The organism is Mesorhizobium kamtschaticum (assembly GCF_056174585.1).
The window spans coordinates 5084731-5191676 of sequence record NZ_CM149691.1 but is presented as its reverse complement, the minus strand read 5'-3'; the positions used below and the strand labels follow the sequence as shown (position 1 = coordinate 5191676).

The 106946-nt window shown below is 62.2% G+C and carries 118 protein-coding genes, 1 tRNA gene and 10 pseudogenes (2 of these 129 only partly in view); 57 read left to right on the top strand and 72 right to left on the bottom strand.

Annotated features, from left to right (window positions below; genetic code table 11):
* Together AC0V7N_RS25870 and AC0V7N_RS25865 are read left to right on the top strand one after the other, a co-directional pair.
* Positions 1–442: the 3' portion of an inositol monophosphatase family protein gene (locus AC0V7N_RS25870; protein WP_475451093.1), read on the top strand. 386 nt of this gene lie to the left of the window's left edge; only the last 442 of its 828 coding nucleotides appear in the window; its start codon lies off the left edge, out of view; its stop codon occupies positions 440–442.
* Positions 443–520: 78 nt separating this feature from the next.
* A complete protein-coding gene (locus AC0V7N_RS25865) occupies positions 521–922 on the top strand; it encodes a UCP034077 family protein (RefSeq protein ID WP_475451092.1) in 402 nt (133 codons plus the stop codon).
* Between the two features lie 5 nt (positions 923–927).
* Here AC0V7N_RS25865 and AC0V7N_RS25860 read toward each other — a convergent pair whose 3' ends face one another.
* The 5 genes from AC0V7N_RS25860 to purL all read right to left on the bottom strand — a co-directional run bounded on the left by AC0V7N_RS25860 (position 928) and on the right by purL (position 5930).
* The gene (locus AC0V7N_RS25860) at positions 928–2196 is read right to left on the bottom strand and encodes a multidrug effflux MFS transporter (RefSeq protein ID WP_475451091.1); all 1269 of its coding nucleotides are present in this window, start codon (positions 2194–2196) and stop codon (positions 928–930) included.
* Between the two features lie 145 nt (positions 2197–2341).
* Positions 2342–2677: a Grx4 family monothiol glutaredoxin gene (grxD, locus tag AC0V7N_RS25855; RefSeq protein ID WP_095201472.1), complete on the bottom strand. Its 336-nt coding sequence runs from the start codon at positions 2675–2677 to the stop codon at positions 2342–2344.
* Positions 2678–2828: 151 nt separating this feature from the next.
* Complete coding sequence (locus AC0V7N_RS25850; protein WP_010909092.1) at positions 2829–3062, bottom strand: BolA/IbaG family iron-sulfur metabolism protein; 234 nt, start codon at positions 3060–3062, stop codon at positions 2829–2831.
* Between the two features lie 115 nt (positions 3063–3177).
* Entirely contained in the window at positions 3178–3702 is a 525-nt protein-coding gene (locus AC0V7N_RS25845; RefSeq protein ID WP_475451090.1) for a hypothetical protein, read from the bottom strand.
* A complete protein-coding gene (gene purL / locus AC0V7N_RS25840; protein ID WP_475451089.1) occupies positions 3699–5930 on the bottom strand; it encodes a phosphoribosylformylglycinamidine synthase subunit PurL in 2232 nt (743 codons plus the stop codon). Before purL ends, AC0V7N_RS25845 begins: the two co-directional genes overlap by 4 nt.
* Before the next feature lie 204 nt (positions 5931–6134).
* Here purL and AC0V7N_RS25835 point away from each other — a divergent pair, with 204 nt between their 5' ends.
* Positions 6135–6299 carry a hypothetical protein gene (locus AC0V7N_RS25835; RefSeq protein ID WP_475451088.1) on the top strand — a complete coding sequence of 55 codons (165 nt, stop codon included), beginning with the start codon at positions 6135–6137 and terminating at the stop codon, positions 6297–6299.
* A gap of 16 nt (positions 6300–6315) precedes the next feature.
* On the opposite strand, the gene AC0V7N_RS25830 is transcribed toward AC0V7N_RS25835, so the two are convergent.
* Positions 6316–7728 (bottom strand): aminotransferase-like domain-containing protein, encoded by a 1413-nt coding sequence (locus tag AC0V7N_RS25830; protein ID WP_475451087.1) that lies wholly within the window; start codon positions 7726–7728, stop codon positions 6316–6318.
* 94 nt (positions 7729–7822) lie between these two features.
* Here AC0V7N_RS25830 and AC0V7N_RS25825 point away from each other — a divergent pair, with 94 nt between their 5' ends.
* Positions 7823–8074 (top strand): DUF1127 domain-containing protein, encoded by a 252-nt coding sequence (locus AC0V7N_RS25825; RefSeq protein WP_475460489.1) that lies wholly within the window; start codon positions 7823–7825, stop codon positions 8072–8074.
* Positions 8075–8083: 9 nt separating this feature from the next.
* Here the strand turns inward: AC0V7N_RS25825 and AC0V7N_RS25820 are convergent, their stop codons facing one another.
* From AC0V7N_RS25820 to purC, 7 genes are all read right to left on the bottom strand, one after another.
* A complete protein-coding gene (locus AC0V7N_RS25820) occupies positions 8084–8725 on the bottom strand; it encodes a Pr6Pr family membrane protein (RefSeq protein WP_475451086.1) in 642 nt (213 codons plus the stop codon).
* Between the two features lie 2 nt (positions 8726–8727).
* Positions 8728–9135, bottom strand: a complete 408-nt coding sequence (locus AC0V7N_RS25815) for a hypothetical protein (RefSeq protein ID WP_496627360.1) — start codon at positions 9133–9135, stop codon at positions 8728–8730.
* The gene (locus AC0V7N_RS25810) at positions 9132–9797 is read right to left on the bottom strand and encodes a glutathione S-transferase N-terminal domain-containing protein (RefSeq protein ID WP_496627359.1); all 666 of its coding nucleotides are present in this window, start codon (positions 9795–9797) and stop codon (positions 9132–9134) included. The genes AC0V7N_RS25815 and AC0V7N_RS25810 overlap by 4 nt, the downstream gene beginning before the upstream one ends.
* 70 nt (positions 9798–9867) lie before the next feature.
* The gene (gene purQ / locus AC0V7N_RS25805) at positions 9868–10536 is read right to left on the bottom strand and encodes a phosphoribosylformylglycinamidine synthase subunit PurQ (protein ID WP_032930048.1); all 669 of its coding nucleotides are present in this window, start codon (positions 10534–10536) and stop codon (positions 9868–9870) included.
* Positions 10533–10787: a hypothetical protein gene (locus AC0V7N_RS25800; RefSeq protein WP_027046507.1), complete on the bottom strand. Its 255-nt coding sequence runs from the start codon at positions 10785–10787 to the stop codon at positions 10533–10535. Before AC0V7N_RS25800 ends, purQ begins: the two co-directional genes overlap by 4 nt.
* A gap of 18 nt (positions 10788–10805) precedes the next feature.
* A complete protein-coding gene (gene purS / locus AC0V7N_RS25795; protein ID WP_475460487.1) occupies positions 10806–11048 on the bottom strand; it encodes a phosphoribosylformylglycinamidine synthase subunit PurS in 243 nt (80 codons plus the stop codon).
* Between the two features lie 44 nt (positions 11049–11092).
* Positions 11093–11887 carry a phosphoribosylaminoimidazolesuccinocarboxamide synthase gene (purC, locus tag AC0V7N_RS25790; protein WP_027028673.1) on the bottom strand — a complete coding sequence of 265 codons (795 nt, stop codon included), beginning with the start codon at positions 11885–11887 and terminating at the stop codon, positions 11093–11095.
* Between the two features lie 276 nt (positions 11888–12163).
* Here purC and AC0V7N_RS25785 point away from each other — a divergent pair, with 276 nt between their 5' ends.
* Together AC0V7N_RS25785 and AC0V7N_RS25780 are read left to right on the top strand one after the other, a co-directional pair.
* Complete coding sequence (locus AC0V7N_RS25785) at positions 12164–12484, top strand: DUF1476 domain-containing protein (RefSeq protein ID WP_183458649.1); 321 nt, start codon at positions 12164–12166, stop codon at positions 12482–12484.
* 209 nt (positions 12485–12693) lie between these two features.
* Entirely contained in the window at positions 12694–13467 is a 774-nt protein-coding gene (locus AC0V7N_RS25780) for an HpcH/HpaI aldolase family protein (protein WP_475451083.1), read from the top strand.
* Between the two features lie 12 nt (positions 13468–13479).
* Here AC0V7N_RS25780 and AC0V7N_RS25775 read toward each other — a convergent pair whose 3' ends face one another.
* Positions 13480–14034, bottom strand: coding sequence for an RBBP9/YdeN family alpha/beta hydrolase (locus AC0V7N_RS25775; RefSeq protein ID WP_475451082.1), 555 nt, complete (start codon positions 14032–14034; stop codon positions 13480–13482).
* Between the two features lie 243 nt (positions 14035–14277).
* Between AC0V7N_RS25775 and AC0V7N_RS25770 the strand changes: the two genes are divergently transcribed.
* The gene (locus AC0V7N_RS25770; protein WP_475451081.1) at positions 14278–15087 is read left to right on the top strand and encodes a VOC family protein; all 810 of its coding nucleotides are present in this window, start codon (positions 14278–14280) and stop codon (positions 15085–15087) included.
* Positions 15088–15131: 44 nt separating this feature from the next.
* Here AC0V7N_RS25770 and AC0V7N_RS25765 read toward each other — a convergent pair whose 3' ends face one another.
* The 4 genes from AC0V7N_RS25765 to AC0V7N_RS25750 form a co-directional block, all read right to left on the bottom strand.
* A complete protein-coding gene (locus AC0V7N_RS25765) occupies positions 15132–15980 on the bottom strand; it encodes a hypothetical protein (RefSeq protein ID WP_475451080.1) in 849 nt (282 codons plus the stop codon).
* A complete protein-coding gene (gene purB, locus AC0V7N_RS25760) occupies positions 15967–17280 on the bottom strand; it encodes an adenylosuccinate lyase (RefSeq protein ID WP_496627358.1) in 1314 nt (437 codons plus the stop codon). Before purB ends, AC0V7N_RS25765 begins: the two co-directional genes overlap by 14 nt.
* Positions 17281–17436: 156 nt before the next feature.
* Positions 17437–17961, bottom strand: coding sequence for a hypothetical protein (locus AC0V7N_RS25755; RefSeq protein ID WP_475451079.1), 525 nt, complete (start codon positions 17959–17961; stop codon positions 17437–17439).
* Positions 17958–18680 carry a DUF2259 domain-containing protein gene (locus AC0V7N_RS25750; RefSeq protein ID WP_475451078.1) on the bottom strand — a complete coding sequence of 241 codons (723 nt, stop codon included), beginning with the start codon at positions 18678–18680 and terminating at the stop codon, positions 17958–17960. The genes AC0V7N_RS25755 and AC0V7N_RS25750 overlap by 4 nt, the downstream gene beginning before the upstream one ends.
* A gap of 132 nt (positions 18681–18812) precedes the next feature.
* Here AC0V7N_RS25750 and AC0V7N_RS25745 point away from each other — a divergent pair, with 132 nt between their 5' ends.
* Positions 18813–19067: a DUF2171 domain-containing protein gene (locus AC0V7N_RS25745; RefSeq protein WP_475451077.1), complete on the top strand. Its 255-nt coding sequence runs from the start codon at positions 18813–18815 to the stop codon at positions 19065–19067.
* 116 nt (positions 19068–19183) lie between these two features.
* Here the strand turns inward: AC0V7N_RS25745 and AC0V7N_RS25740 are convergent, their stop codons facing one another.
* Together AC0V7N_RS25740 and AC0V7N_RS25735 are read right to left on the bottom strand one after the other, a co-directional pair.
* Positions 19184–20206 carry a P1 family peptidase gene (locus AC0V7N_RS25740; RefSeq protein WP_475451076.1) on the bottom strand — a complete coding sequence of 341 codons (1023 nt, stop codon included), beginning with the start codon at positions 20204–20206 and terminating at the stop codon, positions 19184–19186.
* A gap of 16 nt (positions 20207–20222) precedes the next feature.
* Positions 20223–21296: a branched-chain amino acid ABC transporter substrate-binding protein gene (locus AC0V7N_RS25735; RefSeq protein ID WP_475451075.1), complete on the bottom strand. Its 1074-nt coding sequence runs from the start codon at positions 21294–21296 to the stop codon at positions 20223–20225.
* Between the two features lie 179 nt (positions 21297–21475).
* On the opposite strand from AC0V7N_RS25735, the gene AC0V7N_RS25730 reads away from it, so the two are divergent.
* The 7 genes and pseudogenes from AC0V7N_RS25730 to AC0V7N_RS25700 all read left to right on the top strand — a co-directional run bounded on the left by AC0V7N_RS25730 (position 21476) and on the right by AC0V7N_RS25700 (position 28004).
* Complete coding sequence (locus tag AC0V7N_RS25730; RefSeq protein ID WP_475451074.1) at positions 21476–22003, top strand: flavin reductase; 528 nt, start codon at positions 21476–21478, stop codon at positions 22001–22003.
* The gene (locus AC0V7N_RS25725) at positions 22000–22929 is read left to right on the top strand and encodes an AAA family ATPase (RefSeq protein WP_475451073.1); all 930 of its coding nucleotides are present in this window, start codon (positions 22000–22002) and stop codon (positions 22927–22929) included. Before AC0V7N_RS25730 ends, AC0V7N_RS25725 begins: the two co-directional genes overlap by 4 nt.
* A 5-nt stretch (positions 22930–22934) precedes the next feature.
* Positions 22935–24200 (top strand): vWA domain-containing protein, encoded by a 1266-nt coding sequence (locus tag AC0V7N_RS25720; RefSeq protein ID WP_475451072.1) that lies wholly within the window; start codon positions 22935–22937, stop codon positions 24198–24200.
* 45 nt (positions 24201–24245) lie between these two features.
* Positions 24246–24584 carry an XdhC family protein gene (locus AC0V7N_RS25715; RefSeq protein WP_023734542.1) on the top strand — a complete coding sequence of 113 codons (339 nt, stop codon included), beginning with the start codon at positions 24246–24248 and terminating at the stop codon, positions 24582–24584.
* Positions 24585–24590: 6 nt separating this feature from the next.
* Positions 24591–25294, top strand: a pseudogene (locus AC0V7N_RS25710) (XdhC family protein).
* Positions 25291–26901 carry an NTP transferase domain-containing protein gene (locus AC0V7N_RS25705; protein WP_475451069.1) on the top strand — a complete coding sequence of 537 codons (1611 nt, stop codon included), beginning with the start codon at positions 25291–25293 and terminating at the stop codon, positions 26899–26901. Before AC0V7N_RS25710 ends, AC0V7N_RS25705 begins: the two are co-directional and overlap by 4 nt.
* Positions 26902–27086: 185 nt before the next feature.
* Positions 27087–28004: an alpha/beta hydrolase family protein gene (locus AC0V7N_RS25700; protein WP_475451068.1), complete on the top strand. Its 918-nt coding sequence runs from the start codon at positions 27087–27089 to the stop codon at positions 28002–28004.
* Positions 28005–28038: 34 nt separating this feature from the next.
* Here the strand turns inward: AC0V7N_RS25700 and AC0V7N_RS25695 are convergent, their stop codons facing one another.
* The gene (locus AC0V7N_RS25695; protein ID WP_496627357.1) at positions 28039–29091 is read right to left on the bottom strand and encodes a DUF1176 domain-containing protein; all 1053 of its coding nucleotides are present in this window, start codon (positions 29089–29091) and stop codon (positions 28039–28041) included.
* A 142-nt stretch (positions 29092–29233) separates the two neighbouring features.
* On the opposite strand from AC0V7N_RS25695, the gene AC0V7N_RS25690 reads away from it, so the two are divergent.
* The gene (locus AC0V7N_RS25690) at positions 29234–29740 is read left to right on the top strand and encodes a DUF1993 domain-containing protein (protein ID WP_475451066.1); all 507 of its coding nucleotides are present in this window, start codon (positions 29234–29236) and stop codon (positions 29738–29740) included.
* Between the two features lie 65 nt (positions 29741–29805).
* On the opposite strand, the gene AC0V7N_RS25685 is transcribed toward AC0V7N_RS25690, so the two are convergent.
* Both AC0V7N_RS25685 and AC0V7N_RS25680 read right to left on the bottom strand, forming a co-directional pair.
* A complete protein-coding gene (locus AC0V7N_RS25685) occupies positions 29806–29970 on the bottom strand; it encodes a hypothetical protein (RefSeq protein ID WP_081294723.1) in 165 nt (54 codons plus the stop codon).
* Positions 29971–30303: 333 nt separating this feature from the next.
* Entirely contained in the window at positions 30304–30471 is a 168-nt protein-coding gene (locus tag AC0V7N_RS25680; protein ID WP_475451065.1) for a hypothetical protein, read from the bottom strand.
* Here AC0V7N_RS25680 and AC0V7N_RS25675 point away from each other — a divergent pair.
* The 3 genes and pseudogenes from AC0V7N_RS25675 (at position 30400) to AC0V7N_RS25665 (ending at position 33319) form a co-directional block, all read left to right on the top strand.
* Complete coding sequence (locus tag AC0V7N_RS25675) at positions 30400–30819, top strand: hypothetical protein (RefSeq protein WP_475460485.1); 420 nt, start codon at positions 30400–30402, stop codon at positions 30817–30819. The genes AC0V7N_RS25680 and AC0V7N_RS25675 overlap by 72 nt on opposite strands.
* 119 nt (positions 30820–30938) lie before the next feature.
* Positions 30939–32005: pseudogene (locus AC0V7N_RS25670) on the top strand (aldo/keto reductase).
* A 45-nt stretch (positions 32006–32050) separates the two neighbouring features.
* Complete coding sequence (locus AC0V7N_RS25665) at positions 32051–33319, top strand: cysteine desulfurase-like protein (RefSeq protein ID WP_475451063.1); 1269 nt, start codon at positions 32051–32053, stop codon at positions 33317–33319.
* A 15-nt stretch (positions 33320–33334) separates the two neighbouring features.
* Here AC0V7N_RS25665 and AC0V7N_RS25660 read toward each other — a convergent pair whose 3' ends face one another.
* The 6 genes from AC0V7N_RS25660 to AC0V7N_RS25635 are packed head-to-tail and all read right to left on the bottom strand — an operon-like array spanning position 33335 to position 39381.
* On the bottom strand, positions 33335–34363 hold the full coding sequence (locus AC0V7N_RS25660) for a histone deacetylase family protein (RefSeq protein WP_475451062.1): 1029 nt from the start codon (positions 34361–34363) through the stop codon (positions 33335–33337).
* Positions 34360–34884, bottom strand: coding sequence for a GNAT family N-acetyltransferase (locus AC0V7N_RS25655; protein ID WP_475451061.1), 525 nt, complete (start codon positions 34882–34884; stop codon positions 34360–34362). The genes AC0V7N_RS25660 and AC0V7N_RS25655 overlap by 4 nt, the downstream gene beginning before the upstream one ends.
* A 3-nt stretch (positions 34885–34887) precedes the next feature.
* Positions 34888–35397: a 2-thiouracil desulfurase family protein gene (locus AC0V7N_RS25650; protein WP_475451060.1), complete on the bottom strand. Its 510-nt coding sequence runs from the start codon at positions 35395–35397 to the stop codon at positions 34888–34890.
* A 19-nt stretch (positions 35398–35416) separates the two neighbouring features.
* Positions 35417–36346, bottom strand: coding sequence for a 3,5-dioxohexanoate:acetyl-CoA acetone transferase (gene kce, locus AC0V7N_RS25645; RefSeq protein WP_475451059.1), 930 nt, complete (start codon positions 36344–36346; stop codon positions 35417–35419).
* A gap of 4 nt (positions 36347–36350) precedes the next feature.
* The gene (locus tag AC0V7N_RS25640; RefSeq protein ID WP_475451058.1) at positions 36351–37736 is read right to left on the bottom strand and encodes an aminotransferase family protein; all 1386 of its coding nucleotides are present in this window, start codon (positions 37734–37736) and stop codon (positions 36351–36353) included.
* Position 37737: 1 nt separating this feature from the next.
* Positions 37738–39381: a N,N-dimethylformamidase beta subunit family domain-containing protein gene (locus AC0V7N_RS25635; RefSeq protein WP_475451057.1), complete on the bottom strand. Its 1644-nt coding sequence runs from the start codon at positions 39379–39381 to the stop codon at positions 37738–37740.
* 155 nt (positions 39382–39536) lie between these two features.
* Here AC0V7N_RS25635 and AC0V7N_RS25630 point away from each other — a divergent pair, with 155 nt between their 5' ends.
* A complete protein-coding gene (locus AC0V7N_RS25630; protein WP_172234816.1) occupies positions 39537–39785 on the top strand; it encodes a ParB N-terminal domain-containing protein in 249 nt (82 codons plus the stop codon).
* A gap of 123 nt (positions 39786–39908) precedes the next feature.
* On the top strand, positions 39909–40394 hold the full coding sequence (locus AC0V7N_RS25625; RefSeq protein ID WP_496627355.1) for an SRPBCC domain-containing protein: 486 nt from the start codon (positions 39909–39911) through the stop codon (positions 40392–40394).
* Positions 40395–40427: 33 nt separating this feature from the next.
* On the opposite strand, the gene AC0V7N_RS25620 is transcribed toward AC0V7N_RS25625, so the two are convergent.
* Positions 40428–41456 (bottom strand): 2OG-Fe(II) oxygenase family protein, encoded by a 1029-nt coding sequence (locus tag AC0V7N_RS25620; protein ID WP_496627354.1) that lies wholly within the window; start codon positions 41454–41456, stop codon positions 40428–40430.
* Positions 41457–41570: 114 nt separating this feature from the next.
* Here AC0V7N_RS25620 and AC0V7N_RS25615 point away from each other — a divergent pair, with 114 nt between their 5' ends.
* Positions 41571–41969, top strand: coding sequence for a GFA family protein (locus tag AC0V7N_RS25615; RefSeq protein WP_475451056.1), 399 nt, complete (start codon positions 41571–41573; stop codon positions 41967–41969).
* Positions 41970–42070: 101 nt separating this feature from the next.
* Positions 42071–42283: a hypothetical protein gene (locus AC0V7N_RS25610; RefSeq protein ID WP_475451055.1), complete on the top strand. Its 213-nt coding sequence runs from the start codon at positions 42071–42073 to the stop codon at positions 42281–42283.
* Positions 42284–42289: 6 nt separating this feature from the next.
* Here AC0V7N_RS25610 and AC0V7N_RS25605 read toward each other — a convergent pair whose 3' ends face one another.
* Positions 42290–43195: a hypothetical protein gene (locus tag AC0V7N_RS25605; protein WP_475451054.1), complete on the bottom strand. Its 906-nt coding sequence runs from the start codon at positions 43193–43195 to the stop codon at positions 42290–42292.
* Positions 43196–43361: 166 nt separating this feature from the next.
* Here AC0V7N_RS25605 and AC0V7N_RS25600 point away from each other — a divergent pair, with 166 nt between their 5' ends.
* From AC0V7N_RS25600 to AC0V7N_RS25590, 3 genes are all read left to right on the top strand, one after another.
* Positions 43362–44234: an undecaprenyl-diphosphate phosphatase gene (locus tag AC0V7N_RS25600; RefSeq protein ID WP_475451053.1), complete on the top strand. Its 873-nt coding sequence runs from the start codon at positions 43362–43364 to the stop codon at positions 44232–44234.
* A 133-nt stretch (positions 44235–44367) separates the two neighbouring features.
* Positions 44368–44994, top strand: coding sequence for a transglutaminase-like cysteine peptidase (locus tag AC0V7N_RS25595; RefSeq protein WP_475451052.1), 627 nt, complete (start codon positions 44368–44370; stop codon positions 44992–44994).
* Positions 44995–45104: 110 nt separating this feature from the next.
* On the top strand, positions 45105–45896 hold the full coding sequence (locus AC0V7N_RS25590; protein WP_475451051.1) for a phosphodiester glycosidase family protein: 792 nt from the start codon (positions 45105–45107) through the stop codon (positions 45894–45896).
* On the opposite strand, the gene AC0V7N_RS25585 is transcribed toward AC0V7N_RS25590, so the two are convergent.
* Both AC0V7N_RS25585 and AC0V7N_RS25580 read right to left on the bottom strand, forming a co-directional pair.
* Entirely contained in the window at positions 45880–46515 is a 636-nt protein-coding gene (locus AC0V7N_RS25585) for a VTT domain-containing protein (protein WP_496627353.1), read from the bottom strand. The genes AC0V7N_RS25590 and AC0V7N_RS25585 overlap by 17 nt on opposite strands.
* 25 nt (positions 46516–46540) lie before the next feature.
* Positions 46541–47524, bottom strand: coding sequence for a DUF1402 family protein (locus AC0V7N_RS25580; protein WP_475451049.1), 984 nt, complete (start codon positions 47522–47524; stop codon positions 46541–46543).
* Positions 47525–47759: 235 nt separating this feature from the next.
* On the opposite strand from AC0V7N_RS25580, the gene AC0V7N_RS25575 reads away from it, so the two are divergent.
* Positions 47760–48848: a glycoside hydrolase family 25 protein gene (locus AC0V7N_RS25575; RefSeq protein WP_475451048.1), complete on the top strand. Its 1089-nt coding sequence runs from the start codon at positions 47760–47762 to the stop codon at positions 48846–48848.
* A gap of 26 nt (positions 48849–48874) precedes the next feature.
* Here the strand turns inward: AC0V7N_RS25575 and AC0V7N_RS25570 are convergent, their stop codons facing one another.
* On the bottom strand, positions 48875–49063 hold the full coding sequence (locus AC0V7N_RS25570; RefSeq protein WP_172229366.1) for a hypothetical protein: 189 nt from the start codon (positions 49061–49063) through the stop codon (positions 48875–48877).
* A gap of 235 nt (positions 49064–49298) precedes the next feature.
* Here AC0V7N_RS25570 and AC0V7N_RS25565 point away from each other — a divergent pair, with 235 nt between their 5' ends.
* Entirely contained in the window at positions 49299–49841 is a 543-nt protein-coding gene (locus AC0V7N_RS25565) for a DUF2314 domain-containing protein (RefSeq protein ID WP_475451047.1), read from the top strand.
* Positions 49842–49852: 11 nt separating this feature from the next.
* Here the strand turns inward: AC0V7N_RS25565 and AC0V7N_RS25560 are convergent, their stop codons facing one another.
* Positions 49853–50224 carry a VOC family protein gene (locus tag AC0V7N_RS25560; protein ID WP_475451046.1) on the bottom strand — a complete coding sequence of 124 codons (372 nt, stop codon included), beginning with the start codon at positions 50222–50224 and terminating at the stop codon, positions 49853–49855.
* A 32-nt stretch (positions 50225–50256) separates the two neighbouring features.
* Complete coding sequence (locus AC0V7N_RS25555) at positions 50257–51168, bottom strand: LysR family transcriptional regulator (RefSeq protein WP_475451045.1); 912 nt, start codon at positions 51166–51168, stop codon at positions 50257–50259.
* A 104-nt stretch (positions 51169–51272) separates the two neighbouring features.
* On the opposite strand from AC0V7N_RS25555, the gene AC0V7N_RS25550 reads away from it, so the two are divergent.
* The 6 genes from AC0V7N_RS25550 to AC0V7N_RS25525 all read left to right on the top strand — a co-directional run bounded on the left by AC0V7N_RS25550 (position 51273) and on the right by AC0V7N_RS25525 (position 54899).
* Positions 51273–51434, top strand: a complete 162-nt coding sequence (locus tag AC0V7N_RS25550) for a hypothetical protein (RefSeq protein WP_475451044.1) — start codon at positions 51273–51275, stop codon at positions 51432–51434.
* A gap of 38 nt (positions 51435–51472) precedes the next feature.
* A complete protein-coding gene (locus AC0V7N_RS25545) occupies positions 51473–52081 on the top strand; it encodes a methyltransferase (protein WP_496627352.1) in 609 nt (202 codons plus the stop codon).
* 169 nt (positions 52082–52250) lie between these two features.
* Positions 52251–52637 carry a lysozyme inhibitor LprI family protein gene (locus tag AC0V7N_RS25540; RefSeq protein ID WP_475460483.1) on the top strand — a complete coding sequence of 129 codons (387 nt, stop codon included), beginning with the start codon at positions 52251–52253 and terminating at the stop codon, positions 52635–52637.
* 112 nt (positions 52638–52749) lie between these two features.
* A complete protein-coding gene (locus tag AC0V7N_RS25535; RefSeq protein ID WP_496627351.1) occupies positions 52750–53715 on the top strand; it encodes a DUF3592 domain-containing protein in 966 nt (321 codons plus the stop codon).
* Positions 53716–53758: 43 nt separating this feature from the next.
* Complete coding sequence (locus AC0V7N_RS25530) at positions 53759–54280, top strand: hypothetical protein (RefSeq protein WP_475451041.1); 522 nt, start codon at positions 53759–53761, stop codon at positions 54278–54280.
* The gene (locus tag AC0V7N_RS25525) at positions 54273–54899 is read left to right on the top strand and encodes a hypothetical protein (protein ID WP_475451040.1); all 627 of its coding nucleotides are present in this window, start codon (positions 54273–54275) and stop codon (positions 54897–54899) included. The genes AC0V7N_RS25530 and AC0V7N_RS25525 overlap by 8 nt, the downstream gene beginning before the upstream one ends.
* 41 nt (positions 54900–54940) lie before the next feature.
* Here the strand turns inward: AC0V7N_RS25525 and AC0V7N_RS25520 are convergent, their stop codons facing one another.
* From AC0V7N_RS25520 to AC0V7N_RS25485, 8 genes and pseudogenes are all read right to left on the bottom strand, one after another.
* Positions 54941–55951: a serine/threonine-protein kinase gene (locus AC0V7N_RS25520; RefSeq protein ID WP_475451039.1), complete on the bottom strand. Its 1011-nt coding sequence runs from the start codon at positions 55949–55951 to the stop codon at positions 54941–54943.
* A gap of 4 nt (positions 55952–55955) precedes the next feature.
* Positions 55956–56426 (bottom strand): hypothetical protein, encoded by a 471-nt coding sequence (locus AC0V7N_RS25515; RefSeq protein WP_475451038.1) that lies wholly within the window; start codon positions 56424–56426, stop codon positions 55956–55958.
* A 116-nt stretch (positions 56427–56542) separates the two neighbouring features.
* Positions 56543–60322: a vitamin B12-dependent ribonucleotide reductase gene (locus tag AC0V7N_RS25510; RefSeq protein WP_496627350.1), complete on the bottom strand. Its 3780-nt coding sequence runs from the start codon at positions 60320–60322 to the stop codon at positions 56543–56545.
* Positions 60323–60984: 662 nt separating this feature from the next.
* Positions 60985–61296, bottom strand: coding sequence for a PilZ domain-containing protein (locus AC0V7N_RS25505; RefSeq protein ID WP_475451036.1), 312 nt, complete (start codon positions 61294–61296; stop codon positions 60985–60987).
* 108 nt (positions 61297–61404) lie between these two features.
* Positions 61405–61896: an NUDIX domain-containing protein gene (locus AC0V7N_RS25500; RefSeq protein WP_496627349.1), complete on the bottom strand. Its 492-nt coding sequence runs from the start codon at positions 61894–61896 to the stop codon at positions 61405–61407.
* 209 nt (positions 61897–62105) lie between these two features.
* Positions 62106–62606, bottom strand: coding sequence for a xanthine phosphoribosyltransferase (gpt, locus tag AC0V7N_RS25495; protein ID WP_027045568.1), 501 nt, complete (start codon positions 62604–62606; stop codon positions 62106–62108).
* A gap of 116 nt (positions 62607–62722) precedes the next feature.
* Positions 62723–63555 (bottom strand): annotated as a pseudogene (locus tag AC0V7N_RS25490) (universal stress protein).
* Positions 63556–63628: 73 nt separating this feature from the next.
* On the bottom strand, positions 63629–64372 hold the full coding sequence (locus tag AC0V7N_RS25485) for a competence/damage-inducible protein A (protein WP_475451035.1): 744 nt from the start codon (positions 64370–64372) through the stop codon (positions 63629–63631).
* A gap of 153 nt (positions 64373–64525) precedes the next feature.
* Between AC0V7N_RS25485 and AC0V7N_RS25480 the strand changes: the two genes are divergently transcribed.
* Both AC0V7N_RS25480 and AC0V7N_RS25475 read left to right on the top strand, forming a co-directional pair.
* Positions 64526–65530 (top strand): alpha/beta fold hydrolase, encoded by a 1005-nt coding sequence (locus AC0V7N_RS25480; RefSeq protein ID WP_475451034.1) that lies wholly within the window; start codon positions 64526–64528, stop codon positions 65528–65530.
* Positions 65531–65584: 54 nt separating this feature from the next.
* The gene (locus tag AC0V7N_RS25475; RefSeq protein WP_475451033.1) at positions 65585–65869 is read left to right on the top strand and encodes a hypothetical protein; all 285 of its coding nucleotides are present in this window, start codon (positions 65585–65587) and stop codon (positions 65867–65869) included.
* A 114-nt stretch (positions 65870–65983) separates the two neighbouring features.
* On the opposite strand, the gene AC0V7N_RS25470 is transcribed toward AC0V7N_RS25475, so the two are convergent.
* The 4 genes from AC0V7N_RS25470 to AC0V7N_RS25455 all read right to left on the bottom strand — a co-directional run bounded on the left by AC0V7N_RS25470 (position 65984) and on the right by AC0V7N_RS25455 (position 68188).
* Positions 65984–66223, bottom strand: coding sequence for a DUF2188 domain-containing protein (locus AC0V7N_RS25470; protein WP_019857848.1), 240 nt, complete (start codon positions 66221–66223; stop codon positions 65984–65986).
* A gap of 27 nt (positions 66224–66250) precedes the next feature.
* The gene (locus AC0V7N_RS25465; RefSeq protein ID WP_019857850.1) at positions 66251–66529 is read right to left on the bottom strand and encodes a DUF982 domain-containing protein; all 279 of its coding nucleotides are present in this window, start codon (positions 66527–66529) and stop codon (positions 66251–66253) included.
* 122 nt (positions 66530–66651) lie between these two features.
* The gene (locus tag AC0V7N_RS25460; RefSeq protein WP_475451032.1) at positions 66652–66969 is read right to left on the bottom strand and encodes an SH3 domain-containing protein; all 318 of its coding nucleotides are present in this window, start codon (positions 66967–66969) and stop codon (positions 66652–66654) included.
* Positions 66970–67084: 115 nt separating this feature from the next.
* On the bottom strand, positions 67085–68188 hold the full coding sequence (locus tag AC0V7N_RS25455) for an NADH:flavin oxidoreductase/NADH oxidase (RefSeq protein WP_475451031.1): 1104 nt from the start codon (positions 68186–68188) through the stop codon (positions 67085–67087).
* A gap of 159 nt (positions 68189–68347) precedes the next feature.
* On the opposite strand from AC0V7N_RS25455, the pseudogene AC0V7N_RS25450 reads away from it, so the two are divergent.
* Positions 68348–68925, top strand: a pseudogene (locus tag AC0V7N_RS25450) (NUDIX domain-containing protein).
* Positions 68926–68952: 27 nt separating this feature from the next.
* Here the strand turns inward: AC0V7N_RS25450 and AC0V7N_RS25445 are convergent.
* The 4 genes and pseudogenes from AC0V7N_RS25445 to AC0V7N_RS25430 all read right to left on the bottom strand — a co-directional run bounded on the left by AC0V7N_RS25445 (position 68953) and on the right by AC0V7N_RS25430 (position 73035).
* Positions 68953–70457 (bottom strand): annotated as a pseudogene (locus AC0V7N_RS25445) (HAL/PAL/TAL family ammonia-lyase).
* 437 nt (positions 70458–70894) lie between these two features.
* A complete protein-coding gene (locus AC0V7N_RS25440) occupies positions 70895–71899 on the bottom strand; it encodes an AlbA family DNA-binding domain-containing protein (protein ID WP_475451028.1) in 1005 nt (334 codons plus the stop codon).
* Positions 71900–71998: 99 nt separating this feature from the next.
* Positions 71999–72084 (bottom strand) — tRNA-Leu (locus AC0V7N_RS25435).
* Positions 72085–72366: 282 nt separating this feature from the next.
* Positions 72367–73035: an outer membrane protein gene (locus tag AC0V7N_RS25430; protein ID WP_475451027.1), complete on the bottom strand. Its 669-nt coding sequence runs from the start codon at positions 73033–73035 to the stop codon at positions 72367–72369.
* 192 nt (positions 73036–73227) lie between these two features.
* Here AC0V7N_RS25430 and AC0V7N_RS25425 point away from each other — a divergent pair, with 192 nt between their 5' ends.
* From AC0V7N_RS25425 to AC0V7N_RS25415, 3 genes are all read left to right on the top strand, one after another.
* On the top strand, positions 73228–73614 hold the full coding sequence (locus tag AC0V7N_RS25425) for a SecDF P1 head subdomain-containing protein (protein ID WP_475451026.1): 387 nt from the start codon (positions 73228–73230) through the stop codon (positions 73612–73614).
* A gap of 81 nt (positions 73615–73695) precedes the next feature.
* Positions 73696–75513 carry an adenine deaminase gene (gene ade / locus AC0V7N_RS25420; RefSeq protein WP_496627348.1) on the top strand — a complete coding sequence of 606 codons (1818 nt, stop codon included), beginning with the start codon at positions 73696–73698 and terminating at the stop codon, positions 75511–75513.
* 53 nt (positions 75514–75566) lie between these two features.
* On the top strand, positions 75567–76196 hold the full coding sequence (locus AC0V7N_RS25415) for a TetR family transcriptional regulator (RefSeq protein ID WP_496627347.1): 630 nt from the start codon (positions 75567–75569) through the stop codon (positions 76194–76196).
* On the opposite strand, the gene AC0V7N_RS25410 is transcribed toward AC0V7N_RS25415, so the two are convergent.
* The 5 genes from AC0V7N_RS25410 to AC0V7N_RS25390 all read right to left on the bottom strand — a co-directional run bounded on the left by AC0V7N_RS25410 (position 76190) and on the right by AC0V7N_RS25390 (position 82079).
* A complete protein-coding gene (locus AC0V7N_RS25410) occupies positions 76190–77041 on the bottom strand; it encodes an NAD(P)H-binding protein (protein ID WP_475451023.1) in 852 nt (283 codons plus the stop codon). The two genes, AC0V7N_RS25415 and AC0V7N_RS25410, sit on opposite strands and share 7 nt — an antisense overlap.
* Positions 77038–77871 carry a GDSL-type esterase/lipase family protein gene (locus AC0V7N_RS25405; protein WP_496627346.1) on the bottom strand — a complete coding sequence of 278 codons (834 nt, stop codon included), beginning with the start codon at positions 77869–77871 and terminating at the stop codon, positions 77038–77040. The genes AC0V7N_RS25410 and AC0V7N_RS25405 overlap by 4 nt, the downstream gene beginning before the upstream one ends.
* A gap of 322 nt (positions 77872–78193) precedes the next feature.
* The gene (locus AC0V7N_RS25400; protein WP_475460481.1) at positions 78194–79327 is read right to left on the bottom strand and encodes an alpha/beta hydrolase; all 1134 of its coding nucleotides are present in this window, start codon (positions 79325–79327) and stop codon (positions 78194–78196) included.
* A gap of 173 nt (positions 79328–79500) precedes the next feature.
* Complete coding sequence (locus AC0V7N_RS25395; RefSeq protein ID WP_496628026.1) at positions 79501–80607, bottom strand: alpha/beta fold hydrolase; 1107 nt, start codon at positions 80605–80607, stop codon at positions 79501–79503.
* 107 nt (positions 80608–80714) lie between these two features.
* On the bottom strand, positions 80715–82079 hold the full coding sequence (locus AC0V7N_RS25390; protein ID WP_496627345.1) for an aminopeptidase P family N-terminal domain-containing protein: 1365 nt from the start codon (positions 82077–82079) through the stop codon (positions 80715–80717).
* 191 nt (positions 82080–82270) lie between these two features.
* On the opposite strand from AC0V7N_RS25390, the gene ilvA reads away from it, so the two are divergent.
* Together ilvA and AC0V7N_RS25380 are read left to right on the top strand one after the other, a co-directional pair.
* Positions 82271–83527: a threonine ammonia-lyase IlvA gene (gene ilvA / locus AC0V7N_RS25385; RefSeq protein ID WP_475451018.1), complete on the top strand. Its 1257-nt coding sequence runs from the start codon at positions 82271–82273 to the stop codon at positions 83525–83527.
* Entirely contained in the window at positions 83524–84078 is a 555-nt protein-coding gene (locus tag AC0V7N_RS25380) for a DUF1697 domain-containing protein (protein WP_496627344.1), read from the top strand. The genes ilvA and AC0V7N_RS25380 overlap by 4 nt, the downstream gene beginning before the upstream one ends.
* A 5-nt stretch (positions 84079–84083) precedes the next feature.
* On the opposite strand, the gene AC0V7N_RS25375 is transcribed toward AC0V7N_RS25380, so the two are convergent.
* Positions 84084–84380, bottom strand: a complete 297-nt coding sequence (locus tag AC0V7N_RS25375) for a DUF2218 domain-containing protein (protein ID WP_475451017.1) — start codon at positions 84378–84380, stop codon at positions 84084–84086.
* Positions 84381–84538: 158 nt separating this feature from the next.
* Positions 84539–84979, bottom strand: a complete 441-nt coding sequence (gene gloA, locus AC0V7N_RS25370; protein WP_027045589.1) for a lactoylglutathione lyase — start codon at positions 84977–84979, stop codon at positions 84539–84541.
* 216 nt (positions 84980–85195) lie between these two features.
* Here gloA and AC0V7N_RS25365 point away from each other — a divergent pair, with 216 nt between their 5' ends.
* The 3 genes from AC0V7N_RS25365 (at position 85196) to AC0V7N_RS25355 (ending at position 87298) form a co-directional block, all read left to right on the top strand.
* Positions 85196–85792: a cold-shock protein gene (locus AC0V7N_RS25365; RefSeq protein WP_475451016.1), complete on the top strand. Its 597-nt coding sequence runs from the start codon at positions 85196–85198 to the stop codon at positions 85790–85792.
* A 154-nt stretch (positions 85793–85946) separates the two neighbouring features.
* Positions 85947–86510: a DUF192 domain-containing protein gene (locus AC0V7N_RS25360; protein WP_475451015.1), complete on the top strand. Its 564-nt coding sequence runs from the start codon at positions 85947–85949 to the stop codon at positions 86508–86510.
* Between the two features lie 20 nt (positions 86511–86530).
* Positions 86531–87298, top strand: coding sequence for an alpha/beta fold hydrolase (locus tag AC0V7N_RS25355; protein WP_475451014.1), 768 nt, complete (start codon positions 86531–86533; stop codon positions 87296–87298).
* On the opposite strand, the gene AC0V7N_RS25350 is transcribed toward AC0V7N_RS25355, so the two are convergent.
* Positions 87277–87504 (bottom strand): hypothetical protein, encoded by a 228-nt coding sequence (locus tag AC0V7N_RS25350; protein WP_496627343.1) that lies wholly within the window; start codon positions 87502–87504, stop codon positions 87277–87279. The genes AC0V7N_RS25355 and AC0V7N_RS25350 overlap by 22 nt on opposite strands.
* 59 nt (positions 87505–87563) lie before the next feature.
* Here AC0V7N_RS25350 and AC0V7N_RS25345 point away from each other — a divergent pair, with 59 nt between their 5' ends.
* Positions 87564–87692, top strand: a complete 129-nt coding sequence (locus AC0V7N_RS25345) for a hypothetical protein (RefSeq protein ID WP_496627342.1) — start codon at positions 87564–87566, stop codon at positions 87690–87692.
* Here AC0V7N_RS25345 and speB read toward each other — a convergent pair.
* Positions 87685–88656, bottom strand: a complete 972-nt coding sequence (speB, locus tag AC0V7N_RS25340) for an agmatinase (RefSeq protein WP_475451012.1) — start codon at positions 88654–88656, stop codon at positions 87685–87687. The genes AC0V7N_RS25345 and speB overlap by 8 nt on opposite strands.
* 122 nt (positions 88657–88778) lie before the next feature.
* The gene (locus AC0V7N_RS25335; RefSeq protein WP_475451011.1) at positions 88779–89384 is read right to left on the bottom strand and encodes an HD domain-containing protein; all 606 of its coding nucleotides are present in this window, start codon (positions 89382–89384) and stop codon (positions 88779–88781) included.
* A 127-nt stretch (positions 89385–89511) separates the two neighbouring features.
* Here AC0V7N_RS25335 and AC0V7N_RS25330 point away from each other — a divergent pair, with 127 nt between their 5' ends.
* The 3 genes from AC0V7N_RS25330 to AC0V7N_RS25320 all read left to right on the top strand — a co-directional run bounded on the left by AC0V7N_RS25330 (position 89512) and on the right by AC0V7N_RS25320 (position 91648).
* Positions 89512–90156: a VOC family protein gene (locus tag AC0V7N_RS25330; RefSeq protein WP_475451010.1), complete on the top strand. Its 645-nt coding sequence runs from the start codon at positions 89512–89514 to the stop codon at positions 90154–90156.
* Between the two features lie 283 nt (positions 90157–90439).
* Positions 90440–91288, top strand: coding sequence for a serine O-acetyltransferase (gene cysE, locus AC0V7N_RS25325; RefSeq protein WP_496627341.1), 849 nt, complete (start codon positions 90440–90442; stop codon positions 91286–91288).
* A 156-nt stretch (positions 91289–91444) separates the two neighbouring features.
* Entirely contained in the window at positions 91445–91648 is a 204-nt protein-coding gene (locus AC0V7N_RS25320) for a DUF3126 family protein (RefSeq protein ID WP_006200852.1), read from the top strand.
* A gap of 55 nt (positions 91649–91703) precedes the next feature.
* Here AC0V7N_RS25320 and AC0V7N_RS25315 read toward each other — a convergent pair whose 3' ends face one another.
* Positions 91704–92435 (bottom strand): hypothetical protein, encoded by a 732-nt coding sequence (locus AC0V7N_RS25315; RefSeq protein WP_475451009.1) that lies wholly within the window; start codon positions 92433–92435, stop codon positions 91704–91706.
* A 125-nt stretch (positions 92436–92560) separates the two neighbouring features.
* On the opposite strand from AC0V7N_RS25315, the gene AC0V7N_RS25310 reads away from it, so the two are divergent.
* Positions 92561–92896, top strand: a complete 336-nt coding sequence (locus AC0V7N_RS25310; protein ID WP_475451008.1) for a DUF6949 family protein — start codon at positions 92561–92563, stop codon at positions 92894–92896.
* A 19-nt stretch (positions 92897–92915) separates the two neighbouring features.
* A complete protein-coding gene (locus tag AC0V7N_RS25305) occupies positions 92916–93443 on the top strand; it encodes a gamma carbonic anhydrase family protein (protein ID WP_475451007.1) in 528 nt (175 codons plus the stop codon).
* 49 nt (positions 93444–93492) lie between these two features.
* Here AC0V7N_RS25305 and AC0V7N_RS25300 read toward each other — a convergent pair whose 3' ends face one another.
* The 5 genes and pseudogenes from AC0V7N_RS25300 to AC0V7N_RS25280 form a co-directional block, all read right to left on the bottom strand.
* A complete protein-coding gene (locus AC0V7N_RS25300) occupies positions 93493–93954 on the bottom strand; it encodes an ankyrin repeat domain-containing protein (protein WP_496627340.1) in 462 nt (153 codons plus the stop codon).
* A 209-nt stretch (positions 93955–94163) separates the two neighbouring features.
* Positions 94164–94922: pseudogene (locus AC0V7N_RS25295) on the bottom strand (NYN domain-containing protein); the annotation flags it as partial.
* A 229-nt stretch (positions 94923–95151) separates the two neighbouring features.
* Positions 95152–95760, bottom strand: coding sequence for a transglutaminase-like cysteine peptidase (locus tag AC0V7N_RS25290; protein WP_475451004.1), 609 nt, complete (start codon positions 95758–95760; stop codon positions 95152–95154).
* Between the two features lie 283 nt (positions 95761–96043).
* A pseudogene (locus AC0V7N_RS25285) lies at positions 96044–96659 on the bottom strand (PilZ domain-containing protein).
* Positions 96660–96778: 119 nt separating this feature from the next.
* Entirely contained in the window at positions 96779–97411 is a 633-nt protein-coding gene (locus AC0V7N_RS25280; protein WP_475451003.1) for a PAS domain-containing protein, read from the bottom strand.
* 595 nt (positions 97412–98006) lie between these two features.
* On the opposite strand from AC0V7N_RS25280, the pseudogene AC0V7N_RS25275 reads away from it, so the two are divergent.
* Positions 98007–99037 (top strand): annotated as a pseudogene (locus tag AC0V7N_RS25275) (substrate-binding domain-containing protein).
* A gap of 60 nt (positions 99038–99097) precedes the next feature.
* On the opposite strand, the gene AC0V7N_RS25270 reads toward AC0V7N_RS25275, so the two are convergent.
* Both AC0V7N_RS25270 and AC0V7N_RS25265 read right to left on the bottom strand, forming a co-directional pair.
* Positions 99098–100114: an ABC transporter permease gene (locus AC0V7N_RS25270; protein ID WP_475451002.1), complete on the bottom strand. Its 1017-nt coding sequence runs from the start codon at positions 100112–100114 to the stop codon at positions 99098–99100.
* Positions 100111–101618 (bottom strand): annotated as a pseudogene (locus AC0V7N_RS25265) (sugar ABC transporter ATP-binding protein). The gene AC0V7N_RS25270 and the pseudogene AC0V7N_RS25265 overlap by 4 nt, the downstream one beginning before the upstream one ends.
* Positions 101619–101920: 302 nt before the next feature.
* Here AC0V7N_RS25265 and AC0V7N_RS25260 point away from each other — a divergent pair.
* A complete protein-coding gene (locus tag AC0V7N_RS25260; protein WP_475451001.1) occupies positions 101921–102673 on the top strand; it encodes a rhomboid family intramembrane serine protease in 753 nt (250 codons plus the stop codon).
* Between the two features lie 88 nt (positions 102674–102761).
* Positions 102762–103193: a CBS domain-containing protein gene (locus AC0V7N_RS25255; RefSeq protein WP_475451000.1), complete on the top strand. Its 432-nt coding sequence runs from the start codon at positions 102762–102764 to the stop codon at positions 103191–103193.
* A gap of 48 nt (positions 103194–103241) precedes the next feature.
* Here the strand turns inward: AC0V7N_RS25255 and AC0V7N_RS25250 are convergent, their stop codons facing one another.
* Complete coding sequence (locus AC0V7N_RS25250; RefSeq protein WP_475450999.1) at positions 103242–103484, bottom strand: YjhX family toxin; 243 nt, start codon at positions 103482–103484, stop codon at positions 103242–103244.
* A gap of 407 nt (positions 103485–103891) precedes the next feature.
* Here AC0V7N_RS25250 and gatB point away from each other — a divergent pair, with 407 nt between their 5' ends.
* The 3 genes from gatB to AC0V7N_RS25235 all read left to right on the top strand — a co-directional run bounded on the left by gatB (position 103892) and on the right by AC0V7N_RS25235 (position 106742).
* Entirely contained in the window at positions 103892–105391 is a 1500-nt protein-coding gene (gene gatB / locus AC0V7N_RS25245) for an Asp-tRNA(Asn)/Glu-tRNA(Gln) amidotransferase subunit GatB (protein WP_475450998.1), read from the top strand.
* A 4-nt stretch (positions 105392–105395) separates the two neighbouring features.
* Positions 105396–105887, top strand: coding sequence for a GNAT family N-acetyltransferase (locus AC0V7N_RS25240; RefSeq protein WP_475450997.1), 492 nt, complete (start codon positions 105396–105398; stop codon positions 105885–105887).
* A 156-nt stretch (positions 105888–106043) separates the two neighbouring features.
* Positions 106044–106742, top strand: a complete 699-nt coding sequence (locus tag AC0V7N_RS25235; protein WP_027045614.1) for an AIM24 family protein — start codon at positions 106044–106046, stop codon at positions 106740–106742.
* A gap of 66 nt (positions 106743–106808) precedes the next feature.
* On the opposite strand, the pseudogene panC reads toward AC0V7N_RS25235, so the two are convergent.
* Positions 106809–106946, bottom strand: a pseudogene (gene panC / locus AC0V7N_RS25230) (pantoate--beta-alanine ligase); it runs 713 nt beyond the window's last position.

Below are 106946 nucleotides of genomic sequence, written 5' to 3'. Positions count from 1 at the left end.
TCCCGTCGGCAAGGACTGGTTGATCGGCGCCAAGGGTGCCGGCAGCCATATCCGCCATGCGCATGGCACGCTGGAAACAGTGCGGGTTGCCACGAGCGCGCCGATCTCTGAGATGACTGGGGCGGTCTCCTGGCAATACATGGCCGAGCCCGACCGCACGCGGCTGGCCTGCAACCAGACCAAGACGCTGTCGCAGTTCAACTACCGCTGTGCCGCCCACGAATACCGCTTGCTGGCCAGCGGCCACGGCCATTTCGTCGTCTACAACAAGCTGATGCCCTGGGATCATCTGGCCGGCGTGCTGATCCATGCCGAGGCCGGCGGCCATGCCGCGCGCTTCGACGGCACAGCCTATCTGCCATCGCATGTCGGTGGCGGTCTGCTGGTCGCCCCCGACCGGGAAAGCTGGCAGGAGCTGCGCCGCGAACTGTGGGCTGAGTAGGATCAATTCCTGCGGCCCGCGCTTGACCGCCGGGTTTGCGCGGCCGCAAATTGGTGCTTCGCGGGGGGGCTCTCTGGAATGAAATCTCGGTTCGCAATTTTTGCGACGGCTCTTGTTTTGTTTGCAAACGCCAACGCGGCAATCGCGCAAGAGCGTCGCTGCCACAGTGCCGATCCCGTCGACACCCTTAAGGAGATGTCGGACGCTATCTATGCCTGTTGGAAACCGCCAGCGGGAACAGCGGGCATGTCCTTGACGCTGCAGTTCTCGCTGCGCCGCAACGGCACGCTGATCGGCAAGCCCCGCGCCACTTACTCGGATCTCGGGGCCGATGCCCAGCTCAGCCGAGCCTTCGTGGCATCCATCCTCAAGGCACTCGACGACGCTCTGCCATTGCCGTTTTCGGACAGTATGGGCGGAGCAATCGCGGGGCGCATGCTTGCGCCTCGCTTCACGGCGTCGATTGAAGGTGCATCCTGATGCAGCTAATGCAGGTCGGTGACATGCCCTGAAACGGGTGGGTTGTGCGGCTGGAACATCTTGCCGCGCTCGGCGATGAGGATCATCAGCAGCGCCGCGACCGAGACGCTGCAGAAGCCGGCGGCAAGTGGCGTCACCGTGCCGTTGAAAGCCTGGCCGATCAGCGTGCCGAGAATGCCGCCCAGAAACGTCTGCATGAAACCGAGGATGGACGATGCCGTGCCGGCCAGTTGCCCGAGCGGCTCCATGGCCAGTGCGTTGAAATTGGCGCCAAGCGCGCCGAAGGGAAGCATGGCGCTGGCAAAGAAGGTGACGAACAGCCAGAGCGGCATCTTGATTTCCAGCGAAACCACCAGCCAGGCCAGGCTGATGACCAGAAACAGCAGCAGCGCGCTCTGCGACAGGCGGCGCATACCGATACGACCGACGAGGCGCGAGTTCAGAAAATTGGAGAAGGCAAGCACGCCCGCGACCCCGGCGAAGATGACCGGGAACATCTCGCCGACGTTGAAGATGTCAACATAGATCTGCTGCGCCGAGGCGATGAAGCCGAACATGGCGGCAAAGACGAAGGTGCTGGCAAAGGCGTAGCACAGCGCGATGCGGTTGGTGAGCACGATGCGGAAGCCACCGATGACGGAGGAGACCGTCAGGGACCGGCGATATTCGGGACGCAGTGTTTCAGGCAGGCGCAGCAGCGACCACGCCGAGACGATCAACGCGCCGACGGCCATGGTGACGAAGATATAGTGCCAGATCGCGAACAGCATGATGAACTGGCCGATGCCGGGCGCAATGACCGGTATCGCCATGAACACCATGAAGATCAGCGACATGACTTCGGCCATGCGCCGGCCTTCGAATGTATCGCGCACGATCGAGACCGCGATGACGCGCGTGGCGGCCGCGCCAATGCCTTGCACGGCGCGGCATATCAGCAGCGTTTCAAAGCTTGGCGCGATGGCGGCGGCGGCTGCCGCTGCCACGTAGATGATCAGACCGGCGACAAGCGGCGAGCGGCGGCCGAAACGGTCCGAGATGGGGCCGAAGAACAGCTGGCCGCCACCAAACCCCAGAATGTAGGCGGTGATCACATATTGCCGATGGTTTTCATTCTCGACGCCGAGCGAGGCGCCGATCTGCTGCAGCGCCGGCAGCATGATGTCGATGGCCAGCGAATTGAGCGCCATCAGCGCCGCGCAGAGCGCAATGAACTCCCAGCGCGGAATAGGCAGTTTGATTGCCAATTGCGGCGCTGTTGATTGCTGGTCCACGGCAAGTCCGATCTCTCAAGCAAAAATGCGCCGGCGGGCCGGCGCATTGGCTCGTCTTGGTCCCCGACGTCAGGGACGTAAAAATTGCCGAGGTGGGGCCGCCCCGGTGTTCAGTGCAGTCGCTACGACCTGCCCGAAACCGAAATTAGGCAGTGGCTTTGACGCTCACGCCCTTTTCGACGAGGAAGGTCTGCAACTCGCCGGCCTGGAACATCTCGCGGATAATGTCGCAGCCGCCAACGAACTCGCCCTTGACGTAGAGCTGGGGGATCGTCGGCCAGTTGGAATAGTCCTTGATGCCCTGGCGCAGCTCTGCAGAGTCCAGGACATTCACGCCTTTGTAGTCGGCGCCGATATAGTCGAGGATCTGGACGACCTGGCCGGAAAAACCGCACTGCGGGAAACCGGGCGTGCCTTTCATGAAAAGCACGACGTCGTTGCCCTTCACTTCATTGTCGATGTAGTCGTTGATACCGCTCATGGAATATCCTTTCACGCCTGTGGGAGTCAGGCTCAAAGCATGTCCTTCAAATAAACCCATAGATTGCCCGAAACAAGACATTAGCCGCGCTATGGCCGAAATGGCGCAAAGGATGGGCCGTATTGGGCCAAGCGGTATCGGCTGGAACGGCCTAGTCGGGAACGCTGGTCTGCAGCGCAAGTGCGTGCAGCACGCCACCCATATTGCCCTTCAGCGCGTCATAGACCATCTGGTGCTGCTGGACGCGGCTTTTTCCGCGAAAGCTCTCGGCCACGACTTCGGCTGCATAATGGTCGCCATCGCCGGCGAGGTCGCGGATCGTCACCTTGGCGTCCGGAATGCCGTCCTTGATCAGTTTTTCGATGTCGTGGGCATCCATTGCCATGGCAGAATTCCTGTTTCGGGCGGGCGGCAACGCCCGTGCGATGAGAGTCGGGTAAACCTAAAGCCTTTCCGGCCGCGATTGAAGCCGTTCCGCACAGCACCGGCGCGATTGTCGCCTACGACGCACTGTCGTCCGGACGGACCGCATCGGCTGCGGGGTCGTCTTCGCGCATCGAGAAGGCGCGGCCAAGGCTGAAGACCAGCACGTAGAGCGGGACGTTGACCGCCAGGTTGACGATCGGCAGATAGCTGGTCATCCGCCAGGCTGGCGAGAAGAACGGTTGGCCGTAACCATCGCAGGCCAGCGAAGAGCCATACTCCCACAGGGCTCCCAGGATGGCTGCAACGGCGAAAAGCTTGATGCAGGTGACGACCCGGCCTGTCCTTGCGGGTTCCGGCAAAAGCCGGCTCCAAAGCACGAGGCAGACGATCGGAACAGCATAGATGAGGTTCTGCAGAACCAGCATCGGCAGCGTACCATTGGCCGAAGCCAGGAACTGCTCACGCCTTTCCAGTAGCGGGCAAACCTCGCTCGAGGTCGTCGACAGCAGGAAGAAGACGAACGGCCCGAGGAACCAGAAGAAGAACAGCGACGGCCAGAAGACGACTGCAAGCAGCGCCCGGACGGCCAGTGTGCTCAACTGGCCTGGTCCATGAAGCGGGGGAACCAGCCTTCATGCGCGGCGGTCAAGTTGCTGACCGGGATCGCCCTGGCGTCGCCGAGCTCCAGCGTGTTGCCACCGGTCGAGCCGATCCACGGTGCGAAAATGCCGAGTTCGCCCTGCTGCTTGCGGATGGCGTCCCATTCGTCGCCATGGGCATCGATCGACAGCGTCAGGAGATAGCGGCCCTGATCCTCGCCGAACCAGACCGGGATCGGATCGGTGCCGACAAGCCCGGGAACGCTTGCGCCGATGCCCGACGCCATCGCCATTTCGGCCAAGGCGACAGCAATGCCGCCGTCGGAAACGTCATGCGCCGCGGTGACGATGCCGGACGCGATCAGCGAACGCACATGGTCGCCAACGCGCTTCTCATGCGCGAGGTCGACCGGCGGCGGCGGGCCGTCGGTGCGGCCATGGATGTCTCTGAAGTAGACGGACTGGCCAAGATGTGTGCCCCAGGACGCAGGAGCGCCAACCAGCAGGATCATCTGGCCCTCAGCCGCAAAGCCGGTGCGCACCATCTTCGACCAATCGGCGATCAGGCCGACGCCGCCAATCGTCGGTGTCGGCAGGATGCCCTGGCCATTGGTCTCGTTGTAGAGCGAGACATTACCGGAAACGATCGGGAAGCCGAGCGCGCGGCAGGCATCGCCGATGCCTTTCACCGCGCCGACCAGCTGGCCCATGATCTCGGGCCGTTCCGGGTTGCCGAAATTGAGGTTGTCGGTGGCGGCCAGCGGCAGCGCGCCGGTGGCGGTCAGGTTGCGCCAGCATTCGGCCACCGCCTGCTTGCCGCCCTCATAGGGATCGGCCTCGCAATAGCGCGGCGTCACGTCTGAGGAAAAGGCGAGCGCCTTGGTCGCATGGCCTTCCACCCGCACCACGCCGGCATCGCCGCCGGGAAGCTGCAGCGAATTGCCCTGGATCAGCGTGTCATACTGCTCCCAGACCCAGCGGCGCGACGACAGGTCCGGTCCGCCGAGCAGCTTCAGCAGCGCATCGGCGACATCGGCCTGCGGAACGTCATTGGCGGCAAGCGGCGCCGGCTTCTTTGGCTCGATCCACGGCCGGTCGTATTCTGGCGCCTTGTCGCCGAGATCCTTGATCGGCAGATCGGCGACCTGATCACCCTGATGCAGCACGCGAAAACGCAGATCATCGGTGGTCTTGCCGACGATGGCGAAGTCGAGGCCCCATTTGTGGAAGATCGCCTCGGCTTCCTTTTCCTTCTCGGGGCGCAGCACCATCAGCATGCGTTCCTGGCTTTCCGACAGCATCATCTCGTAGGCGCTCATGCGCTCCTCGCGCACCGGCACCTTGTCGAGATCGAGCTCGATGCCGAGGTCGCCCTTGGCGCCCATCTCGACCGCCGAGCAGGTGAGGCCGGCCGCACCCATGTCCTGGATGGCGATGACGGCGCCCGAAGCCATCAGCTCGAGGCAGGCTTCCAGCAGGCATTTCTCGGTGAAGGGGTCGCCGACCTGCACGGTCGGGCGCTTCTCGTCGATCTTGTCGTCGAATTCGGCCGACGCCATGGTGGCGCCACCGACGCCGTCGCGGCCGGTCTTGGCGCCGAGATAGACGACCGGCAGGCCGACGCCCTTGGCTTCCGACAGGAAGATGGCATCGGTCTTGGCGAGGCCCGCGGCAAAGGCGTTGACCAGGATGTTGCCGTTGTAGCGGGCGTCGAAATTGACCTCGCCGCCGACCGTCGGGACACCAAACGCGTTGCCGTAGCCGCCGACGCCGGAAACCACGCCGCTGACCAGATGCCGGGTCTTGGGGTGGTCCGGCGCGCCGAAGCGCAGCGCGTTCATCGCCGCTATCGGCCGCGCGCCCATGGTGAAGACGTCGCGCAAAATGCCGCCGACGCCGGTCGCCGCGCCCTGGTAAGGCTCGATGTAGGAGGGGTGGTTGTGGCTCTCCATCTTGAAGACGACGCAGTCGCCGTCACCAATGTCGACCACGCCGGCATTCTCGCCCGGCCCCTGGATGACCTGTGGCCCGGTGGTGGGCAGCGTGCGCAGCCACTTCTTGGAGGATTTGTAGGAACAGTGCTCGTTCCACATCGCCGAGAAGATGCCGAGTTCGGTAAAGCTCGGCTCGCGTCCGACGAGGTCGAGGATGCGCTGATATTCGTCGGGCTTCAGCCCGTGCGCGGCAATGAGCTCTGGGGTGATCGGCACGGAATTGGAAATGGTCATGGGCGGCGATTTATGTCCATGGAGCGGGGATTTTGAGTCCCCTCATATCGCAAGCTTTGCGGCCGATACACCCGTTGATCGTGGAAAAAAGACAGAAGGCAACAAGGTGATGACCGGGACGGCCTTCACAGTGTGGAATGCAAAGCCGAATGGAACGCTACGATGTGCCGGCCGTTAGGTCTCAACCACTCAGGAGACCGGACCATGGCTACCAAGCAAGGCAAGAAAGACAATCGCCTCTCGGACAAGGAGGCTATGCATATTGCCGAGACCACCGACGTTTCGCCCGGGCAGGCCAAGGAACTGGCTGAAAAGCTCGGCAAGGACAAGGCCAGGAAGGAAGCCAGCAACTTCAAGGCCGAAGGCTGATCCGGACTAAGCTCTCTCAGGAGAAGCTGTCGTAGCCGGCGCGGCCCTCATCGAGGAGGCGCCGAAGCACTGCAACGCCGTCAGCGACATCGCCGCGCTGCCGCGGCTGCGAAACGCCGAAGCGGATGCCGTGAAAGACCTGCTCGGAGCGGCCGGCCTTGAACTCGTCCTCGTCGTCGATCAGCACGCCGTGTTCCAGGCAGGCATGCTTGAAGGTGCCGGAAAGCCACGGGTCGGGCAAAGTCAGCCAGACAAAGGGCACCTTGTCGTGCGACTTGAACGCGAAGCCGGCCAAGGTCTCGCGCACGATCGCGATGCGGGCGCTGATTTCGGCGATGCTGCGCTTGCGGATATCGCTGGCCCGACCGGAAAGCACCAGCCGGGCATTCACCTCCGCCAGCAGGAAGGGCATGCCGCCGGTCATCATCTTGTGGGCGACACGGATACGGTGGCGATAGGCAGGCGGGCAGGAGAGCCAGCCGCCGCGCATGCCGGCCGCGACCGACTTTGATAGGCCGCCGGCAACGATGGTTCTCTCCGGAGCATATTCGGCGAGCAATGGTGTCGGGTCATCGGTCAGGTGGCCATAAAGATCGTCTTCGATCAGAATGACATTGTATTCACGCGCGACCCGCGCGATCGCCTCGCGGCGCGCCGGCGACAAGGTCACCAGCGTCGGATTCTTGGCCGTCGGCATCAGGAAGATCATTCTGGGATGCTTTTGCGCGCAGACGCGCTCGAAATCGGCCGGGTCGAGACCTTCCTCGTCCGATGCCACCAGCGCCGTGCGCCGGCCGATCAGCCCGGCGCTGCGGGAGATCTGCGAATAGGTGAGGTGCTCGAAGGCAACATAATCGCCGGGCGTAGTGAGTGCCGCGATCGCCGCCATCACCGCGGCATGAGTGCCGAGCGTCGGAACGATGCTGTCGGCGGCCGGGCGGAAGGCGTTGCGCGACAGCCAGCGGGCGCCGGCTTCGTACCAGCGGCTTGGAAAATCGCGCGTATAGCTTGAAATCTCGTGAGGATGATCCTGCGCGGTACGCGACAACACATCGGCGACATCAGTGCCCTGACCGACATCGGGCGCCGCCGTGCTGTCGAAACGCAGCTTGTCCTGCGGCGCATCGACGGTGCGCGTGCCTTCCACACTGACGTCGGGCGCCTCCGGCTTCACGCCGTCGGCGCGCTGGCCAAGCACATAGGTTCCCCGCCCGACCTCACCGCTCACCAGCCCGCGCTCGCGCAGCAATTGATAGGCCCGGCCGACCGTGCCGACGGTGGTGCCGATGTCGTAGGCGAGGTCGCGCTGCGGTGGCAGTTTTGTTCCGGCACCGATCACGCCCCGGTCGATGCCCGCTTCAACGGAATCCGCAAGGCGTTGATAGAGCGGCCCGGCGCCGGCGGTCAAATCTGGAAGCCAATTTGTCATGGTGACAATTTTCTATATTGCACCGGAATATGAGTCAATACATATCAATCATGCACCAAAAGGGGTGCAATTGATACTTTTTGGCAGAAAGAAAATGGATACAATCGCGACAATCCGTCATTCAAGAGCCGCGTTTCCAAGCGAAACGCTACCCCCGTCAGGTCGTAGCGGCTTTGTCGGCCGTCTGGTGTGGGTGGTCATCTCGCTGGCGAAATGGATCGACCATTTGCTGGAGCGCCGGCGCGGTCGCCTGGCATTGCTGGAAATGACCGACGATCAGCTCAAGGACATCGGCGTCTCGCGCTGCGATGCCCACCGTGAGGGTATCAGACCCATCTGGGAATAGAGGCCGATCTTAACGGACCCGTTTGGTCCCGCGATGGCCGATGCCGCGATCGATAAAAACGGCAACGATGCAGATCACCAGGAACAGCGCCGTGATGGCCAGCGCCGCATCGGCGACACTGGCTGCGCCGTTCTTGGCGACGTCGAGGAAGGGGTAGGGCACCTCGCCGGCAAACGGCGCCCGTGCCAGCGCATAGGCCAGATAGGCGATTGGATAGAGCATCCACCAGGATATGTCGCTCCATCTCGTTTTGCCGTCGGCGCCTGCTATCAGCCACCACAGCACGAACAGAACCGGCGTTACGTAGTGCAGCAGCACGTCGCAGAGCAGGAACAGGCCTTGCGGCTGCCAGAGCCGTGCCAGAACCGTGGCATAGACGATGAAGACCAGGGTTATCGAAACCGCAACACCCGCGCGCATCCGGGACCCGGCGAAGGCCGGCAGCCACGCATAGAAGCTGGGTGACAGCAGGGATGTGTAGACCAGCACGGCGCCAATGTTGGTCAGGATGGTGAAGAAGCTGAAGTAGAAGACGATCGAGCCGAGCAGGCTGCGGCCGGCTTCCATCGACGCCGGGATGGTAATACAGAACTGCAGGACGAGGCCGGCCAGACCGATGGCCAGACCCACCACCTGCAGGAAGCGGCCCATGGTCAGGCGGTCGCGGCGCAGGCCGGATTGCCGGCTTGCCAGCGGGCAATGTCCGAGCCGATGCGCGCGCCGAGCGGATCGTTCATCAGCGGCCCGAAAGCGTCGACGCGGCTCGAATTGCCTTGCGCCTGCACGACCAGCAACGGCTTGCCGCCATAGTGCTTGGCCGGCACCAAAAGGAAGCGCGGCGTGCCGCTGAACGAGTTCAGCTCATTGGCCATCTGATATTGCTTGAAGGCTGGGTCCTTGCTGGCGATCCAGCATTTGTGTGCGGCGATTGCCACCTGTTCCATGGCCAGCAGCGCCGCGCTCTTGCCCGAAGGCACAGGCGTGCTCTTCGGGGTCGATCGGCACGACGCCAGGGCAAAGCCTGCCACGGCAACCAGGGCGATCGTCTTGCTCTTGATCAAGCGGCACCCATCTCGAGTTCGGACAGAAAGATTTTCAGGCCGTCGGTCATCTCGCCCCACACCCGCGACAATGCTGGATGCTGCGAAGCGATCTGCTCATAGGCGTCGAATTTGGGATAGGCGTCGAGCAGGTCGTGGCGGCCTGTCATGGCGCGGAAATTGTTGAAGATGAACCGGGTCGGCGTCAGCCACGCATCGGCGAAACTGATGTCGTCGCCGAGCGCGAAGGGACCTTGCGCCATGCGCGCCTCGATCGCCGCCAGCCCGTGATGCAGGCGGGCGAATTGGGCGTCGATCTCGGCATTGTCGCGCTTCGGCTCGAAATGCAGCTCGAAAAGTTTCATCGTCGGCGTCAGCACGTCGAGATCGGTGATGCGGGCGAACATGCGCACCAGCGCGCGATCCTTGGAATCGGGCGGCAGCAGCGCCGGCTCCGGAAACCGCTCCTCGAGATATTCGGCGATGACAACCGATTCGACGATGGTTTCGCCCGAGCCGGTGATCAATACCGGAATCCGGTTCATCGGCGAGATGGCGCGAAACGCTTCGGGGATTGGAAAACCCGGCGGCGGCGCGATGATCTTGAGCGGCACGTCCTTGATATAGGCCAGCGCCCGCACGATCGACGAGTAGGGCGACAACGGCCGCGAATAGAGTTTCATGACCGTCTCTCTCCCCAGAGCAATGGACGTGATGTCCTTGTAAATTTTACTGCATTTGCGGCTGAAATCGTCAAGCGGCGATGCCGAGCGCGCCTTCGAAGAGGGCGCGACCGTCGCTGCCACCGTGGGCGGCTTCGATCAGGTTTTCAGGATGCGGCATCAGGCCGAGCACATTGCCTTGTTCGTTGATGATGCCGGCAATGTCATTGATCGAGCCATTGGGGTTGGTGCCCTCGGCATAGCGGAACACCACCTGGCCTTCGCCTTCGAGGCGGGCAAGGGTTTCGGCGTCGGCGAAGTAATTGCCGTCATGGTGCGCCACCGGCGAGCGGATGATCTGGCCCGGCTGATAGCGGCGGGTGAACATGGTGTTGGCGTTGGTGATCTCAAGCTTGATCTGCCGGCAGACGAACTTCAGCGACGTGTTGCGCATCAGCGCCCCCGGCAGCAGGCCGGCCTCGACCAGGATCTGAAACCCATTACAGACGCCGATGACGGTCACGCCCTTGGCGGCCTTTTCGGCGACGGCCCGCATCACCGGCATGCGCGCGGCGATCGCGCCGCAGCGCAGATAGTCGCCGAAGGAGAAGCCGCCCGGAATGGCGATCAGGTCGACATCCGGAATTTCGGTGTCGGTCTGCCAGACGGTGACCGGCGGTTTTCCCGAAATCTTGGTCAGCGCCGCGATCATGTCGCGGTCACGGTTGAGGCCAGGCAGGAGGACGACGGCTGATTTCATTTTGGTTCGTAAGGCCTCTGGGCTTCGGCTAGTTCACGCAGGTCGAGACGTCTGTCTATGCGTTCGAGGCGCTCGTCTTGTCTGGCGAGAATGCCATAAACGTTGTGGATATCGCTTTGCGTGGCCACCATGTGACCCCGCATCACATTCAATTCCCGTTTCGTCTCGGAGACATCCTGACGAAGCTCACCGATTTCGTGATGCACGCGCTTCAGAAGCTCGAACATCAGCTCATTCGTGACTTCCGACATAGTGCCTCCGACACAACCTCAGGTAAGTGTCACACTATAATTCTCAATCACCGTATTCGCCAGCAGCTTGTCGCACATGGCTTTCAGGTCGGCCTCGGCCTTGGTCGTGTCGCTCTCGGACAGTTCGACGTCAAACACCTTGCCCTGCCGCACCGCGCCGACGCCGCCGAAGCCCAGGCCGGACAGCGCGTGCTCAATCGCCTTGCCTTGCGGGTCGAGAACACCGTTCTTGAGGGTGACGGTAATGCGGGCCTTGATCACGCTGGACATGCTCCTGTTCTAAAGTATCGGGTAGCAAGCCGCGATCAGTGCGGCTTGCCTTTGACGCCGTCGGTCGAGGCGACCAGCACCGGACCGGTGGGGCGGGGCGGCTCATTCTCATTCATGATGCCGAGGCGGCGGGCGACTTCCTGATAGGCTTCGACGAGGCCGCCCATGTCGCGGCGGAAACGGTCCTTGTCGAGCTTGTCCTGCGTCGCCACGTCCCACAGACGGCACGAATCCGGTGAAATCTCGTCGGCGACGACAATGCGCATCATGTCGCCTTCGAATAGGCGGCCGCATTCGATCTTGAAGTCGACAAGCTGGATGCCGACACCCATGAACAAGCCGGAGAGGAAGTCGTTGACGCGGATGGCGAGTGCCATGACGTCGTCGATCTCCTGCGGGCTGGCCCAGCCGAAGGCGGTGATATGCTCTTCCGACACCATCGGATCGTCGAGCGCGTCGGCCTTGTAATAGAATTCGATGATCGAGCGCGGCAGAACGGTGCCTTCCTCGATGCCGAGGCGCTTCGACAGCGAGCCGGCGGCGACGTTGCGCACGACCACTTCGAGCGGGATGATCTCGACTTCCTTGATCAGCTGCTCGCGCATATTGAGCCGGCGGATGAAGTGGGTCGGGATGCCCATGCGGTTCAGATGGTTGAAAATGTACTCGGAAATGCGGTTGTTGAGCACACCCTTGCCGTCGATGACCTCGTGTTTCTTCTTGTTGAACGCGGTTGCATCGTCCTTGAAGAACTGGATCAGCGTACCGGGTTCCGGTCCCTCATAGAGGATCTTGGCCTTGCCTTCATAAATGCGGCGGCGATTTTTCATCTGAATTTTTCTCTGGATTTGCGGGCAGGCGGCAAGCGACCAGTTCCTGTCCGTCTGCCTAAATTAGTGCGGCGACGGTTGGCGTTCAATGCCGGGTCTATCCCAATCACACCGTTTGCTCAATCGGCAAATCCTTCCAATCAACCGCTTTCGGGACTGAAATGCCGCAGCGCAGCATATGACGAAGCGTATTGACCGGCTCGCGACCTTTTGGTTTGTGCTTTGGCAACACACATATCACCTGCCAACGAATCGGATTTGACCCGGAGGGACGCCATGAGCAGCATGAAAGACCGTGAAGAGGGCTTCGAGCGCAAATTTGCTTTCGACGAGGAGCTTCGGTTCAAGGCCTCGGCACGCCGCAACAAGGCGCTCGGCCTGTGGGCCGCCGAAAAGCTCGGAAAGTCGGGCACTGATGCCGATGCCTACGCCAAGGAAGTCGTTGTTTCCGACATTGAGGAAGCCGGCGATCACGACGTGTTCCGCAAGATCCGCAAGGATTTCGATGCCGCCGGCGTTGAGCAGTCGGATCATCAGATCCGCCGCACCATGGACGAGCTGATGGCGCAGGCGATCGAGCAGATCAAGAACACCTGAGCAGTTCACGCTGGACCAATCGACCGCCCGGCCAAGCCGGGCGGTTTTCTTTGCCTTTGCCGTGGTTTTCGGCTGAAACTGCATTAGAGCGACGTGCGTCCTTACGGACGCACAAAGTACGCTCTAACGCTATTAGCGTTTCGCATCGTGCTTTCCGAAAATCGGATCGATTTTCGGGCCGATTCGATGTTAACGAGGAAAGAGATTAGATGTCCCTGAAGTCCCGCCTTGCCGCCGATGAAACGCTGATCACCGCTTGGTCGGGTGTGCCGGACGCCCTGACCGTCGAGATCCTCGCCAAACAAGGCTTCGATGCCATCACGCTCGACATGCAGCATGGTGGCCATCATGAGGACAGCGTGCTGCGCGGTCTCGTGCCGGTGCTTGCCGCAAACAAGCCGGCGCTGGTGCGCATCCCCGTCGGCCGCTTCGACATGGCAAGCCGGGCGCTCGATTTCGGCGCCGAGGCAGTCATCGCGCCGATGGTGAATTCGGTGGCCGACGCAAAGCTGTTCGCCGCGGCGATGAAATATCCGCCGCTCGGCGAGCGCTCGTGGGGTCCGACCTATGCCTTTCCGCGCCACGGCAAGGGTGATTATGCCGAATGGCTGCGCGACACCAATCAGCGCACCATGGCTTTTGCCATGGTCGAGACGCGTGCCGCGCTCGACGCGCTCGACGGCATTCTCGACACACCGGGCATTGACGGCATTTTCCTCGGCCCATCGGATTTCTCGATCGCCTGGAGCAACGGCACGGTCGTCAATTCGACGCTGGAAAGCATGATGGAGACGATAGCATCGGTCGCCGAGCGCACCCGCAAGGCGGGAAAACATGCCGCAATCTATGTCGTCGAACCGGCAATTGCCGGCCGTGTCGTGTCGATGGGCTACCGCCTGCTCGCCACCGGGTCCGAACATGCGCTGATTTCGCTGGGCGCAAAAACCCTGCTGAAGGGCATCAAGGACTCTATCGGCGCTTGACGCTGCGCGACGCTAGGCCTTCAGATCCGTCAGGAACTTGGCGAAGGTCATCGACCCCTCGGGCCAGGGGCCGAAGCCTGAATCCTGGTTGAGATGGCCGGTCTCGCCGGCATCGATGAACAGCGAACCCCAGGCGCCAGCGATGTCCTCGGCGACATCGAAAGCGCAGAACGGGTCGTTGCGGCTGGCGATCACGATCGACGGAAAAGGCAAGGGCTCGCGCGGATAGGGGCCGAAGGTCATCAGGTGCTTCGGCTTGAGCTTGGGATTGGCGACATCGGGCGGCGCCACGAAGAAAGCGCCGGCGACCGGCTTGACGAATTGCGGCATGGCCTGCACGGCCGCGGCGACACCAAGCGAATGCGCGACGATGACAACGGGCCGCTCGGCCTCGTTGACCGCCTTGGCCACGCTCGCCGTCCAGTCCTCGCGCACCGGCTTTGACCATTCCGCTTGCTCGACGCGGCGTGCTGTCGACAGTTTCGACTGCCAGCGGGTCTGCCAATGCTCAGGCCCCGAATTGGTGTAGCCCGGAACGATCAGGATATCTGCGTCTTTGACTTTCATGCCGCTGAGATAGCGAGCCCGATTGCCTCATGCAACCGTTGATGGGCACGCTCCTGCTCACAATGGTGAACACCATGTTCGCTTTTCGCTGTCTTGTGTGAACGATCGCGATAGACGATCTGTCGGCAGGAGAGAAACAGCCGTGGGGGCCGGATTTTGGCGCTGACACGACGTAAAATGATTGGCGGCGCCGGGCTCCTGGCTTTGGGAGCTTCATCAAGCGTTGCCGCAACGGAGACAATGATGAGCGAACTGCCATTTGCCGCCACCACGCCGGTGAGCGTTGCCCGCGTCGGCCTGAAGGCGCGCGACGCCGAAGGTCTTGCCGCCTATTATCGCAAGGTCGTTGGCCTGCAGGAGTTGAGCCGTGCCGACGGGGCGATCACCCTGGGTGCTGGTAGCCGCCCGCTGCTGGTCGTCGAGGCTGATCCTGCGGCCAAGCCCGACGATCCGCGCAGCGCCGGCCTGTTCCATACGGCTTTCCTGCTGCCCAGCCGGGCCGATCTCGGCCGCTGGATCAACCACGCCATATCAGACAAGATCGCCATCGAGGGCGCTTCCGACCATCTGGTCAGCGAGGCGCTGTACCTGACCGATCCCGAAGGCAATGGCATCGAGATCTATGCCGACCGCCGCCCGCAGGACTGGAAATGGAATGGCGACAAGATCGCCATGGCGACCGAGCGGCTGAACATTCCGTCCCTTGTCGCCTTGCCGGCCGGCGATGCCGGCTGGCAAGGCGCGCCGGAGAACAGCATCGTTGGCCATGTCCATCTGCGCGTCGGCAGGCCGGAAGAGGCAGAGGCCTGGTGGAACCAGGAATTCGGCTTCGACACGGTGGCCAGATATGGCGGCCAGGCGGTGTTCCTGTCGTCCGGCGGCTACCACCACCACATCGGCGCCAATGCCTGGCAGAGCGCCAGTGCAGGCCGCCGCGACCCGTCGCGCTCGGGCCTCGCCTGGGTCGAGATGCGTTCGGACAATGTGACCGGCGAAACGACCCGCGAGGATCCGTGGGGCACGGTGATCAGGACTGTTCCTGGAAAGGTGTGATAAGCGTTCCACTCTGGTCGAATAGAAGCCTGCGTAGAGGGCTATCAGGCAAACAGAATTAGTCGCTCATCGGGCAGGCTGCGTTGCTCGATGCACTTCTTTAGACACCTACCCAGAGTAGAACGAACGAATCGTGTTTCCTCGTAGAGGGAGCCGACCTTTGTGCTGGACCCATGTGCAACTCGTGACCGGATTTCATAGCTCTTTCTGAACCGATCATACTCTTGGGCGGGGTTATCATCCTCGGACAAATAGCGTGCTAGAAGGTAAGATATTCTAAAAGATAATTCGCTCGAGATCCCAAAAAGTGCTTCGATTCCTGTCCAGGCAATCAGAAGAGCGAAATTCGATTGCGGGATATGTTGGTAAGCATTGAGCGCCTGCATCGCGTTTTGGAAGCGTGGCTTCTCCATAAAATCGATGACCGTAGCTAAATTGTACTCGATCCACTTGGTGTCAACGACTTCAAAAGGTTTGACTTCATCAAAGTGTCTTGGCCTGCCCGGCAGAAAGTCAGAACTTATATCGAAGTCATTGCGCTCGTCGGACTTGGCTATCGCAGAACTCGTCAGGTAGCATGGACAATATAAACTAGCCGGCCTCAAAAACAGCATCGAAAACAAAATCCCGTGGACGAGATCGGCGTCGAATCCATCCTGCATATCGCCGGGTATTTGGATTTCAAAATCGCAAGTCGCCGGTGTCTCGGATGCTTGAATGTCTTTTAGAAGTCGCGATTTATCGATCTTCGTGCGCAAACCCTTGTTGTTGTTTCGTAGTATTTTAATTGCTGTTGACCAGCTCGGAATTTTCACGCGCGGCATAGTTATTTGGGCGGTGTCAAACGCCAAAGGTAGCCCCAGGACGGGTAGGTAAAAGTTAGTTTCGGTCATCCCCAAAAACCCGCCTGAAAATCGTGTCGACATGCTTGGTGTGGTAGCCCAGGTCGAATTTTTCGCGGATTTCCGCCTCGGGGAGCGCCGCCGTCACTTCCTTGTCGGCCAGAAGTTCCTCAAGAAAATCAGCGCCTTGCTCCCACACCCTCATGGCGTTGCGCTGCACCAGCCGATAGGAATCCTCGCGCGACAGGCCGGCCTGCGTCAGCGCCAGCATCACGCGCTGCGAATGCACCAGACCGCGGAACTTGTTCATGTTCTTCAGCATGTTCTCGGGATAGACGACCAGCTTGTCGATGACGCCGGTCAGCCGTGACAGCGCGAAATCCAACGTCACAGTGGCGTCCGGGCCGATCATGCGTTCGACCGAGGAGTGCGAAATGTCGCGCTCGTGCCAGAGCGCCACATCCTCCATCGCCGGCAGCGCCATGGAGCGCACCATGCGGGCAAGACCGGTGAGATTTTCCGTCAATACCGGATTGCGCTTGTGCGGCATCGCCGACGAGCCTTTCTGGCCCGGCGAAAAATACTCTTCCGCTTCCAGCACTTCGGTGCGCTGCAGATGCCGGATCTCGGTCGCCAGCCGCTCCATCGACGAGGCAATGACGCCAAGCGTGGCAAAGAACATGGCATGGCGGTCGCGCGGGATGACCTGCGTCGACACCGGTTCGGGCTTCAGCCCGAGCTTTGCCGCGACATGTTCCTCGACATAGGGGTCGATGTTGGCGAAGGTGCCGACCGCGCCTGAAATCGCGCAGGTGGCGATATCTTCCCGCGCGTGCACCAGTCGCTCGCGGCAGCGCGTGAACTCGGCATAGGCCTGCGCCAGCTTGATGCCGAAGGTCGTCGGCTCGGCATGGATGCCGTGGCTGCGGCCGATGGTGACGGTATCCTTGTGCTCGAAGGCGCGGCGCTTGAGCGCGGCAAGCAGGCCGTCGATGTCGGCGAGCAGGATGTCGCTGGCGCGGGTGAGCTGGACGGCAAAGCAGGTGTCGAGGACATCCGAAGACGTCATGCCCTGGTGGATGAAGCGCGCATCGGGTCCGACGAATTCGGCAAGATGGGTGAGGAAGGCGATCACGTCATGCTTGGTGACGCGCTCGATCTCGTCGATCTTCTCGACGTCGAATTTCGCGGCATTGCCCTTTTCCCAGATGGTTTTCGCAGCCGCTTTCGGGATGACGCCGAGCTCGGCCAGCGCGTCGCAGGCATGGGCCTCGATCTCGAACCAGATGCGAAACCGGGTTTCGGGCGACCAGATGGCGACCATTTCCGGCCGGGAATAGCGAGGGATCATCGGTCAGTCCTGATGTATCTAGAGCAATCCAGGAAAAGTGCGCAGCGGTTTTCCGTCCGGAATTGCGAAAAAGAGGAGTTAGAGCGGGGCGGCGGTTCTACCAAACGCTGACCCGCTCTGGGTTAGCCCGCGTCCTAACAGAGGCGGACAAAATGCTCAACGCTGTTGCCGCGCAAACCAAAGGCTTGTGGCAAGCAAGGCGATGAAACCAAGCGGGAAATAGAGCCGCATGCCCAGCACCACGAACTGGTAGAACGCCACCGCCATCGTGAAGACGAGCTGAAACCCCCAGGTGAGAGTGAAGACGGGTGCATGCCATTCGGCATAGTAGGACCGGTACTGCAAGGCATAGAGCCCGGCGGTCAGCCCGATCGTCGCGGCGGCAAGGCAAACCATTGTCGCGGCGAAGGCGACCTCCCGACCCCTTCCGAGCGAGACCAGCCGTGCCGCGAACAGGCCAACCGGAAAGGCCAGGCCGCCGCCGCCCGCAAACAGCAGCGATACGGTGCGAATCTTGTCCGGCGTCACCCAACTATCCAGCAACAGGTTGACGAGCGCACTGGCGCCCATCGTGGCGGCCCATAGCAAGGCGCCGAGAAGTGCCGTGCGCGGCGTCGGTATCGCGTTGTACAGGCGGCCAAGGGCACGGTTGCGCCTTGCGGGTTGAACAATGGGTGTCACAGGCGGCCGGTCACGGCGATCCAGCGGTAATCCGGCCCCTCGAAGCCGTATTGGCGCACCGCGATCAGCACCGCATAGGCGCTGAGGCTGTCCATGGAGAATGTCTGGACCGCACCGATGCGGTAGCCGTTCGGGCAGCCGCGGCTCTTGGGGATCGTCTTGTCCTCGTGCAGCAATTTGGCGGTGCCGCCATCCTGCGCCTCGATGCGCAGCAGCCGAAAGCCATTGATCTCGCCCTGGCTGTCGCAGCCCTCGGTGTTGTTCATGCCGAGCTCGTCCAGCCGGAACTCGAGCGGTTGGTCGACCGGAGAGAAGATCGGGCGCGGATTGACCACTATCCGGTGCGGGTCGGTGGAAAGCTCGGTCACCGGGTTGAAACCGGCGGTGATGCCGCGGTTGGCGCTCAACTCGGCCTGGCTGACAATGGCCTCGCCCTTTTGCCGGGCCTGAAGGCGGGCAGCGTCGAGCGTGGCATTCTCATCGTCGAGCCGGACCCTGACCGGTGTGCCCTTGAGAAAGCTGTCATTGCTGGTGTCGATGTAATAGCGGTTGGCATAGGGAAAGCCCGACCCGTCCTGGACACCGTATTCCTCGAAGGCGAAAACGCTGCCGTCCTTGGTGAAGCCAAGGATCTCAAGCTCGGCGACATCGCCGGCCTGGGCGATCGATGCCGCAAACTGTGCGGCCAGGGAAACGGCAAACAGGAAAAGCATTCGCATTGTTTCACTCCGGCAAGCCGCGATCGTTGCAATCCCTAGCACGGCCGAATCAAAACGTCGTGCGGGTCAAAAGCCGATGCATCCAATCGGCCCCTCATTTGTTATTGTCGGCAGTCCCAATGGAGAACCACCATGACCGACACCAGCAAAATTCGTGAGCATATGGAAGTCGTCGGCGCCGATGGCGTGCATGTCGGCATCGTCGACAAGGTCGACGGCCAGCGCATCAAGCTGACCAAGGCCGACAGCGGCGAGGGCGCTCACAAGGGCCATCACCACTACATTCCTCTGGCCCTGGTTGCCGAGGTTGACGGCAAGAAGGTGTGGCTGTCGGCGAACTCCGATGTCGCGGTGACCTTCGAGGAAGAAAAGTCCGATCCGGTCTGATCGATCGATCGAGCTGGAGCAATTCCAGGAAAAGTGTGAAGCGGTTTTCCGTCCGGAATTGCGTCAAAAACAAAGAGCTAGAGCGGTTCGCCGTTTCTGTGAAACGGCGACCCGCTCTAGCGGCGCGACGACCAGACCGGAAACAGATCGTTGTCGGCTGGCGTCGCGGCAAACACGCCGCGGCTGATGGCGCGTGCCATCGTGGCGCCGGCCGCGGCATAGAGGTGGATTGCCGCATCGGCTTCGAGCCGGATGCCGCTCGTTCCCGTCGCCAGCGCGAACACCAGATCGCCGTCGGCCGGCGTGTGCGTCGGCCAGATGGCGCGCACGAAGCCGTCATGCGCCGACATCGCCAGGCGTTTTGCCGCTGCCTTGGTGAGAACCGCATCCGTAGCAATAACGGCGATGGTGGTGTTGCCGCCGGTTTCCATCTGCCGGCCTGCCTGCCTGTCGCGGTATTTCAGCAAGATGCTCCTGGCATCGTCCGGCATCGGCGAGGGGTAGCCGAGCCCGCCGAATTCATCACCGATTTCGAATGGTGCCGCCCAGAAATAGCGGGTGCGGCTGACGGTCACCGATCCGGTCGGGTTGACGGCGGCCAGCGCGCCGATGGTGACGCCATTGTCCAAAAGCGTCGAGGCGGAGCCCAGGCCGCCCTTCAATCCCGCGGTCAGCGCACCGGTGCCGGCGCCGGCCGTGCCCATCTCGAAATCGATGGCGGCGGATTGCGCTGCCTCATAGCCGAGGTCGCGGTAGGGGGGATAACGGCCCCAGTCCTTGTCGCCGCCATTGCGCAGGTCGAACAGGATCGCCGCCGGCACGATCGGCACGCGAAAGCCGCCGACCTCCAGGCCGATGCCGCGCTCGCGCAACGCCGCCTGCACGCCGGACGCAGCATCGAGCCCGAAAGCCGAACCGCCCGACAGCACCACCGCATGGATCGCCTCGACCGAATTGTGCGGTTCGAGCAGGTCCGTCTCGCGCGTGCCCGGCGCGCCGCCGAGGATCTGGACGCCGGCCACCGCCGGTTCGTCGCACAGCACTGTCGTCACGCCGGACTTCAGCCTGGCATCGGAAGCATTGCCGACGCGCAGACCGGCAACGTCGGTGATCAGGTTGCGCGGACCGGTGCGGAACATCAGTTGCTTTCCAACATCAGTTGCCATCCAGGGGCACGAAGCGTGTGCCGTCGAAGCGGAAGACGCGGTAAGGGCTCTGGCTGAGGTCGCCTTTGGCGTCGAAGCGGACAGGCCCGATGGCGGTGGTGAAATCCTGCCCGGTCAGCGCCTCGGTCAGTGGCTTGCCCGAGGTTTCGGCCAAACCTGACGCCGCCTTGGCGATCTCGACCGCCGCATAGGCCGGCAGTGTATAGCCGTCGGGCACGATCTTTTGCGCGGAGAAGTTTTCAAGCACTTTTGCGTCGGCGACATCGGCCCATTCGGGCGGCGCGATCATCAGCGTGCCCGTGGCATAGGGCACGTCCCCGGGCGGCGTGCGCAGATTTTCGCCGCCGGCAAAGGTGATGCCGGCCTGCAGCTGGCCGGCATCGCGGCCCATGATGGCAATGTCGTCGCCGTCGCCGCCGGCAAAGACATGCGTCGCGCCGGCCTTTTTCAACCGGCCGACCAGGCCGATCTGGTTGTCGAGCTGCGGCCTGAACGTGTCGACGAAGACGGGTTTCAGCGCCGCTTGCTCGGCCGCCGCGCGAAATGTCTCGGCCATCTCGCGGCCATAGATGGTGCCGTCATCGATGATGGCGAACAGCTCGTTCTGCCACAGGCGGGTGAGGGTGGAGGCAACGGCGTTGCGCTCGTCGTCGCCGCGCGGCCCCAGGCGATAGACGGGCCAGCCGGTCTTGGCGCGGCGGTCGGTGAGGCTTTCGGTGCGCACGCCGACCGTGATGACCGGGATGTTGGCGTCCTTGAGGATCGGCATCGCCGCCTCAATGGCATCGGTGCAGAGGAAGCCGACGACGACATTGACCTTGGCCGCGGCGAAATCCCTGGCCGCCGCGGCACCGCCATCGGCGGTACAGGCGTCATCCACGGTCTTGAGTTCGATGCCATTCGCTTGCGCCGCCAGACTGGTGCCGGCCTCGACCTGCTTGCCGAGAATTGCCGATGGTCCGGACAAGGGCGCGGCGACGCCGACCAGCAGCGTCTGCGCGTTCGCGCTGTTGGCCACGAACAGCCAGACCAGCGCCGCTATTGTTCTTGTCCCAGGTCGCATTCGAGCGATGGAGTCCTCCGTGCCGGCTTTACGCTTTGGCACTATTTGCCGCCAAGACCTAAAGGCTGCCCGGCCTTGGTGCAACACGCGAATTTGGGGATATGGGCCAAGCACTTCGCTTGTGGCGTGTCATGTCTGGCCATATATGTCAGGACGATACTGGCCATGGAATATTCCCGGTGCTGAAGAAGAACGATATTGGGCCGCAGGCCTATCGCGACGCGATGAGCCATTTTGCCGGCCACGTCCATGTGGTCACCACCGACGGGCCCGCCGGCAAGCGCGGCACGACGGTGATTGCCGCCTGTTCGGTATCGGACACGCCGCCGACCATTCTGGTCTGTCTCAACCGTGAAAATGCCAAGAATGAGCTGTTCGTGCAAAACGGCCGGTTCGCCCTGAACACGCTGGCCTCGCATCAGGAGCCGCTGTCGATCGGCTTTTCCGGCATCACCGGCCTGCCGCTTGAAGAGCGTTTCGCACTCGGTGAGTGGGATGTGATTTCCACCGGTGCACCGACGCTGAAGGGCGCACTCGCCGTGTTCGACTGCGAATTGATCGACACCAAGGACCTGGCCACCCATCGTGTGCTTTTTGGCAAGGTGACAGGCCTGCGTATGGGCGATAATTTGCGGCCGCTGATCTACCACGCCCGCGGCTATCACGTCCTGGACAGCGGAGCGGCGGCGTTCACGGAGAAAGAATGACCGAACTGAAACCGCGCCCCGTGCCACGGACGATCGACGAGACGCTCGATCTCCTGACCGGCGCGGATTATGTGGCGGACCGGTCGCTGGCGACCGTGCTTTTCCTGTCGCTGCGCATGAACCGCCCCTTGTTCCTCGAGGGCGAAGCCGGTGTCGGCAAGACAGAGATCGCCAAGGTGTTGGCTGGCGCGCTTGGCCGCCGGCTGATCCGCCTGCAGTGCTATGAGGGGCTCGACGTTTCCTCCGCCGTCTACGAGTGGAATTATGCCGCGCAGATGATCGAGATCCGGATGGAGGAGGCGGCCGGCAAGGTCGACCGCTCCGCCATGGAGCGCAACGTCTTCTCTGAAAAATATCTGATCCGCCGCCCGGTGCTCGATGCTCTGACCGGCAAGACGGGGGCAGCCCCGGTCTTCCTGATCGACGAGCTTGACCGCACCGACGAAGCCTTCGAAGCCTTCCTGCTCGAAATCCTGTCCGACTTCCAGGTGACGGTGCCCGAGCTCGGCACCATCAAGGCCGAAGAACCGCCGATCGTCATCATCACCACCAACCGCACCCGTGAGATCCACGATGCGCTGAAGCGGCGCTGCCTCTACCACTGGGTCGATTATCCCAATGCCGAGCGCGAATTGGAGATCGTTCGCCGCAAGGTGCCGCAGGCCAACCAGCGGCTTTCGGCTGAGGTGGTTTCCTTCATCCAGAAGCTGCGCCAGATCGAGCTGTTCAAGGTGCCGGGCGTTGCCGAGACCATCGACTGGGCCGGCGCGCTGACCGAGCTTGACAAGGTGGCGCTCGATCCCGAAACCGTGTCCGACACGATCGGCGTGCTGTTGAAATACCAGGACGATATTGCCCGCATCGGTGCGGGCGAGGGCCGGCGCATCCTCGACGAGGTCAAGGCCGAGCTCGCGGCGGCGCAGTAGCGGCCATGAACGCGCCGGGTGCTTACCCCAAAGAGGCCGACCCCAGAGAGGCGACGCCGGACGGGCGCATCGCCGACAACATCGTTTATTTCGCCCGCACCTTGCGCAAGGCAGGCATGCGGGTCGGGCCGGCCTCGGTCAAGGATGCCATCGAGGCGGTGCTGGCTGCCGGCATCGGCTCACGCGACGATTTCTACTGGACGCTGCACGCGGTTCTGGTGTCCAGGCATGAGGATCACCCGGTCTTCGACGAAGCCTTCCGGCTGTTCTGGAAATCGCGCGAATTGATCGAGAAGATGCTGGCGATGTTCTCGCCGGTGGCGCCTGACGCCAGGGAGAAGCAGAAGCCGCGCGCGGCCGAAAACCGCGTCAGCCAGGCGATGTTCGAAGGCCATCAGAAAAACCAGCCACCTCAGGAAGTTCCTGAGATCGAGGTCGATGCCCGCTTTACCTTTTCCGGCAACGAGGTGTTGCGGGCTAAGGATTTTGCCCAGATGAACGCCGCCGAGATGGCCGATGCCAAGAAGGCCATCGCCGAGCTGCGATTGCCTTTCGACATGGTGCGGACCAGGCGCTTCAAGGCCGATGCGCATGGCCGCCGCATCGACCCGCGCGCCATGATGCGCTCGGCCGCGCGCACCGGCGGCGAACTGATCCTGCCGAAATTCCGCTCGGCCCGCGAAGTCCATCCGCCACTGGTGGTGCTGGCCGACATTTCCGGTTCGATCAGCCAGTACACGCGCATCTTCCTGCATTTCCTGCATGCGCTGACGGAAAAACGCCGCCGCGTGCACACCTTCGTCTTCGGCACCAGGCTGACCAACCTGACCCGGCAAATGCGCCACCGCGATCCCGATGCCGCCCTTGCCGACTGTTCGGCGGCGGTCAAGGACTGGTCGGGCGGCACGCGCATCGGCGACACGCTGGCCGAGTTCAACCTGGTATGGTCGCGGCGCGTGCTGGGGCAGGGCGCGGTCGTGCTTCTGATCACCGACGGGCTGGAGCGCGACGATGTCGCCGGCCTGTCCGAGGAAATGGAGCGGCTGCACAAATCCTGCCGGCGGCTGATCTGGCTCAATCCCTTGCTGCGCTTTGACGGTTTTCAGGCGCGCGCCCGCGGCGTCAAGGCGATGCTGCCGCATGTCGATGAGTTCCGCTCGGTCCACAATCTCGATGCGCTCGCCGATCTCTGCGCCTCGCTCGACAAGAAATCGGCACAGTCTGTCGATCCGCGGCGATGGATGGATGCTGGCGGGAGGCACGCGGCATAACCATATGTTTCGTATCCTGAAAAACAAACTCTGAGAGAAGCGATCATGGACAACAGCATCTATCTCGATGAGGCCCGCGATCCCCTGATCATCGCGGAAGGTTGGATGAAGGACGGCAAGGATGTCGCCATTGCCACTGTGGTCGAGACCTGGGGTTCGGCGCCACGCCCGGTCGGCAGCCATCTGGTCATCGACGCCGAAGGTAATTTCCATGGCTCGGTCTCGGGCGGCTGCGTCGAGGGTGCGGTGGTGAGCGAGGCGATCGACGTGATCGACTCAGGCAAAGCCAAAATGCTCGAATTCGGCGTCGCTGACGAAACCGCCTGGCAGGTCGGCCTGTCCTGCGGCGGCCGCATCAAGGTGTATGTCGAGCGGTTGGGCTGATCTCAGATGGATCCATACGCCTTAAAAACTTTGAATGCCGAACGACGTGCCCGCCGCGCGGCGATCCTCGTCACCGATCTCGGTGACGGTCGCGACCGCATCGTGCGCGAGGGCGACCAGGTCGCCGGCGATCTTGGAGCCGCGATCGCCAAGGCATTTCGGTCGGGCAATTCCGGTTCCGTCGAGGCGGAAGGGCGAACCTTCTTCTCAACGCGCATCTGCCGCAGCCACGCCTCGTGGTGATTGGCGCCGTCCATATCAGCCAGGCGCTGGCGCCGATGGCCAGGATTGCCGGTTATCCCCTGGAGATCATCGATCCGCGCACCGCTTTTGCGACGCCCGACCGCTTTCCCGATGTCGCCTTGCATGCCGAGTGGCCGGAAGATGTGCTGACGCGCCAGCCGCTCGACAGCTACACCGCACTCGCCGCCGTCACCCATGACCCGAAGATCGACGATTTCGCGCTGAAGGCGGCACTCGACGCCAACTGCTTCTATGTCGGGGCGCTTGGCAGCCGCAAGACGCACGCCAAGCGCGTCGAGCGCTTGCTGGCGCTGGGCGCGAGCGCCGACCAGATCGCCCGCATTCATGCGCCGATCGGGCTCGACATTGGCGCCGCGAGCCCCGCCGAGATTGCTGTAGCGGTACTGGCGCAGGCGATCCACGCCTTCCGCTCGCGCGGCCTCGATGCCAAGGGCGTAGCCGCGTGAAATTCGGCCCAATCCCGATTGAAGCGGCCGTAGGTGCGGTGCTGGCGCATGCCACCACCGCCGGCGAAAGGCGCTTTCGCAAGGCGCACAGGCTGAGCGCCGAAGACGTCTCCATACTCAAGCAGGCAGGCGTCTCGCTGGTTGTTGCAGCCGTGCTTTCCTCGGACGATCTCGGCGAGGACGCCGCGGCGCAACGAATTGCCGAGAGCATGATTTTCAGCGGCATCGAGGCCAAGCCTGCCGCCACCGGCCGCGTCAATCTCCACGCCAAGGCATCAGGTGTCTTCACGGTCGATGCTTCGAAGATTGACGCCATCAACGCCGTCGATCCTGCCATCACCATTGCCACGCTGGCGCGGCATGCGCCGGTCGAAAAGGGTCAGATGGTCGCGACGGTGAAGATCATCCCGTTCGCAGTCAGCTCTGCGCTGGTCGATGCGGTCGCGAAAATCTGTGCCGGCGGCGAGATCTTTGCCGTCAACGCCTATCAGGCGGTGCGCGTCGGTGTCATCCAGACGGTTCTGCCGGGCATCAAGCCCAGTGTGCTCGACAAGACGCTGCGCGTCACCGAAGCGCGGCTGGCGCGTTCGGGCGGCCGGTTGACGGCGGAGCGCCGCACGCCGCATGAGATCGCGCCGGTGGCAGAGGCCGCCGCCTCGCTGGCGCGCGACAATGACATGGTGGTGATTTTCGGCGCCTCGGCGATGAGCGATTTCGCCGATGTCGTTCCGGCGGCGATCGAGATGGCGGGCGGGACTGTCATCCGCGCCGGCATGCCGGTCGATCCCGGCAATCTGCTGGTGCTCGGTACCCTTGCCGGCAAGCGCGTCATCGGTGCGCCTGGCTGCGCCCGCAGCCCCAAGGAAAACGGCTTCGACTGGGTGCTCGACCGTTTGGTTGCCGGCCTCGACGTTACCGCGAAGGACATCGCCGGCATGGGGGTCGGCGGACTGCTGATGGAAATCCCGACACGGCCACAGCCGCGCGAACCGCTGCCGGCCAAAAGCCGGCTCAAGGTCGCCACCGTGCTTCTGGCGGCTGGTCGGTCGAGCCGCATGGGCGGACCGAACAAGCTCATGGCGCTGTTCGACGGCAAGCCGCTGGTGCGCCGCACCGCCGAGCGCGCGCTCGGATCGAAGGCTTCGGGCACGATCGTCGTCACCGGTCATCAGCGTGAGCGGGTGCGTACGGCGCTGGCGGGGCTGGATGTGACCTTCGCCGACAATCCGGATTTCGCCGATGGCCTGTCCACGTCGCTGAAGGCCGGTATTGCCTATCTGCCCGAAGACACGGCCGGCGTGATGATCGTTCTGGGCGACATGCCTGGCGTTGTGTCAGACGATCTTGACCGGCTGATCGATGCCTTCCGCAAGGCTGGAGGCAATTCGGTGGTCCGCGCTTCGCATCAGGGCAAACGCGGCAACCCGGTGCTTTTGCCGCGCTCGCTGTTTCCGGCCATCGCTCATCTCGAAGGCGATACCGGCGCACGCCATCTGGTCGAGGCCGAAGGGCTCGATGTCATTGATGTCGAGATCGGTGAGGGCGCGTCTGTCGATGTCGACACCCGCGAGGCGCTCGAAGGCGCCGGCGGCGTGCTGCAGGATTGACAAACCCGGGCCGAATTACGCAAGCCTGCGGTATGGCTTTTCTTCCGTCTACGTTTGCGCTTCTACCCCCCTCTGGCCTGCCGGCCATCTCCCCCTCAAGGGGGGAGATCGGATGTCTCCGGCGATTTCGCCAATCACCAACGCCACGAGGAAAGGCGGAGCGCGGAAGCTGCCAATCTCCCCCCTTGAGGGGGAGATGGCCGGCAGGCCAGAGGGGGGCAGTCGCGCTCCAAGCCTTTCTGATTTCGCTATTTTTCCTGTTTTCTGCCGCCCACGCCAATGCGCTCGAACTAAAGCCCTTCAAGGACGATCTCTTCGCCTATCCGGCCACGCTGTCGTCCGACAGCAACGGCGCCTACACCGTCATCGACTACCGCGAGATGCGCGACATCAACCAGCGCGACGAGGTGCCGGAAAAGCGCGTGCATGCCCAATACACCGACACCGGCGTGCGCAAGGTTCAGCAGGATTTGCTGCTGAAGACCGATGCAGGCGATGTCCGGCATGTCGCCGTCGGCAAGACGGAAGGCGCCGCCATGATCGTGCTCTATCTGCACGGGCAGGGCGGCAGCCGCAAGCAGGGCGTCGACGACTTCACTTTCGGCGGCAATTTCAACCGCATCAAGAATTTGATGGCCGGCAATGGTGGTCTCTATCTCACCCCGGACTTTACCGATTTCGGCGACAAGGGTGCGGCTCAGGTCGCCGCCCTGATCGATCACTACGCCGAACAGTCGCCAGGCGCGAAGATCTTCGTCGCCTGCGGCTCGATGGGCGGCGCGCTGTGCTGGAAGCTTGCCGCGCGCAACGACACCGGCCGGCGCATAAACGGGCTGTTGCTACTCGGATCGCTGTGGGACGACAGTTTTCTTGGCAGTCCCGCGTTCAGGCGTCATGTCCCGGTCTTCTTCGGCCAGGGCAGCCATGACGTGGTCTTTCCCGTGGCGAACCAGGAAGCCTTCTTCCGCTCCATCATCGCCAAATCGAAGGCCTATCCCTATCCGACCCGCTTCGTCCGCTTCGAGACCGGCACGCACGGCACTCCGATCCGCATGGTCGACTGGCGCGGCACGCTGAACTGGATGCTGTCGAAGGCGCCTTGATACAAAAGGACAAAAGCCTGAAGCGCATCGCGCTTCAGGGTGCGGTGTTGTAGTCGACAATCGTCTGCGGATTTTCTTCGCCATCATAGGACGCGTCGACGTCATACTGAACCAGCGAAAAATCACCGTTACGGAACAAATATGTGCCGGAGTCGGAGGCGTCGCCGACGCCACGCCATTTGTTGAAGGTGGTGATCGTATGGGCGTCCGGGTCATAGTCGGAGTTGGTGGCCCATCCCGTGGTGTGGAAGCCGATCACCGTCACGCTCAACAGCTTGCCGTCACTGTCGTTGTTTTCGTAACGGATATCGGTCTCCGGTTCGGCGAACTGCAATTGCCGCACGCCGTCGACCTCATCCGTCATATAGTAGATCGAGTTCTCATTGTAGGCGGCGGCCGCACAGGAAAAATGAAACAGCCGCGTTTCCTTGTCCGGATCACCGGGCTGCGCATTCTTGTCCTTGTACTTGATCGAAAAACTTCCCGGCTCATTGGCCACAAGGTCCTTGTCGCACTGGTCGCCATAGGTCGCCAGAAAGGCCTTCTTGGCCTGCTCAAGTGCCGTATCCTTCTTTGGCGGCGGCGGACCATCGCCGCAGCTTGGCGGCACAGCCTCCTCGAAATCGGCGGTTGAGGGTTTCAGCGCGCCTTTTTCGATGTGGATCGGATCGAAGGGCGGCGCGGCCTGGATCTGCGCATTCACCTGGCGCAGCGTGTAGCAGCCGGCAAAGACCTTTTCGCCGCCGCTCTTGTCGGTGGCACGGATGGCGACCGGGACGTTGTAGAAAATGCTGCCGGCAGCGCCATCGTCTGAAATAGCACCGGTCGTGACTTCGACCTTGTCGGTACCGTCATAGCCCTTGACGAAACTGTCGAAATCTTTAGCCGGCTTTGCATCGCCATAATACCCCCAGGCGCGGGCGAATTCGTGCCGGTTGATGGCGCTGTAGAGCGAGCGGATGACCGCCTCTGCGCTCGACCGGTCGTCGACATAGGGCGCTTCGGGCGCGTCGTCGGCGGCCAGCGCCGCTTGGCCAGATATGACAAGGGAGAAAAGGGCAGTCGCTGCCAGAAGGACGCGTCTCATCGGGAATCTCCGCTCGATAACGGAAATTCTACCACAGCGATTGCGGCGACGTGGTGACGCGGAGCCCACGGCGCTTGAAGAATCGTGCGCACAGGCGCTAGGTCCCCTGCGCCGCCGTTCAGGCCGGACAGGGAGATTTGACGTGACGATATCGATGTATGAGGCATCCGTGCCCGTGTTTTCAGCCAGGCTGAAAGCACTTTCCAGTGTGCTGGCGGCTGCCGAACAGAATGCGCTTGACCGCAAGATCGACCCGCAGGTGTTTCTGACGGCGCGACTTGCACCCGACATGTTCGCTTTGGCCCGGCAGGTGCAGATCGCTACCGACCATGCCAAGGGCGCGCCGTCGCGGCTCGCCGGCCGCGAGGTGCCGAAATACGAGGACAATGAGGCAAGCTTTGCCGATCTCGAAGCGCGGATAGCCAAGACGCTCGCGCTTCTCGCGACTTTCTCGCCAGCCGATATCGACGGTTCCGACGACAAGGTTATCGAGTTGAAGCTTGGTGGCCGCGAAACGACGTTGGGCGGCATGCAGTATCTGCTGCATGTGGCCATGCCCAACTTCTACTTCCACCTCACCACCGCCTACGATATCCTTCGCCACAATGGCGTGCCGCTGGGCAAGGCGACATTCCTGGGATCGCGTTGAGAACTAAACTTTGAGAACTAGGCTTTGAGATGTCCCGGATCAATCCGGGACATCTTGCAACCTACTTAGCGAATGGACATTTCGCGGGCGATGCGCGGAAAATCGGCGGGCTTGATGCCGATATCGGCGCGGTCGGCATTGCTCATCGAGTGAAGCAGCGCGAGCGCTGCGCGATATCTCAGATGTTCCTGCGGGCGCGGCCGGGCGAACATTTCCGTGAAGAAACCCATGGTTCAGGCTCCAGGTTGGTCCTCCACGCCAGCCAATATAGGTGAATCGTGACAATTGTGCAGTGCAGCATTTGCATGCCTGCTATGTCCGGATGATTTTCATAAAATTTTTTTTGCGGCTCCCTGAAACTTCTGCGCGGCACGAACCGTAGGCTTCGACGCTGGCACATGGCCAGTTTTTCCTCGCCACTCCTGGCGAATTTCCGGGCTGCATGAAAATGCAGTCCGGCTTTTTGTTTGAGGGCCGGACGCGATCCTTCGAATGGCTAAATTCATTAAGATCGGTGGTATGTATTTTTAACGAGCCGGTTCTATGGTCTGCAAACCTGACAGTCAGGCAAGGGGGAGGCTGACATCGCTACCAGCGCCAAGCGTGATTTCGCTTCGCTGCTCGACGACCTCTTCGTTGCCTCCGACAAGGGCGACGGCATCGAGGGCGACGAGGCCGGCGCGCGTCCGTCCATTCCGTTCGACTATCTCTCGGTCGCCGATGAACTCCATTCCGGCCGCATCAAGGTGTCGGCCGCCGAGTATCGCGAGGCCGGTGCTGATCTGGCGAGCGAATTCGCCGCCTTGCTCGAACACGCCAAGCTGGCCCTGGCTGCCGAGGACCCGAAGCCCGAGGAAAAACTGCCGCCGATCGATCCGGAATCGATTGCCGCCGAACTGGGACTGAACCAGTCCAAGAGCGCCGCCGATTTCGGCCGCATGCGCCGCAGCTTTGCTTTCACCAACCACCCCGATCGCGTCGCCCCGCATCTGCGCCAGCGCGCCGTGATCCGCATGCAGGTCGCCAACATGCTGATCGACGAGGCCAAGCGCCGCGCCGTGGCCGGTGCTCGGCGCTAACACGCTACTGGCTCAGCAAAAGTCGGTCTGCCGAGGCTTGGAGAGCGCCTCCGCTTTCCTTATAGATGCGGCTTCCTCCCCGCGTAGCCGCGCACGCTTTCCCTCCGGAGCAGAATTCCATGCACAAACGCCGTCTCGGTCGGACCGATCTTCTTGTTACTCAGATCTGCCTTGGTTCGATGACCTGGGGCCAGCAGAACACCGAGGCCGAAGGCCACGCGCAGATGGACCTGGCCTTTTCGCGCGGCGTCAATTTTATCGACACGGCAGAGCTCTACCCGATCCCGCCCAAGGCGGAGACACAGGGACGGACGGAAAAGATCATCGGCAGCTGGATGAAGGCCAAGGGCAACCGCGACAAGGTGATCCTTGCCTCCAAGGTCGTCGGCCGCACGGCCAGCGACTGGTTTCGCGGCGACAGGCCGTCGCAACTGGTGCGCGCCGATATTTTTGACGCCATCGACAAATCGCTGACCAAGCTCGGCACCGACTATCTCGACCTCTACCAGATCCACTGGCCGGAACGGGACATCCCCTGGGGCGCCAACCCGACGCGTGTCGGGGCGGTGGCGCGGCGTGCCGATGCCGACGGCGCACCGGCCAACGAAACGCCGATCGCCGAGACGCTTGGCGTGTTCGATGAATTGGTAAAGGCAGGAAAGATCCGCCATTTCGGCCTTTCGAACGAGAGCTCCTGGGCGTCATGCGATACCTTGCCGAGGCCGACAAAGGGATCGGCCCGCGCGTCGCCTCGATCCAGAACGCCTACAATCTCGTCAACCGTACCTTCGAGGTGAACCTCGCCGAGGTCTGCGAGCGCGAGGAAGTGTCGTTGCTGCCTTATTCGCCACTGGCGCAGGGGTACCTCTCAGGCAAATACGACCATGGCGCGCGCCCGCAGGGCTCACGCTCGCAACTGTTCAATCGCGGCCAGCGCTACGAGACACCGAATGCCGCCGAAGCGCTGCTCGAATACAATGAACTGGCGCGGTCCTTTGGTCTGGAGCCGGCGCTGTTTGCCAATGCCTATGTGTCGAGCCGGCCCTTCGTGACCTCGAACATCATCGGTGCGACGACCATTCCGCAGCTCGAAATGGCATTGTCCTCGGTCGATGTGGTCTGGACCGAGGAGATGCAGAAGGCGGTGGACGCGATCCATCAACGGGTCGGCAATCCCTGCCCTTGATCCGCTCGGCGATAGAATTATCAGGGATAACAGAGGGTGGAGACGATGGTGGACTTTCCGATCGAGGCCGTGCGTGGAAAATTTCCAGCGCTTTCCCTGACCGACAAGGGGCGCCGTCGCATCTATCTCGACAACCCCGCCGGCACGCAGGTGCCGCAGGCAGTCGCTGATGCGGTGTCGCGTTGCCTCCTCACCACCAACGCCAATCTCGGCGGTTATTTCGAAACGACGATCGCGGCGCAGGCCGTCGTCGATGAGGCACATCAGGCGATGGCCGATTTCCTCGGTGCGGCGAGCCCTGAGGAAATCATCATCGGCGCCAACATGACGACGCTGACCTATCATATGTCGCGCACACTCGGCCGCACACTGAAGCCCGGCGACGAGATCATCCTCACCCGCATGGATCACGAGGGCAATGTCTCGCCCTGGCTGCAACTGGCCGAGGACCTCGGCCTCGTCGTGCGCTGGCTGCCATTCGATGAAAAGAGCTGGCAGGTCGAAGAGGCGACGCTGGCCGGGCTGCTGTCGGACAGGACACGGCTGGTCGCGTTGAACTATGCCTCGAACCTGACCGGCTCGATCAACCGGGTTAAGTCCCTGACTGCCATCGCAAAACAGGCCGGCGCGCTGGTCTATGTCGACGCCGTCCAGTTCGCGCCGCATGGCCTGATCGACGTCAAGGATCTCGGCTGCGATTTCCTGATCTGTTCGGCCTACAAATTCTTCGGCCCGCATATGGGGATTTTGTGGGGACGGCGTGATGTCATCGATGGCCTGAAACCCTACAAATGTCGCTGTTCGTCCAATGGTCTGCCGGAGCGGTTCGAGCTCGGCACGCCGCAGATCGAGCTGATGGCCGGGCTCACGGCGGCGGTCGACTACTTTGCCGAACTGGGTGCGGCAACGGGCGAGGGCGGTTCAAGAAGACAGAAAATCGCCAAGGCGTTCGAAGTTGCCGTCGCTTATGAAAACCCGCTGGCGCAAAGGCTGATCGATGGCCTGTCCGACATTTCAGGCCTGACCATTCGCGGCATCACCGATCCGAAACGGCTCGGTGATCGCGTGCCGACGGTCTCGTTCACCGTCGACGGCATCGTGCCGGAAACGATCGTCCGGCAGATGAATGCCGAAAACATCTTCCTGTGGTCCGGCCATAACTACGCCTGGGAGATCGTCCACCAGCTCGGCATTCCGGCCGACCAGGGCGTTGTGCGTATCGGTATCGCGCATTACAACACGGCGGCCGAGATCGACGAGACGCTGGAGAGCGTGCACAGGGTCATCGCCATGCTCAGGCAGCAGCGATCCTGACGCCTGCTTAAATCGCTACCGCGCCTTGCCGCCAAAACCGGTGAGGAAGGCGGTGAGGTTGTCGCCCAGTTCGTCGCAGAGATAGCCGCCTTCCTGGACGATGACCGTCGGCAGGCCGAGCCCTGCAATCGCCTCGCCAATGCGCGAGAAGCCTGGCGTCGTCACCGAAAGTCCGCCGAACGGATCGCCCTCGAAGGCGTCGAGGCCAAGCGCCACGACAAGCGCGTCTGGCGAGAAGGACCGGATACGCTGGAACGCAACGCCAAGCGCCTCCAGAAACGCCGCGTCGGCGGATTTGCGCGGCAAGGGCAGGTTGAAATTATAGCCGAGGCCCGGGCCTTCGCCTCGTTCGTCGGCGTGACCCCAGAAAAATGGGTAAAAGCGCACCGGATCGGCATGCAGCGAGACGGTGAGCACATCGGGCCGCGCATAAAAAATGCCTTGCGTGCCATTGCCGTGGTGCAGGTCGACATCGAGGATCGCCACACGCGCCGCCTGCTTGCGCAGCACCTGCGCCGCAACAGCCGAATTGTTGATGAAGCAGAAGCCGCCGGCGACATCGGCAAAGGCATGGTGGCCGGGCGGGCGGCACAAAGCATAGGCGGCCGGCGCGCCTGCCATCACGACTTCAGCCGCCTCGACCGCGCTCCAGGCGCTCCACAGCGCGCTCTGCCAGGTTTCGCCCGAGATCGGGCAAGCGGTGTCGGCCATATGGTAACCAGCCTGACCAACCGCCGAGGCCGGATAGGAACCGTTGCGCGCGATCGAATGGATGTTGGGGATGACCTCGGCAGACGCGCCATCGATGCGCTGCCAGCGCTCGAAAATATGCTCGAGGAAGTCGAGATATTCGGGCGTATGCACCGCCGAAACCGGACCGGGGCCGTGATTGCGTGGCCGCTCGATGGCGCAGCCGGCAGATTTTGCGCCGGCTAACAATCTCTCCACGCGCTCGGGTTTTTCCGGATTGGGCTGCGGCGCACCACTGGAAAGAAAGGCCTTGGGGTCGTGTCGCTTCTGCTCCTCGGCATAAAAGGCTTTCATTCCTGATCCCCATCCAGCGCGTCGGCGAAGGCGAAAAAGGCCTCGCCGAGGATTTTCTGCGTCTGTTCGTAACTCGACCAGGCGATGCCCAGCCTTTCATAGAAGGCCTTGGCGCCCTCATTGTCGGTGTCGACCGACAGCCTGAGATAGACGCCGCCTTCTTTCCGGCAGTCCGCGGCGACGCGCCGCAGCAGGCGCTCGCCGATCTTGCGGCCACGGAACCGGTCCTCGACATAAAGGTCCTGCACATAGACGCCGGGCCGCCCCATCCAGGTCGAAAAGATCGGAAAATGCAGGCACAGGCCGGCGAATTTGCCGCTCACTTCGGCGATCAAGGTGGAGAAGGCAGGCTTTTCGCCAAAGCCGTAGCGGCGGAGGTCATCGGGTGTGGAGGTGATCTCCTGATGCGCGCCGATATGGGTACCGAGGCGCAAGAGTGCGGCGTGGATGGTGTCGACGTCGTCGATGGTGCCGTGGCGGATGACGGTATCGCTGGTGGCTGTCTGGATCTTGTCTGCCATGGATCAGGCCGTGGTCTCGGCTGAACCGGGCTTGTTCAGGAGATCATCAAGGTCGCCGATACTGTCTTCCGAAAAGACGCGAATGCCGTTCGCTTCCAGCAACGCGGTGGTCGTACCACGACCGGTCACCCGTTTTCCTGCAAAACCGCCGTCATACACGAAGCTGCTGCCGCAGGAGGGACTGCCATCGGTAAGAACCGCATAGCGGCATCCCGTTTCGCGCGCGAGTTCGAGCGCAAGCTGCCCGGCTTCGAGATAAACTGCGGTCACATCATTTCCCGTCTGCTCGACCACTCGACCCTGGCCGTGAAGCACCGCGCGGCCATCGCCTGCACCGCGAATTTCCGCCGGAGGACGTGGCGTTGAGAAACCTGCGGCAACCTCTGGGCAGATTTGCACGACCCGTCCCTCCGCCTGCCAGCGCACCAGTACCGGATGACTGATGAGCCTGTAGGAGCCGTTATAACGGACGTGACTGCCGAGCAGGCAGGCGGAGACGAGAACCCTTTCCATATCAGCTCCTCCCTTGCCTCTAGAAAGCTACCCGGTCGCCACCCTTCAGAGCCAGCATCTCGCGCGCTTCACTTGGCGTGGCAACCTCCAGCGACAGGCCGTCGAGAATGCCACGGATGCGGCGCACCTGGTCGGCGTTGGATTTCGCCAGCTGGCGGCCATCATAGAGACTGTCTTCCAGCCCGACACGGACATTACCGCCAATCGCCGCGGCGATCGAAATCAGTGGTATCTGCTGGCGGCCGGCGGCCAGCACCGAGAATTGGTAGCTGTCGCCGAACAGCTTGTCGGCGATCCGCTTCATATGGACGAGATTGTCCGGATCGGCGCCGATGCCGCCCAGGATGCCGAGCACGAACTGGATGAACAGCGGTCCCGACACCAGGCCGCAGTCGCGGAAATGCGCCAGCGAATAGAGATGGCCGACATCGTAGCATTCGAATTCGAAGCGGGTGCCGCAACCCTTGCCCAGCCTTTCCAGCACGCCCTCCATGTCCGCGAAGGTGTTCTTGAAGATGGTGTCGCGGGTGGCTTCGAGCAGCTTCGGCTCCCATTCGTGCTGCCATTCCCTAGGCTTGTCGAGCATCGGGAACAGCGCGAAATTCATCGACCCCATGTTGAGCGAACACATTTCAGGCTCGGCCCGCAAGGGAGCCGCCAGCCGCTGGTCCAGTGTCATCAGCGAGGAGCCGCCGGTAGTGATGTTGATCACTGCATCGGTCGCCTGCTTGATGCGTGGCAGGAACTGCATGTAGACGTCCGGATCGGCGGTTGGGCGGCCATCTTTGGGATCGCGGGCGTGCAGATGCAGGATCGAGGCGCCGGCCTCGGCCGCGGCGATGGCATCGGCAGCGATCTGGTCCGGGGTGACCGGCAGATAGGGTGACATCGACGGCGTGTGCACCGAGCCGGTGACGGCGCAGGTGATGATGACTTTTCGCGACGCCATTCTTCTAGCCCCGGCCTTCGACCGGCAGGTCGAGCTCGGCGGCCAGAACCTCCAGCGAGTCGCCGATGATGGAGACGATCTCGCCGACCTGTTCGCTGGTGACGATCATCGGCGGCGCGACCATGAAATTGTCGCCGTCGACACCGCCCTTGACCCTGCGGCCATAGATGATCAGCCCGCGCTCATAGGCAAGGTCGAGCAGCCGCTGCGTGGCTTTCTTGCTCTGGTCGATCGGCCGCAGCGTCTCCGGATCGGCGACCATCTCGGCCCCGGTGAGCAAGCCTTTGCCGCGCACGTCGGCGATGAAGGGAAAGCGCTTCGCCAGTCCCTTCAGCCCGTCCATCAGCACATCGCCCATGGCGGCGGCATTGGCGATCAGGTCAAGCCGGTCCATCTCGCCGAGCACGGCAAGGCCGGCGGCGCAAGCCAGCGGATTGCCGGCATAGGTGTGGCCATGCTGGAAGCCGCCGGAGGCGAGCAGCGGCTGCACCAGCCGCATTGGGGCCGCCAGCGCGCCGAGAGGGGCGTAGCCCGAGCCCAGCCCTTTCGACAGTGCGACGATGTCAGGCTTGCAATTCCAGTGATCGCCACCGAGGAATTTGCCGGTGCGGCCGGCGCCGCTCATCACTTCGTCATGGATGAGCAGGATGCCGTAGCGGTCGCAGATCTCGCGGATGCGCGCATAATAGCTGTCCGGCGCCACCAGTGCCGCAGTCGCAGCACCGCCGATCGGCTCCATGATGAAGGCGACGACACTCTCCGGCCCTTCGGCGAGGATCTTCTCCTCCAGCATGTCGGCATAGCGCACGCCGCGCTGTTCCATCGAAAGGTTGTCGCGGTCGCGCCAGGCGGTCGGCGCCGGCACGGTCGGCATCACCCGCATCATCGGCTCGAAGGTCTCTGACAGCGCGTCGTCGCCGGTGATCGAGAGCGAACCCAGCGTGCCGCCATGATAGGAGGGAAAGCGGGTGATCACCTTCCAGCGGCTGGCCTGGCCGGTGGCGACGGCCCATTGCCGCGCCAATTTGATGCAGGATTCCGTCGCCTCCGAGCCGCCGGAGACGAAGAAGATGCGGTCCATGCCTTCCGGCAGCTTGCCGGCCAGTTCACGCGCCAGTTCCTCGGCCGGCTCGTTCTCGAAATGCAGCCGGTAGGCGAAGGTGGCGCGGTCCATCTGCCGCTTCATGGCGTCGAGCACATTGCGGTTGGAGTGGCCAATATTGGCGACCATCGGCCCGCTCGAGCCATCGATGAAGCGGCGGCCGTCCTGCGTCCACATATAGATGCCTTCGGCGCGGTCGATCAGCGGCCGCCGCAGGCTGGACAGATAGAACAGATGCGATTCCCGTCTAGCTTCGGTTTCAGCGGTTTGCGGCTGGACTTTCGACATGTCAGGACTTTCCGAGATAGTGATCGAGGACATTTTGGGTGACGCGTTCGACCATCGGGTCTTGTCTTAGCAGGCCGGCCACCCATTCGCAGCTTCCGGCGTGGAACACCTCGCCCTTACCGCGTGGGAAATTGACGATCATGCCGTTGCCGCGTTTGACTTTTTCGAGGTTGGCGTCGCTCGCCTCGCCGAACAGCGTCTCAGCGGTGAAGCGGCCATCCTCGTCGGTGAGGAACTGGTCCTCGATTGGAATGTCGGCGCTTTCCTCCACCTGGCTGGCCATGCCGACGGCCAACACTTGTAGGCCATCAGGCGCACCGCTGTCTGATGTGGGGTGGGGCAGGCCGCCTCGTATCTCGAAGTCGAGCCCGTCGACCTCATAGCCATAGACATGGCTGTCGGCGCCGAGCAGGTCGCCATAATAGATGCCGGTGCCGGCAAAGGCCCAGTGTTCCGGCCGGTAGACCGGAAAACCACGCACACCGCGCGGCGCGCAGCCGCCCCAGCCGGCATAGACACCGCGCGTTGCGTTGAGCCCGAAGGTCGCCGAACCCGGCCGGCCGATTTCCGGTGCTTCCCAGGAATTGGTGGCACGTGTCACGTCGCCACCTTGGAGATAGGCGGGATCCTCGGCGCGGGCGCGGTATTTGTAGCAGACCTGGCGGCGGCCCTCGTCTTCCAGCCGCGTCTGCCACATGAAATTGCCGGCAAAACGCGCCGCATGGCCACCGCGTTCGACGTAGGTGTCGACCGCGTCGCGCATTTCCCAGGTCCAGTACTCGTCATGGCCGACGAAGACGGCACAGTCATAGCCGTCGAGAATCTCCGGCGAGAAATGCAGATCGTGCTGGCTCGCCAGATCGACGGCATAGCCGGCCCGCTCGGCGAAGCGGAAGAAGTGGCTGTCGTAGCTTGCCCAGCCGGACGACGCGTATTTCTTCGAATGGCCGGTGGCCAGCGCCCATTCCATATGCGGATAACGCGGCACCGTTTTCGGCGGCACGGCGACCTCCAGCGGCACGCGCGGCGCGTCTTTCGGCAGCACGACGAAGCCACGGCACCAGGGGCGCTGTGTCGACACGATGGGCGAGTACTGGTCGCGGTTTGGCCCGGTGATGCCCTGATAGTGGTTGGAACCGCCCCAGGTGTTGTAGGCAAGCCAGGTGCCCGTCGCCGCCACCTGCAGCACACGGCCAGGATTCTTGCCGGGTTGAGGAGAGACGATGAAAAGGTGGTGGCTGTGGATCGGCTTGCCATCATGGCCAGCGGCGGTCAGCGTCACCCGATAGGCACCGGACGGCCAGTCGTTCTCGACACGGAATTCGAAGGCGGCTTCCCAGCCGCAACCCTCGGCGGAACATTGGTCGGGCGTGTCCTGCCAGACCGCCGCAATGCCCGATTTCTCGAACACTTTCGTCTCGGTTCCGCCGTCACGAACGATCGCCATGTTGAATGCTGGAGCCGTCGAACTGACATGCAGCGTCACCGTCTCCCCGGCGCGATAGGAAAAACGGTCGCTGTAGCACCAGATCTCGCCGCGCTCGCCATCCATGCCTGGCCATTCATAATAGTGGCCGCGCACCGCGTGGCGGCGCTGCTCTGGCGTCAGTCCGAAATCGGGGAATTCGGTCGGCAGATGGGTCATGAACACCGGAAAGGATCGAAGGCCGCCATTTCGGCCATCTGCCAGCCAAGCGTCAAATGGAAACGATCAGGCCAGCATTCGTTAGCCGCGCCCTTGGCCGCCTTCAGCAAACGGACTATCTCAGGGAAGGCGGCATTTCCGCCACGGGGATAGGCATGCTCAGGGTCCAGAAGGTCAAGCTCGACGATATCTACGTTCCGACGGCGCGCAAGAAGACATTGCACCCCGAGACCGTGCGGAGTCTCGCCGAGGACATATTGGAGAACGGCATGAAGACGCCGATCCAGGTTCGCCACGACGGCAAACGCCATATCCTGGTCGAAGGCCTGCATCGCCTGGAAGCGGCCAAGTGGCTCGGCGAGACCGAGATCGACGCCTACCTGGTGCAAGCCAAGCGCCACTGACACGAGCTCGGTTCGCGGTTCTCCCAGCACATCATCTCTGGAGTTTTTTCGCTGGCCATGTCGGGTTGCGTTCTGTCGGCTCGTCCTTGGGACGGAAGCCAGATCAAACCCGAGGAGACCACCGTGACCACCAAGCTCGATATCGCCCCCGCCAATGACCGCGAACTGCTTGTCGCCCGCATCATCGATGCGCCGCGCGAGAACGTCTATCGCTGCTGGACCGACCCGAAACTGGTGACGCAGTGGTTCGCGCCAAAGCCGTGGACGACGCCGCGCGCCGAAATGGATGTGCGCACCGGCGGCTCAAGCCTGGTCATCATGGCCGGCCCCGACGGCAATGAGTTTCCCAACCCCGGCGTTTTCCTGGAAATCATTCCCGGCAAGAAGATCGTCTTCACCGATGCCTACACGCAGGCGTGGGAGCCATCGGAAAAGCCGTTCATGACCGGCGTGCTGACCTTCGAGGACGAAGGCGAGGGCAAGACCCGCTACATCGCGCGCGTCCGCCACTGGAGCGTCGCCGACCGCGAACAGCACGAGGCGATGGGTTTTCACACGGGTTGGGGCCAGTGCACCGACCAGCTCGAAGACCTCGCCAAGACACTCTGAATTCGGACCGCCCTGACGACGACCGCGCCCGGCTTAGGAAGCCTCGGCGCGGCGCGGCTGCCTGAGATGCTTGATGCCGCTCATCTCGACGAAATTCGTCGCCGACTCCCAGAGATAGTCACCATAGAGAAATGGTTCGAAAGCCTCCGCGCCGCTCAGTGGCAAGGGCGCGATCTCGGCGTCGACACGCGGCTCATAGAAAAACGGGATCGAATACCGGGCCGTCTTCGGCGCAATCACCCGGTGCCGCGTCGCCCGCACACGTCCGCCGGTCCAGCGTTCCAGCAACTGGCCGAAATTGACCGCCAGCGTGCCGTTGGCCGGCGGCACGTCGATCCAATCGCCGGCGAGGTTTTTTGCCTGCAAGCCTTCGACGCCGTCCTGCGCCAGCAAGGTGACAAAACCGGAATCGGCATGCTCGCGGCCGATGATAGTGCGTGTCTCCCCCTTATGGACCACCGAGAAGTCAGGCCCGCTGATGTCGATGCCGGCATTGGCATCGCGCAGGGGATAGCGGATCAGGCGCAGCGTCGAGATGCCATGCTCGAAATAGGGATCGAAGATCGTTTCCGGCAGCCCGAGCCCGCGCGCGATCGACCGCATCAGCGCGTTGCCGACTGTCTCCATCGCGCCGTAGTAATCGGCGGCTGCCGCCCGCCAGCCGGGCAGGGCGTCTTCGGCCGGCAAGGGTGTCGGCTCGCACAGCGGATCGTCGGATGCCGAAACGCCTGCCGTGTCAGCGAGGTCTGGCCCCATGTCGATGCCTTCCTTGTAGGAAACGGCTGTCGGCTGCAGCGGGAACCAGCCGCGATAGACGTTCTTTTTGCTGCGATCGAAATTCCAGCGCAGCAATTTCTGCTTCTCGGTGTCCGGAAGGGCGAAGATGCGCAGCAATTGCGCTCTGCCGTCCGGGGTCAGCCAGGCGTCGCCGGGAAAATCGCGGACCGCCATGAAGCCTATCCCCGAAGCGGCGGCCATGATGCTGGCGTCCGCGCGGTCGCGGGTGGGCGAGGGCGGCCCGAACAGATCCGCAATGCCGATGGTTTCAATGTCTTGCGCCATGGTGAACTCCATCGCATTCCGATTATCGATGGCGTTGTATCAAAGCTTTTCAATTGACCCTGTCGGTCGCGCGACTACCTTGCCGCATATTTTCTCCATTTGTGGATCAAGGCGATGACTAAACATCACGGCGGTTGCTTGTGCGGCGCGGTGCGCTATCGCACCGACGCGGCGCCCATCAACGAGCGCATCTGCCATTGCCGGCTTTGCCAGAAGGCGATCGGCGCTGCCTTCAACGCACGCGTGCTGTTTCGCATCGATGATGTGACCATCGAGGGGCCGCTGGCGACCGTGAACACCTCGCCCGATCTGAAGCGCGGTTTTTGCCCGAGCTGCGGCACGACGATGTTTTCGCGCCGCGATTCCGCCGGCATCATCGGCATCACCACCGGCTCGCTTGACGATCCCACGGTCTTCAGGCCGCAGATGCATATCTTCACCGCCTCGAAGCAGCCTTGGGTGGTGCTCGATGACGGCCTGCCGCAACATGAAGGCGCTCCGCCGCCAGGCTAGGTCTTTCCTTCCCCCACAAGGGGAGAAGGGAAGGTGAAACCATGACCAAAATTTAATCCAAAACAACACGCGATAGCCGGCAAAACGTCATTGGCGGGCGGATGAAAGACAGCATCAGCACCCTGGACGAGCTTTTGAGCGATCCGATGGTCCTGCTTGTCATGGAGCGCGACCGTGTGCGCCCGGAACAGGTACGCATGCTGCTCGAACGGGCTCGTAGCCGGGTGGTCGATGACGCACCCGCCGATCGGCCGGTTGTTCCGCCGGCCCATATGGTGGTCAAAAGCTGTTTCCAGCAATGGCTGCGTAACTAGGCGCGGTCAGTTTGAGCTGGCCGGCAGATAGCTGTAATGGCTGCGGAAATAGGCGATTCTGAAGCCGAGGCGTGCATAGTTGCGATAGGCCGGTCCGTCGCGCTCGTCTTGCGGCGCCTCGATGTCGGCGACGAACAGTTTCGCGCCGGCCGCAATACCGTCGCGCACCAGCGCCTCTCCAAGCATGGCATCCAGATCGAAGCTCGGCGCCATAATGCCCGGCACCGGCGCTTCGATGCCGCTCCAGGCCGCGCCATCAGCGCCGATGAACAGCGAGCGCACCGCCGCCACTGCGCCATCCCGCTTGGCCATGTAGTGATGCCAGCCCTGTCGGCCGACCAGAGCCAGCAGCCAAGGCGAAGTGGGCAGCCGGTAGCTTCTGTCGATGAAGCCGGCCCATTCGCTTGCCGATGCCGTCGTCACGCGTTCGACTGAAACCCCGTCAGCCATGAAGAGCGGCTCGGATGACAGCGGTTCCGCCTCGCGATAGATCCGCTCCCAGCCGCCCTGGCGCTGCAGGCCGCGCGCCTCGAGCCAGCATCTGAGGCGTGATGGTTCGGTGTGTGGATTGACATAGAACCAGGGCCGCGAAATGCCGGCGGCGCGGTAGTGCGCGAGCAACGCGTCGAGTTGGCTTTCGGAGGCCGGGCTGTCGACGCCGAAATTCTTCACGCAGTTGAAATGGACGAACGGGATCGTCGTGCAGGTGGTCCAGGTGAGGTCGCCTTCTCCCGCAATCGAAAGCCCTTGCCTTGCGGCGAAATCGGCCGGCGCGGCGGCATAGAGGTCGAGCCAGGCGTTCACCTCGGCGCGCTCGATAACGCGGCTGAGGTCACGCGAGACATCTTCGATCGCAATGCCAGGCGGGTGCGGTTCAGGCAGGGGTTGCAATTCTGACAGGGCGGTCAGCATGGCTCTCCTCCGTTATTTATCTTACAGTGTAAGATTAGCGAAGAATAATATGAACGCGCGGCTTGTCAAGCGGCGCATTACAAATCCGTAAATAGGATTCCGGGGATCGCCAGACTATTGCTCGGCGGGGATCGCCCCTCATGGTTGTTCGACAGAAAGGCTCGATATGGCTGACATCTGCACTCAAGGCGTAGACACCGGCTTTGTTGGCCTGGGATATGCCAAGGTCGCCTTTCTCGGCCTGGTGCAAGGCATCACCGAATTGCTGCCGATTTCCTCGACCGCCCACATGCGCATCGTGCCGGCGGTACTCGGCTGGCAAGATCCGGGGTCTGCCTTCTCCGCCGCCATGCAGCTTGCCGCCCTTGCCGCCGTCATCAGCTATTTCTGGGGCGATGTCAGGAATCTCCTGTTCGGTTCGCTCGATGCCCTCACGCGGCGCGATTTCGCCGATCGGCATTTCCAGCTGGCTTCCTGGATCGTGCTGGCGACGATCCCCATCGTCATTGCCGGCGTCGCGCTGTCGGGCGTGCTCAACGCCTGCAATTCGCCGCTGCGCAGCCTGAGCGTGATCGGCTGGTCCTGCATCGCCATGGCGATCCTGCTGGCGTTGGCCGAGATTTTCGCCCGCCACAAGCGCACCATTGCGGAAGCGTCGCTTGCCGACGCACTGCTTGTCGGTGTCGCCCAGATCGGCGCGCTGATCCCTGGTGTCTCCCGTTCGGGCTCGACCCTGACGGCGGCACTGGGGCTCGGCTTCAAGCGGGCCGAGGCGGCGCGCTTCTCGTTCCTGCTCGGGCTGCCGGCGATCGCGCTTGCCGGTCTCAAGGAGCTGTGGGAACTGCACAAGGTCCACCTCGACGCCCATGGCTGGTCGGTTCTTGCCACCGGGCTGGTCGTCGCTTCGATCTCCGCCTTCTTCGCCATCTGGGGCCTGATGCGCGTGCTGGAGCGCTTCTCCGCCTGGCCCTTTGTCATCTACCGCGGCCTGCTCGGCGTCATCCTGCTGCTCAGCGTGGCGATGGGATGGCTGGCTTGACAGGCCAGTGTTGCGCGCCGGCACCACTTGGATGCATGAGTCGATCCCTCGGAGATGTGATCAGCGGCGTTCATTGACTTCGGAAGATAACACCCTTTAACATTCTGTTAACAAAACAGATGGGTGGGGCCGGATGGCATCCTCGATGGGTTGGCGCCGCAAGGCGAAGGGGCTGGGGCTGGCGTTTGCGCTGTCCGCTTTCTGTGCGGCGGCGGGTTCAGCTTATGCCGCGCCCGTTTCCATGGTTGTCGGCGGCTCGACCTCCCAGCCGATCGGCCACTATGATTTTTGCAAGATCCATTTCGCCGAATGCTCGATCCGCTCGCCCGACAGCGAACCGGAACATATGACCAGCAAGCTGCTGCACGATATCTCGGCTGTAAATCTCTCGGTCAACACGCGCGTCAAGCCGATGAGCGACATGGACAATTACGGCAAGGACGAGTGGTGGGCCTATCCCGACAACGGTTTCGGCGACTGCGAGGATTACGCCCTGGAAAAGCGGCGTGAACTGAACAGCCTGGGCATCGCCGTGGCCAATCTTTTGATGACGGTGGTCCGCAAACCTGATGGCGAAGGTCATGCCGTGCTGACGGTGCGCACGGACAAGGGCGACTTCATCCTCGACAATCTGACCGACAAGGTCCGCCTCTGGAACCAGACCAGCTATCGCTACCTGAAACGGCAGGCGAGCGACAACACCGGGCACTGGGTTTCCATCCTTGGCGGCGACGAGCAGCTGGTCAGCTCAGTCAAATAGTCTCGTCGCCCGGCCGCATATCCTGATCCATGCCCCCGAACCGGTCTTCATAGTGCCGGTCGACGGTGCTATCCACGGCCGCTCGTTGGAACTGGCAATCGGATAGATGTATGGATTTTCTGACGCTTCTCAACGCGGCGCCCCTGCTGATGGGTTTGGTCAAGGCCGCGCTGCCGCAGGCGGTCGCCACCATGATCGCATTCGGCCAATGGGTCGCATCGGTGCCGCCGTGCCGCGACTTCGCCTTCGAGGCGACAAGCTACCTGGTCTGCGAGGTCGACCCGAAGCTGTATTCGATCGAACTGTTCTGGAAGGATCCGGCCGGCAAGCCTTTTCAGTCGCTGCACAATCTCGACAACGCCCAGCGCGCGGCCGGCCGCACCATGCTGTTTGCCATCAATGCCGGCATGTATCATCCCGACCTCAGGCCGGTCGGCCTCTATGTCGAGCGTGGCCAGGAAATGGCTGGTGTGAAGACGGGATCGGGAAGCGGCAATTTTTCGCTGCAGCCGAATGGCATCTTCTATATCAGCGGCGGCAAGGCTGTCGTCCGGGCGACCAGGGACTTCGTCAGGAAGCGGCCATCCACCGACTATGCCACGCAATCCGGGCCGATGCTGGTGATCGACGGCGCGCTTCATCCGAAATTCCAGTCCGACGGCACGTCGCGCAAGTCCCGCGACGGGGTCGGGGTTCGCAAGGACGGTGTCGCGGTCTTTGCCATTTCGAACGGCACGGTTAATTTCCATGCATTCGCCCGGCTGTTCCGCGATGCGCTCGGCTGCGACAACGCGCTGTTTCTCGATGGCACGATATCGAGCCTGTTCGCGCCCGCGATCGGCCGCAATGACGACTACTGGAATCTGGGACCGATGATCGGGGTGTTCAGGAAGAGGGGTTAGGCTCGCGCTTGCCCCGGAGCTTGAGCGCGATCACCGCTATGATGACCAAGGCGACCACGGCGATCGCCGCCAATCCGAACAGGCTGGTCACATCGAACTCGGGGATGCTGCCGGCGCCCTTGGCCACCAGCCATCCCGGCGACAGCACGACCGGAGCCCAGATGATCGCCGACAGGATGTTGGCGATCTGGAAGCGGCGCCGGTGCATGCCCATCATGCCCGCGACCAGCGGCACGGTGGCGCGGACCGGGCCGAAGAAGCGGCCGACGAAAACGGCCAGAAAACCATAACGGTGAAAGAACAGCCGCGCCCGAGCGACCTCGCGGCGGTAGCGATTGAGCGGCCATTTGTGAACGACACCGCGCCCGAGCCATCTGCCGAGGAAATAGGAGATGGTGTCGCCGAGCGCCGCCCCGATCATCGCGGCCAGAAGAACGGGCAAAGGCTGCACGATGCCGGCCCCCACCAGGCCGCCAACGATGATGAGCACCGTGGTGCCGGGCAAGAGGATGCCGACGAGCACGAGCGACTCGCCGAAGGCAAGCAGCCCGACCACGAGGCCGGCCCAGGCCTGATGGTTCTCGATGAAACAAACGCTCTGGTCGATGAACGACTGCACGCAGGCTCCCTGTTAAAAGCGTTTCTCAGCTGCCGCTGTCGAGCAGGCTTCTGAGTTCGTCGAGCTTGTCGTTGACGAGCCAGCCGTAATAATTCTCGACCGGCAGTTTGCGGCCCTTGCCCCCGGCAACCGCCGCGCGAAGGTCGGCCGCCCGTTGCCGGGGTTGACCGACATTGTAGAGCGTGGCCGTGATGCCCGGATTGCCTGAGATGTCGAAGCCCTGTTCCTTGTAGGCGTCGATGGCGTCGCGCACGATCGCGGCGATGTAGACGATGCTTCGGTCCGGATCCATGACATCGCGATAGATCACCTGCGGATGATCCGGCGTCAGCCTGTCGTAGCCGCTGACCTTGTTCACGAGATCCGTCACTTCAAGCGCGGTCAGTGGGCTGATCTGGCCGAGGCCGAAGGTCTGGCCGGCGAAGAAGGGCTGGAAGAATGCCTGCTGGAAGGTCTGGGCATCGTAGGTGACGCCGTCGACCGTCTTGCCGCGGAAATGCTCGACCCACACCCTGTCGCGGCAGCTCCACAGGGTAGCACTGTCCTTGGCCTCGGCGCAGGCCGCGAATTCCGGCCGCTGGACAAAGGTCTGTACCGGCACGCCCTTGTAGCGGAAGGCAAAGTCGAGGCCGGAATAGGACAGCGCCTTCACGTAATAGGTCTGGACGGAACCGACGGCCGTCACATTGTAGGTATGTTCGCCGACCAGTGCGCCGACGATATGGATGGGGTCGATATCGTAGGCGGCGGCGACCTGCTTGATATGCGCCACCAGTTTCTTCTCGCGCTTCAGCAGTGCGACGATCTTCTCGTATTTTTCCGCGTAGGTGGTCTTGAAGGCGCGGGTTCGCGTCGCCGATGCATCCGGGATCGTCGGTTGCGTCTGCGAGCGATTGCCGGGAGGAGCGACGACCAGCCCGCTGGCATGCGCGATCCCGGCCGTGAGCGTGCCGCAGCAGGCGAGGGCCGCGAGCAGGGGGACCAGGAGAAGCCGCTGCAACGCAATCATCGGGCGCCTTTTGGGAATCGTGGGAAATGCCGGCGGCAATCGCCGCCCCTCGTCTCAACAGCCACATCATGGCGCTGTCAAGGCTCGGCCGGCCGTCGGCGGCGAATGTCTGAAACGGGACACAGTCATGGTAAAAAACTTGATTCAAACTTTATTGGTAATTTCTCGTTCATAACTGGCCTGGTTGTCCGTCGGCTGTCGCCTTCGGTCTGTTGTGTTCTGAGTACAGGTCCAGATGCGGTTACCAGGCGTCGTCAGTTTCGTGATCGCAGCGCTGTGCCTTGCCGGCTGCTCGTCGACATCGGGCATGGACGCGCTCGACATGCAAAAGCCGTCGAACGAGACCACCAGCTCGGTGGTGCGGCCAAGCGCACCGATCGCATCCGTCCCTGTGGCCAAGGCCAAAGCACGCAAGCTAGCCGAGGCAGCGCCCGTGGACGAACCTGCTCGGCCTTTTGGCCTAGCGGAAGAAGAAACGGCGATGCTGGCAACACCTGAGCTGCCCGACAGTCCTGAGCTGCCCGACAGTGCCGAGCCGCCGGTCGAAGCGGCTGCACTGGTGTCACCGTCGAAGCTATTGAGCCGCAATGGGCCGCCCATGTTTGCCGGGTCGATCATGCGTTACGGCTTTCGCGACGCCAAGCCGATCAATTTCGGCCGGTCATCGCCCAGGCATCTCGCCGTCCATGGGGTCGACGTCTCGCGCTGGCAAGGCGACGTCAACTGGGGGAAGCTGCGCGCCCAGGGTGCCAACTTCGCCTACATCAAGGCGACCGATGGCGGTGATCATCTCGATCCGATGTTCATGAAGAACTGGCGCAATGCCGATGCCGCCGGGCTGAAGCGCGGCGCCTATCATTTCTTCTACTGGTGCCGCACCGCCGGCGAGCAGGCCGACTGGTTCATCCGCAACGTGCCGAAGGTCGATGGCGCCTTGCCGCCGGTGATCGACGTCGAGTGGAATGGCGACTCCTCGTGCAAGCGGCGCCCGTCACGCGAAAAGGTGCTGGAGAAGATGCAGGTGTTCATGGACAAGCTGGAGCGTCACTACGGCCAGCGTCCCATCATCTACACCGCGCCCGATTTCTATCGCGACAATCTCCAGGGGGCCTTTCTCGACTATCCCTTCTGGCTGCGCGCGGTGGCGCGGCATCCGTCAAAGGTCTATCCCGGCCGCAAATGGCTGTTCTGGCAGTATTCCGGCTCCGGCTTGTCGCATGGCGTGACCGGCCGCATCGACCTCAACGTCTTCCACGGCGACGAGCGGCAATGGCGTGCCTGGGCCGGCGGCGGCGGCGGTCAGATGATGGCGGACTCGGACTAGCCCTTAGCATCGCCGCCGGCTGATCCTCATTGGAGTTGGCGGCTGCCGCCATTCCGTTCCTCGCTCAGCCGCAACCTCGCCCTCAAGCTCATGATTTCGGCAAGCGCCGCGTCGATCATGGTCAAAAGCGTCAGCGTATCGTGCTGGGTTGGATCGGCCCTAACATAGGCGAGCTGGTTCACGATGTCGTTGTCATCGTCGGCTTCATCGCTCATGCCCGTCTCCCGACTTGCTGTCTCGAGGATGTCTCCGGCCCTTTTTAAGCCGATCGGCTCTGCCGTCAAATTACCCTTCCGCAATCCATTTTGTCGGGCAGCGCTCCCGCATGTCCGGGCTTGCAATTTTCGGCGGTAATTTCAGAGTTTTGCTAACCAACCGCTCATGTTGTTCCTTAGCGGTGTCGCAACGTCCACCCGGTAACTTCCCCGTGATCAAGGCATGGAGGGATCGATGCGCAATCCGGTTCTGGCGGTCGCTGTTGTGGCCGCCCTTGGCTACGGTGCTTTCAACACGCTCAGGCATATGCCTGACAGCAAGCCGATAGCGATTCCGGAGGCCGCACCCGGCGCCTTGCCGATGTCGCCGCGCCCGATCAAGGAAAACGTTGTCGCCTATTCCACCGCTGACCAGGCGATGCAGGCCGCCAAGAAGGCCGGCCACCAGACGCTGCCGCGGTTCCACCAACTGATCGCCGCCGCTACGCCGGGCACCTACACGGTGAAATTTCCGCTGACCCAGAACGGCGCCACCGAGCACATCTGGATGCAGCTGGTCGGCTTTGGCAACGGCAAATTCATCGGCCTGCTCGCCGATGTGCCGGTCAACGGCAACAAGTACAAGATGGGCGACGAAATGACCGTGGCCGAGGCCGATGTCGAGGACTGGATGGTGAGGAATGGCGGCGAGGTCTATGGCGGCTACACCGTACGCCAGGCGCTGGTCGACATGCCCAGGGACAAGGCGGCGCAATACGGCATCACGTTCAAGGATTGAGGCGCGGCGCTTCACCGCTCGTTGATCATCGCCTCGATGTTGTAGCCGTCGGGGTCGAGCACGAAGCAGGCGTGGTAATTCTCCGCATAGTCGGGGCGCGGGCCGGGGGCGCCATTGTCTTTGGCGCCGGCCTCCAGCGCTGCCCGATAGAACGCATCGACCTCTGCCTTGCTGCCGACGCGGAACGCCACGTGAAGATGGGTGAGCGGCGGCGTCTCGCCGGTTCGCTGGATCTCGAACAGGCAGCCATTGCCGATATCGAAGGCCCAGAACACCCCGTCCTTGCCGAAGGACAGGCGATATCCCAGGGGCGCAAAAGCGCGCTCATAGAAGAGCTTGCTCTTCTCCAGGTCACCCACTTCGATGGTTATGTGATCGATCATTTTGTCCTCTGTCGTGAGTGCACCTGGTGGGCCTATGCCTGGTGCGCTTCCTGCTCTCGAATGTCGGCGGTCTGGGCCAGCACCCAATCCCGGAACACCTTGATCTTCGGTACGTTGCGGCGGCTTTCCAGGTGCACAAGCCAATAGCCGTCGCCGTCGGACCCGACGATGTCGAAGGGCTTTATCAGCTGCCCCTTCGCCAAAAGCGCGCTGTAGAGATTTTGCGTGAGGATGGCAGCAGCCTGATCGGTCAGCGCCGCCATCGCATCATAAGCCTGCCCGCCGAGTGCCGGGCCGGGGATGACACGAGCGGGATCGAAGGGCACGCCGGCCGCTTCGAACCAGATTTTCCACCAGGGATCGTCAGGGCCGCATAGCGGCACCTTGTAGAGATCCTCGGGGTGGCGGATACCGCCGACGCTCTCGGCCAGTTTTGGGCTGAGCATCGGCGTGTAGTCCGCCTTGAACAGATAGTGGGCGGTCAGGCCGGGCCATTTGCCGGTGCCGGTCCGGATGCCGATATCCATGCCCTCGCGCCCGAAATCGACCAGCCTCGACGATGTATCCACCTTCACGGCGAGGTCTGGATGCATCAGCTGGAATGTTCCAAGCCACACGGCCAGCCAGTTCGATGCAAATGTCGCCATGGTCGTCAGCGAAAGCACGCCGCTCGCTCCACCCTTGGTGGCGACCCAGGCATCCGCCAGGGCCGAGAACGCGCCCGTGGCGTGCGGCGCCAAGTGATGCCCGGCCTCGGTCAAGGCGATCTGTCTTGTTTTTCTTATGAAAAGCGGCGTCCCGGCGCGTTCCTCCAGCACCTTGATCTGATAGCTGGCCGCCGACTGGGTCATGCCGAGTTCTTCGGCGGCTTTTGTGAAACTGCCCAGTCGCGCTGCGGCTTCAAAGACCCGGATGGCCCCTAAGGGCGGCAGTTCCCAACTCATGACGCATCAATCCTCCTGATGCATGCTACGCGACGTTCGATTGGAAGCCAAGGCCGCAAACAGGCATGCTCTGGTCATCAACTCGAACCCGAAAGGACACGGCAATGACCCTCTACAACACGCTTCGTCGTCCGATGCTCGACCTCTTCACCGCGCCGTTCAGATCCCGCAGGCGCGGCCTGCTTGACCACCGTTCGCTGTCGGATCATTTTCTGCGCGACATCGGCGTGCTCGACGGGCACGTACCTCCCGGCAGCGTTCGCTGAAGACGCTTTTGACCCACACGGATGCAAGGGAGGGAAAGATGGACGTGTCATCGGAGGCCCTGGCGAAGAGCCGTCAAACGATCTGTGCCTATGAGGACTATGCGGAACGCTACGATGCCATCGTGCGGCATGTCCCCAATGAGAGAGAGCAGCCATCGCTGAAGCGGCTTGTGGCGATTGCCGGCACAGAAGGCCGGATTCTGGAAGTCGGGTCCGGAGCGGGCTACGATGCGGACTTTCTGGAGGGCTTGGGCGTCAAGGTTCGCCGCACCGACGCGACAAAGCGCTTTCTCGAGCTGCAGGCCGCACGCGGCAAGCATGGTGAGCTTCTCGATCTCCTCACCGATGATCTCGGCGGCCCCTATGACGCCGTCCTGGCCCTGGCCGTCCTGATCCATCTGCCGCGTGACCAGACCGACCAGGTGCTTGCCAGGATAGCCGGGTCGCTGCGGCCAGGCGGCGCCTTTCTGGTATCGATGCGCAACGGCGATGGCGAGACATCAGGCGAATATCATACAGTCTACTGGCGCAGGGACGATTTCGCGGCTCGTCTCGAAGCCGCCGGGCTGGTGCTTCTCAGGGATGATTTCAACCTCGGCCGCAACGACGAAGAATGGAACACCTTCCTGGCTATAAGACCGGCATGATGCGCCGACGCCGGCTTGCGTTCGGGCATATTGCCTCCACAATGGCAGAGATGATCTTGTAATGCGTGGTTTTCACCATGCCTTACGGCCATCTTCGGGAGGCGAAATGCGCAGCAAGCGGGTAGGGACATCTTGGCTCATCAGCGGGGCGTTGGCCTGCCTGTTGACAGTGCTGCCCGCGAGGCTGATGGCGTCGGGTCTGAAGGACCCGACCGCCGAGACACTCGACCGCTGCCTGAATGACCCGGCCCATGGCTCTACATCAGGCCAGACCGAATGCGAGGCGGCGGCAACGGATGCCTATGATCGCCGCATGAACGCCGCCTACGCGACGCTCATGCGCGAATTGCCGCGCGAGGCGGCACAGCAGCTGCGCCTGTCGCAACGCGCATGGCTGGCCTTCCGCGACGCCGAGGCGAAGGCAAGGGACGCTCTCTATGAAACGAGGCAAGGCACGATGTACGTGCCCATGCAGGCTGCCGACGCCACCAATGTCATCCGGGATCGGGCACTCCTGCTGGAGGGATATGTTCGCGTCATGGCGATTGATGACTAGGCGGCGGTTATTGATGCTTGCCCGGCGGGTCACCTCCCGACTTTGCGAATAAGCGAGACATTGCCGCCACGGTGCTGTCTAGTGCCGGTTCCTGCACTCCGGGGGGATCAGGGTGGAGCTCAAAATTCTGCTTGTCGGCTTTGCCTGCGCGGTCGCGGGCATGTTGTCGCTCATCACCTTCCTGAAATGGCGAGAGGTGCGGGCGCTGAGCCACTGGTTGCCGACGCCGGGAAAGATCATCTCGTCGCGCGTCGAGGCGCGTGAGGTCAGAAGCTCGGGTGTCGGCTCGGACAGCAGCGATACCACCGAGATGCGCAATTTTCCGGCGATCACCTTCGAATACAAGGTGGCTGGCAAGAAATTTCAAAGCTCGCGCTACAGCGTGAAGGAGAATCTTGGGAATTTCGAAGTCACCGAGACCCTGGCGCAGTTTCCCCGCGGCGCCGAGGTGACCGTCTTCTACAATCCGGCTGATCCGAGCAAAGCCGTGATCGAGCGCACGATGCCCGATGGCGCCTTCAAGTTCATGTTCCAGCTCTCGGCGGGGCTGGTGATCGGCGCGCTGGTGCTGGTGTTTTCCGTCGGCGGTCTGCTCGAGGCGATCAGGCCGCATTTGCCCAAGCCGCAGAACCTCGGCCCCGCGGCATTGCTGTTGTTCATGGGCCTGATGATCCTGCGCATGGGCTTCGCCCAGAAGTCGCTGGCAGAGCAGGCGGCAAAGTGGCCTGTCGCCGCCGGCCGCATTGAGTCCTCAGGTCTGCAGGCGCTGCGAAACTATAGCGGCTATCGACGCTGGCGCACCGTCTTCAAATCCCGCATCGTCTACAGCTATGGCGTCGCCGGCCAACGCTACAGCGCCGACCGCGTATCCTTCGGCGCCACGGTCACGGCTTCGCTGCCTGGCCTCGTCAGCGGTCAGGCACGAAGCTATGTCGAGGGCAGCAAGGTCGACGTGCACTACGACCCGGCCAACCCGGCCTCGGCGGTGCTCGAATGCCGGGTGCGCGGGCTCTGGCTGCTGTGGGTCTGTTCGGCAGGCTTTCTCGGTGGCGCTGCTTGGCTCGTCGGGTTGGTGTGAGGACAGGCTTTTGGCATCCACGACGCGTTCCCGGAAACATCCGATGATCATTCGCAGACTGGCCTTTGTTGTCCTGGGTTTGCTCGGCTCCTTGCAGGTGGCGAGCGCAAAAGAGTGTCTGCTGAGCCATGCCACCTACCGCGAGCCGCGATCGGGCGCGGTTCTGCAATTCCGGCCGATCGACAACGAGCCGGCAGCGCTGACGGCGCAGGTGTTTTCACTGACCGTGCCCAACACCGACAAAAACCTACCGGCCGACATCACCTGGACCAACGGCAGGAATTCGTTCCCGCTCGGCACCATCCGCTACACCTGCACCGACGATGACCGCGAAGCAGGCCTGCAGGATGGCAGCGGGCTGTGCCGGATGTGGGACGGCCAGGTCTACGCCTTGACCGGCGGCGGCGCCGAGCAGTTGAATTCGCGCGAAGCGACGCCGGCGCCGAAAGGGCTGTTGTTGCCCGATTTCGGCGTGGCCTTCACCGAATGGGCCGATTTCGCCAACGCCAATCCCAATGGCTCGGCCTGGGATGCCTTCACCTTGACTGGATGCCGCGATGACTAGCGCCACGAGATCGATCGCCTGGGCCTGCGCCCTGTTGGCGTCCGCGACGATATCCGCCGTCGCTCGCGCCGACGAGCCGGCGCCATCGCGCCTGCCGATCGACAAATGCGTCTGGGAAAAGCTCGCCGACAAGACAATCGGCCTTGCCGCCTGGGTGCAGCGCTGCGATTTCGGCTTCCGCCAGATCCATTTCGAATTCGCCGGCAACGCGCTCGCCATCAAATACAGCGATGGCGGCGCGGCCGATCCTCTGGTCGAGGTATTCGACGTCAAATCAGGCGAAACCGCCGAGGCCGCCTTGCAGCGCCTGTTCCTGGAAAAGACCGACAAGGCGGTCAGCGCCCGCTGCGTGCTGGTGCCCTACACGGAAGGCACCGCTCCCGCCGGCGTCAAACGCTACACATTCAGCCCCGACGCCGCCTATGCGAAAGAACTGAAGGCGCTTGCCGACCCCAACGAGGTTCCAGAACCACCCTGCGGCGATTGGGGCGAAATGCCTGACGGCATCCAGTATTTCGAGGTGCCGGCAGGCGAGGGGCGGAAGGTGCTGTTCGTGCGCGTTGGCCAGGATGATCCGTTGTTTGATGAGCAGACGCTGCGGGTGTTGCCGTCGAGGTAACTTACGTCGCTCTCGAACAGGCAGCCATTGCCGAAATTGAATCAACGAAGTGTGGTTTGAGATATCTGTTGGTTTAATCCGACCACCGCGTCCGCCATGGTTCCAAATTTTGCACAGTTGGCGTTTTTGCGCCTGCCGTTCAGTTGATAAACAACCTCAAAATTATTCTTTCCAGGTGCAATTGTAAGGCGATGCTGTTGGTCTCCGTCATCCGCTGTCCAATCATTTGGTTGGATCTGAATCCAATCCAATTTGACTGAAAGACCTTCGAGTGCTTGGCGCATCTCGTGTGCACTTTTGTATCGCTTTGTAGGATCGTAATTGCACGCTCTGTTGCAAATTCGTCTCAGTCTATCCGGAATGTATAAAGGATAACCAACCTTTTTAATGACTTGGCCTTTCTGAATCATTGCCTGGTTGATTGGTAAGGAGTTCCAGTCGCTGATGTTAGATGCCAACTGAAATAATGACATGCCCGTCGAATATATATCCGTAGATATTGAAGTGATTCCTGCCGAAAAGAGCTCGGGTGCCGAATATATGGGAGTTCCTGCGGCGCTGCCGTGAGGGACGCCCCCTGTTGATTTTGCCAGGCCGAAGTCAGATAACTTCGCTATTTTTCCTTTCAGCATAAAATTGGCTGGTTTTATATCGCGGTGTAAAACAAAATTGTTGTGAGCGTTCTCCAGAGCGAAAAGGATATCGATTACACATCTTATCGTCGTTCTTAGTGAGACGTACTGCCTTTCCAAGAGCGCTTCTGCTGATCCATCAGGAAGATACTCCATCTCGATCGCAGCGTACTTTTTTCCTCCATGAGTAATCGGTTGAACATCGAAAACCTCTACAACTCGATCATGTTGACATAAATGAAGAACTTGAGCCTCAATATGAGCTTTGAACGCTGATGGGTCGGTGTTTTCGACATACTTAACCGCACATTCTCGATTCATGGCTAAATCGACGGCGTGATAAACCTCGCCGAACGCACCAGCGCCGACATATTTGATTATCTTAACGTTGCTTATTGTATCGTTTGCCGAGAATAACATGTCATCAATCCAAAGCAGCTCTCCAGGCGACTAAAGCGCTTTTTCGCTGCATCTCATCCCAGTTTGGCGGGTGTTTGCCAAATTTTTGATCCACCGCGTCGATTGGCCTTTTGCCTGCGGGAAGACCAAAGGGGCCGCCCTTGATGAAGGCTTGAGGGGTAAAGACCTTGAGCGGGATGTCGTGCGTCTTGCAGCATTGCGCCAAAGCACCAAGAGGAAGTATCTGGTACCGGGAAGAGTTCAGGCTTTTGCTCTCCCAAATTTCAACTGAAGAAACAAGGTCTGGTTTTTTTGATTTAAAAATCTCAATAAAATCAAGACGCCACCTCTCAACTAGATCGAGAAGCGAGAGTTCAGGGTCATACTTTATTATTCCGTGGTCCAGGTAGGTGAAATCGGGCGCATTTTTTGAAATTATGGAATATCGTATCTTTCCTTTTTGATAGCTGAATCCCATCACCTTGGTTGCTGGCATGTGCTTCCCCCATTTCCCGTGCCCTCATCACCTATACAATGCTTTGGGGTTGCATCAAATGAAAAAGGCGGCGCCTAATGCGCCGCCTTTGTATTGAAAAAGGAACGGGTCTTATCTCAGCTGCACCCGCTCGTGGCGCCACAGGTATCGCACTTCTCACAAGTCCCGTTCCGCACCATGGTAAAGTTCTGGCACTCGGAGCAGGAATTGCCGGTGTAGCCTTGCAGCAGTGACCTGGCGCGGCGGTCGGCGGCGAGTTTCTTCGCTTCGGCCGCCTCATTGGCCGCGGCGTCGGTGAACAGTGCCGCCGTGGCGTCCGAGGTCTCGGAAACCGCCTCCTCGAAGGCGATGTCCTCGGCCAGTTCCTTGGCGCGATCCTCATAATCGCGCTTGTAGGCGACCGCTTCGTCGCTGGCCGGCTTGAGCGCCAGCACGTTGGAGCCGGAGAAAGCCGTCGGCGCCGAGCGGGCAGGGGTGGTGGTGGCGCCGGCAAAGCCCTTGGGCTCGTTGCCGATTGCCCTCGACACCAGCTTCACCGGCGAACCGCGGGTCAGGCCCTTGGAGACGGCGTCGGTCTTGCCTTCGCTGATGTTGCGGCCAAGTGCGGTGTTGGAAAAGTCCGACTGGTCGACATGGGCGAGGTCGTTGCGGCCGAGATAGGAGATGGCGAGTTCGCGGAACACGTAGTCGAGGATCGACGTCGCGCTCTTGATGGCGTCATTGCCCTGCACCATACCGGCCGGCTCGAACTTGGTGAAGGTGAAGGCGTGCACATATTCGTCGAGCGGCACGCCGTACTGCAGGCCGAGCGAAATGGCGATGGCGAAGTTGTTGAGAAGGCCACGCAGCGTGGCACCCTCCTTGTTCATGTCGATGAAGATCTCGCCGAGGCGGCCATCATCATATTCGCCGGTGCGCAGGAAGATGGTGTTGCCACCGATCTTGGCCTTCTGGGTATAACCCTTGCGGCGGCCGGGCAGCTTTTCCTGCTCGCGCGACACGCGTTCGATGATGCGCTCGACGATCCGCTCGGTGATCTGTGCCGCACGTGCTGCCGCCGGGGCGGCGATCAGCTGCTCGACCGCATCGTCCTCATCCTCCTCGCCATCGGCGAGCAGCGAGGCATTCAGCGGCTGCGACAGTTTTGAGCCGTCGCGGTAAAGCGCGTTGGCCTTCAGCGCCAGCTTCCACGACAGCATGTAGGCGCCCTTGGCGTCCTCAACTGTCGCATCGTTCGGCATGTTGATGGTCTTGGAGATGGCGCCGGAGATGAAGGGCTGCGCCGCCGCCATCATCTGGATGTGGCTGTTGATCGACAGCGAACGCTTGCCGATCTTGCCGCACGGGCTGGCGCAGTCGAACACGGCAAGGTGTTCGGCCTTGAGGAAGGGCGCGCCTTCCAGCGTCATCGCTCCGCAGACATGGATGTTGGCGGCCTCGATGTCCTTCCTGGAGAAGCCCAGCGCCGGCAGGATCTCGAACGAGAAATCGTTGAGCTGCTCGTCGGTGAAGCCGAAGGTCTCCTTCACCCAGTCGGCGCCGAGCGTCCACTGGTTGAAGACGAACTTGATGTCGAAGGCCGACTTCAGCGCCGCGTTGAGCGCCGTGATCTTCTCATCGGTGAAGCCTTTCGCCTTGAGCGAGCCGGGGTTGATTGCCGGCGCCTGGTTGAGGTTGCCGTGGCCGACCGCATAGGCCTCGATCTCGGCGAGCTGGCTCTCGGAATAGCCGAGCGTGCGCAGCGCTTCCGGCACGGCGCGGTTGATGATCTTGAAGTAGCCGCCGCCGGCGAGCTTCTTGAACTTCACCAGCGCGAAGTCGGGCTCGATGCCGGTGGTGTCGCAATCCATGACCAGGCCGATCGTGCCGGTCGGCGCGATGACGGTCGCCTGCGCGTTGCGGTAGCCATGCTCCTCGCCAAGCTCGATGGCGCGGTCCCATGCGGCTTTCGCATGCTCGACAAGCGCCTGCTGCTTGAGGTCGGAGGCAACCAGCGGCACCGGGTTGACGGCCAGCTTCTCGTAGCCGTCCTTGTCGCCATAGGCGGCACGGCGATGGTTGCGCATGACGCGCAGCATGTTCTGCGCGTTGCGGTCATAGTCGGCGAAAGCGCCGAGCTCGGCGGCCATTTCGGCCGAAGTGGCATAGGCCACGCCGGTCATGATCGCGGTGAGCGCGGCGCAGATCGCACGGCCTTCATCCGAGTTATAGGGAATGCCCGAGGTCATCAGCAAGCCGCCAATGTTGGCGTAGCCAAGGCCGAGCGTACGGTATTCGTAGGACTGCTTGGCGATCTCCTTCGACGGGAACTGCGCCATCATGACCGAGATTTCGAGCACGATGGTCCACAGCCGCACCGTATGCTCATAGGCGGCGATGTCGATCGTCCCGTCGGCATTGCGGTAGGGCAGCAGGTTGATCGAGGCGAGGTTGCAGGCCGTGTCGTCGAGGAACATATATTCCGAGCACGGGTTGGAGGCCCGGATCGCACCGGCGGAAGCGCAGGTGTGCCAGTCGTTCATCGTCGTGTTGAAGTGAAGGCCGGGATCGGCGGACGCCCAGGCGGCGTAGCCGATCTTTTCCCAGAGATCCCTGGCCTTCAGCGTCTTCAACACCTTGCCGTCCTTGCGGGCGGTCAGGTGCCAGTCGGCATCCTGCTCGACGGCGCGCAGGAAATTGTCCTTCAGCGACACCGAATTGTTGGAGTTCTGGCCCGAAACCGTCAGATAGGCATCCGAATCCCAGTCGGTGTCGTAGGTCTTGAACGACATCGAGGTGTAGCCCTGCTTGGCGAACTGGATGACGCGGTAGATGTAGTTCTCCGGCACCGCGTCCTTCTTGGCCGCCTTGATCTCGCGCTTCAGCGCCGTGTTGATGGCCGGATCGAAGCAATCGTCGCCATTGCCTTCGCAATTGACGCAGGCCTTCATGATCAACTCGAGATGCTTCTTGACAATCTTGGAGCCGGTCACCAGCGAGGCGACCTTCTGCTCCTCATTGACCTTCCAGTCGATGAATTCCTCGATATCGGGGTGGTCGGCGTCGACGATGACCATTTTCGCGGCGCGGCGCGTCGTGCCGCCCGATTTGATGGCGCCCGCCGCGCGGTCACCGATCTTGAGGAAGCTCATCAGGCCGGACGAGCGGCCGCCGCCGGACAGCTTTTCGCCTTCGCCGCGCAGCAGCGAGAAGTTCGAGCCGGTGCCGGAGCCGTATTTGAACAGGCGCGCTTCACGCACCCACAGATCCATGATGCCGCCCTCGTTGACGAGGTCGTCCTGCACGCCCTGGATGAAGCAGGCATGCGGCTGCGGGTGCTCGTAGGAGGACTTCGACTTGGTCAGCTTGCCGGTGAAAGGGTCGACATAGAAGTGACCCTGGCTCGGACCGTCAATGCCGTAGGCCCAGTGCAGGCCGGTGTTGAACCATTGCGGCGAATTCGGCGCGACGCGCTGGGTGGCCAGCATATAGGCAAGCTCATCGCGGAAAGCGCGCGCGTCTTCCTCCGAAGTCTTGAAGTAGCCGCCCTTCCAGCCCCAGTAGGTCCAGGTGCCGGCCAGCCGGTCAAAGACCTGGCGGGCATCGATCTCGGACCCGTAGCGCTCGCCTTCCGGCAGCTTGGCAAGTTCAGCCTCGTCGGCAACGGAGCGCCACAGGAAGGAGGGAACGTCGTTCTCCTCGACCTTCTTCAGCCGCGCGGGGACACCGGCCTTGCGGAAATATTTCTGCGCCAGGATGTCGGCGGCGACCTGGGAGAACTGCGCCGGCACATCGATGTTGTCGAGACGGAACACCACCGAACCATCCGGATTCTTGATCTCGGAAAGGGCCTTGCGGAATTCGATCTCCGCATAAGCTGATTGGCCTGGCTTGGTGAAGCGACGCTCGATGCGCATTGGTCCGGTCCTTTTGTCTATATATAGCGCTTTTCCCCAGGGATTTCTGCCCCCAATGCGAAACGCGCATGTCCGCCGTCTGCCGGCGTTCGAAAACGGCCGGCTCTCCATTTAGCGATCTCCCCCAGCACTTGCTGCCTGGGCTCCTTTAGAAGCCTCTGTCACAACGCGCCGGGGAACTCCGCGGGTCCCTCAAATCTGATTTTTTCGATTCCCTCACTCGAGGGAAATTCACACTATCTAGCGTCGAACCTACCTGCAAACACTAAATATAGTATTAACAGACAATTTATTCCAGTCCGACAATTCTCCCTATCGTCCCCAGCCACCCCACAATCCCAACGCTTCCGCCGGCCTCGTAAACAGGCGGAAATGCGGGCAAAAACGCACATAATCCGGGAAAAAGACCGGGCTCAGAACTTTCCGGTCGCACTCTCAACAGGAGCGCATGGCCTATAAAAGGCGACTCGTTTTGCGCCGTCAAGGATTCGTTTGCGTAGCTTTTGTGACCCCAACATCTTGTGTGTCACACATGTGGATAACGGGGATAGAATTGAGCAGCAGAGATCGCTGTTTGCCGGCAACAGGCACGCGTGCCTCCAGCGACCGGAGACCACTATCGGGTGAGTCCGGGCAGGCCGATCAGGCTGCGATAGATCGGGTCAGCCGTAATGCAGCTTCGGCTTCGGCTCGGTGCCGGTAAACCGCACGCCAATCCGGTCATTGCGGCGCCAGCGGACCTCGCAGCGATAGGCGACGCCGTCGAGCGGTACATAGAGAAGGAATCGATCGGGAACCCGCGACTCGAGCGGAACTTTCAATTCGGCGCCGCCCGCATGCTGGTTGCGCACCGTAACGCCGACTTCCGAGTTTTGAATGCCGGTGATGACCGAACCGCCCTTGAGCACGCGTGGACGGTGCTCGCGCTTGGAGGCGTCGGAATCTTGCTTAAGTGGGTCTACAGAGTTTGCCATCGGTCAATCGCCAGATTGGCCGATTCTTAGCGAAGAAAAATTAGCAAACCATTCACGCGGTACATCACATGGTTGTGAATCCGCCGTAAAACACGCAAAAGATGTCGTTTAGGAGAATCTGTGCGGGTCGGCGCAGAAATAGGCGATGATCTGGCAAAGGTCGGGTTCATTGACCATGCGCACCGCTTCGCTGGAATTGACCCATTTGCGGGTGCGGGCGCGCTTTTCCTTCCAGCGATCGGCGATCTTGTCGACTTCCAGCGGAAACACCAGCACCTCGCAAGGTACTTCTTCGCCGGAGCCCAGAACCTTGGCATAGAAATAACGGCCGGCTTCGACATGGGAAATGTTTCCGCGCAACCCGGCTTCCTCGCCGGCCTCGCGCGCCGCCGCCTCGCAGAGCGGCTCCCTGGCCTCTGGCCAGCCTTTCGGCAACACCCAGCGGCCCGTATCGCGGCTGGTGATCAGCATGATCTCGACGCCATTCCCGGCATCGCGCCAGGGCAGGGCGGCAACCTGCAGGCGGCACGGCGCGGTGCCGAAAAGTCGCCGGACCCTTTCAGCCAGATGGTTGTGGTGCGTCGTTGGCCTCGTCAACATCGGAGAAGCTAGCCCCAGCCTCCAGAATCGTTTTGCCGCCTTACGAATCTTACGGCGAATTCTGACCAATAAAAGTAAAAACTTTGATCAGGCTGGCTGATTTCCGCCAATAATGGTCGATTTCACAGGATATCTTGCCCACGCATTCTTCCGCGGTAGCAAACATTACCATGAATGGCTGCTTGTCTGGAAAAACAGTCCGTTGCGAATCAGCCGGCGTGGTCGTCGGCGATCGGCTTCTGGTAGGTGAAGCCCATGTCCCAGGGGAAATAGATCCAGGTGTCCTGACTGACCTCGGTGACGAAAGTGTCGACCAGAGGGCGACCTTTCGGCTTGGCGTAGACGGTGGCGAAATGCGCCTTGGGCATCATCGCCCGCACGATGCCGGCGGTCTTGCCGGTGTCGGTCAGGTCGTCGATGATCAGCACGCCGGCGCCATCGTCGGCAAGCAGCGCGGGCGTGATTTCCTTCAGCACCTGCAGCTGCCCCTGGCTGGTGTAGTCATGATAGGAGGCGACGCAGACCGTCTCGATGACACGGATGCCGAGCTCGCGCGCAATGATCGCCGCGGGGACCAGTCCGCCGCGGGTGATGCAGACGATCGCTCTCCATTGTCCCTTGTTGGCACCGGAAAGCCGCCAGGAAAGCGCACGGGCGTCACGATGGAACTGGTCCCAGGAGACAGGGAAGGCCTTTTCGGGAAGGGACATTTTTCGCGCACTCCGCAGCACGCGAAAGCCGCGTGCACAAAAACAGGGGAATGCGCGCGGAATTAACTGGAAACCCTTGGGCTTGGCAAGGGCGACCGGCAGCGATGGCTGTGGACTTATCGCGACAGGAAGGCCGCCACCTGGGTTGTGCGCAACACCGTGCGCGTCACGCCGCCGAACAGCAGCTGGCGCAGCCAGGAGTGGCTGTAGGCGCCAGCACCAGGAGATCGGCGCCGGTCTCGGCGACCCGGTTCTGGATCATGTCGTCGACCGAGGTGCCTCCCGATTTCTGCACCGAGACGCTGACGTTGGCGCCATGGCGCGACAGGGCCGATGCGATTTCGGCGCCCGCTGCTTCCGGGCTTTCGTCGAGCGTATCGGGCGGATCAATGACCAATATGTCGGTTTTCTCGGCCTCGATGATGAAGGGCAGGGCGTCGAAGGCGGCGCGGGCGGCCTCCTTGCTGCCGTTCCAGGCGAGCAGCACATGTTTGAATGTGGTGACCAGTGGGCCAGCACTCGGCACCACCAGCACCGGCCGGCCGGCGTCATAGACCAGCGTGTCGACATCGGCACTCGGGTCGCCACCGGTATCGCGCTGGGCGGCGACAATGAGATCGGCGGCGCGCACGCTCGAAATGCCGGTCAGCGCGCTGTCGCCCGAGAAACTCTCCAGGCTGCGCCATTCGAAGGAGAGGCCGGAATCCTCGATGCGCCGGAGAAAGACGGCCTGCAGCTTGTCGGCCCGCTCCCGGTTCATGTCGGCTGACACCTGCAGGAATTCGGTATCCGGGAAGCCGGTCGCCGACGTGTAGGGCACCGGAAGCGCCTCGGCATGGATGCCGATCAGATGGCTCTCGTAGCGGCTGGCGAGCGGAATGGCGCAGTCGAGCACGCGCTCGGCGTCCTGCTCGTTCTGCAGAATGGCAACGATGGTCTTGAAGCGCATGGTGATCCCTCAATCTGGCGAGCTTCGATCTCGCGTGCAGGGAAACGTTGGCGCGCCGTGCTTGGTTCCGGCCTCAGCTCGCCTTGGCGGCGAAACCCGCCACCATCGCCTCGACATCGGCGCGCGCGGCCTCGAGCGCCTCCTGGCTGCGGGCGCGAACGACCAGTTCGGTCCAGAACTTGCCGTCGCCATACTTTGGATAGGAGCCGATGATCGTGTCCGAATGCGCCTTCTGGATCTCACCCAATGGCCCGCCGATAAGGCCTTCGCCGAACGGACAGTGCACCGTCGCCGACAGCATTTTCGTGCCGGTCTTCAGCGTCGGGACGACATTGTCGAGCATGGCCTGGAAGATCGAGGGCACGCCGGCCATGACGTGGACGTTGCCGATGCGGAAGCCGGGCGCTACCGACACCGGGTTGTCGATGTGGTCGGCGCCGCGCGGCATCCGCGCCATGCGCTTGCGCGCGTCGGTGTATTCGATGCCGCGCGCGGCGTAGCTTTCGCCCAGCATCGCATAGGCCTTGGCATCGTATTCACAGGGAACGCCGAATGCCTTGGCGATCGAATCAGCGGTGATGTCGTCATGGGTCGGGCCGATGCCGCCGGTGGTAAACACATAGGTGTAGCGCGCGCGCACGGCATTGACCGCAGCTATGATCTCGTCTTCCTCGTCGGGAACGATGCGCACTTCCTTCAGGTCGATGCCGACTGCCGTCATGATGTCGGCGAGGTGGCCGATGTTCTTGTCCTTGGTGCGGCCGGACAGAATCTCATCGCCGATGACAAGCATGGCGGCTGTAACGATTTCAGGCATGGAGGGCTCCGGCAGGACGGGTCGCCTGAGATAGCGCGGCGCGTGGCCGTCGGCAATGCCGTCCGGGCGGCGAACAATGGCACCCGTTTCGATGCGAGGTTGCAGCGCAACCGGATGCGGGTAAGCTCAAACTGGTTCTGGTCCGGGTGAACAATGCTGATATCGATCCTGTCGTGGCTGCTGGCCCTGTTGTTCGTGCTGGCGGTCGTGGGGATCGCCGGTCTGGTGTCGGCGACGCTGTGGATCGCGGCGAAGGCGCAAAGACTGGTGCCGCCGGTCGGAAAATTCGTCGAGATCGACGGCAACCGCATCCACTATGTCGATGTCGGCGAGGGCAGGCCGATCGTCTTCCTGCACGGGCTCGGTGCGCAACTCCATCACTTCCGGCACACGCTGTTCGGACATTTCGGTCCGGGCTACCGGCTGATCGCGCTCGACCGCCCGGGATCGGGCTATTCGGTGCGCGCGAGCGGTGCCACCGGCCGCTTGCCCGAGCAGGCAGCCCTGGTGCGCAGCTTCATCGAAAAATTGGGGCTGGAAAGGCCGCTGGTGGTCGGTCACTCGCTGGGTGGCGCCGTCACGCTGACCCTGGCGGTGGAGCATCCCGAGGCGATTTCGGGGATCGCCTTGCTGGCGCCGTTGACGCATCTGGAAACCAGGGCACGCCAGCGGTTTGACTTGCTCTATATCCCTTCGCGCCTGCTGCGCTGGATCATGGCCTACACCGTGGCGATACCGCTGAGCCTGCGCTATGCGCGGCCGACGATGGAATTCATCTTCGCGCCGCAGGCTTTTCCCGCGGACTACATGGTCGACGGCGGTGGCTGGCTCGGGCTGCGGCCAGTCCATTTCCAGGCAACATCAGCCGATGTCGTGGCCATCGAACAGGACCTCGGCGACATAGAGCAACGCTATGGCGAGATTGCCATGCCGGCCGGCATCCTGTTTGGAACCGCCGACCGCGTCATCGACATCCGCATCCATGGCGAGCCGATGCGAGGCAAGATCGAAGGGCTCGATTTCGAACCCGTCGACGGCGTCGGCCATATGCCGCAGTTCGTCGAGCCCAGGCGGGTCATTGATTTCATCGAGCGGATTGCCGCCCGCGCGTTTCCATCACCCCAGCCTCACGACAATTTCAATGAACCAATCGGCTGACTGCCGGGTTTACCCCGTGTCGCACCCAAGGCGACCAAGACACGGAGTAATGCAATGTACAGGAAACTTCTCGCAGCATCGGTTCTGACGATCGGCCTCGCCACATCGGCGATGGCACAATCGTCGGACGCCGCATATTCCAACCATCACAACTGGTGGCCGTTCGGCAATGAAGAGTCTTCAGGCGTCGATCAGAACACGACCGGAAGCATCAATGGCGACCGCTCTGGGCTGGATACCCTTGGTAGTTCGGGCGCGGTCGGCCCTTGTGCCTACAACACGGCCGGTCCTGACGCGAACGCTCAGGGCAACGTGAACGATCAGTATTGCGGTAAATAGTTCAGCCGCTGGGCAGCCGCTGACCGTAGGACGTCGTCTCTCCTGACGTCCGCGGTCGGCGCCCTGCCTGTTCCTGCCGGCAAGTTTTCTTCTTCAGACTTTTCCTGGAATTGCTCAGTCGGACACTTCGGTCTGCGGCCGGTCGCGGCCATCCGCCAGTTCCTCATGCCATTTGCCGTCGGCATCCTCATACTGGATGCCGTCCGTAGCACCCGCCACCTGCTGCTCGGCCGAGGCGATCTCGGCGGCGCGCAGCGCATCCTGATGGGTGGGAAATGTCTCCGAGAAGGTCGAACCGACCTTGTAGGCCCAGCCGCCGTCATGCTCGACGATCTTGTAAGTCAGCTTCGCCATCAAAACCTCCGGTTAAAGTCCGCCTGCTCAATGCAGCCGGTCGTCGGACAGCCTGTCGTCGGGCACCAGCACTTCCGATTCCCTGGCGGCCTCGATCAATGCCCGTCGCGCTTCCGCTGTCGAACGATAACCTTCCAGCACTTTGAGGCAAGTGTCGAGGGCATCACGATGACGCGGGCCGCGATTGAGCGGCCACACCGTCATCAGGCACTCCGCCGCCTCCTGGGTGCTGCGGATATGGCGATATTTGCCGACATGGCCGAGTTCGACCACGACCGGCGTTTCAAAAGGTTTGTTGTCCATCATGGCCGCAACGCAAAGCAGCCAATTTGGTTGCAAAAGTGGCCGTCAGCCTGCGCCCAAACGTCTCAGCGGCTGTTTGGGAACCTCTACTCCGGCGGCCATCCGGCGCGATTTTCGAAGCAGCCTCAGTAACCGCAATCGTTGCGCAGCCAGCGTGCGTTGGCCCAGCCGGTCGTGCCGCCGATTTCGACCTGATACCAGTTGCCGCGCCGGTCGAAGATTTCGGTGTGATCGCCGTTGAACAGCTGGCCGATCATCCGCGATGACGAGTTCGGCCGTGTCCGCACGGCAAGAAAGCCGCTGCCGGTGGCCAGATTGTAGCGCCCGGACAGGCCGTGCACCGTACCCTCGCAATATTGCGCGACGCTTGGCGTCGACGCACCGAGCCAAAACCCGGTCACGACCACAAGCATCGCAGCCGGCAAGAATGCCTTGAACGACATGATTTCCTCCCAAGCCCGGCCGCGCCCGCCGCAGCCTCAGCCAACGTAACAGTTTGCGGCGAGAATTGAAGCGGCTGGTGCAAAAGGGCTGGGCAATATCAGGAGGTCAGGGCGATCAGCCTGCCGCCTTCATCCAGTGTTCCATCGTCGTCACCGAGCGGGCGAGCTGCGGCGCCGGATGGATCTTTTCGCTGAATGTGGCGGCCGCACGCCAGCCCCAGCGCGGATCGGCGAGGAAGGCGCGCGCCAGCGCCACCATGTCGGCGCGGCCCTCGGCGATAACAGCCTCGGCCTGCTTGGGATCATCGATCAGGCCGACCGCGCGGGTCGGGATGCCGGCGCCCTTGCGTACGGCTTCCGCCAGATGCACCTGATAACCGGGGCCGGTGGGCAATTTCTGCAACGGCGAATTGCCGCCGCTGGAACAGCAGAGATAGGCGACGCCCTCAGCCTTCAGGGCCTTCGCCACCTCGATCGCATCCTCGACGTCGAAGCCGCCGTCGACCCAGTCCTTCACCGACAGCCGCGTGCCGAGCATCAGCTTTGGCACCGCTTGTCTCACCGCCCTGGCGATTTCGACGACAAGACGCATCCGGTTTTCCAGCGAGCCGCCCCAGCGGTCCGTGCGCTGGTTGGACAGCGGCGACAGGAACTGGAAGATCAGATAGCCATGCGCGGCGTGCAGTTCGATGAAGTCGAAACCCGCGCGTTCGGCACGTCTTGCCGCCTCGGCAAACCGCTCGATGAGCTGCAGGATCTCCTCGTCTTCCAGCGCGTGCGGCACATTCCAGCCGGTGTCGTAGGCGATGGCCGAGGCCGAGACGGTCTGCCAGGGATCCTCGTTTGGCTGCAGTGGCCCGCCGCCTTCCCACGGCTTGCGGTTCGAGGCCTTGCGGCCGGCGTGCGCCAGCTGCGTGCCGAATTTCGTGCCCGGTGCGGCGACGCGTCGTGCCGCGTCCAGGGTGCGGCGCGCCGCGGCTTCGTTGTCGTCGGAATAGAGCCCGAGGCAGCCATGCGTGATGCGCCCGCGCCGCTCGACATCGGTCATCTCCACCGTGACCATGCCGGCGCCGGACATGGCCAGGTTCATCCAGTGGTAAAGATGCCAGTCGCTGGCTGAGCCGTCCTCGGCGGAATACTGGCACATCGGCGCGACGGCGATGCGGTTGGGAAAGCTCAAGCCGTCGAGCGTGATCGGCTGGAAAAGCGATGTCGTCATGAAGGGACTCCAGGAAGGGAACGCGCTATTTAGGTGAGGGAATTCTCCCATACCACACACGAGAGAGTGAAGCGCGCCCTGGACCAATGGCTGCCCCAATTGCGCCGCCGCCGGTTCGCGGCTACGCCTGCGCCCCGCAGCAAATACCGAGGTGTCCAAATGGAAGATCGCATTCGCATCCGCTCGGAAGAGATTCTTTCCGACGACTGGGCGGTGCTGAAAAGACCGTGCTCGACTATCGCCGGCGCGACGGCCAGTGGGAGACGCAGATCCGCCAGACCTATGATCGCGGCGATGGCGCGGTGATCCTGCCCTACGACCCCAGCCGTTCGACGGTGCTGCTGGTGCGCCAGTTCCGCTATCCCGCCTATGTCACCGGCCACCGCGAGCCGCTGATCGAGGCCTGTGCCGGGCTGCTCGACGAGAACGATCCCGAGACCGCCATCCGCAAGGAGGCCGAGGAAGAGCTCGGTTACCGGCTGGACAAGATTGAGCGGCTGTTTTCACCTTACATGAGCCCGGGCAGCGTCACCGAGCGACTGTGGTTCTTCATTGCCCGCTATTCGCCCGCCGACCGCATCTCGGCTGGCGGCGGCGCGCCGGAAGAAGGCGAAGACATCGAGGTTCTGGAAATGCCGCTCGACGAAGCGCTGGCCGGCATTGCCGACGGCCGCATCGTCGATGCCAAGACCATTATCCTGATCCAGCACCTGAAATTGTACCCGATGAAGGCTTGAGACCGCGAGGATCAGCGAGCAAGCGGCTCACACAGTGGGCTGCGGACAGGCCGGCACGTCCATTTCGCGGATGAAGGTGCGCAAGGCTTCCATGTCCCGGGACAGAGGCCGATCGTCGGAATAGTGGGCGATATTTTCCCGGACCATTCGGAAGACGGCGTCGGTACCAGGCGCGCGTGCACCGCGCTTGGCCAGAAAATCATGGGCCTGCGCGGCTGCCATGAGTTCGATCGCCAGGATGTATTCCGCGTTGTCGATAACCGCCAGCAGCTTGTTGGCTGCGACGGTTGGATGCGCAAGAAAATCCTCTTGCAGGCCGGATGTGACGCCGCCATCGGTCGCCGCCGGGGCGGCCAAACGCCGATTGACGTTGCTGAGCGACGTGGCCGTGTATTGGGCGATCATGAAGCCGGAATTGGCTCGTCCTCATCGGCAAGGAAGGCCGGCAAATTGTTGACAAGTGGGTTGACGAGACGGTCGATCCGACGCTCGCTCATTCCAGCCACCTGCGCCAGGGCGATGGTCAGGCCGTCAGCCGCCTGCCCGAGGGCGGGCGCCACCGCATGCGCTTCTGAAACAACCTGAGGATCGTCCAAAGATCCGAATACGGCGGGATTGTCGGTGACAGCAGCCAATTCGCGGTCGACCAGCTCGGCGGACCGGTCCAGCACCTCCCGGGCGGCGCCATGAACATGCGGCACGGCGCGAAGACTGAGCGCGTCCTGCGTGCGACTGCCGTGGGCCAGCGCAATAAGTTCGCTGCCATGAAGCCAGCCACGCAGCGATTTGCCGACGTCCTGAATGCCGGGTGAGGGCCTCATCGCCAGGATTTGTTCGCCGAAGGCCGGCATTTGCGCGCCCGCGGCTTCAAGCGTTAAAGCCGCCGCCGCGTCAGCCCATCCCAGCAAACGCTCCGCGCGCCGCACGGCGATGCTTGTCAGGCCGGTTGCGCACGCTGTGCCATTGACGAGGCTCAAGCCTTCCTTGGCGCCAAGCTCCAATGGCTCCAGACCCATTTCGGCCAGGGCCTCGAGCCCGCTCATCGAGCGACCTGCCACGGTTGCACTGCCTTCGCCGATCAAGACCAGTGCTACATGTGCATTGTGCGTCAAATACCCGGCCGATCCCCGCGACGGTACGTCGGGAACGCAGTCGCGCTCGATAAAGGTGAGCAAATTACGGACGATCGCAGGGCTCACGCCCGAATGGCCATGAGCGAAATTTGCCACTTGAGCCGCAATGATGGCGCGCACGCCGCGTCTCGGCACGAGGTCGCCGACGCCGCACGCGTGGCTGCGAATGATATTGCGCGACAGTTTCTTTTGCAGGGCAGGCGCCACGATCTTGCTTGCCAAGGCGCCGACCCCGGTATTGACGCCATAGGCACGGATGCCTTTGTCGACGATGGCCGCCACGAGCTGGTGCGCAAAAGCGATCCTGTCCCACGCCGCCAGGCTAAGCGCCAGAGAGTCACCTTCGCTCACTCCCGCGATATCGCGCCAGCTGGCGTTTCCATCTATCGTTATTGTCATTGCCCGTTCCGAAATAGCTTTGCGAATACGCAGGCGCCGTTGGCTCGCTCGAATGGCGGCGTGAGAACCCTGCATTGGCTCCGTACCGCACAACCGAGCCGCGTAACGGCGATGGAATCGGCTGCTGATGCGACTGGAGCGACGTCGCGGGCTATAAATTCAGATCCAGGTGGCCTGCCACCCGAACCTCGAAGGGTGGTGCGGACGACGGGAATCGAACCCGTACGATCAGAGATTTAGGCATTTAAGTCCCTTGCGTAATAGTCGACCTACTGGAGACCCTGCGGGTTAGGGTTGCGCCCGCCGCGTTAGCGAAGGCGGGGGCCTGTCGAACGATCCGGATATCCCAGGTAGGGGAGCGCTGGCGCAGCGGCCTTTCGGCTGACCAAGTGGCTAATTTGTCGACTTAGCCCGGCCGCTACAGATGGCCCCGCTCCTCAACCGAAGTTGAATTCGCGAACTAGTCGAGCAAACTCGGCGGAGCCCATGTCGATTGGGAACTGCCTCGGTCGCATGTTCTCCGCACTCAACGTCAACGGCTGGAACGCGAAAGCGTCCGCGATCGCCATGTCGCCTGCACGCGTGCGGCCGTCTTCGTCACGTGTAAAGCTGAATTGAAGTTCATCGAACTCACGAACCTCACCGGGATGAACCACAAAGTCGAGAGGGGCGGCGATGGTCGTTCTGCCGGCGTATGGTGAATATCTATTGCCGCGCGCCCTATCGTTACGATCCAACACTAGTTGCACACCCCTCCGCTCGGGTTGAATTGTGACGGCAACATATTTTGCGCTAATCAAGCCCACGTTTTTGATCATGAGCGGCATGAGAATGGTCTGGCGAGGCTGACCTCCACGGACGGAAAGCCCACCGACGAACATATGGAACAGCTCGATATCAGGTGTCGTCTGGCGCCGGAAAGCATCCTCGACGTCATAGTGCTCCATCACAAAGCTGCTGGTCCCGGCACGTTTGTAGTACCGTTTCGTGATCTGACACATGTGCGGCCGTCGCTCGGATCGAGGCACGTCGACCACAATGAAACCAGCAGATCCGTCGGCGGCCGTTGTGACGGAGGCGGCTCGAACGCCCTCATTCTTAGGCTGCATCAAATCGCCGATCGCAGCGTTTACCGAAGTGAGGGCGGCGGCAACATTTCGTATCGGGTCGATGGCCGATGCGCAGTCGACAGCCTCTGCATTTTTTCGACAGTCGATACCGAACACTATAACACCGCCTGCGGAATTGCTAAATGCCGATAGGGCCTCGGCTAATGTCGTGCGGCCTTCCCTAGTCAGGACTCCAGCGGCGTTAAACTGGGCCCCTTGCTGTTGGCCGGCTCTAGCAACCTTGAAATCCAAGGTCAGCGTCTCCTGAGTGGCGTTGGCCACAGCCGCTTCGAACCATGCTTCGCCAGTAGCGACGATTTTATCAAACGGCATTCCCGATTCTCCTTCGGCTACCCATGCGGCTACCCAGACCCTGATCTGTTAGGGTCATCCGCGCTGGGGTTTAGTGGAAGAACATAAGCGATTTCGATGTGGTGCGGACGACGGGAATCGAACCCGTACGATCAGAGATCGAGGGATTTTAAGTCCCTTGCGTCTACCAATTCCGCCACGTCCGCAGGCCAGCCCTTTTCAGATGCCAGACACAGGCCGTCAAGTCGTGTTCTTGAGCTGTCTGAACACGCACCCCAGAGGAGGGGGCGCGGCGATACTGGTGCGATCGCGGAATTATCCGCGCCGCGCGCAATGAGTAGGGTGTTTGCACGGCGGACTTGATCCGCCGAGGCCGGCGTCTACCAGGCCCAACCCATTCCCCCGCCCACTGGGGGCGCCGGCCGCCCCTCTCGTCGAAATTGCTGATCACCTGAGGGCTGTCGCTCGCCGATCGCTGTTGGCCGCGCTCAGAACTTGTAGCTGAGATTGACGCCGACAGTGTTCAGCTTCGTATCCTGGTCGCGGCCGACGAAGTCGCTGGATCCATCATAGTGTTCGGAGCCGAAATCGTAATAGCGATACTGGGCGCCGACGACGAACTTGTCGGTCAGCGCATAGTCGACGCCGGCACCCACCGTCCAGCCGACATTCGTGCGTGTCTCGGAGAATGCGGAGCCCGAGGCTTGCGACGTCTCGATCCCGGCGAAGGCGACGCCGCCTATGCCGTAGACCAGCACACGATCCATCGCATACCCGGCCTTGGCATTGACCGACCCGAACCACTTGATATCGGTGCCGACGACATTTCCGGGCCCGCCGAGCTCCGTTGTGCCGTCGATCGAGGAATAGTTGAGGTCGGCCTCGGCGCCGATCACCGCCTGGTCGAACTGCCACAGGCCGGCGACATGCCCGCCGACGAAACCGCCGTCAATATCAGGCGAGACGGAGAACACTCCGCCGTCGTTTCCCGAGATATCGGATTGGCCCCAGCCATAGCCTGCCTGCAGGCCGGCATAGTATCCGGTCCAGTCGAAGCCGGGCGCGGTCATCGGAACATCGACCGTCGGGTCGGCCGCGAAAGCCGGCATGGACAGGACGGCAAGAATACCGGCACTTGCAACCACAAGGCGATACATTCGAACTCCCCGGACGAAGAGTCGGAAAAATCCTTGGCAGCCAGGGTAGACCGATTTGCGACAAAACGGAATCGGATTTCTGGCCGCGGCCGTGTGCCCCTAGCCGGAACCGCGCTCTGCAAACCGGGAACAGCTGGCATTGCCGGGCGAATGTAACCGTGCAAGATGATCTTCTTGCAGGGAAAAATCCTGATGAACAGCTTGGCTCGTCTCATCGCTGCAGTAGCCATCATGCTGGTCGCTTGTGGCCTCGCCACGGCCGAGCCATTGACGCTCGCCATTGCCAAGGCCGCGGTCGTATCCGATGCGGCGTCGGGACAGATGGTGCTCAACCTCAAGATGACACCGGACAGCGCGAAGGCGTTCGCCGACTTCACCAGGGCGAATGTCGACAAGGTGGTCGATCTCAGCATCGACGGTGCCGTGGTGGCGTCGCCGCGCCTTGTCGAACCCATCCTCGGCGGCGAGGTGATGCTCAATGGCACCTTCGCCGCGGGCGAGCTCCAGCGCCTCGCGGACCGGATTTCGGCCGGAGGTGCGAAAGTCACGGTCGAGGTAAAGGCCGAACAGCCTTTGTGAGGGTTGGGCAGGCCCATCCGTTGTTTGTCGCTGGTCAAAACCAGGCAGGCTTGGCACAGTCGTGCAAACAGGAGTCCCTTTATGGCAAAGAAGCCGGCGGCGCATGCGACGAAGCCAAAACCCTGGACCGAGATGGCGACGCATCTGGTCGACGTCGCCATGGGCCGCAAGCCCGCCGATCTCGTCATCCGTAACGGCCGCTGGGTGAATGTTCACTCCGGCGAGATCATCGCCGGAACCGACATCGCCATTGCCGGCGGCCGCTTCGCCTATTGCGGGCCGAATGCCAGCCACGCCATCGGCCAGGGCACCAAGGTGGTCGATGCCGGCGGGCGCTACCTGGTGCCCGGCCTCTGCGACGCGCACATGCATGTCGAGAGCGGCATGGTGACGGTGACCGAGTTCTGCCGCGCCGTCATCCCGCACGGCACCACCTCTATGTTCATCGATCCGCACGAGATCGCCAATGTTCTGGGCTTGCCGGGCGTGCGGCTGATGCATGACGAGGCGGTGGCGATGCCCATCAACGTGCATGTGCACATGCCGTCCTGTGTGCCTTCCGCACCTGGGTTGGAGCACGCCGGCGCCGAACTCACGGTCGCCGATGTCGCCGAAGCGATGACATGGGAAAACATCATCGGGCTCGGCGAAGTGATGAATTTCCCCGGTGTCGTCGCCAATGATCCGGTCATGTCGGGCGAGATCGCCGCGACAGTGAAGGCGGGCAAGACCGTTGGCGGCCACTATGCCTCGCGCGATCTCGGCCTGCCGTTCCACGGCTATGTCGCCGGCGGACCCGAGGACGATCACGAAGGCACGCGCGCCGAGGATGCCATTGCCCGCGTGCGTCAGGGCATGAAGGCGATGCTGCGGCTGGGCTCGGCCTGGTACGACGTTGCCTCGCAGATCAAGGCGGTGACCGAAGGCGGCATCGATCCGCGCAACTTCATCCTGTGCACCGACGACAGCCATTCCGGCACGCTGGTCCACGAGGGTCACATGGACCGGGTGGTGCGCCACGCCATCCAACAGGGGCTGAAGCCGGTGACGGCGATCCAGATGGCGACGATCAACACCGCCCAGCATTTCAGGCTGGAACGCGAGATCGGTTCGATCGCGCCGGGGCGGTTGGCCGACCTGCTGATTGTCTCCGATCTCGCCGCAATGACCATCGATGAGGTCTATGCGCGCGGCGCCAGGCTGGCCAAGGGCGGCAAGCTCGACATCGACATCCCGGCCTATGACTATCCAAAGACGGCGAAGAACACCGTCAAGCTCGGCAAGAAATTCAAGTCGGCAGATTTCGACATCGCGGCCCCCAAGGGCGCCAACGAGGTGCGGGTACGGGTCATTGGCGTCATCGAGAACCAGGCGCCGACGCGCGCGCTGGAGGCCGATCTTCCAGTCGAGGACGGGCTGGTCGCCATGGATCGCCGCAACGATGTCTGCCAGATCGCGCTGGTCGAGCGGCACAGGGGCACCGGCGGCGTCACCAACGCCTTCGTCTCCGGCTTCGGCTATATGAGCGACTGCGCCATGGCGTCGAGCGTGGCGCATGACGCCCACCACATCATCTGCGTCGGCACCAACAAGCAGGACATGGCGCTGGCGGTCAACCGGCTGGGCGAAGTCGGCGGCGGCGTCGTGCTGTTCTCCAAGGGCAAGGAACTGGCCCTGGTCGAAATGCCGATCGCCGGGCTGATGTCGGACGAGCGCGCCGAGATCGTCGCCGCCAAGGCGGAGAAACTGACCGAGGCGATGCGCAAGGTGGGGTGTTCCCTCAACAACGCCTACATGCAGCACTCGCTGCTGGCGCTGGTGGTCATTCCGGAACTGAGGATTTCCGACGTCGGGCTGATCGACGTGACGACTTTCCAGAAGGTCGATCTGTTCGTCTAGGGTTGTCGATATTCGGGTGATGTCGGCCTGCGAACTACATACGGTGAGGCAGCATGACCACGGCCAAAAGAACCTTTGCGCGGCGCGAGCCGACACAGCAACGCTCGCGGCAGACCGTGGACTGCGTGCTCGACGCCGTCCAACTTGTGGTGAAGCGTCACGGGACCCAGGCCATCACCACGAATCGCATCGCGGAGGCCGCCGGCGTTAGCGTCGGGTCGCTTTATCAGTACTTCCCCGACAAGCGCGCAATCTTCACCGCCCTTCATGACCGACACGTCGACGATGTACGGCAGGTCATCGGGCAGACGACGGCTGCCTACGCCTCGGCTCCGCTGCAGGAATTCACAGGCGAACTCGTCCGAGGTCTGGTGAACGTGCATGTGGATGCTGCGGAACTGCACGAGATTGTTTCGTCCGCCGTTCCGGAAGGCGCTCTTGGCTTCAGGAACGCGCTGCATCACACGTTTGGGCGAGTGCTGTCATGCGCCGACCAAAAGCGATACAGCCTCGACGAGACGGAGCGAATGCTTTTTGTCCTTCCACGCATGGTGGAATCCCTCGTGCACGGAGCGGTCCACCAGGCGCGCGCCCTCTCGCGTGATGTCGTTAGGAGCGAGGCGATCCGTACCGTACTGGTCTACGTGAATTCTTTTGAGGGCACCGCACCGAAACACTACTGAAACGACGCGGCGTTCTCGGCGGCCCACTGAGCGAACGGGATTGGTTCCCGCCCAGTCACTCGTTTTACCCCGTCCGTCACCGTGTCAAGTCGGCCCTCGCGCACCGCGCGCCAGATGCCCACAAGGGCATCGACGTAGGGGCCTTTCCCGGCCCATTCGACGGCGTCGGTGTACGCCTGCCGGTCCGATATTTCCTCGAAGCCGACGGGCTTGCCGATGGCTCTGCCTATCGTGGCCGCCATCTCCCCATAGGACAGCGCCTTACGGCCTGTAATCACCAGGGCCTGGCCGTCGTGGTCGCGCGTGGTCAGGGCGGCCGTGGCGACGGCTGCGATGTCGTCTGGATGGATGAATGCGATCTTGCCCCGACCCGTGGACGAGCGCAGCACGCCCTCGCGGCGGATGGATTCCGACCAACCGAGCGCGTTGGACATGAATCCGGCCGCCTGAATGAAGGTGAACGCAACCCCGCTTTCCCGAATGGCATCCTCGCCGCGTGCATGCCACGGACCGGTGCCAATCCCGGTTCGCACGTCCAGGGTTGAGAGCTTGACGATGTTTCGTACGCCTGCGTGGCGGGCTGCGAAGGAGACCGCGCGATCTCGCTTCTCGAGATCCGATCCATCAGTCAGGAGGAATATGCCGTCGACCCCAGCCAGCGCAGTGGCTAGCGAGGAGCCTGGCTTTTCGAGGTCTCCGGTATGGATATCGACATGGTCACCGAAAAGGGCCCTGGCCTTCTTCGCGCTGCGCACGAAAACGGACGGGCGTGCTCTGCAATCAACGAGGCGCTGGGTTACCCGAGAGCCGATGTTTCCTGTGGCGCCGATGATGAGATGTTTCACTGGAGCTGGCTCCAGCCACGGATCACCTCGAATGCCATTCGCTTCTGGCCCGCCAGAGTGAAATGGAGACCGTCGTCCATGAGCAGGTCGGAGGGAGGGGGGCTCCCCAGCGTTGAGAAGGCGTCGATAACCGGCCCGTCGCCCTCGCTGACGATCTTGGCGACGCGCGCCAGGTCTTCGTTGCGGAACCGAACCCCGAACCTGGCCAGGCCTCGATGGGCCGCTACCTGTGCTTCATTGACCGCAGGCGGAGTAATCCAGACGCTGTTCGCCGTGGTCTCTCCGGAAACGCGCTGCCGCAGCTCGGCAATGTTGCGCGCGGTCTCCTCATGATGGACGAGCGTCTTCGTGGGGTGCGGGCCCTGCGTGCGGGCATCATTCGTACCGAAGAGGAAGAGTATCCAGTCGGGCCGGGAATTGATGACATTTGCGACCCGCACGAGACCGTGCGTGGTCGTCTCGCCTGCGACTGCGCTGATGATCACCGAAATCTCGTCGGTACCGCGGCGCCTCGCCAGCATTTCCCTAAGGACTACCGCCCAAGATTGGGGATCGGACGTCAAGCTGTCGCCGAACGCCACTACCTTGTCCCCTTTCCGCAGGGGAAGGCGATCGACCATCGATGCCACGGCTGGGTCGGCAAGCAACGCGCCGGCTGCTTCCGAGGCCTCCTTTTGCATGCGGCCGAGTTCGGTCGCGTAGATCTCAACCGGCAGGCCGAGGAGGCCGGCATGAGCTTCCCTGTCGAGGCTGGCGCCTTCGGGGAGGGAGGCCAAGGTCGCCTCGGGCTGGATGACCTTCAAAAGCCAGCGCACTTGCTCGTCCGACATGGGTTTCACCTCGCAGTTGGATCCGTTGCAGAAGGCGAAAAAGTAGTCGCACCTCGGGGACGTCGCTACTCGCGTTGGCTGGTTCATTAAGTTGTTGTAATTGCTTTGAAATCCTGCGACCCACAGAGCCTTCATCAGATTCAGGGGTCGTCTGGGAAGACCGACGTTCCTGCAAAGCAAATACTTGCCGAGCGGCTCAATCGCCCGGAAACAAAGCCGTTCAGGATACTTCACGGGCGATTAAGTACGCTCCGCTACGGTTCTCGGAGTCAGCCATTCCCGGCGCGGCCTGGCCCGAATCTCAACATCCCTTGGCCGGTGCTCACCCGCCGGTGACGATGGTCAACACCTTGAATGGCGTGGTGATGACGACCTCAGCGACCGAACCGACAGCCTTGCCGAGGCCCTGGCCGAGATTGTTGAGCTGTGCCGGATCGGGTTCGTCCGAGGCAAGGCCCGCCGGCGTGCGCAGGCGGTCGCCGAGCAACTGCACCAGGATCGGATTGTCGGCGAATTTGGCGTGGTTGAGGCCACCGTCGCCGCCCTTGATCTTGGACAGGTCGACCACGGAGACGCCATAGCTGGCGAGATCGGCGGCATTGCCATAGTCGCCGACACGCGGTTTGTCGCCCGAGATGATGGATGACAGCTTGAGCGCCCGGTCATCGTTTGAGAGCAGCACGGCAAACGGCTTGTCCGGCTTGCCGTAACGCATCATCTGCTTTTTGAACACGTCGACATCGATGTCGGGTGAAGCCAGGACTACATAGCCGAGCTTGCCGCCGAGATCGCGATCGCCGGTGATGGCGAGCTGGCGCAGTGCCTCCATGGTCAACCAGGTTCCCATCGAATGGGCGATGATGTCGATGCTCTTGACCCGCGTCTTGGCGAGCATCCTGAGCGTCGCCTCAAGATCGTCACGAGCGGCGTTGGCACTGTCCTTGTCGTAGATATAGCCCGTCGTCTTGGCGCTCGACGCCCAGGAAAACAGTACCGGCGTGCCCGGATATTTCGTGTCGTGGGCGATCTGCGTCAACCGGTAGACACCGTCGTCGAAGCCGTTGTTGAAGCCGTGCACGAAAACCAGCGCGCGGTCGCCGCGCATGGCGATGTCGGCGCCGACCGCCTTGGCGAATTGCGGCGCGCCTTCGTAGTAGGTGACGTCCTTGGCGGTGAAATCCTTGGCCGGATTGCTGTTGGCGGAACCCTTGGCCCGCTCGATGGCGCCGACCTGATGGCTCGTCGGAACCGTGACGTCGACCCGGGCGAAGCTGGTGGTCAGCGAACGGTCGCCGTCGAACACCTGACGCGGATCCTTCGTTGCCTTCTGGCGGGTGGTGGCGACGAAGATCCCGTGCGTGGCCGCGATGGCGGACGCCGGCACCGCGACCGTCGTCTTGTTGAGCAGATCGTGCGTATTTCCAGCGCAACCGGCGACCAGCAGCGCGAAAGTCATGGCGACGACACTGTTCAAACGCACGGTCACGCGACGGCTCCCGTAAAGGGGGACGTCAAAAGCATGACGTCACCAGTCATTCCGATAGAGCCAGACACCGGCGCGGTCCAGTTCAAAGTGGCCTGGCGCCTCAGCAATGGTGAACAGGCACGGCGAAATCCGCGGCGGCGCATCTACTGTCCGAGCTGGGTGATGCGGTCGGTCACGTCCTTGTCGCTGGCGAAGCCGTCGTCCTCGCGCAGCCGCTGGCCGATCATCTTCACCAGGGTCGGATTGTCTGCGAATTTCGTATGGTTGAAGCTGTCGCTGCCCTTGACCTTGGAGAGATCGACCACCGTCACGCCATAGGAGGCAAGGTCGGCGGCATCCTTGTAGTCGCCGACGCGCGGCCGCGAACCGGCGATCAGGCCGGAGAGCCTCAGCGCGCGGTCGTCGTCCGACAACAGCAGGATGAACGGCTTGTCGGGCTTGCCATAGCGACGCATCTGGCTCTTGAACACGTCGACGTCGATGTCTGGCGAGGCCAGCACCACGTCGCCCAGCTTGCCGCCAAGATCACGGTCGCCGCTGATGGCCATCTGGCGCAGCGTTTCCATGGTCACCCAGGTTCCCATCGAATGCGCGACAATGTCGATGCGCCGCGCGCCGGACTGCTGCAGCATGCGCAAGGTCACTTCAAGCTGGTCACGGGCGGCGCTGGCGCTTTCCTTGTCGTAGACATAGTCGGTGGTCCTGGCGCCCGAGGCCCAGGAAAACAGCACAGGCGTGCCCGGGTAGCCGGAATCGTGGACGATCTGGGTCAAGCGGTAGACAGCGTCGTCGAAGCCGGTGTTGTAGCCATGCACGAACACCATGACACGGCCGCCGCGCGCCGCGATATCGGCGTTGAGCGCGCTGGAGAATTTTGGCTGCGTGTCGTAGCCGACAACCTCGGAAGCCATGAAATATTTGGCCGGATCATCCGACTTGCCGCGCGAACGCCGTTCGATCTGGCCAGTCTGATGGATGCCAGGCACGGTGACGTTGACGCGGGCGTAGTTCAGCGTCGCCGAGCGCTCGCCGTCGAAAACCTTGTTGGGATCGTCGGATTTCTTGCGCGTCGTAGCGATGAAGATCGAGTGGTTGCCGGCGATTTCCGTCACCGGCGTGGACATGACTGCGCTGCCAAGCAATTCCTGGGTTTGCGGGCCGGCGCAGCCGGCAACGAGCAAGGCGAGAGCAACAGTAAGAATCTTCTTCAAAGGCACGTCTGAAATTTCCACTCCGGCCGAAAGGCCTATCCACCCCCGCGACACCTCCCGGACAGGGAGAGTGCGGCAGAACTAAGTCGTGTCCAGCCGAAATGTGGTCAGCGCCTGGTTACAGCCATCGCACTGTTGCGCGAAAGTCAAAATGGCGGAAGAAACGCCGGAATGTTGGAGAAGGGCAGCACCTCGGGCTTGAGGCGGATGCCGAGCACATCCGCCATGAAGGCACGGCGCGCCTCGATACGGCTCCAGGCCTCGGGATGGCGCGCCGCAATCTCCTCGCGCAATCCCTCGTCGGCGAGCGCGATGCCATCCTCGATATTGGTGGTGAAATAGTCGCTGCCGGTCGCCGGGATGATGTCGACCTGCAACGCCATGCCGGATCGCAATTTGATGTCGGAGCCGGAAAACACCGGCGAATGCATCCATTCGTCGATATGGACGAGATGGCCGGGATTGAGGGAGACGCCAAAGAACGGGTCTCCGATGCGGTCATGCACCGCCTTCCACAAAGCCCCGCCCGTCGTGCCGATGCCGATCGCTTCGTACCAGTCGACAACCGCGGCGAAATAGGGCGCGACCAGCTTTTCGACATAGTCGCGGATGGCAGGAGGCAGCTCGGAGGCGTCCTCGGCCAGGAAGCCGGCACGGGCATTGAGCGCGCCCTGAATGCCATAGGCCATGGTGATCGGGTCGCCACGCCGGATGACGTCGAGGCGCGGGCTGGGCAAACCATAGGCGGCGCGCTTTCCCGCCGACAGCATCGGATGACAACCATGCGGCAGGCCATTCATGCCCATCAGCCGCGCCGCCTGCAGTTCGGTCATGCCGGGCTCGATACCTCTGAGCACATTGCGCAGCCCTTGCGAGGTGAAGGTCGCGGCGAATTCGAAGGCAGCCAGTTGGTCGGCCTCGTTGATCGCGCGCAGGCCGTCGGTGGGGTTCATCAAAAGATTGGCGGCATTCACAACCGCGCCCTTGTCGCCGACAAGCGTGCGCAGCGTATCGGCAATGAAGGACGGCAGGTCGAGCGCCGTCTCATCGAACCCGGCATCGCCGGCGCCAAAAGGCTTCCAGCCGATGGCGCCGATCCTGTCGCCGGGCTTCAGACCGCAGCCGGCAAGGATGTCGGGCAGCGCGTCCGAGCGGTCGCGTGGCTGCGCCGGCAATGAGAAGGTCTGGTAGAGCACGCGCTCGTAAGGCCCATCGCAGATTTCGGCATAGCCCCAGCCCTCATTGCCGACGAGAAGTCTTGGCTGCTTGCCGGGAACGATGACCAACAATGTCTCCTCGAAACGCGGATCGTAGCCTGAGAGATAGGCGACATTGGCCGCGTGTTCGCGATCGCCATAGATGGCGAAGGCATCGAAGCCGGCCTTGGCGCCGCGCGCAAGCAGCGCTTCGATGCGCGCTTCATGGGTGTTCCGGGTAACCAGCGGCATCACCGTCGGCTCGCCGAATTCCGGCAGCGACATGGATTTCAGGCCGACCGATGCGACAGGCATGAACAAACGCTCCCAAGTGCTTGCAAGGATTCTGTGAATGCCCTTTACGGGAAGGGCATGGAGGGCCGGACAATGGCGTTGCGGGGCCGGATATGCAATAGGCAGGATCGGCTGCGCGAACTCAGGATGCAACAGACAGACACTATGCGGCCAGGTTTGATGACAGGGGTGCGGCACAAGGTGACTTTCCGATGACCAGTTTTTCCTCCCGCGTTGCCGTCGCCGCCGCAGCGATCCGCCAGATTTTTCCGGAAACGCCGCTGCAGGAAAACGACTATCTGTCGAAAAAGACCGGCGCGCGGGTGCTGCTGAAGCGCGAGGACCTTTCGCCCGTTCGCTCCTACAAGATCCGCGGCGCCTTCAACTTCTTCCGCAAGGCGCTTGCAGCCGGCAATCAGGCCGAACTGTTTGTCTGCGCGTCGGCCGGCAACCATGCACAGGGTTTCGCCTTCGTCTGCCGCCATTTCGGCAAGAAGGGCGTGGTGTTCATGCCGGTGACGACGCCGCAGCAGAAGATCGACAAGACCAGGCTGTTCGGCGGCGATTTCGTCGAGATCAGGCTGGTCGGCGACTTTTTCGACGACTGCTATCGCGCCGCCTTCGAATTCACCGAAAGCTCGGGCGCCCACATGGTGCCGCCATTCGACCACAAGGACATCATCGAAGGCCAGGCGACGGTCGCCTATGAGATCGCGGACCAGATGCCGGGTGCACGCATGCCCGACATCATCATGCTGCCGGTCGGCGGTGGTGGGCTCGCCGCCGGCGTGACGCATTATTTCGCCGATCAGAGCCGGGAGGCGCGTTTCGTCTTTTGCGAGCCGGCCGGGGCGCCGAGCCTGCATGACAGCCTTGCGGCTGGAAAACGGCTCAAGCTCGCCAAGGTCGACAACTTCGTCGATGGTGCTGCGGTCGCCGAGATCGGTCGTGAACCGTTGCGATACCTCAAGGAGTTCGCCGCCGACACAGTGCGGCTGATCCCGGAAAACCGGCTCTGCGCGACCATGATCGAGATGCTCAACGTCGAAGGCGTCGTGCTCGAGCCGGCCGGCGCGTTGGCGATCGACGCACTGAAGGATTTTTCCAGGAAGGAGATTCGCGGCAAGACCATTGTCGCGGTGGTTTCAGGCGGCAATTTCGATTTCGAGCGGCTGCCGGATGTCAAGGAACGGGCGCTGCGCTACGAGGGCCTGAAGAAATACTTCATCATCCGTTTCCCACAGCGGCCGGGCGCGTTGCGCGATTTCCTCGAAATGCTGGGTCCGGACGACGATATTGCGCGCTTCGAATACCTGAAGAAGTCGGCGCGCAATTTCGGCTCGGTTCTGATCGGCATCGAAACCAAGGACCGTCGCAATTTCGACCTGCTGAAGGCAAACTTCGAGGCCGAGGGCGTCCAGTATCAGGACATCACCGACAACGAGACATTGGCCGGGTTCATCATATGAGCGCAAAGGTCTTCATCGCCCTGTTCTCCGGCATCAATGTCGGCGGCAACCGCATCGTCAAGATGGCGGAGTTGCGCTCGTTCTTCGAGGATCTCGGCTTTTCCGATGTCGCCACCTATGTGCAGAGCGGCAATGTCGTGTTCCGGGCCGGCAAGGGCGACGCGGTCGCGCTGACCAAACAGGTCGAAGCAGCCTTCGAGAAGAAATGGGGTTTTCATTCGCGCATCATGGTGCGCGATCTCTCCTGGTTCGAACGGCTGGTGAGCGAAAATCCCTATCCGGAAGCGGCCGCCGACCACACCAAGCTCCATGCCTATGCGCTGGAGCGCGAGCCGACCGCCGATGAGGTGGCGCGGCTGGCCGAAACGTGCACCGGCCCCGAGCGCTTCGAGGTCAAGGGAGACGTGCTCTACCTCAGCGCGCCGGACGGACTCGGCAAATCAGTGTTTGCCAATCTCATTCCGCGCGTTCTCAAGGTGCCTGGCACCGCGCGCAACTGGCGCTCGGTGCTGGCTTTGCTGGAGATGGCCAGTCAGGCCGGTAAGAATTAGGCCGATTACGCCGTCGGAGCCGGCTTCCAGTCGAAGGTCAGTTCTTCGCGGAAAGCAAAGCGCTTGATGTGATCGGCGACAACGCTTTCCAGGCGCTCGATCGCCCCGGCTTCGTCAGTCGACACCGTGATGTGCAGCGTGCTTGCATCGGCATCCATGACGGTGCGTCCCAGCGACGTCAGATCGATGGTGCCATGGGTGGGGTCGAATTCGACCGGAAATTTGTGCGCCCAGTGCTTGCACAACTGCTGCAGATAGCGGCTGGCATGTTCGGTGGCGACATCGGCACGGCTGGTCGGCATGAGTGAATTCTCCAGAGGGGCAGGCGCCCATTGTTCGACGTGGCGCCAGACTTTCCAGGCTGGCGCCACGTTCGGGTAGATAGGTGCCTTCATGAGAAACGGCAAAGGCGGCCGAGCAAATCCCGCCCGGTGTCAGGTCCCGGTATAAGGTTTGATGCCTACCAGCTTCCGGTGTTCGCCATCGAAGCCCAGGGTTCGGCCTTGGCTTTCGCCGGGCCTTTCTGCAGCAGCTCGATGGAGATGCCGTCCGGTGACCGGATGAAGGCCATGTTGCCGTCGCGCGGCGGCCGGTTGATGGTGACGCCGTTGTCCATCAGATGCTGGCAGGTGGCGTAGATGTCGTCGACCTCATAGGCGAGGTGGCCGAAATTGCGCCCGCCCTTGTAGTCTTCCGGATCCCAATTGTAGGTGAGTTCGACCAGCGGCGCCTTGTCGTTGATGCCGCTCTGTTCGTCTTCGGAGGCGGCGAGGAAGATCAGCGTGAAGCGGCCCTGCTCGTTTTCGTAGCGGCGGACCTCCTTCAGCCCGAGCTTGTTGCAGTAGAAATCGAGCGAGGCATCGACATCGGCGACTCGGACCATGGTGTGCAGATAGCGCATGTGTTTTCCTCGATTTGTTGGGTTGCGGCGCAACATAGGGTCGGCCCGCTCAAAGGGCAATCTCCGGCTCCCGGCGATGCCGGCAAAGAACAAATCCGGTATTCCCGCAATGAACCGTGAAAAAAGGCAGGGAAGGTCTTGCACACACCGGAAGCCGCGGTGTTAATCTGGTGTCAAGAATCAGTTGCGGTGTTCTTGAAAAAAGGGGGCATTCTTATGGGGGAAAAGGCCTCTTTGACGGGGCGGGCCGGAACCCTTGCCGACGCCTTGACGCGCGACGAAGGCGGCGATGCCGCCGACCTGACCGAAATTGCCGGCGCCATCAAGTGGTTCGATGTGGCCAAGGGCTACGGGTTCATCCTTCCCGATGACGGTGTTTCGGGCGATATCCTCCTCCATGTGACATGTCTTCGGCGGGACGGCTTCCAGACAGCCTTGGAAGGCGCGCGCGTGGTCTGTCTTGTCAAGCAGGGCGATCGTGGGCTGCAGGCCTTCCGCGTGCTTTCCATGGATGTCACCACAGCCGTCCATCCCGCGGAAATGCAGGAACAGCGCACCCATGTCGCGGTAACGCCGGAGAGCGGGCTCGAACGGGCTTTGGTCAAGTGGTTCAACCGCACCAAGGGCTTCGGCTTCCTGACTCGTGGCGAGGGCACCGAGGACATTTTCGTCCATATGGAGACCTTGCGCCGCTATGGCATCACCGAGCTTCGGCCGGGGCAGGTCGTGCTTGTCCGTTTCGGGCGCGGTGACAAAGGCCTTATGGCCGCAGAAATTCACCCCGATATGGGCACCTTGCCGGTTTCGCACTAGAACCCGACCCATCCCGATAGAACCGGGATGGTTCAGGTTCTACCTCCTCTTTGTTTGACCATGATCTCTGGACAAACGGCTTCCGTTTGTCCGAGAAAACCGGTTCCACTTTTTGGGATCATGGTCTAGGACGATTTCCGGTCGAGGACTTTGCATGGCTCACAGGAACTGGCTGACGGCGGGTGTGCTTTGCGCCATTGCTGCGGTGATCGTGGCCGCAGGCGCGTTCTTCTATTCGGAACGGCCAACCTCGGCCGACAGCCGGGCGATGATCCTTCCGGTCGACCCGACGCCGCTGGTCCTGGTGACGAAAGACGGGAATCGCTCCTTTTCGATCGAAATCGCCGACACCGATGCGGAGCGCGAGGCTGGGTTGATGTACCGCCAGGACATGGCGGACGATCACGGCATGCTGTTCGTCTTCGAGATACCGCAGCAGGTCAGTTTCTGGATGCAAAACACGCCGATGCCGCTTGACCTGATCTTTGTTGGCCAGGATGGCAAGATCCGGGCGATCAAGCACGGCGAACCGCAATCCCAGGCCATCATTTCGCCAGGCGTACCGGTGCGCTTCGTGCTCGAACTCAAGGCCGGCACCGCCGCCAGGAACGGCATCGAGTATGACGACCTTTTGCGCCATCCGGCGGTCGGCACCGTATCTGGCCCCGGTATGCCGCCGGCTGACAAGGGCGATTCTCCGAACGTCGATTCCAACTGAGCGCCGGGGATCGCCTTCCGATGCAGTTTTTTTCCCATGACGGGTTCGACCTCGCCTTCCTCGACCGCCAGCCGGCCTCGGGCGAGGGCGATCCGGTGCTCATGATCCACGGTTTCGCCTCGAGCCACTATGTCAATTGGGTGTCGCCCGGCTGGTTCAAGACGCTCAACGATGCCGGCTATCGCGCTATCGCCTTCGACAATCGCGGCCATGGCTCGTCATCGAAGAGCTATGACGAAGCCGATTATACACCGGCAAAAATGGCCTCGGATGCCGCCGCCTTGCTTGACCATCTCGGCATCGAACGGGCCCATGTCATGGGCTATTCGATGGGCGCGCGCATCGCGGCGTTCCTGGCACTGTCCGATCCGGACAAGGTGGCGACGCTGGTCTTTGGCGGCCTCGGCATCGGCATGATCGACGGCGTCGGCGATTGGGATCCGATTGCCGCGGCCCTGCTCGCCGACGATCCGACTGCCACCACCCATCCGCGCGGCCGCTCCTTCCGCGCCTTCGCCGACCAGACCCGCAGCGATCGCCGGGCGCTTGCCGCCTGCATCGCCAAGTCGCGGGAGTTGCTTGATGAGGACGATATTGCCCGCATCGCCCAGCCGACGCTGGTCGCGGTCGGCACCACGGACGACATTGGCGGCTCACCGGACGAGCTCGCCGCCTTGATGCCGAACGCCAGGGCTTTCCACATCGAGGGCAGGGACCATATGCTGGCGGTAGGGGACAAGACCTTCAAGCAGCGCGTGCTGGAGTTTTATGCTGAATATCCGCTTTGAGCGGTGAGCCGGGGGGCGACAGTGGCACAATGGGGAAGAAGCACCGGCGTGATGCCGGGCGCGGTGGCGCAAGGCAAGTTCGGCAAACGTTCGGTCATATTGGCACTGGCAGCCTTTACGGCGGGAGCGCTTGCCATGGCCATAATGGTGGCGATGCCGAGCGATACATCCCAGTCGGTCCAGAACGTCGCCACCGGGTTCTTCATGGCCGTGTTTCTATCTGGCGGGGCCGCTGGCACACGTCACCGGGCTCGTCTTCGGCATCATGGCGCTGGTGCGTTCGAACGACAATCGCGCCTTTGGCCTGCTGGGGATCATCCTCAACGGGCTGTCGGTGGCGGCGGGGCTGGCCATCCTTGCGGCAATGGCGTCGACCATAGGCGCCTTTACCTGACGTTCCGTGCTCTCGCGGCCTGAACCGACTTCGCCAGCACGCACAGCAGTTCGAACATCATCGTCGCGCCCGCCAGCGCCGTCATGCCGGCAAGATCGAACGGCGGCGCCACTTCCACGACATCGGCGCCGACAATGTTCAATCCGTCGAGCAGTCGGACCATTTCCTGCGCCTCGCGGGTGGTGAAGCCGCCGAGTTCGGGCGTGCCTGTTCCCGGCGCCATCGACGGATCGATGCAGTCGATGTCGAAGGTCACGTAGGTCGGTCCGGTTCCGGCGATGGCGCGCGCTTCTTCCATGACGCTGGCAGCACCCCGCCTGACGAACTCTTCCATGTAGATGATGCGAATGCCCTGGGCGACCGCCCAGTCATGCTCGCCGGGCTCGTAGATCGAGCCGCGAATGCCGATCTGCACGACACGCCTGGGATCGAGCAGGCCCTCTTCGATGGCGCGGCGGAAGGGCGTGCCGTGCGTATAGCGATTGTCGCCGAAATAGCGGTCATTGGTGTCGGAATGCGCATCGAAATGGATCATGCCGACCGGACGATCCCTGGCGACGGCGCGCAGCACCGGCAGCGTCGTCAGATGATCGCCGCCGGCGGCCAGCGGAATGGCGCCTGCCGCCACGATCGCCGCGATGCCGTCCTCGATGCGCTTCAATCCGTCCATGAGGTTGATCGGATTGACCGAGAGATCGCCGACATCGGCGACATTGGCGATGCTGAACGGCTCGGTCCCCGAGACGTGGTGGACGCGCCGCATCAAGCTCGACTGGTTGCGGATCTCGCGCGGGCCGTGCCGTGCCCCGGCGCGGTTGGTCGTGCCGCCATCCCACGGTATGCCGACCAGCGCGATATCGAGCCCCTCGGCGCTCGCCACCGCCGGCAGCCGCATGAAGGTCGAAAGCCCGGCGAAGCGGGGAACGGCCGAGGCGTCGACCGGCTGGAAGAAATTGCTGCTCATAATGTCGGCACCTCAGAAGAATTCACGTTTTGACGATTTCAGCGATACGGCTCTCGCAGCCGTCGAGCAGCCAATGGCCTTTTGGGGCCACATGCAAGCGCCAGGAGAGTCCGAGCGAACAATCACGAGGGCTTTTGCAGGGTCTCTAGCGACCGCGCCATGTTCAGCCTGGCCGGCGGCTCGAAGCGCTGGCGAAATTCTTCCGTGTGGAAGATATGCGGGCGAGTGAGAAAACTGTTCAGCACAGCACCCCGTCCGGCACGCCACATCGGCTCCTCCACCCAGTCATATTCGCGGCGAACCGCGTGCTCATAGGCGTCGAAGGCGTCCGGCTCCGCGCCCAGGATCGACAGGTCCATGTCAAGGAATAGACTGGCGTCGCGTGTGGCCGCCGCGTCGTCGAACCGGGGCAGCTGGTGCGTGGCGGTGGCGAGGATCATTGCGCTGATGCGGCTCAGCCGCTCGGCATCGGTACGGCCCGCGAGTTTCTTCTCGGCAAGGGCGGCACTTCTGGCCTCATTGTCCTTGGCCTTGCTGTCGTAGATGGCATCGTGGAACCAGATCGCCGCTTCGACGGCTTCGGGATCGCCGAGCAGCTCGCGATAGTCGCCGGCCAGCGCCAGCATCGCCTCGATATGGGCGAGGTTGTGGTAGTGGCGGTCTTCGGCCCGATAGAAGCCTGAGAGTTCCTGTTTCAGCGGTTCGTCGATCAAGGGCTGGTCTTTCATTTTCGTCATCCGTCCAGTTAATCGATCTCAGCCCTTCGAGTGAAAAAGCCAATACTTCGAACCTTGCATGGGCCGGGGCTCTGAGGAATGTTGCCAGTCGAGAAAAATCCAACCCAGGGAGGCTGACATGACCAATACCCCAAGCAGCGAGACTCCGAGACCGGGGACGATCGACATGAAGCTGGAGGCCGTCATCATTGCCGTTGCGGATGCCGACCGGTCCAAGCGTTTCTATGGCGGCCTGGGCTGGCGGCTCGACGCCGACTTCGTCGTCGGCGATGCGTTTCGGGTCGTGCAGTTCACGCCTCCGGGTTCGCCATGCTCGATCCATTTCGGCAAGGGTCTGACATCGGCCGCGCCAGGCTCGGCGAGGGGACTTTATCTCGTGGTGTCCGATATCGAGGCGGCGCATGCCGAACTCGTGGCGCGCGGCGTCGAGGCGAGCGAGGTCTTTCACCGCGCGGGACCAGGGCAGCCGCCGATCAGCGGCCGGCATCCGGAAGGGCGTAGTTATTCCTCCTATGTCACGTTCAGCGATCCGGACGGCAACAGCTTCATATTGCAGGAAATCACCCAGCGATTGCCCGGACGCGTGGATGCCAGCGACACGATATTCACGTCGTCGGGCGAGCTTGCGGCGGCGCTGCGGCGTGCGGCGGCCGCACATGGCGAACACGAGAAACGGACCGGCGGACAGCACGATGTGAACCGGCCCGACTGGTATGCCGAATACATGGTGGCGGAACAGGCCGGCACGCCGCTGCCGACTTGAACATCGTCCGTCACAGCGCGGTGCCATCGGCGCCGCGCTGACCTTGAGCCCGCCACCAGGTTGCTCTACATCTTCCCGGCAGCAGGCGCGGAACGCCGCTTTCCGGCAGCTGGGTCGATCAAGGGTTCGTTTTCCATGGCTGCTTGAATTCCTGCGAACCAAATCCATTTGACACAGCACTAAGGAAAATTGAGTTCAATCGTGCTATGATCTGGCTTATATGTGCGGCCAGACAGCAGGCAAGCACAACAGGCAAGCCAGCAGGACGCAGGACGAGACGTCGATGAACAGCATCAGCATTTCCCGCCACAACGCGTTGCAGCCGGTCGATCCGATCTGGCGTTCGATCCGCGATGAGGCGATGGACGCGGTCAACCGCGATCCGCTTCTTGCAGCGTTCCTCTATTCGACGATCCTCAACCAGGAGAGCCTGGAAGAGGCCGTCATCCACCGGATCGCCGAGCGGCTTGCCCATCAGGATATCGGCTCCGATCTCATCCGTCAGACCTTCAAATCGATGCTGGCTGACGACAAGGACTGGCCGACGACGGTGCGCGTCGACATCCAGGCTTATTACGACCGCGACCCGGCCTGCGACCGCTTCATCATGCCGGTGTTGTATTTCAAGGGCTTTCACGCCATCCAGACCCATCGGCTGGCGCATTGGCTGTGGAACCAGGGCCGCAAGGACTTCGCGCTCTACCTGCAGAGCCGTTCCTCCTCGGTCTTCCAGACCGACATCAATCCGGCCGCCCGCATCGGCAAGGGCATCTTCATCGACCACGCCACCGGCCTCGTCGTCGGCGAGACCGCGGTCATCGAGGACGATGTATCGATCCTGCACGGCGTGACGCTGGGCGGCACCGGCAAGGCCGGTGGCGACCGCCACCCCAAGATCCGCCGTGGCGTGCTGATCGGCGCCGGCGCCAGATTTCTCGGCAACATCGAAGTCGGCCATTGTTCCAAGATCGCGGCGGGCTCGGTGGTGCTGTCGCCCGTGCCGCACAACAAGACGGTTGCCGGCGTGCCCGCCCGCGTCGTCGGCGAGACCGGTTGCGACCAGCCTTCCCGCCAGATGGACCAGCTTCTGCCGTCGCAGTCGATGGACCAGGTGGTCAGCTTCGATATCTGATTTTTTCGCGCTGGCGCGCTGACCGGCGTTGCTGCGATTTTTGACCGGCGGCGCTGGAGCTTCCGGTGCAATACGGCCGGCTTGCCTTTACATTGCCATTGTCGACGTGCCAGAAGCGCCCTTCAAACCAGCAAGCCCGATGATCGGAGAAGACTGTTGAAGCCGGACGAAATCAGAAAGCTGGACGCCTATTTCAAGCGCGTCTTCCAGAACCCCAAGCTTGAGGTCAAGGCACGGCCGCGCAAGGAAGATTCGGCCGAGGTCTATGTCGGTGACGAGTTCCTCGGCATCGTCTTCAAGGACGAGGATGACGGCGACTACAATTTCTCGATGGCGATCCTCGACATCGATCTGGCCTGAGCCTGCAAGCCGATGGCAGGCCGCGCCGAGCGCGGCCGGCCTCGGCATCTGTCAGTCAATGTCCGGGCTTCAATATCCGCCCGGCCTCTGCCGCCATCGCCGCGTCAAGCGCCTGCCAGTCGCCAAGGAATTCCTTGGGAAAACGGTAGGTGAGGCTGAGATCGTCGCCGACATGGATGTCCCGCTCGCAGGGCGCCAGCGATTGACCGGCACTCGGCCCGCTCAGGCAGCGGGCGACGAATGGGTCCTTCCCCCCACGCTTGCCGACCACCAGCACCTCGTTCAGATAGCCTGATGTCTCATTGAAACCGTAGACGGTCGTGCCGCCAGGTCCCGGAATGCCGGGCTGGACGATCAGCGCGCTGTAGATCGGCGCGAACCGGCCGCTCATATCGCGCGACATCATCTGCTGTTCGAAGGACAGGAAGATGATCTTCCTGTTGGCTTCCGAGTGGTTGAAGTCGTCGCGAGCCGCCTCGCTGTAGCCGTCCATCTCGGGATAGCGCAGATAAAGGTCGAGACGCGAGGCAACCCCGTCGCGCCGGGCCTGGTCGAAACGGATGAAATTGGCCGGCACGGAAATCACATTCTTGCCGATCACCACCTGGCGCACCGTGGTGTCGTCCGTATATCCGGCCATGGCGATCGAATGGCCGAACCATTTGCCGCCAAGGCTGATCGCCGCCGACAGCAAGGCAAGTGCGGCGAACGCATAGAACACCCGCCTCATCAGCGTGGAATCGACCACGGTGAATTCAGGGCCGTCGGCGATCGCTGCCTGCTTCATCTCGGTCCTCATCCCAACCGCCCGTCCGCCATTCCCGGTGTCCCTTGGCGGCACACATCGCGCGGCACGGCTCTTGCAGCCTTCCTGAAACGACTGTGCGATTTCATGGTAAATGGAAGGTTAAGATGGCTCAGATGGAACTCTTCCTGTTCGCTTTTGTCGTCGGGCTGACGGTCTGCGGGCTGACGGGCTCGACGATGGAACTGGTGTCGGGCCGCAAGGTCGCCTTTGCCGAACCCTATGTGTCGCCCTCGCATGTGCTGCGCTCGCTGGCGGCTACGGCTGGCGCCGGGCCGTTCATGCTGGTCAACGCTGCCCTCGATGCTCGGCGCGAGAATCGTATTTCGACAGTGGCGCTCCTGTCATGCGGCTGCACGGCGATTGCCTGGTCCCTGGCGCTGGGCATCGTCGTGCTTGCCATTGCCTCATGGACGATCGGTCTCCTAGGGTCCGGCATCTGAGACGATTCGGAGACAGACAATGCCGCTTTATGCGATCGAAGGAACAGAGCCCAGCTTCGCGGACGCGGACACAAACTGGATCGCGCCCGATGCGACGCTGATCGGTGACGTGCGCGTCGGCCGCAATGCCGGCTTCTGGTTCGGCGTCGTCATTCGCGGCGACAACGAACCTGTCGTCATCGGCGCCGACACCAATGTGCAGGAACACACGGTCATGCACACCGATCCAGGCTTTCCGCTGACCATCGGCGAGGGCTGCACCATCGGTCACCGGGCCATGCTGCATGGCTGCACGATCGGCGACAACAGCCTGATCGGCATGGGCGCCATCGTGCTGAACGGCGCCAGGATCGGCAAGAATTCGCTGGTCGGCGCCGGCGCGCTGGTCACCGAAGGCAAGGAATTTCCGGACAATTCGCTGATCGTCGGCTCGCCGGCCAAGGCGATCAGGGTGCTGGACGATGCGGCCGTCGCCAGGCTGCGCGGCTCGGCCGCGCACTACGTTGCCAATGGCAAGCGCTTCAAGGCGGGGCTGAAGATGGTCTGAGGCCGGCTTGGCCAACAGCTGTCGCCGGCCGTTTTAATCGCGAGATGACTCACTGTCCGTTGGAGCCACGCCCGGCCATCGCATCGCGCAACAATGAAGCGCCAGCTTCAAAGCCGGCAATGTCGGCTTCCTCGACGGCTGTCGTGTAGTCGTCGATGCGGGTTTTGAGCGCAGGATCAGCGCCCGCCGCCAAAAGCAGGCGGATCGCGTCGGCGCTGCGAATGGCCACTGAGTAGTGAAGCGGCGTCCAGTCGTTCACGCCCCGCATGTCGGGATCGGCGCCAGCCTCGATCAACACCCGCACGATTTCCAGCCTGTCGGCCCGGTCGGTGGACAGCGCGGCAATGATTGCCGGAAACCCGCCGTGATCCCCGTAGTTCGGATCCGAGCCCGCACCCAGCAGGGTCGAGATGAAGCCGACGGGGCTCCAATAGATCGCATATTCCAGCGGATGGCCGAGGCCGAGTTCAAACGGCATGCGCTCGTCGAACCAGCGGGGTGAGCCGCCCAAGGCTGCACCTAGCGCCTCGAAGTCACCGGCCTTGAAGGCATCGTCAATCGCCTTGAACAGGCGATGGCGCTCGCATCGATCTTCCGGGATTTCCAACATCGCCGTGATCCAGGGGACGAAAGCAACGGCCGATAGTGCCTCGATCTGCTGCGTGTGAAAAGGGAGGGTTTCGGATGCCCTTGGTGGCTGCGGCCCCTGGACGTCAAGCGCCTACTGCTGAGCGGATTTGTTTTTTCCCTTTTGCCGGGCGTCGGCTTGATCCGTATCCGCATGGCTCCCCCTTTGGGAGCCTCGATTTCGAATTCGGCTGTGCTCCTCACCAGGTCACTCAGTTTGCTGAAGCCATAGGTGCGAGGATCAAAATCGGAGAAGAGGTTCGAGAGCTGCTTTCCGAATGTGCCGAGCAGCACCCAACCATCTTCACTGTCCATCTGGCCGATGACTTTCTTGAGTATGGGCAGCGCGGCACTGGACGATCGAAGCGGGTTCGAAGCGGGCACGGTATCCGGGATGTTCGCCGGGCCACGCAGAAGGTTTTCGGTGTAGATGAATCGACGGCAAGCCTGCCGAAAGCTCTCGGGGGTCTTCTGCTCTCCAAACCCGAAGACATCGACACCCTGTTCACGTATGCGTGCAGCAAGCCGGGTGAAATCACTGTCGGAAGAAACCAGGCAGAAACCGTCGAGACGGCCGTTATGGAGCAGATCCATCGCGTCGATCACCAGTGTGATATCGGAAGCATTCTTCCCGGTGGTATAGGCGAACTGCTGTTGCGGAATGATTGCGTGCTTCGCCAGGATGTCTGCCCAACTCTTGGACCGAGGGCTGGAGAAGTCGCCATATATCCGGCGCACGCTGGCCTCGCCGATCTTCGCGATCTCCTCGAACAGACCGTCGGCAATCTTGGCGGAGGTGTTGTCGGCGTCGATAAGAACCGCAAGACGCTGTGATCGAGCTTCGGTGGGCATAAGACCTCCTGCGGCTGATATCTTCTGGAGATATGGCGACGCGACCACGCACCATGCCATCGAAATTGGATCAATTTTAGCAGCTGTCGCCAGAAATGGCGGAGCCGGCCCGGGGACGGGGCCGGCTCCTTGACCCGGTCGTTGGGGACGGGGAGGGTGGGGACTCGACCGGGTTTCTCCTTAAGCGTGTCGTGCGACGCGCTTGATCTCTGTGTTATGCATTGGCGCCCTAGCGGACGCTGGCGACCGCGTCGGAGCGGCCGTCGTTGATCGTTACCCAAACGCCGGAATTCTCCGTCGATTGACGCTTGAGATAGGTGTAGTCGGTGTCCGTCCAGGACAGCACCTTGGTTTCCAGATTGTCGAGAATGAACTCGCCAAGGCTGGTGCGCACAGTCAGCACGGCGTGGCCGTCGCCATTCGGCTGGCGCGCAACCGTCATCAACAGATCACCCGCCGGCACGCCCGCGTCCATCAGTTCGCGGCGCTTCTCCAGCGCGTAATCCTCGCAATCGCCATAGCCATTGTCGGGATAGGCCCAGTACTCCTCGACACCGTAGTTTTCCATGTCGGTGCGCGGCTTGATGCGGGTGTTGACCGAATTGTTGATGTTGACGATCGTCGCCCAGAGCTTGCGGCTCAGGTCGACCGGTCCGCCTTTGGGCGTCTTCTCATTGCATTCGCCAGGAATGCGCTGGCAGAATTCATAATGGCCAACAGGCTGCGTGGTACGTCCGCCGGTGTGCATATAGGCCGGTCCCGCGGCATATGCTGATCCCCAAGCGGAAAGCTGCATCGCCATTGCCATCAGCAACAGCTTGCCCCTCGTTTTTTTCATTTTCTAGTCTCCCCGTTCGAAGGAGACATTGCCACGGCTGGATTTATTTGACGCAAAAGCGCGAAGCAGACTTTAAGTAAAACGCCAGTAGAATAAACGTAAAATTTGAATCATTTAAGTATTGAATTGTTTGGATTGCCCGAGTTCGCCAGGCGGGATACGTGGCCTGCGTTGAGCATTGCAGGCCACAGCCCCGGCTGACCGGACGGTGTCGATCACTGTTGCCAGAAACAAAAAACCGGCCACGACGGGCCGGTTCGATTGCGCGTCCTGTCCGGTCCGGTCAGGCGCGCGGCGTGTTGAATTCGGAATCGAGCGTTTCGGGCGCTGGATGACGGCGAATTCGATGGCGACGCCATCCTCAAAATGGCGAACGATCTGGCCGCGCATGGTGCCGAGCATGACCTGGATGCCGATCGCCGGCTTGACGTCGATCTCGACCGCCGCGCCGGACAGCGACAGGTCGATGATCCGGCACTGGTACTGGCGGCCGTCGGTGAGCTGCAGCACGCTGGTCGGGTTGCGCGGCGCGACGCGCTCGTGGCGGCGGTCTTCCGGCAGGTCGAGTTCGTGCTTGTTGGCAAGCCAGGTCAACTGCGCCGCAAGCTTATCCTTCTTGCGGTCGGACGCAATCACCGTCATGGCGAAGCCATCCTGCAAGGTGCGGGTGACGACGCCTTCGATGCGGCCGATATGATCGATATAGGCGATGACTTTTCGCCGGGCATGCCGATGCGGTCGGTGCGAAAGGCAACGTTGCCGGGTGACATGTCGACAACCTGGCAAGGGTGCTCGGTGCGGTCTTCCAGCATGAATCGCCCGTATATTTTGACCCGGACGCGCTGAAAGTTACGCCTTTCAGCTTGGGACGGCGCGTAGTCGACCGCCGCTGACCTCATGACTGCCTACACCCCGTTTGGCATTCCCGCGCGTCGATGCGAAGGACTTCATCAGAGAAGTACAACAAAGCGGGTTAACAAAGGGAAAAAACGAGCATTCAGGACTGTGCGATCATCAACTATTCCTCGCGCCCGCCGTCGAAGACGACGAGATGGCGGATGCGGCGCGCCCGGCCAAGCGCGGATATCGTATCGGGCGCCTCGAGGTCGGCTGGAACAAGCGAGGGAACGTCGATCGCCGGACGGTTGTTGAGCAGCTCTTTCTCCGGATCGATGACACGGATCGAATCGATCATCGCGTCGGTGATCGGGTCGGCCCCCAGCCAGAACGGCTTTTCGGCGGCGCTGACGACGCCGAGGCAGCGCGGATTTTCGATGCCACCGTCAAGCGGCAAGGCAAGCAATTCGAACTTGTTGGAGCGACCGTTGCGGCTGAAACCCTCGAAGGTGATCAGCACGACGGATTTCTGGTCGAACACGCCGTGGATCAGCTTCGAGACGAGCCGCTGATCCTTCTCGCGCCACAGTGAGGGGAAGGAGAACCCCTTGAGTTCGCGGCCATAGCAGGCGCAGAGCCTTGTGCCGGCGAGGCGGAACACGGGGTGCCCGCGTGTATCCTTTTCCAGGATGAATGTGTCGGCCAAAAGCGACTTGATATCGGCCGGCTCGACTTCCGATCGCTTCGGAGCAGGGCGTCCGTCACGCAGGCGATTCCAGTAATGGAACAGCGTGATCGATCCGTTTTGGTTCATGGTATGCTGCTCCGCGCATTCTGTCGTCTGATGTCCCATCGGTGAACAGAAGGGCGCCCTCCGATGACTTACATGCGTTGCGGAGCAGGAAGCGTGCCAGCATCGTTAACACTTGTTCACGGGTCGGGGCCGTTAAGGTTAACAACTGGTTTACGTTGCGCCGAGGGCGCCCCGTGGCACACCAAAACCACTCCAGAAGCGGTCGTTTCGCGACGATCGGCAGCACTTCAGTCAGAGTTTTAGGGGAGCAGGGGGCTCGACCGGCCGTTCAAGGGAAACCTTGGACGGCTTCTTTTTTGATTCGGCGCCCCGTGATTCGCGGTTAACGGCGGGCATGATTTTCGCTCGTCGCAGCCCCTGCGGCGGTCCGGTGATCAATGGCGCCGGGATAGCCCGACCCACGGGCGGTGGGGGCAGGCAGCAGCAACATTTGCCAATCACGCGCCGCTAAAGAGAAAAATCTGCGTTCCGAGCGGTTCTGTTGCCGCTGTACCCTTCGTGAATTCGCTCCTTGAGGCGCGACGGCGGCGATCCCGCGGTCCGGAGACGTGCCTTGTCAGCGTAATTCTCTGGGGAAACCTTCATGAAGACTTCTATCCTTGGACTGATCACGGCCGGCCTGCTTGCCAGCGCCATTCCGGTCGGTGCCGTTCACGCTGCCGGAATCGCGGGTGCTCCGGCACCCTTCGACAAGGGCGGCGTGAAAGTGGCGCTCGTCACCTTCATCTCGGCCGGCGATTTCTTTCAGGCCTATCAGGCCGGCGCGGCGAAACAGGCGAAAGCGCTCGACATCGACCTGCAGATCTTTTCCGGCCGGCAGGATGCGGCCGCGCAGCGCGACCAGATCGAGCAGGCGATCAATCTTGGTGTCCAGGCCATCATCATCGACCATGGTCAGCCTGAAGCGCTGAAGGACGTCGCCCAGAAGGCGCTCGATGCCGGCATCAAGGTCGTCGCCTTCGACGTCAATCTCGACAACCCGAAGATCCCGCAGGTCGAACAGTCCGATCACGATCTTGCCAAGGCGTCGCTCGGCCAGGCGCTCAAGGACAATGGCAGCTCGTTCCAGGCCGGTTATGTCTATGTCGCCGGCTTTGCGCCGCTCGACCGCCGCAACGAAATCTGGGACGAGACCAGGAAGGCCAATCCCGGCATCGTCGAGAAAGCGCGCTGGGGACGGTCAACGACACGACCGCGGTGTCGACAGCCGACCAGACCAAGGCAGCGTTCCAGGCCAATCCCGACATCTCGGTCGTCTTTGCTCCCTATGACGAGTTCGCGCGCGGCGTGAAACTCGCCACCGACGAACTCGGCATCTCCAAGAAGGTGAAGATCTATTCGGCCGACGTGTCCACCGCCGATATCACCGAAATCACTGCGGACGGAAGCCCGTGGGTCGCTACTGCAGCCACCAATCCGGCCGTCGTCGGCGCGGTTTCGGTGCGGGCGGCGGCCAAGCTGATCGCTGGCGAGGATCCCGGTCACAGCATCGTCGTCAAGCCGGTGCTGCTGACACAGGAAGAGCTGCGCAAGAACGGCATCAAGACAGTCGAGGATCTCGATGCCAAGCTTCCAGCCTTCGGCCAGAGCGACGCGGCGGCGGCCAGCTGGATCCCGTCCAACTGATCTTTTTCTCCCCTCCCTCGTTTCTCGAGGGAGGGGAGATCATGTTTCGAGCGGTCTCGGCTACCGCTTCTTTCCTAGGCCGAAGGTCAGCGCCAGCGCGCCAACCAGCACGACGCCCTTGACGAAATCCTGCGTGTAATAGGGCGCGTTCAGCATGGTGAGGCCGTTGAGGAGCACGCCGACGAAGATTGCGCCGACCACCGTGCCGATCACGTGCGGGCGACGCTTGTCGAGCACGGCATAGCCGATCAACGAGGCCGCCACCGCATCGAGCAGCAGCGAATTACCCGCCGAAACGTCGCCACGGCCGACACGCGAGGCCACGATCAGCCCTCCCAGCGAAGCCAGCGTGCCTGACAGGATGTAGGCCCAGAGCCGGTATCTCCTGGTCGGCGCGCCGGCAAGATGCGCGGCCGTTTCGTTGCCGCCGATCGCGTAGAAGACGCGGCCCCAGCGCGTGCGCTCCATCAGGAACCAGGCCAGCACGGCGACGATAGCCATGACGACGACAGACAGGGGAATCGTGTCGAAGAGCCGCGACCGGCCGAGAATCAGGAACGCCGGATCGTAGGCGCCGGGAACCGATGAGCCGTCGGGAAGCACCATGCCGGCGGTGATCGAACGGCCACCCGTCGGGATCAGCTGCAGGCCGGCGAGCAGAAACATGGTCGCCAGCGTGGCGAGAAGATCGGGCACGCCGCCGCGGACAATCAGCAGCCCGTTGACGAGGCCGATGAAGGCACCCATCAGCAGGACCAGAACCATGGTCTCAGCCGCATCCAGCTGCCACACGACCATGGCATAGCTCGCCGCCATCACCGACGAAGCGGCGATGCTGCCGACCGACAGATCGAAGCCGTCGGCGGCCATGGTGATCGACACCCCGACGCCGAGGATCGCCACCACCGAAACCGCCTGCAGGATCGAGAACAGATTGGCCGAGCGGATGAAGGCAGGCTGCACATGCCAGAACCCGACCACCATCAGCGCCAGCAGCACGAACAGGGCGTAGCGCCGCGTTTCGCGGAAAACCGATGTGCGCGATGCGGACGGCTGTGTCGTCGTCGGATAGGTCATCGGTGGTCTCCGGCCTTGTCGCTCTCGACCTTGCCGATCTGGTCGGTCAGCGAGCCATGGCCGTCTCCGGCCGCATGAAGTGAGTGGTTGCGCATGACGAGGATGCGGTCGGCAACCTCCAGCGCCTCTTCGGTGTCGCTGGTCGCGATCAGCGTGGCGGAACCGCTTTGGCTGTTACGGATGGCGGCGATCAGATCGGCGCGCGCGCCGACGTCGACGCCCTGGAACGGCTCGTCGAGCAGCAGCAGCCGGCAAGGTGCGGCCTGCCATCGGGCGAGCACGACCTTTTGCTGATTGCCGCCGGAAAGCTCGTCGAGTGTGTCGTCGGGTCCGCGCGCCTTGATGCCTAGCCGCGAGATCGCCTCGACAGCAACCTTGCGTTCGCGCGCGGCCCGCAGCAGGCACTTGGAAACCAGCGCCGCAGATGCGGCAGGGCGATCGTGCCGGCGATCGAGGCGCCGGGAACTTCAGGCGGCAGCAATGATGATTGCCAGCGGTCCTCGGCGACCATGAAGACACCGCTTTCGATCGACTGTGCCGGCCCGCTCGACAGCCACGGCTTTCCATCGAGCACGAAGCCGCCTTGCACCAGCGTTTCGAGCCCGAAAAGCGCGCGCAGCAGCCGGCTCTTTCCTGATCCGAGCGTGCCGGTGATGGCGACGACCTCACCGGAGCGCAGGTCAAGATCGAAAGGCTCCGCTCCAGGCACCAGCCGCGCCCCCTTGATGGAAGCAATGATCGGGGCCGTCGACGCCTTGCCGTCATGTGTGGCCGCTTCCAGTGTCCGGCCGATCATGGCCGCGACGGCGGCCGGGAAATCGATAGGCCTGGCAAAGGCGCCGACGATGCGGCCACCGCGCATGACGACGGCGCGATCGGCGATGGCCGCAAGGTCGCCAAGCCTGTGCGAGATATAGAGGATTGCCATGCCGCTGGCGCGCAGCCGGCGGATGATGGCGAACAGCCGCTCGGCTTCCGTGGTCGACAGGCTCGACGTCGGTTCGTCGAGGATGAGCACCGAGGCCTTGGCCGCGACGGCGCGGGCGATGGCGATCAACTGGCGTTCCGCCGGGCGCAGATCGATGAAGTCGCGATCGAGCGGCAGATCGAGGTCGATCAGCGCCGCGACCGCGCGCGCCCGCCGGCGGATCGATGCCGTCGAGACGAGGAAACGCCCCGTACGGCCGCAAAGCTCGTCAAGCAGGAGGTTTTCGGCAACCGTCAATCCGGCAGCACCCGCCTGGTCGGTCGCCTGATGCACCGTCGCGATGCCGGCGGCCTTGGCGGCGCTGGGCGAGGCGAAGGTGACCGCGTTGCCGCCAAGCATGATCGTGCCGGCGTCGGGCGTGTACGAACCCGAAAGGATCTTCACCAAAGTCGACTTGCCGGCGCCATTGGCGCCCATCAGCGCCACGACCTCACCGGGCGCGACGGCAAGATCGGCGCCGGCGAGCGCGCGTGTCGGTCCAAAGGATTTCTCGATGCCGGAGACGGAGACGGCGATGGTTGAGGTTGCTGGGGGCAATGTGATCGGGCTTTGGGTTATGGCATTGCGCTTGGGGCGGCGAGTTATAGCCGTCTTTGTCACCCGTTATGGCGCCTCATTCTAGGGAGGGGACCTGGCGCTTCCGAGAACGCTGGTTGCGAGTTTTTCAAATCCAGGAGCATTTCCGCTTCGTTTCCTTTCGGTTCGTAGCAAATGAGGGTGATCCCGCCCGGGCGTCGGCTGTTTCGAGAAACAGAATTGTTCCAAGTCCGGCATCCTTGCTCTAAAGCTCGCGCATCGAATCCCTGGACCAGACGCGTATGAGTGAACCGGTAAGCCCTTCGGAAGTCGAACCCGTCGAACCGATGCCGGAGCCCCGGCGCGAGCCGGTGTTCAATCTGCCGCCGATCATCCTGGCGGTGATCGGCATTTGCGCGGCCGTCTTCCTGGTTGAAAACTACCTGCTTACGCCTGCGCAGGACAACGCATTCGTTTCAAACTTCGCTTTCACACCCGCTGGCTACTCCGACCCTCCAACCGTCTATCTGCTGTTTCAACCTTTCACCTACGCGTTCATGCACGGCAGCTGGCCGCATCTGCTGATCAACATGGTGTCGCTGGCGGCCTTCGGGTCGCCGCTGGCCAATCGCTTCGGTGCGCTTCGCTTCGCGCTGTTCTTCGCGGTGACCGGAGTGGCTTCCGTGGTGCTCTTCTGGGCAATTCATCCTTTTGGCGAAGTGCCGTTGGTTGGCGCTTCCGGCGCTATATCAGGCATGATGGGGGCCGCGGTGCGTTTTGGTTTCCGCACTGACCGCTCGGCCGGCAGGGCGGCCTTCGCCGGCCCCGTGCTGCCGATCGCAATTGTGCTGCGCTCGCGTGGCATCATGACCTTTGTCGCTGCGTGGATGGCGATCAACCTCGCCACCGGTCTGTTCGGCTTCGCCTTCGGTCTTGACGGCCAGATCGCCTGGGAGGCCCATATTGGCGGCTTCGTCGCGGCCTTCTTCGGCCTGCGCTGGTTCGATCGGCGATGGCAGCCGCCCGAGTGGGAAACCACCGACCGCCGCACTTGAAATGCAACCGATCACGGCGCACGATGTTCACTCTTATGTGAAAGCCGGTCAGGGCAGGAACCGGCAGGCAAAAGCAGAGGAGGACGCCATGACGGTTAAGGCAATTCTCGAGAGAAAAGGCCACGACGTGTTAACGCTCGGGCCGAATGAAAAACTTAGCGTGGCCATCCGCATGCTCGCCGACCACAAGATCGGTGCGCTGGTCATCACCAACGGCGATCGCAAGATCGTCGGCATCCTGTCGGAACGCGACATCGTGCGGGTCGTCGCCAAGGAAGGCGGTGCCGCGCTCGATATCGCCGTGCGTTCGGCGATGACGCCGAAGGTGAAGATCTGCAATGAGAACCACACCGTCAACGAGGTGATGGAGATCATGACCAGGGGCCGCTTCCGCCATCTGCCGGTGGAGAAGGACGGCCTGCTCGATGGCATCGTCTCCATCGGCGACGTGGTCAAGCGCCGCATCGAAGATGTCGAACGCGAGGCCGATGAGATCAGGGCCTACATCGCCACCGCCTGAGCGGTGAGAGGAACCGCCGGCCGGAAACCCGACCGGCGGAACCATTTGCTACCTGTTGTCGAGTTCGGAACGGACGAGTTCGAGTCCGCGCCTGGTGATGCGGTAGGGACCGCCGCCCGACGACGAAACCGCCTTCTTGCGTTTCAGCTTTCGAAACAGGTCGAGATCGACGCCCGGATAGTGCCAGCCGTCGCGCGTCAGGCATTTGACGGAGGCGATCCGTTTCTTCTCGATCTTTTCGATTTCAATGCGTCCGCCCTGCGCCAAAAGGTGCAGGATGCGCTGTCCCACAGCGCCGCGCGTCCTCTTGGACGCGCAAAGGACGCTGTGGCACTTATAATTTGGCACATGATCCTTTCCGAAAATCGATTCCGATTTTCGGGTCATGTGCTGCGCGAAATATCCATATGGAGAGTTTCCGGGAAAACAGAAAATGCCGCCGCCGCGAAACTTCGCAGCACGGGGTTTCAGGTTTTCTGCCCTGCCTCGCTACGAGGTCAGGGCCTTACCGGGACTGAGCGTAAGTGGACATCCACTCTCCATTGGGATGGGCGTCCTATAGGTGAAAGCGGCTGAAAAGGCCAGTCCGTGGCTTTGCGCTTGTCTCTTTTGGCGGTTTGCACTAGCGAAGCGGGTACGATTTGTACCTCCTGAATGCGCAGTGCATTCGGCATCAATTCTGAATTTGACGGCAGGCCATGACCCTTATCGATACCCGCACGCCCGACGCAAAACGTCTGATCCCCGGCGCCACCGGCGACTGGGAAATCATCATCGGTCTCGAAGTGCACGCGCAGGTCATCTCGGAAGCAAAATTGTTTTCCGGCGCTTCGACCGCTTTCGGTGCGGCCCCCAATGCCAATGTCAGCCTGGTCGATGCGGCAATGCCCGGCATGCTGCCCGTCATCAACGAGGAATGCGTCAAGCAGGCGATCCGCACCGGTCTCGGGCTGAAGGCACAGATCAACCACAAGTCGGTTTTCGACCGGAAGAACTATTTTTATCCCGACCTGCCGCAGGGCTACCAGATCTCGCAGTTCAAGCAGCCGATCGTCGGCGAGGGCACGGTGATTGTGTCGGTCGGCCCCGACCGCCAGGGCGAATTCGAGGACATCGAGGTCGGCATCGAGCGGCTGCATCTGGAGCAGGATGCCGGCAAGTCGATGCACGACCAGCATCCGACCATGTCCTATGTCGACCTCAACCGCTCTGGCGTGGCGCTGATGGAGATCGTCTCCAAGCCTGACCTGCGTTCCGGCGATGAGGCCAAGGCTTATGTCACCAAGCTGCGCACAATCATGCGCTATCTCGGCACTTGCGACGGCAACATGGATGAAGGCTCGCTGCGCGCCGACGTCAACGTCTCGGTACGCCGGCCCGGTGGCGAGTTCGGCACACGCTGCGAGATCAAGAACATGAATTCGATCCGCTTCATCGGCCAGGCCATCGACTATGAGGCGCGCCGCCAGATCGCCATCCTGGAGGACGGCGGCAAGATCGACCAGGAAACGCGGCTGTACGATGCCGTCAAGGGCGAAACGCGCTCCATGCGGTCGAAGGAAGAAGCGCACGACTACCGCTATTTCCCCGATCCCGATCTTCTGCCGCTGGAATTCGACCAGGCCTATGTCGATGCTTTGGCCACAGGACTGCCGGAACTGCCCGACGACAAGAAGGCGCGGCTGATCTCCTCGCTGGGTCTCTCGACCTACGATGCTTCGATCCTGGTGTCGGAAAAGTCGATCGCCGACTATTTCGAGAAGGTGGCCGCCGGTCGCGACGGCAAGCTCGCCGCCAACTGGGTCATCAACGATCTTCTCGGTCAATTGAACAAGGCCGGCAAGGACATTGAAAATGCTCCGGTTTCGCCTGACCAGCTCGGTGCGGTCATCGACCTGATCAAGGATGGCACCATCTCCGGCAAGATCGCCAAGGACCTGTTCGAGATCGTCTGGAACGAAGGCGGCGATCCGCGCCAGCTGGTCGAAAGCCGTGGCTTGAAGCAGGTCACCGATACCGGCGCCATCGAGAAGGCGGTCGACGAGGTGATCGCGGCCAACCCGGACAAGGTCGAACAGGCGCGCGCCAAGCCGACCATGGCCGGCTGGTTTGTTGGCCAGGTAATGAAGGCGACCGGCGGCAAGGCCAACCCGCAGGCCGTCAACGACCTGGTCAAGGCCAAGCTCGGCATCGAGTAAGGCCATGTTCGTCCGCACCGCAGGCGAACGTGACCTTGATGCAATTCGGGCAGTGCTGGTCGAAACCTGGCATGCGACCTATGACGCCATCTACGGCGCCGCCAAGGTCACCGAAATCACCGATGAATGGCATTCGATCGCCTCGCTGAAGGCGCGGCTGATCAAGCCGAACAGCGACTTCCTTGTTGCCGACGACGGCAAGCGCATTGGCGGCGTGGCTTTCGCCGAAGGCATCGACGGCGGCAAGACGGTTGTCCTGAGACAGCTTTACGTGCTGCCCAGCCTGCAGGGACGGGGCATCGGCGGCATGCTTCTCGATGAGATCATCGAAAGTTTTCCCGAGGCCGCCGCCATCCGTCTGGAAGTGGAGGCGCAGAACACGCGCGCCATCGCCTTCTACGAAGCCAACGGCTTCGTGCGATCCGGCGCTGCCGGCGAGCACACTGGTGCCTCTGGCGAGCCGACGCTGGTCTATCGCCGGCCGCTTGCCGGCTGATCGCTTCGACGTGCATCTGTCTGGATCACCTTCGCGCGAGCGGTGCGGCATGCGCCCCGTTTTCGTTTGACGGCCCAAGGGTCACACACCAAGCTGCTGCAGCTGACCGTGCGGAAGCCGGAATGGGCTGGCGCGCAAGGCGGCGAGGGGGGGACCATGCCAAGCTTGCCGGAACTGATGCCGACCCAGGTGTCGGATGAAACCTTTGGTGGCGTCACCTACCACATAGCGGGTGAACTGGTGCCGGTTCTTTCCGTCGATGTGACGCAAATGCCGGTCTATTTCGAGCACCACATCCTGTTGTGGAAGAACTCCACTATCACCATCGGCCTGAAATCGCTGAAGGGCGCGCTGAAGCGGATGATGGCCGGTATGCAGATCTTCGTCACCGAGGCGTCGGGGGCGGGCATCATCGCCTTCAGCCGCGACGGGCCTGGCCACATCGTGCCGATCCATCTCAGGCGCGGCGAGGAGATCCAGGTGCGCGAACACCAGTTTCTCGCCGCCACCGGCAATGTCGACTACACATTCGAGCGCGTACGTGGCCTGGCGACAATGCTGTTCGGCCAAAGCGGCTTCTTCATCGACCGTTTTCGCGGCGATAGCGGCGACGGCATCGTCTGGCTGCACGGCTACGGCAATGTCTTCGAAAAGACGCTTGCCGCCGGTGAGACCATCGACATCGAGCCGGGCGGCTGGCTGTTCAAGGATGTCTCGGTCCGGATGGAAACCAAGATCGACCGCCTGTCGAGCGGCTTCTTCGGCGCCAACATGAATTTCATCGTCAACCGCTTCACCGGCCCCGGCCGCGTCGGCATCCAGTCGATGTACCTGCATATGCCGACAGAGGAGTAAGCGCGTACCGGAAATCTCAGATGGGTGACGCGCCAGGGCACAAACCGTGGCGTAGCCCGATCCGCCTCAGGCGGTGGGAACTTCCACATTGTCGATCAGCCGCGTCTTGCCAAGCCAGGCAGCGGCGAGCAGGCGCCCCACGCGGTCGCGGTGCCAAGGCGCCAGCGTCAGGCTTTCGCGGGCCTCGACATAGTCGACTTCTGG

Excerpts from the sequence above, each read along its gene's own strand:
- AC0V7N_RS25470 (WP_019857848.1), bottom strand. The coding sequence starts at position 66,223 with ATGGCGAAGCTGACTTACAAGATCGTCGAGCATGACGGCGGCTGGGCC.
- AC0V7N_RS25270 (WP_475451002.1), bottom strand. The coding sequence starts at position 100,114 with ATGACCTATCCGACGACGACACAGCCGTCCGCATCGCGCACATCGGTT.
- AC0V7N_RS25650 (WP_475451060.1), bottom strand. The coding sequence starts at position 35,397 with ATGGAAAGGGTTCTCGTCTCCGCCTGCCTGCTCGGCAGTCACGTCCGT.
- AC0V7N_RS25780 (WP_475451083.1), top strand. The coding sequence starts at position 12,694 with ATGTCCCTGAAGTCCCGCCTTGCCGCCGATGAAACGCTGATCACCGCT.
- AC0V7N_RS25360 (WP_475451015.1), top strand. The coding sequence starts at position 85,947 with ATGGCTCACAGGAACTGGCTGACGGCGGGTGTGCTTTGCGCCATTGCT.
- AC0V7N_RS25620 (WP_496627354.1), bottom strand. The coding sequence starts at position 41,456 with ATGGCGCAAGACATTGAAACCATCGGCATTGCGGATCTGTTCGGGCCG.
- AC0V7N_RS25255 (WP_475451000.1), top strand. The coding sequence starts at position 102,762 with ATGACGGTTAAGGCAATTCTCGAGAGAAAAGGCCACGACGTGTTAACG.
- AC0V7N_RS25660 (WP_475451062.1), bottom strand. The coding sequence starts at position 34,363 with ATGAAAGCCTTTTATGCCGAGGAGCAGAAGCGACACGACCCCAAGGCC.
- kce (WP_475451059.1), bottom strand. The coding sequence starts at position 36,346 with ATGGCGTCGCGAAAAGTCATCATCACCTGCGCCGTCACCGGCTCGGTG.
- AC0V7N_RS25740 (WP_475451076.1), bottom strand. The coding sequence starts at position 20,206 with ATGTTCCGCACCGGTCCGCGCAACCTGATCACCGACGTTGCCGGTCTG.
- AC0V7N_RS25595 (WP_475451052.1), top strand. The coding sequence starts at position 44,368 with ATGGCATCCTCGATGGGTTGGCGCCGCAAGGCGAAGGGGCTGGGGCTG.
- AC0V7N_RS25335 (WP_475451011.1), bottom strand. The coding sequence starts at position 89,384 with ATGAAAGACCAGCCCTTGATCGACGAACCGCTGAAACAGGAACTCTCA.
- AC0V7N_RS25835 (WP_475451088.1), top strand. The coding sequence starts at position 6,135 with ATGGCTACCAAGCAAGGCAAGAAAGACAATCGCCTCTCGGACAAGGAG.
- AC0V7N_RS25235 (WP_027045614.1), top strand. The coding sequence starts at position 106,044 with ATGCCAAGCTTGCCGGAACTGATGCCGACCCAGGTGTCGGATGAAACC.
- AC0V7N_RS25865 (WP_475451092.1), top strand. The coding sequence starts at position 521 with ATGAAATCTCGGTTCGCAATTTTTGCGACGGCTCTTGTTTTGTTTGCA.
- AC0V7N_RS25715 (WP_023734542.1), top strand. The coding sequence starts at position 24,246 with ATGGACAACAGCATCTATCTCGATGAGGCCCGCGATCCCCTGATCATC.
- AC0V7N_RS25440 (WP_475451028.1), bottom strand. The coding sequence starts at position 71,899 with ATGCCGTTTGATAAAATCGTCGCTACTGGCGAAGCATGGTTCGAAGCG.
- AC0V7N_RS25725 (WP_475451073.1), top strand. The coding sequence starts at position 22,000 with ATGACCGAACTGAAACCGCGCCCCGTGCCACGGACGATCGACGAGACG.
- AC0V7N_RS25485 (WP_475451035.1), bottom strand. The coding sequence starts at position 64,372 with ATGCCTGAAATCGTTACAGCCGCCATGCTTGTCATCGGCGATGAGATT.
- ade (WP_496627348.1), top strand. The coding sequence starts at position 73,696 with ATGGCAAAGAAGCCGGCGGCGCATGCGACGAAGCCAAAACCCTGGACC.
- AC0V7N_RS25770 (WP_475451081.1), top strand. The coding sequence starts at position 14,278 with ATGAGCGAACTGCCATTTGCCGCCACCACGCCGGTGAGCGTTGCCCGC.
- AC0V7N_RS25550 (WP_475451044.1), top strand. The coding sequence starts at position 51,273 with ATGACCCTCTACAACACGCTTCGTCGTCCGATGCTCGACCTCTTCACC.
- AC0V7N_RS25365 (WP_475451016.1), top strand. The coding sequence starts at position 85,196 with ATGGGGGAAAAGGCCTCTTTGACGGGGCGGGCCGGAACCCTTGCCGAC.
- grxD (WP_095201472.1), bottom strand. The coding sequence starts at position 2,677 with ATGAGCGGTATCAACGACTACATCGACAATGAAGTGAAGGGCAACGAC.
- AC0V7N_RS25465 (WP_019857850.1), bottom strand. The coding sequence starts at position 66,529 with ATGATGGACAACAAACCTTTTGAAACGCCGGTCGTGGTCGAACTCGGC.
- AC0V7N_RS25720 (WP_475451072.1), top strand. The coding sequence starts at position 22,935 with ATGAACGCGCCGGGTGCTTACCCCAAAGAGGCCGACCCCAGAGAGGCG.
- AC0V7N_RS25630 (WP_172234816.1), top strand. The coding sequence starts at position 39,537 with ATGCTCAGGGTCCAGAAGGTCAAGCTCGACGATATCTACGTTCCGACG.
- AC0V7N_RS25520 (WP_475451039.1), bottom strand. The coding sequence starts at position 55,951 with ATGTTATTCTCGGCAAACGATACAATAAGCAACGTTAAGATAATCAAA.
- AC0V7N_RS25560 (WP_475451046.1), bottom strand. The coding sequence starts at position 50,224 with ATGATCGATCACATAACCATCGAAGTGGGTGACCTGGAGAAGAGCAAG.
- gatB (WP_475450998.1), top strand. The coding sequence starts at position 103,892 with ATGACCCTTATCGATACCCGCACGCCCGACGCAAAACGTCTGATCCCC.
- AC0V7N_RS25505 (WP_475451036.1), bottom strand. The coding sequence starts at position 61,296 with ATGGCAAACTCTGTAGACCCACTTAAGCAAGATTCCGACGCCTCCAAG.
- AC0V7N_RS25640 (WP_475451058.1), bottom strand. The coding sequence starts at position 37,736 with ATGTCGAAAGTCCAGCCGCAAACCGCTGAAACCGAAGCTAGACGGGAA.
- AC0V7N_RS25500 (WP_496627349.1), bottom strand. The coding sequence starts at position 61,896 with ATGTTGACGAGGCCAACGACGCACCACAACCATCTGGCTGAAAGGGTC.
- AC0V7N_RS25375 (WP_475451017.1), bottom strand. The coding sequence starts at position 84,380 with ATGCCGACCAGCCGTGCCGATGTCGCCACCGAACATGCCAGCCGCTAT.
- AC0V7N_RS25350 (WP_496627343.1), bottom strand. The coding sequence starts at position 87,504 with ATGAAGAACCCGGTGGCGACGTTCTGGACCGACTGGGATGTATCGCTC.
- purB (WP_496627358.1), bottom strand. The coding sequence starts at position 17,280 with ATGATCCCTCGCTATTCCCGGCCGGAAATGGTCGCCATCTGGTCGCCC.
- AC0V7N_RS25800 (WP_027046507.1), bottom strand. The coding sequence starts at position 10,787 with ATGTCGGAAGTCACGAATGAGCTGATGTTCGAGCTTCTGAAGCGCGTG.
- AC0V7N_RS25310 (WP_475451008.1), top strand. The coding sequence starts at position 92,561 with ATGGCTCAGATGGAACTCTTCCTGTTCGCTTTTGTCGTCGGGCTGACG.
- gpt (WP_027045568.1), bottom strand. The coding sequence starts at position 62,606 with ATGTCCCTTCCCGAAAAGGCCTTCCCTGTCTCCTGGGACCAGTTCCAT.
- AC0V7N_RS25735 (WP_475451075.1), bottom strand. The coding sequence starts at position 21,296 with ATGCGACCTGGGACAAGAACAATAGCGGCGCTGGTCTGGCTGTTCGTG.
- AC0V7N_RS25480 (WP_475451034.1), top strand. The coding sequence starts at position 64,526 with ATGCTGATATCGATCCTGTCGTGGCTGCTGGCCCTGTTGTTCGTGCTG.
- AC0V7N_RS25545 (WP_496627352.1), top strand. The coding sequence starts at position 51,473 with ATGGACGTGTCATCGGAGGCCCTGGCGAAGAGCCGTCAAACGATCTGT.
- AC0V7N_RS25530 (WP_475451041.1), top strand. The coding sequence starts at position 53,759 with ATGATCATTCGCAGACTGGCCTTTGTTGTCCTGGGTTTGCTCGGCTCC.
- AC0V7N_RS25460 (WP_475451032.1), bottom strand. The coding sequence starts at position 66,969 with ATGTCGTTCAAGGCATTCTTGCCGGCTGCGATGCTTGTGGTCGTGACC.
- AC0V7N_RS25825 (WP_475460489.1), top strand. The coding sequence starts at position 7,823 with ATGGATACAATCGCGACAATCCGTCATTCAAGAGCCGCGTTTCCAAGC.
- AC0V7N_RS25655 (WP_475451061.1), bottom strand. The coding sequence starts at position 34,884 with ATGGCAGACAAGATCCAGACAGCCACCAGCGATACCGTCATCCGCCAC.
- AC0V7N_RS25635 (WP_475451057.1), bottom strand. The coding sequence starts at position 39,381 with ATGACCCATCTGCCGACCGAATTCCCCGATTTCGGACTGACGCCAGAG.
- AC0V7N_RS25820 (WP_475451086.1), bottom strand. The coding sequence starts at position 8,725 with ATGGGCCGCTTCCTGCAGGTGGTGGGTCTGGCCATCGGTCTGGCCGGC.
- AC0V7N_RS25455 (WP_475451031.1), bottom strand. The coding sequence starts at position 68,188 with ATGACGACATCGCTTTTCCAGCCGATCACGCTCGACGGCTTGAGCTTT.
- AC0V7N_RS25305 (WP_475451007.1), top strand. The coding sequence starts at position 92,916 with ATGCCGCTTTATGCGATCGAAGGAACAGAGCCCAGCTTCGCGGACGCG.
- AC0V7N_RS25240 (WP_475450997.1), top strand. The coding sequence starts at position 105,396 with ATGTTCGTCCGCACCGCAGGCGAACGTGACCTTGATGCAATTCGGGCA.
- AC0V7N_RS25430 (WP_475451027.1), bottom strand. The coding sequence starts at position 73,035 with ATGTATCGCCTTGTGGTTGCAAGTGCCGGTATTCTTGCCGTCCTGTCC.
- AC0V7N_RS25810 (WP_496627359.1), bottom strand. The coding sequence starts at position 9,797 with ATGAAACTCTATTCGCGGCCGTTGTCGCCCTACTCGTCGATCGTGCGG.
- AC0V7N_RS25665 (WP_475451063.1), top strand. The coding sequence starts at position 32,051 with ATGGTGGACTTTCCGATCGAGGCCGTGCGTGGAAAATTTCCAGCGCTT.
- AC0V7N_RS25345 (WP_496627342.1), top strand. The coding sequence starts at position 87,564 with ATGGCGCTGGTGCGTTCGAACGACAATCGCGCCTTTGGCCTGCTGGGG.
- AC0V7N_RS25390 (WP_496627345.1), bottom strand. The coding sequence starts at position 82,079 with ATGCCTGTCGCATCGGTCGGCCTGAAATCCATGTCGCTGCCGGAATTC.
- AC0V7N_RS25555 (WP_475451045.1), bottom strand. The coding sequence starts at position 51,168 with ATGAGTTGGGAACTGCCGCCCTTAGGGGCCATCCGGGTCTTTGAAGCC.
- AC0V7N_RS25775 (WP_475451082.1), bottom strand. The coding sequence starts at position 14,034 with ATGAAAGTCAAAGACGCAGATATCCTGATCGTTCCGGGCTACACCAAT.
- AC0V7N_RS25355 (WP_475451014.1), top strand. The coding sequence starts at position 86,531 with ATGCAGTTTTTTTCCCATGACGGGTTCGACCTCGCCTTCCTCGACCGC.
- AC0V7N_RS25405 (WP_496627346.1), bottom strand. The coding sequence starts at position 77,871 with ATGTCGGACGAGCAAGTGCGCTGGCTTTTGAAGGTCATCCAGCCCGAG.
- AC0V7N_RS25750 (WP_475451078.1), bottom strand. The coding sequence starts at position 18,680 with ATGCGAATGCTTTTCCTGTTTGCCGTTTCCCTGGCCGCACAGTTTGCG.
- AC0V7N_RS25510 (WP_496627350.1), bottom strand. The coding sequence starts at position 60,322 with ATGCGCATCGAGCGTCGCTTCACCAAGCCAGGCCAATCAGCTTATGCG.
- AC0V7N_RS25600 (WP_475451053.1), top strand. The coding sequence starts at position 43,362 with ATGGCTGACATCTGCACTCAAGGCGTAGACACCGGCTTTGTTGGCCTG.
- AC0V7N_RS25615 (WP_475451056.1), top strand. The coding sequence starts at position 41,571 with ATGACTAAACATCACGGCGGTTGCTTGTGCGGCGCGGTGCGCTATCGC.
- AC0V7N_RS25525 (WP_475451040.1), top strand. The coding sequence starts at position 54,273 with ATGACTAGCGCCACGAGATCGATCGCCTGGGCCTGCGCCCTGTTGGCG.
- AC0V7N_RS25850 (WP_010909092.1), bottom strand. The coding sequence starts at position 3,062 with ATGGCAATGGATGCCCACGACATCGAAAAACTGATCAAGGACGGCATT.
- AC0V7N_RS25415 (WP_496627347.1), top strand. The coding sequence starts at position 75,567 with ATGACCACGGCCAAAAGAACCTTTGCGCGGCGCGAGCCGACACAGCAA.
- AC0V7N_RS25475 (WP_475451033.1), top strand. The coding sequence starts at position 65,585 with ATGTACAGGAAACTTCTCGCAGCATCGGTTCTGACGATCGGCCTCGCC.
- AC0V7N_RS25590 (WP_475451051.1), top strand. The coding sequence starts at position 45,105 with ATGGATTTTCTGACGCTTCTCAACGCGGCGCCCCTGCTGATGGGTTTG.
- purC (WP_027028673.1), bottom strand. The coding sequence starts at position 11,887 with ATGAAAAATCGCCGCCGCATTTATGAAGGCAAGGCCAAGATCCTCTAT.
- AC0V7N_RS25570 (WP_172229366.1), bottom strand. The coding sequence starts at position 49,063 with ATGAGCGATGAAGCCGACGATGACAACGACATCGTGAACCAGCTCGCC.
- cysE (WP_496627341.1), top strand. The coding sequence starts at position 90,440 with ATGAACAGCATCAGCATTTCCCGCCACAACGCGTTGCAGCCGGTCGAT.
- AC0V7N_RS25400 (WP_475460481.1), bottom strand. The coding sequence starts at position 79,327 with ATGACTTTCGCGCTGCTGGTCGCCGGTTGCGCTGGAAATACGCACGAT.
- AC0V7N_RS25330 (WP_475451010.1), top strand. The coding sequence starts at position 89,512 with ATGACCAATACCCCAAGCAGCGAGACTCCGAGACCGGGGACGATCGAC.
- gloA (WP_027045589.1), bottom strand. The coding sequence starts at position 84,979 with ATGCGCTATCTGCACACCATGGTCCGAGTCGCCGATGTCGATGCCTCG.
- AC0V7N_RS25565 (WP_475451047.1), top strand. The coding sequence starts at position 49,299 with ATGCGCAATCCGGTTCTGGCGGTCGCTGTTGTGGCCGCCCTTGGCTAC.
- AC0V7N_RS25580 (WP_475451049.1), bottom strand. The coding sequence starts at position 47,524 with ATGATTGCGTTGCAGCGGCTTCTCCTGGTCCCCCTGCTCGCGGCCCTC.
- AC0V7N_RS25380 (WP_496627344.1), top strand. The coding sequence starts at position 83,524 with ATGAGCGCAAAGGTCTTCATCGCCCTGTTCTCCGGCATCAATGTCGGC.
- AC0V7N_RS25315 (WP_475451009.1), bottom strand. The coding sequence starts at position 92,435 with ATGAAGCAGGCAGCGATCGCCGACGGCCCTGAATTCACCGTGGTCGAT.
- AC0V7N_RS25280 (WP_475451003.1), bottom strand. The coding sequence starts at position 97,411 with ATGAACCAAAACGGATCGATCACGCTGTTCCATTACTGGAATCGCCTG.
- AC0V7N_RS25680 (WP_475451065.1), bottom strand. The coding sequence starts at position 30,471 with ATGGAGTTCATCGGCGACCGAGAGATAGTCGAACGGAATGGACGGACG.
- AC0V7N_RS25745 (WP_475451077.1), top strand. The coding sequence starts at position 18,813 with ATGACCGACACCAGCAAAATTCGTGAGCATATGGAAGTCGTCGGCGCC.
- AC0V7N_RS25610 (WP_475451055.1), top strand. The coding sequence starts at position 42,071 with ATGAAAGACAGCATCAGCACCCTGGACGAGCTTTTGAGCGATCCGATG.
- purL (WP_475451089.1), bottom strand. The coding sequence starts at position 5,930 with ATGACCATTTCCAATTCCGTGCCGATCACCCCAGAGCTCATTGCCGCG.
- ilvA (WP_475451018.1), top strand. The coding sequence starts at position 82,271 with ATGACCAGTTTTTCCTCCCGCGTTGCCGTCGCCGCCGCAGCGATCCGC.
- AC0V7N_RS25290 (WP_475451004.1), bottom strand. The coding sequence starts at position 95,760 with ATGAAAAAAACGAGGGGCAAGCTGTTGCTGATGGCAATGGCGATGCAG.
- purQ (WP_032930048.1), bottom strand. The coding sequence starts at position 10,536 with ATGAAATCAGCCGTCGTCCTCCTGCCTGGCCTCAACCGTGACCGCGAC.
- AC0V7N_RS25695 (WP_496627357.1), bottom strand. The coding sequence starts at position 29,091 with ATGAGACGCGTCCTTCTGGCAGCGACTGCCCTTTTCTCCCTTGTCATA.
- AC0V7N_RS25785 (WP_183458649.1), top strand. The coding sequence starts at position 12,164 with ATGAGCAGCATGAAAGACCGTGAAGAGGGCTTCGAGCGCAAATTTGCT.
- AC0V7N_RS25830 (WP_475451087.1), bottom strand. The coding sequence starts at position 7,728 with ATGACAAATTGGCTTCCAGATTTGACCGCCGGCGCCGGGCCGCTCTAT.
- speB (WP_475451012.1), bottom strand. The coding sequence starts at position 88,656 with ATGAGCAGCAATTTCTTCCAGCCGGTCGACGCCTCGGCCGTTCCCCGC.
- AC0V7N_RS25575 (WP_475451048.1), top strand. The coding sequence starts at position 47,760 with ATGCGGTTACCAGGCGTCGTCAGTTTCGTGATCGCAGCGCTGTGCCTT.
- AC0V7N_RS25515 (WP_475451038.1), bottom strand. The coding sequence starts at position 56,426 with ATGCCAGCAACCAAGGTGATGGGATTCAGCTATCAAAAAGGAAAGATA.
- AC0V7N_RS25260 (WP_475451001.1), top strand. The coding sequence starts at position 101,921 with ATGAGTGAACCGGTAAGCCCTTCGGAAGTCGAACCCGTCGAACCGATG.
- AC0V7N_RS25685 (WP_081294723.1), bottom strand. The coding sequence starts at position 29,970 with ATGGGTTTCTTCACGGAAATGTTCGCCCGGCCGCGCCCGCAGGAACAT.
- AC0V7N_RS25765 (WP_475451080.1), bottom strand. The coding sequence starts at position 15,980 with ATGACCGAAACTAACTTTTACCTACCCGTCCTGGGGCTACCTTTGGCG.
- AC0V7N_RS25605 (WP_475451054.1), bottom strand. The coding sequence starts at position 43,195 with ATGCTGACCGCCCTGTCAGAATTGCAACCCCTGCCTGAACCGCACCCG.
- AC0V7N_RS25425 (WP_475451026.1), top strand. The coding sequence starts at position 73,228 with ATGAACAGCTTGGCTCGTCTCATCGCTGCAGTAGCCATCATGCTGGTC.